Below are 82,959 nucleotides of genomic sequence, written 5' to 3'. Positions count from 1 at the left end.
GCGCACCGCCGCGTAGGACCCCGCGAAACCGATGCCCGCGATGACGACCGCCCCGAAGACGACCACCCCGATGAGCATCCGGTGCGTCTTGGTGAGCTGCATTGGCGCGGACACCCGTGCTCCCCTCCTGATGCGGTGTTTGTGCGGGCAACAGAGTGGCACATGCGTGCGGCGGACTGCGGCCCGGGACGGAAGGAGCCCGGCCCCGAGGGGGCCGGGCTCACAGGACGGCGTCGTCCGTTCACTCCTTGTCGGCGCCGGCGGCCTTCGCGTCGCTCGAGAGTTCGGAGCCCTTGCCGGAGCTCGCGCTCTTGCTCGCGCTCGGGCTCGCGCTCTTGCCCGCCCCGTCGTCCTCGGCGGAGCCGCTCCCGTTCGCGGAGACCACCGAGGCGACGGCCTCCTTGGCCGCCTTCGCCGCCGCCTTCGCCAGGTCGTCGGCGTCCGGGGTCTTGTCGCCCGCGAGGCCGGCGCCGTTGTAGTCCAGCGTCACCACGACGTTCTCGACGCGGGCCACGACCGTCTGCTGTTTGAAGGAACCCTCCTTCTTCTTCAGGTCGTAGCGCACCGCCGTCGCCTCGTCGCCCGTCCCGGTCACCGGCTCGGACTCGGTGTTCTTCGCGCCGTCGACCGCCTGCGCGGCCTTCACCTGCTTCGTGTAGTACTCGCCGGCCAGCTCGTCGCCCGAGCCGCGCGCGGCGTCCGACTCGAAGCGCAGCAGGGACACGTTGAGCCAGCGGAACTGGGAGCCCTTCACACCGTTGTTGTCGAGGCTGTCCCAGGAGCAGCTGACGCGCGCCGACGTGTCGCTCGACTGCCCCTCCTTGCCGGCCTTGGCGCCCTCGGGCACCAGGTCCTTCAGCGTCTTGGAGGACAGCACGTCGCACGGCTCGGGCAGCTTCGCGTACGTGGCCTCCTTCACCGCCGCGGCCGTCTCCGTGGCGGACGCCGAGGCCGAGGCGGACGCCTTCGCACCGGCGTCCCCGCCCTCCCCGTCGCCGGAGCCGGAGTCGGAGGAGCAGCCGGAGACGGCGAACAGCGCCGGAACGGCGGCTGCGGAGACGAGGATGCGGGTGAGTCGCTGTGCGGGTCGGTGCATGGTTCCTTCACTCGTGACGCTCGTGTCCGTACGGTCCCGTCGGACCCGACGCGTACGGTTTCGCCGGGTCCGAGGGGCCACGGTACGCCGTGCGGGGGACGGGCGGCTCGGCTTCCGCCGACTCCCGGGAGGGCGCGGGGCGCCTCTAGCCGTCGAGCGAGTCGGCCAGTTCGGCCGCCAGTTTCCTGGCTCTGTCCTGCATTTCCTCGCTGGCCGGAGCGTTCGCCGCGGTCGTCGACTGCTCCTCGTACTCGATGGTCACGATGACGTTGGACGTGCGGAACACCACAGTCACGGTGCGCTGCAGGGCCCCCGGCCCGGACGTGCCCGGCTCGTCGTCGAGGAACGCCTCGTCACCCAGGCCGTCGAGCGTGCGGGGCTGCAGGGCGGTGGACGAGGCGCCGGGGGAGGCCGAGCCGGAGGCGTCGTCCGAGGCGTCGGACGCGTCGTCGGACGGCTCGTCCGAGGCGTCGGAGCCGCCCGCCCCGCGGGTGTCCGCCGAGTCGTCCGTGTCCGTGTCCTTGTCCGCCTCCGCCGAACTCTCCGCGCCCGCCTCGCCGGACGGTTCCGGTGCCCCGGACGCGGTGTCGTCCGCCGTCGGCTCCGGCAGGTCCGCGTCCTCCTCCAGCGACGCGTAGAGCTCCGCGGCGCGGCTGTCGTCGCTGACCGAGGTGTCGTACGAGACCACGCGCTCGAAGTCGACCAGCAGGTGGTCCGTGGCCGTCGCCGACTCCACCTTCCACCGGCAGCCGACCTTGCGGTCCGTGTCGTACGTCAGCGTGGCGTCCCCGGCGTACACCCGCTCCCGCTGGCCCTCGTCCGTGATCTCCTCGAGGCCGGGCAGCAGGTCGTCGAGCGTGCCGTGGCTCACGGCGCCGCAGGGCTCGGGCAGCGTGCGGTATCTGCCGGGCTGGGCGGACGCGCTGGTCGTGCCGGTGTCACCGGCCTTCGCGTCGCCGCTTTCGCCGTCGTCGTCCGAACCGCCGGTGCAGCCGGCGAGGAGCGCCACGAGAAGCGCGGCGACGCCGGGTCCGTACGCCTTCCGCTGCACGGTGGCTCCTTCCGACGGGGCGGGGCGGGCGGACCCGCAGGTTATTCGCTTGCCGGGCCGGGGCGGCCGGTGACCACAATGTCTACCGCACGCATTGCCGTGGACGCCGGTCCGTCTTCCCATTCGTCGACCTTGGCTCCGGTATTTGCTGTTCGAGGCTTTTGTTGTCATTCAGGGTCTTCCGGGGCCCGCCCGGGGGATGAGGGAGTCATGTCGTACGTAGAGGTGCCGGGGGCGAAGGTCCCGATCCGGATGTGGACGGACCCCGCGTCCGTCGAGGACGTCGCGCTCCAGCAGCTGCGCAACGTCGCGACGCTGCCGTGGATCGAGGGCCTGGCCGTGATGCCGGACGTCCACTACGGCAAGGGCGCGACGGTGGGCTCCGTGATCGCGATGCGGGACGCGGTGTGCCCGGCGGCGGTCGGGGTGGACATCGGCTGCGGCATGTCCGCGGTCAGGACGTCCCTGACCGCGAACGACCTGCCCGGCGACCTGTCCCGGCTGCGCTCGAAGATCGAGCAGGCCATTCCGGTGGGACGGGGGATGCACGACAGCCCGGTCGACCCGGGGCGTTTCCACGGCTTCGGCACGACGGGCTGGGACGGCCTGTGGGACCGGTTCGACGGCATCGCGGAGGCGGTCAAGTTCCGTCAGGAACGGGCCACGAAGCAGATGGGGACGCTCGGATCCGGCAACCACTTCATCGAGGTCTGCACGAGCGAGACGGGTGACGTCTGGCTCATGCTGCACTCCGGTTCGCGCAACATCGGCAAGGAGCTGGCCGAGCACCACATCGGCGTCGCCCAGAAGCTCCCGCACAACCAGGGCCTGGTCGACCGCGACCTCGCCGTCTTCGTCGCGGACACCCCGCAGATGGCGGCGTACCGCAACGACCTGTTCTGGGCGCAGGAGTACGCCAGGTACAACCGCGCGGTGATGATGAGCCTTCTGAAGGACGTCGTCCGCAAGGAGTTCAAGAAGGCGAAGGTCACCTTCGAGCCGGAGATCAGCTGCCACCACAACTACGTGAACATCGAGCGCTACGACGGCATGGACCTGCTGGTCACCCGCAAGGGCGCCATCAGCGCCAGGACCGGCGAGCACGGGATCATCCCCGGCTCGATGGGCACGGGCTCGTACATCGTGAAGGGCCTCGGCAACGAGAAGTCCTTCAACTCCGCCTCCCACGGCGCCGGCCGCCGCATGAGCCGCAACGCCGCCAAGCGCCGCTTCTCCGCGAAGGACCTGGAGGAGCAGACGCGGGGAGTGGAGTGCCGCAAGGACTCCGGCGTCGTGGACGAGATCCCGGGCGCGTACAAGCCGATCGAGCGGGTCATCGAGCAGCAGACGGACCTGGTCGAGGTGGTGGAGAAGCTGAAGCAGGTGGTGTGCGTCAAGGGCTGACGCACGAGGAAGGACCGGGACCGGCCGGGACCGGGACCGCGCGGATCTCCTCCGCGCGGCCCCGCGCCGCCTCCGCGGCGTCCTCGCCGGTCCACCCGGGAGGTCCGCGCGGAACAGGTGTCCCGCGCGGGTTCGGAAGCCGTCCCGGAGGGGATGTCCCCTGACACGGAAGTCGTGCGGTGAGCCGCACGGTGTGTGTCCGCCCACGGTCCGGCCCTGCGGCCGCGGCGGCGGGCCGCACGGAGTCACGGGGGTGCTCATGAAGCAGCGCATACGTACGTCGGCCCTGGTCGCGGGGGTCCTGCTCGCCATGGGGAGCGCGCTGGCCGGCTGTTCCCAGGAGCACGACGACGAGCGGGGCAAGGGGGACGCCCCGGTGGCGGGGAGGAAGGGGGACGACACCCCCGCCGAGGTGTTCAACATGCCCGACGGGTTCGGGAACCTCGCCACCAAGTGCGTGGGACACGGGTTCCGGGCGTACGTGACGACCAACGCGACCGGGCCGTCCAACGTGCAGATCGTCGAGGACGAGGCATGCGCCGGCTGACGGCCGCCGGCACCGCCCTCGCGCTCGTCCTCCTGCTCGCCGGATGCTCCCAGGAGCACTACGACGAGCGGGGCAAGGCCGACGCACCGGTGGCGGGCAGGAAGGGGGACGACACCCCCGCCGAGGTCTACAACTTCCCCGACGGGTTCGGGAACCTCGCCACCAAGTGCGTCGGGGACGGCAGGCGGGGATACGCCACGACGCGGCACGTCCGGACGGAGGGGGACGGGAACACCACCGAGATCGTGATCACCCCGGCGAACGCCGTCGTCGTCGACGACCCGGACTGCGATCAGCCCTGACCCGCTGCTTCGCACGGGTCACAACTCCCGGTGCACCTTCGTGTTGGAGGCCTGGGCGCGCGGGCGGACGATCATCAGGTCGATGTTGACGTGGGAGGGCCGGGTCACCGCCCAGGTGATCGTGTCCGCCACGTCGTCCGCGGTCAGCGGCTCGGCGACGCCCTCGTAGACCTTCTCCGCCTTCTCCTTGTCGCCGCGGTGGCGCGTCAGCGAGAACTCGTCGGTCTTCACCATGCCGGGCGCGATCTCGACGACGCGCACCGGCGTGCCGACGATCTCCAGGCGCAGCGTCTCCGCGAGGACGTGCTCCGCGTGCTTGGCGGCGACGTAGCCCGCCCCGCCCTCGTAGGTGGCGTGACCGGCCGTCGAGGACACGACGACCACCGTGCCGTCGCCGCTCGCGGTCAGCGCGGGCAGCAGCGCCTGGGTGAGGTTCAGCGTGCCGAGGACGTTCGTCTCGTACATCTGCCGCCAGTCCGCCGGGTCGCCGGTCGCGACGGGGTCGGTGCCGAGCGCGCCGCCCGCGTTGTTCACCAGGACGCCGATCGTCCTGAACGCCGTGGCGAACTCGTCCACCGCCGCGCGGTCGGTGACGTCCAGCGCGTACGCCGTGGCCTGGTGGCCCGCGGCGTTGATCTCCTCGGCCAGCGCCTCGATGCGGTCCTTGCGGCGGGCGGTCAGCACGACGCGGTAGCCCGCCGCCGCGAGCCGCCGTGCCGTGGCGGCGCCGATGCCGCTGCTGGCGCCCGTGACGACGGCGATGCGGGACGGGGCGGCGGGCGCGGAGGGTGCGGAGGTCATGGCTGCTCCTCGAAGGGACTGGACGGTCGGGGACGGAGGGCCAGGATAGGCAGGCGCGATCAGCCGCCGTCGCGGGGCGCCCACATGATCACGGCCATGCCCGCCAGGCAGATCAGCGCGCCGGCCACGTCCCACCGGTCGGGCCGGTAGCCGTCGGCCACCGCGCCCCACGCGATCGAGCCCGCCACGAAGATCCCGCCGTAGGCCGCGAGGACGCGCCCGAACTCGGCCTCGGGCTGGAGGGTGGCGACGAAGCCGTAGACGCCGAGCGCCATGACCCCGGCGCCGATCCAGAGCCGGCCGCGGTGCTCCCGCACGCCCTGCCAGACCAGCCAGGCGCCGCCGATCTCGAAGAGGGCGGCGAGGACGAACAGGGCGGCGGAACGGGCGACGAGCATGGGGGCAGCCTCGCACGGCGGCGGGCCGCGGCGGACGACGGGGCCACCGGGCGGCACCGTCACCTGATGGAGGGCGCCTGTCGCGCGCGGCACGTGGGATACATCCGGTGAGTTCGAGGTCGGCGGGCCGAGCCGGAGGTGTGGGCCACATGCGGGATGCGGACGTGGAGGGACGTACGGGTGCGGGCGCGCGTGCGGGTGCAAGGGCGGGTGAGGGGGCGGCGGGCGCCGTGCGCGGACGAAGGGACCGAGGAGCGGGAGGGGAGCGGGGAGTGCGCGCGGTGAGGGGGACGGTGCGGTGCGGGCGACTCCGGGAGGCGCGCGTACGGGTGACGGCGGTCCTGGCGGCCGCCCTGGTGCTGGGCGCGGGCTCGCCCGCCGCCGCCCTCGCGCCCGCGGCCCCCGGCCGGTCCGGCACCGCCCGGGCGGAGGCCGACGTCGCGTACCACGGTTCCGTGGTGGTGCGGGACGGGCGGGTGCGGGTCCGGGTGATGCCGCGCAACCACGGACCGGACCCCCTGGCCGGCGCGACCCTGCGGCTGCGCTGGTCGGAGGCGCTCGCGGACCGGCAGCGGCTGCCCGACGACTGCGTGCGCACGGGCGGGCGGACCGTCCTGTGCGGTACGGGCGCGCTCGCCGCGAACGGCGTTCCGGGGCGGCGCGTCGACGTGACGGTGCGCCTGCGGGGCGAGCCCTCCGAGGTGACGGTGGAGTGCGACACGGTGTGGCGCGCGGGCGCCGCCCTGGACCGGAACCCGCGCAACGACCGGCAGCGCGTCCTCGCCCTGGACACGGGCGACACGTACGTCTTCTAGCGCGGACCGTCCGGTGCCGGCGGGGTCGGCCCGGTCCCGGCGCGGCGGGCCCGGTCCCGGAGCGGCCGGTCCGGCGGGTCCGCCGGGCCGGGCCGGTCCGCGCGGTCCGGCCGGTTCCCCCGCCGGCTCCGCGCCTGCGCGTACGCGGTGGGCGGCACTCCCACCGTCGCCGTGAAGTCGCGCACGAGGTGGGCCTGGTCGGCGTAGCCGAGGTCGGCGGCGAGGGCCGCCCAGTCGACCGTGCGCGAGGTCTCCGCGTGCTCCAGGGCCTCGTGGATGCGGTAACGCAGGATGATCCACTTCGGGCCCACGCCGACGTACGCGGCGAAGAGCCGCTGCAGCACCCGTACGGACAGGCCCTCCGCGCGGGCGAAGTCGCCCACCCGGCGGATCGCGCGGTCGGTGCGGATGCGGTCGACGAGCGCCATGGCCAGGTCGGCCTGCGGGTCGGGCCGCGGGCCGAGCGCGAGCAGGTACGCGTCGAGGGCGGCCACGCGCGCGTCCTCGTCGTCCTCGTCCTCGGGGCCGAGCACGGCCGCGACGGCGTCCCCGGCCCGGGCCCCTGTGCCGGTCCCGACTCCGGCCCCGGTCCCGGCACCCGCGTCGGTGTCCGCGCCCGTACGGTCCGCGGGCGGGCCGAAGACCTCCTCCAGCGTCAGCCGCCGCCCGGTCCAGTCCGCCACCGGGCGTCCCGGTGCGAAGGGCCGGAAGCCGCCGGGCCGGAACTGCACCCCGCACACCCGGCCCCGCCCCTCCAGCTTCTGCGTGAACAGGCCGAGCCCGATCCCCGCGACCTCGCCGAAGGGCGGCCGGCCGTCGCCGTGGCGCTGGAAGACGACGTTGACGGACGGGTGCGGGACGACGTGCGAGGCGTACGGCTCGGGCAGGTCCCAGTCGATGAGCCAGTAGTGCTCCAGGTACGGGCGGAGCGCCGGGGCCGGCTCGCGGCGCCGGAAGCGGACGCGCGCGAAGAGCTCCCCGGCGTCGACGATGCCTCGGGTGTCACGGCGTGGGGCGGCCATGCCCGGATCGTAGGCCGGGGCACTGACAGCGGGACCGGGGCGACCGGCAGCGGGGCGGGACAACCGACGGCGGGACCGGGACACCGACAGCGGGCCGGACTCCGGGCCGGACCCGGGACCGGTCCGGACCAGCAACCGGCTCGGGTCAGAGCCGGACCGGCTCGGGCCGGACTCCGGGCCGGTCCCGGGACCGGCGGGGGGCCCGGTCCCGCCGCCGGTGCCCGGGGGAATAGCTCTTCCCTTCCGCACGTTTGCGGGTATAGTTGAATCGTCAACAAACGGCAGCGGGAGATGAGCAGCCATGCAGTTCGGGATCTTCACCGTCGGCGATGTCACGCCGGACCCGACGACCGGGCGGACGCCGACCGAGCGCGAGCGCATCAAGGCGATGGTGGCGATCGCACTGAAGGCGGAGGAGGTCGGCCTGGACGTGTTCGCCACCGGTGAGCACCACAACCCGCCGTTCGTGCCGTCCTCGCCGACCACCATGCTCGGCTACATCGCCGCCCGCACCGAGCGGCTGATCCTGTCGACCTCCACCACGCTGATCACCACGAACGACCCGGTGAAGATCGCCGAGGACTTCGCGATGCTGCAGCACCTCGCGGACGGCCGGACGGACCTGATGATGGGCCGCGGCAACACCGGCCCGGTCTACCCCTGGTTCGGCCAGGACATCCGCCAGGGCATCAACCTCGCGGTGGAGAACTACGCGCTGCTGCACCGCCTGTGGCGCGAGGACGTGGTGACCTGGGAGGGCAAGTTCCGCACGCCGCTGCAGTCCTTCACCTCCACCCCGCGCCCGCTGGACGGCGTGCCGCCGTTCGTCTGGCACGGCTCCATCCGCTCCCCGGAGATCGCCGAGCAGGCCGCGTACTACGGCGACGGCTTCTTCCACAACAACATCTTCTGGCCCGCCAGTCACACCAAGCAGATGATCCAGCTGTACCGCGAGCGGTACGCCCACTACGGGCACGGCACCCCGGAGCAGGCGATCGTGGGCCTGGGCGGCCAGGTGTTCATGCGGAAGAACTCCCAGGACGCCGTCCGCGAGTTCCGCCCCTACTTCGACGTCGCGCCCGTGTACGGGCACGGCCCGTCGCTGGAGGACTTCATGGCCCAGACCCCGCTGACGGTGGGCTCCCCGCAGCAGGTGATCGAGCGCACGCTGTCCTTCCGCGACTACGCCGGCGACTACCAGCGCCAGCTGTTCCTGATGGACCACGCAGGGCTGCCGCTGAAGACGGTCCTGGAGCAGCTCGACATCCTCGGCGAGGAGGTCGTGCCGGTGCTGCGCGAGGAGTTCGCCAAGAGGCGCCCGGCGAACGTGCCGGACGCCCCCACCCACGCCGCCCGCGTCGAGGCGGCCTCGAAGGCGGCACAGACCCCGGAGGTGACCACCGCATGAAGCTCGTCGTCGTCTCGGCGGGGCTGAGCGTCCCGTCGTCCACCCGGCTGCTGGCCGACCGGCTGGCCCAGGCGGCCGTCCGGCAGGCCGGCGCCGGGGCCGACGTCCAGGTCGTCGAGCTGCGCGACCTGGCCGTGGACATCGCCCACAACTTCACCACCGGGTTCCCGGGAGCGAAGCTGGCCCAGGCGCTGGACGCCGTGGCGTCGGCGGACGGCCTGATCACCGTCACGCCGGTCTTCTCGGCCTCCTACAGCGGTCTGTTCAAGTCGTTCTTCGACGTGCTCGACAAGGACGCGCTGACGGACAAGCCCGTCCTGATCGCGGCCACCGGCGGCTCGGCCCGCCACTCCCTGGTCCTGGACCACGCGCTGCGCCCGCTGTTCGCCTACCTCCGGGCGGTCGTCGTGCCGACCGGCGTGTACGCGGCCTCGGAGGACTGGGGCGCGGACGGCCTGGAGACCCGCATCGAGCGGGCGGCCGGGGAACTGCTCCGCCTGCTGCGCCCGGCCACCGCCCCGGCGGCCGGCACGGCGGCCCCGGCCCCGGCCTCCGCACCGGAGGCCGAGGCGCCCGCACCGGCCGCCACCGCCGCCCCGGCCAAGACGCCGGAGTACGGCGCGGACTCCACCGGCCCGGCCCCGAACGCGGGCGAGGCGGTGCGCCACGGCGACTTCGACGTGGTCCCCTTCGACCAGCTCCTCGCCTCGCTGCGCCCGCAGTGACGCGGCAGGCGGTTCCGCCCGCCACCTCACGGACAGCCGGCCCCGCGGCCCCCGCCGCGGGGCTGCCGCGTACCCTCCGTCCACGTCCGCTGTCCGGCGGCCCCCGGGCGACCTGGACCGGACACACCGTCGTCGCGCGGGACGGCGTCCGGCTCTCCTGCCGGGACCGGGGCGGGCCGGGTCCCGCCGTCCTCCTGCCGCACGGGCCGGCCGGGCACGCGGGGGAGTGGGACGCCGTCGCCCGGGAGCCGGGTCCCGGCCACCGGGTCGTCGCCTTCGACCAGCGCGGCCGCGGCGCCGGCGAGCGCCACCCGGACGACGTGTCCCGCGCCGCCCACGTCGCCGGCGTCCTCACCGCGGCCGACCGGCTGGGCCTGGACCGGGGTGCCGCCCATGGGAGCACCGGTCACTTTGACCGCCCTGCCCGGTCTGACCGCCCTGCCAGTTCCGACAGGCCCGACCGTTCCGACTGGCCCGACCGTTCCGGCCGGCTTGGCCGATCCGGTCGTCCTGATCTGCGGCCCGGTCGCCCCGGGGCGTGGCTCGCCACCCGGACCGTACGGCCGTCCGCGCGGCGGTGGCCCGGTGTCCCCGCGCCCTTCGCGTCGTGCCGCCCGTACGCCGCCCGTGGGCCGTCCGCGGACGCTCAGGCACCGGTTCCCGTGGCCGCCGTCCAGCCGCGGGCCGGTCACCCGCACGAGTGACGGGTCGGGAGGGCGGGCGGTGAGTCCTTTCCCCGGTTCTCGGGGGAGCGCGCCGGTGGACCGGCCCCTCGCGCGGCGGGTACCGGTGCGTCCGCCGGGCCCGGCCGGCGGACGCCCGTCGGGCCGTTCGACCGACCGCCCGATTCCGTTCGCGACTTGACCGTTTTGCGTATGCCGCCCGCTATCGCCGCCGTACGCTGCCGGAATCGCACCGCTTCAGACGCCGACCGGGGGGACCCGCGTGACCATTCCGAGTGCTCCGAACAGTTCGGGCAAGAAGCCCTTCCTGTATGTCGTGGTCTGCGCCTGCGACGTCGCCGGCCGGGTCGGGAAGCTGATCACGGCCGCGCAGGAGCGGGACTGGGACGTCGGCGTCATCGCCACTCCGCAGGGTCTGGACTTCTTCGACCCGGAGACGGTCGAGGCCCTGACCGGCTACCCGGTCCGCTCCTCCTGGCGCACGACCGGAAGGAGCCCCCTGCCGCCCCCGGACGCCATCGCGGTCGCCCCGGCCAGCTTCAACACGGTCAACAAGTGGGCGGCGGGGATTTCGGACACCCTCGCGCTGGGCGTGCTGTGCGAGGCGTACGGCACGTACACGCCCACCGCCGTCCTGCCCTACGTGAGCGAGGCCCAGGCCGCCCACCCCGCCTACCGGCGCAACCTCAAGCAGCTGAGCGGCATGGGGGTCCTGATCGGCACCTACCGCGCCCACCGCCCCGATTCGGGCGGCGAGGCGGACAGCTTCCGCTGGGAGAAGGCCCTGGACCTCCTGGAGCCCAAGGTCGCGCGCATGCGGTGAGGCGAGGAGAGTGGCGGGGCGCGGTGGGCGGCCGACGCGGGCGGGGGCACACGCCGTCGCGGACAGGCCGGCGGGCGGGCCCGGGACCCGCCCGACCCGGAGGAAGTCCCGCTCAGGGCCACACCAGGCAGTAGGCCTGGTGGCCCGCCTCGTGGAGGCGGTGGCTGAAGTCCTGCCACTCGTGGAGCAGCTGGTAGACGTTGAAGGCGTCGCGGGGGCCGCCGCGGTCGGGGACGGTGGACCAGATGAACGCCGCCGCGCCCACCGCCTCCTCGCCGATGCCGCGCAGCGGGTCGACGACCGTCATGGGGAGCTTCACGACCGCGTAGTCGGGATGCAGCACGACCAGTTCCAGCGGCGGGACGCGGTGCAGCGGGACACCCTCGATGCCGGTGAGGACCATCGCCGCCATCGTCTCCGGCTTGATCTTGGTGAACATGCCGCCCATGCCGAGCTCGTCACCGCCGAGCTCCTCGGGGCGCATGGAGATCGGGACGCGGGCGGCGGTCGCACCGTCCGGAGCCCCGAAGTACTTGTAGGTCACCCCCACCCGGCCACCACTCCTGCTCCCGGCCCGCAGGCGCTCGGTCGTCCGCTCGGGCTCATTCTGTACCTGCCGAGATTCGGCCGCCTCCGCCTCGCGCCGGTGCCTTCCCCGCCGGGCACGGCGAGGACCCAGGTCATCGGTCCCCTCGCCCAGTCCGCCACCGCGATGCATATCTCCACCCGACTGCTTTTCTAGGGCGCGCTGCCCCGGCCGCGCGACCCGATCATCGTGTCAGTGACCTCCCCCGCGGCCGCGCGCCGAAACGTACGCGCAAACACCTGTCCGCAGGATCTTCGCAGCCTCTGACACCATGGCCTGTGTGAGCTATCCGTACGAAGCCCCAGTTTCGCAGACTCTTTTCGACCGTGCTGCTGCCGTCACGCCGGGCGGCGTGAACTCTCCGGTGCGCGCGTTCGGCGCCGTGGGCGGTACGCCCCGCTTCATGGTGTCCGGTGCCGGTCCGTACCTCACGGATGCCGACGGACGCGAGTACGTGGACCTCGTTTGCTCGTGGGGGCCGATGATCCTCGGCCATTGTCACCCCGAGGTGAACGCAGCGGTCCGGGCAGCCGTATCCCGCGGAACGTCCTTCGGGACCCCGGGAGAGGGCGAGGTCGCGCTCGCCGAGGAGATCGTCGCCCGCGTCGAGCCCGTGGAGCAGGTCCGCCTCGTCTCCAGCGGCACCGAGGCGACCATGTCGGCCATCCGCCTCGCGCGCGGTTTCACCGGGCGCACCAAGGTGATCAAGTTCGCCGGGTGCTACCACGGCCACGTCGACGCGCTGCTCGCGTCGGCGGGCTCCGGCCTCGCCACCTTCGCGCTGCCCGACACGCCCGGCGTCACCGGCGCCCAGGCCGGCGACACGATCGTGCTCCCCTACAACGACCTCGACGCCGTGCGGGCCGCCTTCCGGGCGCACCCGGGCGAGATCGCCTGCGTGATCACCGAGGCCTCGCCGGGCAACATGGGCGTCGTCCCGCCGCTGCCCGGCTTCAACCAGGGCCTGAAGGACGTCTGCGCGGAGAACGGCTCGCTGTACATCTCCGACGAGGTGATGACCGGCTTCCGCACCTCGAAGGCCGGCTGGTACGGAGTGGACGGCGTCCGCCCCGACCTCATGACCTTCGGCAAGGTCATGGGCGGCGGCTTCCCGGCCGCCGCCTTCGGCGGGCGCGCCGACGTGATGGCGCACCTCGCGCCCGCGGGCCCCGTCTACCAGGCGGGCACCCTGTCCGGGAACCCGGTCGCGACGGCCGCGGGCCTCGCCCAGCTGCGCCTCCTCGACGACGCCGCGTACGCCGCCGTGGACGCGGTGTCCGAGCAGATCCGCGCGCTGGTGTCGGAGGCGCTCACCAAGGAGGGCGTGGCGCACCGCGTGCAGAACGCCTCCAACATGTTCTCCGTCTTCTTCACCGAGCGGGACGTGCGGAACTACGAGGACGCGAAGGCGCAGGAGTCCTTCCGCTTCACCGCCTTCTTCCACTCGATGCTGTCGCAGGGCGTGTACCTGCCGCCGTCGTCGTTCGAGTCCTGGTTCGTGTCGACGGCCCACGACGAGCAGGCGGTGCAGCGGATCGCCGACGCCCTCCCGGCGGCGGCGCGGGCAGCAGCGGAGGCCACGGCAGCATGAGTGACATCACCGTCGTCCACGTGATGCGGCACGGCGAGGTCGAGAACCCGGACGGGATCCTCTACGGCCGCCTCGCCGGGTACCACCTGTCCGAGCTGGGCCGGCGGATGGCCGACCGGGTCGCCGAGCACCTCTCCTCCCGCGACATCACGCACGTCGTGGCGTCGCCGCTGGAGCGGGCGCAGGAGACGGCCACGCCGATCGCCAAGGCGCACGGTCTCGACCTGGCCACCGACGCCCGGCTGATCGAGGCGGAGAACGTCTTCCAGGGCAAGACCTTCGGGGTCGGCGACGGCGCGCTGCGCCGGGCCGAGAACTGGAAGCACCTGGTCAACCCCTTCAAGCCGTCCTGGGGCGAGCCGTACCTGGAGCAGGTCGTCCGGATGATGGGGGCGGTCGACGCGGCGAAGGACGCCGCGCGCGGCCACGAGGCGGTGTGCGTCTCGCACCAGCTGCCCATCTGGATCCTGCGCAGCTTCGTCGAGCGGCGGCGGCTGTGGCACGACCCGCGCAAGCGGCAGTGCACGCTCGCCTCGCTGACGACCTTCACCTACCAGGGCGACAAGATAGTCTCCGTCGGCTACAGCGAGCCCGCCCTCGACCTCGTCCCGCCCCACCTGCGCGCGGGCGCGAAGCAGACGAAGGGCGCGAAGGGCCAGGGCAAGGCGTACGGGGCGTAACGGTTCCCCTGGGGCTCCGGGAGGAACCGGGCGGCGGCCTCCGGGCCGCTTCCGGTGGCGCGTCCGGGTCCGGTGCCCGGGACGCACGGGCCCGGACCCGCCGGCGGTACGCCGCCGGCGCACCGGAGCGCGGGGCGCTGCCGGCGTACGCCCCGGCGCCCGTCCCCCGGCGCCGTTCGCGGCGGCCCCGGCGTCCCGGGAGCCCGGTGCGTCCCGCCCGCCCCGCCGCTCCCTCGCCGGGCCCGGGACGCAATCACCGGGCGACCGGTTCCCCGTCGTTCGTCACGGATTCGTCTTCGTATTCTCCGCAAAATATGTTCGAGTTTCATGGAACTCGCCTCTTCGTCGCGTGCTCTAACTCGGTGTCCATCGCGCATGGGCATCAGAGCGACGAATGGGGTTGGCAGTGCGTGACATCAGCCGAAGGGGAATGCTGGGGCTCGGAGCGGGCGCGGCGGCGGCTCTCGGACTCGCGGGGTGCGGGACCGCGTCGGGGGGAGACCCCGCAGGCCACGAGCGGGGTCCCGGTGACGCCGGCAAGGGCGGCGGCGGCAGTACCGGGCCCACGGCCCGGCCTCTCGGCGACGGTTCCACCTCGTTCACCGGAAAGCAGCCAAATCAGCCCGAAAAGCCCGAACCGCTGGAGCCGGGGCAGACGCCCCCGCAATTCGTGGTGTTCTCCTGGGACGGCGCGGGAGACGTCGGGAACGGGCTTTTCCCGCGTTTCCTGAAGGCCGCCGAGGAGTGCGGAGCGCACATGACGTTCTTCCTCTCGGGGCTCTATCTGCTGCCCGAGTCCAAGAAGCGGCTCTACCGCCCGCCGAACAACGACGTCGGCGCCTCCGACATCGGCTACCTCACCGACGAGCACATCAAGGGCACGCTCGGCAACATACGCAAGGCCTGGCTCGACGGGCACGAGATAGGCACCCACTTCAACGGCCACTTCTGCGGGGGCACCGGCACCGTGGCGAACTGGACCCCCGCCCAGTGGCGCAGCGAGATCGAGCAGGCGAAGTCCTTCGTGAAGGAGTGGCGCACGAACACGGGCTGGACCGACCTGCCCGCCCTGCCCTTCGACTACGACAAGGAGCTGGTCGGCGGCCGCACCCCCTGCCTGCTCGGCCAGGACAACCTCCTGCCGGCCGCCCGCGGGCTGGGCTGGCGCTACGACGCCTCCTCGCCCGGCGGCCAGCAGCGCTGGCCGGACAAGAAGCAGGGGCTGTGGGACCTGCCGCTGCAGGCGATGCCGTTCCCGGGCCGCTCCTTCGAGGTGCTGTCCATGGACTACAACATCCTCGCCAACCAGTCGATCAACTCCACGCAGGCGCCCGCCCACAACTACCCGGCCTGGCGCGAGCAGGCCACCAAGGCCTACATCGCCGGCTTCGAGCGGGCCTACGGCACCAACCGCGCCCCCTTCTTCATCGGCAACCACTTCGAGACCTGGAACGGCGGCATCTACATGGACGCCGTCGAGGCGGCCCTGCGTCACATCGCCCGGGAGAAGGAGAAGGGCGCCGACGTCCGCCTCGTCTCCTTCCGCCAGCTCGTGGACTGGCTGGACGTCCAGACGCCCGCCGTCCTGGAGAGGCTGCGCTCGCTCCAGGTGGGGGAGGAGCCCGCGGGCGGCTGGCGGCGGTACCTCGGCGGCACCGGCGCGAGCAGCGCCTCGAACACCTCCGCGAGTGCCGCGTAGGACCCGGACGGGCCGCCTGAAATGCGGGTGTGTACGCGCGAGGGGGGTGCGCAAGATCCCCAGAACGGGCATGCGAAACTTTTCACATGAGTGCCGCCAGCCGCGCCCCCCGGCGTCCGAACCGCACCCGTAGCCGCGCCGTCCTGCTCAGCAGCGGGGCCGCCGTCGCGGCGCTGTCCCTGTCCGCCTGCAGCTCCGGCGGCACCTCGGGCGGCTCCGGCGACACCAACTTCGTCACCGGCACCGACGGCATCGCCACCGCGGCCAGGGTCGAGCGGGCCGACGCGCCGAAGCTCGACGGCGAGACCCTCGACGGCAGGACCCTGGACGTCTCCGACTACAAGGGCAAGATCGTCGTACTGAACGTCTGGGGCTCCTGGTGCCCGCCCTGCCGGGCCGAGGCCCCGAACTTCGTCAAGGTCTCCGAGGACCTGAAGGACGAGGGCGTGCAGTTCGTCGGCATCAACACGCGTGACACCAGCAAGGGCCCGGCGAGGGAGTTCGAGAAGGACTACGACGTCGCCTACCCGAGCCTGTACGACCCCACCGGCAAGCTGATCCTGCGCTTCCCCAAGGGCTCGCTGAACCCGCAGACCATCCCCTCCACGGTCGTCCTCGACCGGGACGGGAGGATCGCCGCGCGGTCGCTGTCGCCCCTGAGCGAGAAGAACCTGCGCAAGATGCTGAAGCCGATCCTCGCGGAGAAGTGACCGCCGTGTCCCTCCTCGCCGCGTTCCCCGAACCGAACTCCACGATCGCCGACGGGGCCCTCCTGCTGGCCCTGCCGGTCGCCCTCCTCGGCGGCCTCGTCTCGTTCTTCTCGCCCTGCGTCCTGCCGCTCGTCCCCGGCTACCTGTCGTACGTCACGGGCGTCAGCGGCACGGACCTGGCGGACGCCAGACGGGGCCGGATGGTCGCCGGCGCGGGACTCTTCGTCCTCGGCTTCACCGCCGTGTTCGTCTCCGGCGGCGCGCTCTTCGGCTACTTCGGCCAGACCCTGCAGTCGTACCAGGACACGCTGACGAAGGTCCTCGGCGTGCTGATGGTGCTGCTGGGCGTGTTCTTCATGGGGCTGATGCCCTGGCTCACCCAGCGCGAGTTCCGCTTCCACAAGCGGCCGGTGGCCGGGCTCGTCGGGGCACCCCTCCTCGGCGCGCTCTTCGGCATCGGCTGGACGCCCTGCATCGGCCCGACCCTCGCCTCGGTCAACGTGCTCGCCATGGACCAGGCCAGCGCGGGCCGCGGCGCCGTCCTGTCGGTCGCGTACTGTCTGGGCCTGGGCGTGCCCTTCGTCCTCGCCGCCGTCGCCTTCCGCAAGGCGCTCGGCGCCTTCGGCTGGGTCAAGCGCCACTACGTGTGGGTGATGCGCATCGGCGGCGTCATGATGATCGCGACCGGTCTGCTGCTGCTGACCGGCGCGTGGGACCGCATCGTGCAGGAGATGCAGGTCTGGTCCGACGGCTTCACGGTGGGGATGTAACTCCATGAGCAAGACCAATACCGACACCGCCGGGACCGGGACGACCGCTCCCGGCACCGCCGCGTCCGGGGCGGCGGGCCGGGAGGACGGCGACCTCACCGCCGCCGGCTCCCGGCTCTCCACCGCGCCCCAGGAGGACGCGCCCACCCTGCCGTCCCTCGGCGTCGTCGGCTGGGCCCGCTGGTTCTGGCGGCAGCTGACCTCCATGCGGGTCGCGCTGATCCTGCTCTTCCTGCTCTCGCTCGGCGCGATCCCGGGCTCGCTGATCCCGCAGACGGGCCAGGACGAGACCAAGGTCGCCGACTTCATGGAGCGGCACGACACGCTCGGGCCGCTCTACGAGAAGCTGGGCCTGTTCCACGTCTACAGCTCGGTGTGGTTCTCCGCGATCTACATCCTGCTGTTCGTCTCGCTCATCGGCTGCATCGTGCCGCGCACCTGGCAGTTCGTCGGGCAGCTGCGCGGCCGGCCGCCGGGCGCGCCCCGGCGGCTGACCCGGCTGCCCGCGTACACGACGTGGCGCACCGAGGCCGCGCCCGAGGAGGTCCGCGCGGCCGCGCTGAAGATCCTCAAGGGCCGCCGCTTCCGCGCGCACGCGGCGGGCGACGCCGTCGCCGCAGAGAAGGGCTACCTGCGCGAGTTCGGCAACCTCGCCTTCCACGTCGCGCTGATCGTGATGCTGGTCGCCTTCGCCTGGGGCCAGCTGTTCAAGTCCGAGGGCAACAAGCTGGTCGTCGAGGGCGACGGCTTCGCCAACACGCTCACCCAGTACGACGACTTCAAGTCCGGCAGCCTCTTCAGCACGGACGACCTCACGCCGTTCAGCTTCGACCTGAAGGGCTTCACCGGCACCTACGAGCGCACGGGCCCGAACAAGGGCACCCCCCGCACCTACCGGGCCGACCTCACCTACAGCGAGGGCGCCGACGGCGCGGAGAGGACGACGAAGGTCGAGGTCAACAAGCCGCTGGAGATCGGCGACTCCAAGGTCTACCTGGTCAGCCACGGCTACGCCCCCGTCGTCACCGTCCGCGACGGCAAGGGGAAGGTCGTCTACCGGCAGCCGGTGCCGCTGCTGCCCCTCGACTCCAACGTCACGTCCTCCGGCGCGATCAAGGTCCTCGACGGCTACCGCAACGCCCAGGGCGCCAAGGAGCAGCTCGGCTTCAACGCGTTCTTCGTGCCGACCTTCAAGGGCGCGGGCCAGGGCGAGATGCTGTCGCAGTTCCCGGCGCTCGACAACCCGGTGCTCGCCGTCTCCGCCTACCACGGCAACCTCGGCGTGAACTCGGGCATCCCGCAGAGCGTCTACCAGCTCGACAAGAGCGACATGAAGGAGTTCAAGGACTCCGGGGGCAGCCTGCTGAAGAAGCGGCTCGAACCCGGCCAGACCCTGACGCTCCCCGGCGGCGCCGGCTCGATCACCTTCGAGAAGGAGATCAAGGAATGGGCCGGCTTCCAGATCGTCCAGCAGCCCGGCAGCGGCTGGGCGCTGGCCGGCGCCCTCGCCGCGATCTTCGGCCTCGCCGCCTCCCTGTTCGTCCAGCGCCGCCGCGTGTGGGTGCGCGCCGTCCCCGGTCCGGACGGCGTCACCGTCGTGGAGATGGCCGGCCTCGGCCGCAGCGAGTCCGCGAAGGTCCCGGAGGAGCTGGGCGCCCTGGCGGGCCTGCTGTACGACAAGGCCCCGGGCGCCCCCGGCCCGGATCCGGACCCCGACCCCGGTTCGGCGTCCGAACCCGGGGCGAACGCCACCACCGACGACCCCCCAGCCGTACCTGCCGAAGGGGCTGAGAAGAAGTGACTCTCGCCGCCGCGACCAACGAAAACCTAGCGAGCCTCAGCAACACGCTGATCTACTCCGCGATGGCCGTCTACACCCTGGCCTTCTTCGCGTACATCGCCGAATGGCTCTTCGGCAGCCGCAGCAAGGTCGGCCGCACCGCCGCCGCGCTCACCGGGAAGGGCACGGCCGAGGCCGCCGCTCCGGAGATCCGGGTCAAGACGCAGGGCGGCACGGCCGTCCTGGAGCGTCCGAAGGTGGTCACGCGGGCCGCCTCCGGCGCCCGCGACGTGCCGGACGGCCCCGGCGCGCACGGCGGCGACGAGCAGGGCGACCTCTACGGCCGGATCGCCGTCTCCCTCACGGTGCTCGCCTTCCTCATCGAGGCGGCGGGCGTCGTCACCCGCGCGCTCTCGGTGGAGCGGGCGCCGTGGGGCAACATGTACGAGTTCAACATCACCTTCTCCACCGTCGCCGTCGGCGTCTACCTGGGCCTGCTCGCGCTCCGCAAGAACGTCCGCTGGATCGGCCTGCCGCTGATCACCACGGTCCTGCTGGACCTCGGCCTCGCCGTCACGGTGCTGTACACCGCCAGCGACCAGCTGGTGCCCGCCCTGCACTCGTACTGGCTGTGGATCCACGTCTCCACCGCGATCTTCTGCGGCGCCGTCTTCTACGTGGGCGCGGTCTCGACCCTGCTCTACCTGTTCCGCGACTCCTACGAGAACAAGCTCGCGAGCGGCGGGCAGCCCGGCCGGTTCGCCTCGTCCGTCCTGGAGCGGCTGCCCGCGGCCGCCTCGCTGGACAAGTTCTCCTACCGGGTGAACGCCGCGGTCTTCCCGCTGTGGACCTTCACGATCATCGCGGGCGCGATCTGGGCGGGCGACGCCTGGGGCCGTTACTGGGGCTGGGACCCGAAGGAGACCTGGTCCTTCATCACCTGGGTCGCGTACGCCGCCTACCTGCACGCCCGCGCGACGGCCGGCTGGAAGGGCCGCAAGGCCGCCTACCTGGCGCTGATCGCCTTCGCCTGCTGGCTGTTCAACTACTACGGCGTCAACATCTTCGTCTCCGGCAAGCACTCGTACGCCGGGGTCTGACCAAAGCGGTGTCCACGGCCTGTGGGCACCGGCGGCGGGACGGCGCGCACGCCGAAGGGGCCGGGCTGCGAGCCCGGCCCCTTCCGTGTGTCCGTGTCCGGCCCCGCGCCGGACACGCCGCGGCCGCGGCGGCTCCCCCTCCGCGCCGCCGCGGCCGGCCCCCGTCGGGACGGTGGTCCTCAGCCGTTGCCGGGCGCCGGCGCGTGGCTGTCGCCCAGGGTCCTCACACCGTCGGCCGGCGGGGCCGGGGCGTGGCTGTCGCCCTGGACGGTGGCGGTGCCCTCGTCGCCCGCGGGCGGGGCGGGCGCGTGGCTGTCGCCCAGGGTCCTCACGCCGTCGGCCGGCGGGGCCGGGGCGTGGCTGTCGCCCTGGACGGTGAGGTTCTCGTTCTTCTCGGCGTCGCTCATGGTGCTCCCCCATGGATGCGTGCGTGGACCGTGCGCTGCGGAGACGTCCGCCCGGCAGTTCCCCCGTGGACCGCCGGACGGACGCCCCCGGTCCGCTCACCTCTGTGCGGACCCGGTCGATCCGTCTGCCCCCCGACGCGACGGCTCGACGTACTGAAGAGTGGCAGCCGCCCATAAACGTTCGATGAACGTGGCCGGCGGCCGTCCCGGACCGTCGCGGCCGGGGCGGGCACGGCCCGTCTCAGGCCACCGCGACCGGTGTGAGCAGACCCCGCAGCTCCTCGGCCTCGGGCGCTCCGGCCGCCTCGTGGACGGCGAGCGCCTCGGTCCAGCACGCGCGCGCCCGGTCGGCCTGGCCCAGCCCGACGAGCGAGCGGCCGAGGGCGGTCAGCACGTTGGCGCGCATCCACTCGCCGCCGATGCAGCCGATGCCGAGCGCCTGCTCCGCGTGGCGGGCCGCGAGGGCGGGGCGGCGGGCGGCGAGGTGCACCTGGGCGATGCGGTAGTGCGTGGTGCCCTCCCACAGCCGCTGCCGGTTCCCGGCGAAGGTGTGGAGCGCCATGGTCAGCTGCTCCAGGGCCTCGCCGCCGCGCCCCATGTGGCCGAGGGCGATGCCCAGGGCGTAGCGGGCGTTGGCGAGCCGGACGGTCAGCCCCAGCTCGTCGTAGATGGCGACGCCCTCCTGGACGAGTTCGACGGCCGTGGCGGTGCGGTCCACGGCCACCAGCACGCGCGAGAGGTTGCACAGCGCGCTGGCCTCGCCGGGGCGGTTGCCGTCCGCGCGGAAGGCCTCGATCGCCCGCAGCAGGTGCGCCTCGCCGGCGGCGTGCTCGTTCTTGCACAGGGCGACGATGCCCCGCTCGTTGGGCGCGTTGCCGCAGGTCCAGGGGTCGTCGGCAGTCCGGCCCAGCTCCTCGGACCGCTCCGCCTCCGCGGCCGCCTCGTCGAACCGGCCCGCGGTGCACAGCACCTGCGCGAGCGTGACGCGGGCCCGGCCCTCGGCGCGGGCGTCGCCCAGGTCGCGGGCCGCGTCCCGGGCCGCCCGGGCGGCCGCCTCGTACGGCAGGGAGCCGGCGCCCGACTCCGCCAGGTCCTTGGAGGCCAGCAGCAGGTCGACGCCCCGGCGCAGCGTCCCGGGCCCCAGGGACTGCCGGACGCAGGCCAGGATGCAGGCGGCCTCGGAGTGCAGCCAGTCCAGGGCCGCGCCGTCGTCGGCGAACTCCAGGCCCGGACGGCGCGTCGGCTCCAGGTGGTCCACCGTGCGGTCGCCGGGCCGCTCCGCGGCGTACACGCGGGCCGCCGTGGCCAGGTAGAAGTCCAGCAGCCGGGAGAGCGCCGCCTCCCGTTCGGCGGACGGGTGCTCGTCGCGCTCCGCGCATGCACGCGCGTAGAGCCGGACCAGGTCGTGGTAGCGGTAGCGGCCGGGCGCGGCGGACTCCAGCAGGGAGGTGTCCACCAGGGACTCCAGCAGGTCCTCCGTCCGGTCGAGGGGCAGGTCGAGGAGGGCCGCCGCGGCGGCCAGCGAGACGTCCGGGCCGTCGGCCAGGCCCAGCAGCCGGAACGCGCGGGCCTGGGCCGGCTCCAGCTGCCCGTAGCCCAGCTCGAACGTCGCCTTCACCGCCAGGTCGCCCGCCCGCAGCTCGTCCAGGCGGCGCCGCTCGTCCGCGAGCCGCGCCGCGAGCGCCGCCACCGTCCAGGTGCGCCGCGCCGCCAGGCGGGAGGCCGCGACGCGGATCGCCAGCGGCAGGAAGCCGCAGGCCGCCACGGTGTCGAGCGCCGCGTTCCGCTCCGCCGCCACGCGCTCCGCGCCCACGATCCGGGTGAACAGCTCCAGCGCCTCGTCCGGCGCCATCACGTCCAGGTCCACCAGGTGCGCCCCGGCCAGGTCCACCATCCGCGTCCGGCTGGTGACCAGCGCCGCGCACCCCTCCGTGCCGGGCAGCAGCGGCCGGACCTGCGCCGCGTCGCGCGCGTTGTCGAGCAGGACCAGCACCCGGCGCCCGGCCAGCACGGAGCGGAACAGCGCCGCCCGCTCCTCCAGCGTGTCGGGCACCGCCGGGTCCGGCGTGCCGAGCGCCCGCAGGAACGCCCCGAGGACCGCCGCGGGCTCCGCCGCCCGGGCCCCGGCGCCCTGCAGGTCCACGTACAGCTGTCCGTCGGGGAAGGACGTCCGCGCGTGGTGCGCCACGTGCACCGCCAGCGTCGTCTTGCCCACGCCGCCGATGCCGGCCAGGGCCGAGACCGCCATCACGCGGGCCGTGCCGGACGCCGCCGTCGCCAGCGCCTCGCCCAGCTCCCGCACGAACGCGGTCCGGCCGGTGAAGTCCGGCACGGTGGCGGGCAGCTGGGCGGGCCGCAGCGGCGGGGCCGCGGCCGTGCCCCCGGCCGCCGGGGGCTCGGCGAGGGCGGGGTCGGCCCGGAGGATGCGCTGCTGGAGGTCCCGCAGGCTCGGGCGCGGGTCGACGCCCAGCTCCCCGGCGAGCAGCCGCCGCGTGTCCGCGTAGACGGCGAGCGCCTCCGCCTGCCGGCCGCTGCGGTACAGCGCCAGCATCAGCAGCTCCCGCAGGCGCTCGCGCAGCGGGTGGGCCGCCGTCAGGGAGGTCAGCTCCGAGACCGCCTCCGCGTGGCAGCCCTGCTCCAGGTCCATGTCCAGGCGGGTCTCGGTCAGCTGCAGCCGCCACTCCGCGAGGCGGGTGCGCTGCGCCTCGGCGTACGGCCCCGGCACGCCTGCCAGCGGCTCGCCGTCCCACAGGTCCAGCGCCTCGTTCAGCAGCGCGCGGGAGCGGCACAGGTCCCCGGCGTTCCTGGCCCGCTCGGCCTCGGCCGCCAGCTCGTGCGCGCGGACGACGTCCAGGCTCCCCTCGCCGGGCACCCGGATCGCGTAGCCGCCGGACTCGCTGACCAGGACGCCGGGGTCGAGCACCTTGCGCAGCCGGGAGGCGTACGTGCGGACCGCCGCCAGGGCCTGCGAGGGCGGGTCCTCGCCCCACAGCGCGTCGATCAGCTCGGCGGCCGTGGCCGTGCGGCCCTCGCGCAGCAGCAGCGCGGCGAGCAGGGCGCGCTGCTGCGGGGAGCCGGTGGGCAGGGGTTCCGTCCCGCGCCAGGCGCGCACCGGGCCGAGCACGCCGAAGCGCGGTGCCGCCGTGTCGGCGGGACCCCGCTGCTCCGGCACCCGCGGTACACCGCTCATCGCTGTCCCCCTGCGAACCGTCCTGACAACCAGGCCAGTTTGCCTTGTGCGCGCCGGATACGTCAGCCGTGGGAGGCACCGATCACAGATTGCAATGAGGCGCGCCGGAAGACCTCACAAAGCAGTCACACCGTCCCCGCACGAGGGAGGGTCCCCGTCCGGTGGACCGCCCGTCCGCCGGAGGGGGGACGCGCCGTCGGCCCGGATGCGGACCCGGGTCCGCAGGCCCGCCGGGGACGGCGCGTCGCCGGGGGCGCCGTCCGCCGCTCAGGGTGCTCCGGGACGCGCCGCCGTCCGGCGCGGGCGGCCGGGGAGCGGCGCGGACGGCGCGCGGGGAGGCGGCCTGCGCAGTGACGTCCACGGCGCGCGGGGCGGGCGTAGGGGGCGTACGGCGGCCGGGCGGGCGCCGGTTGCTCCGCTGACGCCCCGCCCACGCGGGCCGGCGGGGCGTCAGCGGCCGAGGAACACCGGGTTCGTGAACGCCGCCGGCCGGCCGGGCAGCTCCGGCGCCGTCGGCGCGTGGCGCACCTCCGCGCGGACGTAGGCCGCGTACGCCGGGGTGGTCCGCCACCGGAGCGTGCCCTCGCCCGACTCCGGCAGCGTGCCGGAGGTGAGCAGCACGCCCTGGTCCGTGACGAGGCGGAGGGTGCAGCCGGGCGCGCCCGCGACCGTCAGCCGGACCGCGACCGGTGCCTCCGGTCCGACGCGCAGCCGCTCGCCGATGCCCGCGTGCTCGCCCCGGGGGCCCGCCGCCGAGAAGGACAGCGACACCTCCCGCGACTCCGCGACGTAGGAGCGGCCGGCCCTGATGCCCTCCAGGACCGCCTCCCGGGTCAGGTCGTCGGCGAGGACGACCGTCTGCGGGGTGCCCACGGCGTCGGGGTCGCGGTGGGCGTCGCTGCCTCCCATGGCGGGGAGCCAGGAGCCGTCGGCCGAGCGCACCGAGGCGACCAGCATGGCGTCCCAGTCGGCGAGGGCGACCTCGTCGTCCGGGGTGTACGGCCCGTTCCACACCTCGACCGCGTCCGCGTCGCCGAAGCCGAACTTCCAGGAGCAGCCGATGCAGGTGGCGTGCGGATGGGCCGGGACGACCAGGCCGCCGGAGCGGCGGATCTCGCGGGCGTAGCGGCCGAAGCGGTGGTCGCGGGCCCGGTAGCGCCAGTCGACGAACGTGCCCGGGTCGGTGCCGATCGCGAGGACGTGGCCGTTGCGGGTGGTCACCTCCTCGCCCAGCAGGACCAGCAGGTCGTCGCCCGCGGCGCCGGCCCAGTGCGGGTGCGCGGCATGGGTGTTGTGGTCGGAGGAGTTGATGAAGTCCAGGCCCGCGGCGCGCGCGAGCGCCGCGATCTCCTCGGGCGTGCGCCGCCCGTCGGAGTACCAGGAGTGCAGGTGGCAGTCCCCGCGGTACCAGGCCCGCCCCCGTCCCTTCGCGCGCTCCGGCGGATGGACGGGCTTCGGCGTGGTGCCGGGCTCGCCGAACGTCAGCGTCACGGTGACCTCGTAGGGCAGTCCCCCCGGGGCCACCGTGTAGGGGCCGAGCACGATGTGCCAGATGCCCGGCCGGACCGGACCGGGGAGGTAGCCGGGGGTGGCGTCGTCCGCGCGCAGGAAGAACTCCGAGCGCGCCCCGCCCGACCAGCCGCGGAAGCCCCTGCCGCCGAGGTCCGTGCCGCGCGGGTCGAAGATCCCGATGTCGAGCGCGTTGCCCTGCGTGCCGGCGGGCACGGCCGGCCTCTCGTAGGTGTACGCGACCCGTATCTCCCGCACGCCCGGCGGGACTTCGACGGGCAGGTACACGTAGTCCGGCGATCCCACGGGCAGGGTGCCCCGTACCGTCCGGGTCCGCGTCGTCCCCGCCGCGGCCGCCGCCCCCGACCTGCCGGGCTTCTCGGCTCCCTCGGCTCCTTCGGCGAAGCTCACACCCCCCAACGTAAGCGCGGCCGCCGCCCCCGTCACGAACAGGGTGCGCCTGCCGACGCCGTGCTCGTCCTCGCACATGCTGCTGCTCCCCATGAGTCGGATGGTGCAGGAATGGCGTGCACAACGTTCGTATCGATCCATGAACCGCGGTCCACGGGAAGGGGATCGGCAGCTTTCGGTACGGGGCGGCGGGCCGCGGCGGGGGCCGCGCGGAACGCCCGCGGGCGGCGGCGCGCGGACCCGCCCGCGACGCCCTCCGGGCCCCGTACGTGCAGGTCGTCACGTCTGACCGCCGTACACCTTTTGGGAGGACGCTCGTATGCTCGGGCCATGACTGATGCGCAGCCCGACCAGTCCGACCAGCAGCCCGCGCACCGCCCCGAGCAGCGGAAATCCACCGCCCGCACCGAGCCTCCCGGCTCCGGGGCCGCTCCGCGCCCCACCGCCAACGCGATGCGCCGGGCGCTGAAACGGGCCCGCGACGGCGTCGCCCTGGACGTCGCCGAGGCGGCCGTGCTGCTGCAGGCGCGCGGCGAGGACCTCCAGGACCTGGCCGCGTCGGCCGCCCGGGTGCGCGACGCAGGACTCGAGGCGGCGGGCCGCCCCGGCGTCATCACGTACTCCAAGAGCGTGTTCGTCCCGCTCACCCGGCTGTGCCGCGACAAGTGCCACTACTGCACGTTCGTCACCGTCCCCGGCAAGCTGCGCCGCGAGGGCCACGGGATGTTCATGTCCCCGGACGAGGTCCTCGACATCGCCCGCAAGGGCGCCGCCCTCGGCTGCAAGGAAGCCCTGATCACCCTCGGCGACAAGCCCGAGGACCGCTGGCCCGAGGCGCGCGAGTGGCTCGACGCGCACGGCTACGACGACACCCTCGCCTACGTGCGGGCGATCTCGATCCGCATCCTGGAGGAGACCGGCCTGCTGCCGCACCTGAACCCGGGTGTGATGTCGTGGACGGACTTCCAGCGGCTCAAGCCCGTCGCCCCGTCCATGGGGATGATGCTGGAGACGACCGCCACCCGGCTGTGGTCGGAGCCGGGCGGCCCGCACTACGGGTCCCCGGACAAGGAGCCGGCCGTGCGGCTGCGCGTGCTGGAGGACGCGGGCCGCTCGTCCGTGCCGTTCACCAGCGGACTGCTCATCGGCATCGGGGAGACCTACGAGGAGCGGGCCGAGTCGCTGTTCGCGCTGCGCCGGGTCTCCCGCGCCTACCACGGCGTCCAGGAGCTGATCATCCAGAACTTCCGCGCCAAGCCGGACACGGCGATGCGCGGGATGCCGGACGCGGAGCTGGACGAGCTGGTCGCGGCCGTCGCCGTCGCCCGCCACATCATGGGCCCGAGCGCCTGCCTCCAGGCGCCGCCGAACCTCGTCGACTCCGAGTACGAGCGCCTCATCGCCGCCGGCATCGACGACTGGGGCGGGGTCTCCCCGCTCACCATCGACCACGTCAACCCCGAACGCCCCTGGCCGCAGATCGAGGAACTGGCCGAACGCTCCCGGGCGGCCGGCTTCGAGCTGCGCGAACGCCTCTGCGTCTACCCGGAGTTCGTACGGCGCGGCGAGCCCTGGCTGGACCCGCGGCTGCTGCCGCACGTGCGCGCGCTCGCCGATCCGGAGACGGGCCTGGCGCGCGAGGACGCGGTGGTCGAGGGCCGCCCGTGGCAGGAGCCCGAGGAGGTCTTCACGCCCTCGGGCCGTACCGACCTGCACGCCACCATCGACACCGAGGGCCGCACCGGCGACCGGCGCGACGACTTCGACGAGGTGTACGGCGACTGGGAGGCGCTGCGCGAGGCCGCCGCGCCCGGCATGGCGCCCGAGCGCATCGACACCGACGTACGGGCCGCGCTGGCGACGGCCGCCGACGACCCGACGAGGCTCACGGACGACGAGGCGCTCGCCTTGCTGCACGCGGACGGCCCGGCGCTGGACGCGCTGTGCCGGATCGCGGACGACGTGCGCAAGTCGGCGGTGGGCGACGACGTCACGTACATCGTCACCCGGAACATCAACTTCACCAACGTCTGCTACACCGGCTGCCGGTTCTGCGCCTTCGCCCAGCGCCGCACCGACGCCGACGCCTACACCCTGTCGCTGTCGCAGGTCGCCGACCGCGCCCAGCAGGCCTGGGACGTGGGCGCGGTCGAGGTCTGCATGCAGGGCGGCATCCACCCGGACCTGCCCGGCACGGCGTACTTCGACATCGCGCGGGCGGTGAAGGAACGCGTGCCCGGCATGCACGTGCACGCCTTCTCCCCGATGGAGGTCGTCAACGGCGCGACCCGCACCGGCCTGTCCGTCCGCGAGTGGTTGACGGCCGCCAAGGAGGCCGGGCTCGACACCGTCCCCGGCACGGCTGCGGAGATCCTCGACGACGAGGTCCGCTGGATCCTCACCAAGGGCAAGCTGCCCGCGGCCACCTGGATCGAGGTGATCACCACCGCCCACGAGCTGGGCATCCGCTCCTCCTCGACGATGATGTACGGGCACGTGGACCAGCCCCGGCACTGGCTCGGCCACCTGCGCACGCTCGCCGGGATCCAGGAACGCACCGGCGGCTTCACGGAGTTCGTGACGCTGCCCTTCGTCCACACCAACGCGCCGGTGTACCTCGCGGGCATCTCGCGGCCCGGCCCGACGATGCGCGACAACCGCGCGGTCACGGCGATGGCCCGGCTCCTGCTCCACCCGCACATCCCCAACATCCAGACGAGCTGGGTGAAGCTGGGCACGGAGGGCGCGGCCGAGATGCTGCGCTCCGGCGCCAACGACCTCGGCGGCACGCTGATGGAGGAGACCATCTCCCGCATGGCGGGCTCGTCCTACGGCTCGTACAAGTCGGTCAAGGACCTGATCGCCGTGGCGGAGGCGGCCGGCCGCCCGGCCAGGCCGCGCACCACGCTGTACGGCGAGGTGCCCGAGGAACGACGGCGGGCGGCGTCCCTGTCGGACGGCCACCTGCCGGAGCTGCTGCCGGTCCTGGAGGACTGACGCGGCCGCGGGACCGGCACGGAAGGGGCCCGCTCACCGGCGACGGCGAGCGGGCCCCTCTCCTGCCGCTCCGACTCACCCCGGCCGCTCCGCCGGGCTCCGGCGCCTCAGCGCGCCGGGCCGTCGCCGCCGGTCCCGGACGGGAGCGGCAGGTGGACCACCAGCATCACGATCCCGCTGAGGACGAACACCCGCAGGGCGGCGTCGAGTCCGTTCCAGTCCTGCGACTGCCACATCGAGAACCACTCGCCGCCGATGGCGATGAAACCGGCGCCGAACAGCAGCATCACCATCAGCAGCCCCAGCGTGGCCAGCCGCCGGGCGTGGTGGTACGAGCCGCGCCCCAGGCCCTGGAACCACAGCCACGTCGCCGCGACCAGCACGAGCGCGGCCAGCGTCTCCCAGACGATGATCGCTACGTACGCCGCGTCCTGGAGCGTGCGCGAGGTGACGGCCCGCCACATCAGGTCGTCGTCCTTGAACGTCGTGTCCATCGCCAGCACGTGGCGCACGAACTGCTGGTTGGTCCCGAAGTCGGTGATGTTCCCGAACGCCACCAGCGCCATGTACAGGGCCACGGTGCCGGTGAGCAGGGCCGCCGCGGCGGGAAGAGCCCGCGATTCCTTCATGATCGTCCATTCTCCGCTTTGTGCGGTACTCAACCATGACGCTCCCGGTCATGGAGCGCTCCCATTGAGCCAGAATGGGGCCAGGACCGGCCACCGGGACCGCCTCGCGCGGAAGGGACACCCGGGACGGCCCGGTGACCGCGGGCGCACGGGGGCGGAGGACGGCGATGGGACGGACGAGACCGGCGGCACCGTCGATGCAGGACCTGATCGAGGAGCGCAGACGCGCGCGGTTCGTGGGCCGGGACGCCGAACGCGACGCCTTCCGCGACAACTTCGGCCTGCCGCTGGACGACGGCCGCCGCCGGTACCTCTTCCACGTGCACGGCGACGCGGGCGTCGGCAAGACCTTCCTGCTGGGCGAGTTCAGGCGGCTCGCCGAGGAGCGGGGCGCGCTCACCGCGTACGCCGACGACGCGGCCGGCGGGCCGGCGGACACGATGGCCGCGCTCGCCGGGGAGTTCGCACGGCAGGGGCACCGGTTCAGGGAGCTGGACCGGCTGCTCGACCGGTACCGGGAGGCGCGCCACGCGGCGCGGTCGGCGGCCGAGGAGGGCGATCCGCGGGAGCCGTCGGCGGTGAGCCTGGCGGCGGCCCGCGCGAGCCTGGTCGCCCTCGGCCTCGTGCCCGCCGTCGGCGCGTTCGCCGGCGCCGTCGACCCGGCCCAGCTCGCGCAGGGCGTCGACCGGCTGCGGGCGGGCGCCGGCCCGCGGCCGCGCGGCGGCGAGGACGGGGAACTGGTGGCGGCGCCGGAGCGGGTGCTCACCCCGGTGCTGCTCGACGGGCTCGCCGAGGCCGCCGCGGAGGTGCCGTGGATCGTCCTGTTCCTCGACGCCTACGAGCGCACGGGCCCCTTCCTCGACGCCTGGCTGCACGACGTGATGACCACGCGCCGGTACGGCACCCTGCCCGGCAACGTCGTCGTGGTGACGGCCGGGCAGCGGCCCTTCGACACGGCGTGCTGGGGCGGCCTGCCCGACTTCGTGGCCGAACTGCCGCTCGCGCCCTTCACGGAGGCCGAGACGCGCGGTCTGCTCGCCGCCCGCGGCGTCGTGGCCGAACCGGTGGTCGGCGAGGTGCTGCGGCTCACCGGCGGGCTGCCGGTACTGGTCTCCGCCCTCGCCGAGACCCGGCCCGCGGGACCGGAGGCCGTGGCCGACCCGAGCGGTACGGCCGTGGAGCGGTTCCTGCGGTGGGAGCGGGACCCGGTGCGCCGGGCCGCCGCCCTGGCGGGCGCGCTGCCCCGCACGCTGGACGCGGACGTGTTCCGGGTGGCCGCGGACTGCGCCGAGGAGGAGGCGGCCGGGCTGTTCGGCTGGCTGCGGGGGCTGTCGTTCGTCGGCGGGCGGGGCGACCGGCTGCGCTACCACGACGTGGTCCGCGCGCCGATGCTGCGGCTGCAGCGCACCGACGCGCCGCGCGCCTGGACCGCCCGGCACGAGCGGCTGGCCGGGGCGTACGGCGGCTGGCGTGCCGAGGCCGCGGCCGGCCTGGACGCCGACGAGCTCTGGGCGGACGAGGCGTGGCGCGAGCTGCGGCTCGCCGAGCTCTACCACCTGCTGTGCGCGGCGCCGCGCACCGCGCTGCCCGTGGCGCTGCGGGACGCCGCCGACGCCTGCGGGGCGGGCGGCGAGGTGGCCCGCGACGCCGCGCGGACGCTCGCGCAGGCCGGGGAGGACACCGGCGCCGAGGCGCCGCGCGCCTGGGGCGCCGAGCTGCTGGGGGCGCTCGAACGGGGCGGCGTCCCGGAGGCGCTGCGGCTGCTGCTGGCCCGGGGCGGCTTCGACGCGCGCGGACAGGCGGCCGCGCACGTGCTGCGCGGGCGCGCGCTCGGGCACGGAGGCGACCACGCCCGGGCCCTCGTCGAGTACGACCGGGCCGTCGCGCTGGACCCCGGCCTGGCGGCGGCGCACCACGGCCGGGGGGTGACCCGGGCGCGGGCGGGCGACCACGCCGGAGCCGTCGCCGACCTGGACCGGGCCGAGGAACTCGCCCCCGGCCGCCCGGAGACCCTGCTGGCGCGCGGCGACTGCCACCGGCTGCTGGGCCGGCCCGGGGCCGCCCTCGCGGACCTGGACCGGGCACTCGCGCTGGACCCGGCGCGGCCCGCCGCCTGGGCCGCCCGCGGCGTCGCCCGCCACGCCCTGGGCCGGCTCGACGAGGCGCTCGCCGACCTGGACCGCGCGCTGGAGGCGGACCCGGGGTACCTGTGGGCGCTGGTGCGCCGGGCGCGCGTACGGCGGTCGCGCCACGAGCACGCCGCGCAACTCGCCGACCTGGACCGGGCCGTGGAGCTGCACCCCGACTCGCCGTGGGCGCGGTGCGAGCGCGGCGACGCCCTGCGCGCCGCGGGCCGCCACGAGGAGGCGCTCGCCGACTACGACCGGGCGCTCGCCCTCGATCCCGCCTACGCCTCGGCGTACGCGAGCCGGGGCGCCTCCCGCCGCGCCCTGGGCCGGCCCGACGAGGCGCTCGCGGACCTGGACCGCGCGCTGGAGGCCGTTCCCGCCCACGCCTGGGCGCTGCGCCAGCGGGCCCTGCTCCACCTCGAACGGGACGCGCCGGAACAGGCGCTGGCCGACGCCGACCGCGCCGCCGGGCTGCGGCCCGACGACGCCCTGGTCCTGTGCTGCCGGGGCACGGCCCTGGCCCGGCTGCGCCGGTTCGACGAGGCGCTCGCCGAACTGGACCGCGCCGTGGCGCTCGACCCGCACGACACGGGCGCGGTACGGGCCCGGGGAACCGTCCTGCACGCACTGGACCGCCGGGCCGAGGCGCTGCGGGACTTCGAGACCTGCCTGGGGCTCGCCCTGGCCCTCGGGACCGGGCCCCGCGCCGCCGAACTCGGCCGGCTCGCGGACGTGCTCGACGGGCTGTCCGCACCGGACGCCGGCGACCCCGCCCTCGCCCCGCTGCGCGCCAGGGTCGCCGCGGCCCGGGAGGCGTAGCCGCGGTTCCGCCCGCGGGACCGGGCCCGGAAGCGGTCCCGGTGCGGTCCGGAACCGCGTACGGCCCGGGCCCGCGCCCGAAACCGCGTGCGCGCCGTCCTTCGGCGGCGTGCTCACGGTGGGACCGGCGGCGAGGGCGACGTGCCGACGGTTGTCATGAAAGTGATCGCAGATGACCTGCAACTGACCGTTCTCATTCGATTACAGTGCTGGGTCGTTGGCCGTATGCGACCGTCCGTGACCGGGACGGCACGGCACGGCGCAGGGAGGAGGCCCCGCTGTGGGTGCGACAGCCGGTGCCGTGTGGGGCCGCACCGAGCAGCAGGACTTCCGCAGCCGCGTGCGCGGCACCCTGCTCGGGGCCGCCGTCGGCGACGCGCTGGGCTCGCCCGTCGGCCGCCTCTCCCTGGAGGAGATCCGCGAGGCGTACGGGGCGGGGGGCCTGCAGGACCTCGTCCCCGGGCACGGCCCCCGCGGCACCGTCTCCCACCTGACCCAGCTCACCCTCTTCTCCGTCGACGGCCTGATCAGAGCCCAGGTGCGAAGGGACACCGGCGCCTGGCACCCGCCGACCGACGTGCACCGGGCGTACCGCAGATGGATCGCCACCCAGAAGGACTGGGGGCCGGACGAACGCCGCGCCGAGGACGGCTGGCTGGCGCGCGAGGAGTGGCTCTACGCCCGCCGCGACCCGGCCCGCGCCTGCCTGCTCGGGCTCGGCGACACCACGATGGGCACGCTGGACGCCCCCAAGAACCCCGCGGAGAGGGGCGTCGAGGCCGCCGCCCGCTCGGCGCCCTTCGGCCTGCTCGTCGGCTGGGAGCCCCAGCTCGTGGTGCAGCTCGCCGTCGAGTGCGCGACGCAGACGCACGGGCACCCCACGGCGTACCTGGCCGCCGGCGCGTACGCGGTGATCGTGCACGGACTCGCGCGGGGCGAGAGCCTGGACGCCGCCGTGCAGCGGGCGCTGGCGCTGCTCGCCGCGCGCCCCGGCCACGAACCGGTCGCCGAGGCGCTGCGGCGCGCGCTGGGCGCGGTGCGGCAGGGCGTGCCGACGCCGGGCCGGGTCGAGGACCTCGCCGGCGACGGTACGGCCGAGACGCTGGTGTCGGTCGCGGTGTACTGCGCGCTGGTCGGCGAGGACACCCGGCACGGACTGCGCCTCGCGGTGAACCACGGCGGCGCCTCCGCCGCGACGGGCGCCCTCACCGGCGGACTGCTGGGCGCCCTGCACGGAGAGACGGCCCTCCCGCCGGCCTGGCTGACCGAACTGGAGGGCCGTCCCACGATGCTGGTCCTGGCGGACGACTTCGCCATGGAGATGACCCAGGGCCCGGCCCTGCACACCCCGGCCCACTCGGCACCGGGCTGGCTGGCCCGCTACCCACGGGCCTGAGCCCTTCACCACCACGCGTCCGGGGCCTTCCGTCTTGCGGACCCGAGCCACCGCCACCACGGCCCCCGCCTTCACCCACGGGTCCGAGCCCCCGCGCGGAGTCCGGCCGACGAGGGCCGGTCCTCCGGCAGAGGTCGGCCCTCCGGCAGGGGCCGGCCCCCGGCTGCGGGGTCAGTCCTTGGCGCGCGAGCCGATCACCCCGTCCGCCGCGCCCGCCGGAGCCGGCACGGCGGCGGCACCCGCGCCGTCCCCGTCCCCGTCCGTGTTGATCTTCTCGATGATCGCGTCCCGCTCCGGGCTGTCCTCCGGCTTCACGTAACCGATCACGATGTACAGCACCAGCGACACGGCCAGCGGGATGGAGACCTGGTACTGCAACGGGACGCCGCCGTCGACGTTCCAGCTGATCGGGTAGTTGACCAGCCAGAACGCGAGCAGACCGGCCGCCCAGCTGGTCAGCGCGGCCGTCGGTCCGGACCGGCGGAAGTACCGCAGCAGACCCAGCATCATCGGGATCGCGATGGGGCCCATCAGACCGGCGACCCACTTGATCACGACGGTGATGATGTCCTTGAACGTGGGGGAGTCGACCTGCGTGGCCACCGCCATCGACAGCCCCAGGAACACCACGGTCGTCAGCCGCGCCGCGATCAGCCCCGACCGCTCGCCCCACCGCCGCGCCCGGGCCGACAGCACCGGCGCCACGTCCCGGGTGAAGACGGCGGCGATCGCGTTGGCGTCCGAGGAGCACATGGCCATGGTGTGCGAGAAGAAGCCGACGATGACCAGGCCCAGCAGGCCGTGCGGCAGCAGCTGCTCCGTCATCAGCGCGTACGAGTCCGAGCCGTCCGGCTTCTGCGACTCCACCAGCAGGGGCGACATCCACATCGGGAAGAAGAGGACCAGCGGCCACACCAGCCACAGCACCGCCGACAGCCGGGCCGACCGCGTGGCCTCCCGCGGGGTGGCCGTCGCCATGTAGCGCTGGGCCTGGTTCAGCATGCCGCCGTTGTACTCGAAGAGCTTGATGAACAGGAACGCCAGCAGGAAGACCGCCCCGTACGGCCCGACCAGAGGCTTCGCGTGGCCCTGGAGCTCGGGCTCGTCCCACACGCCGAAGAACCCGCCGTGGTCGCCGAGTTCGAGGACGACCGCCACGAACATCGCGACGCCGGCCAGCAGCTGGATCACGAACTGCCCCAGCTCGGTGAGCGCGTCGGCCCACAGCCCGCCGATGGTGCAGTACACGGCCGTGATCGCGCCGGTGATGAGGATGCCCTGGTTGAGGGAGACGCCGGTGAACACCGACAGCAGGGTGGCGATCGCCGCCCACTTCGCGCCCACGTCGACGATCTTCAGCAGCATCCCGGACCAGGCGAGCGCCTGCTGCGTGGCCAGGTTGTAACGGTTCTTCAGGTACTCGAGGGGGGAGGCGACGTGCAGTCTCCCGCGCAGCCGGTTGATCCGCGGCGCGAACAGCTTCGCCCCGATGGCGATGCCGAGGGCGATCGGGAAGGACCAGGTCACGAACGAGGTCACGCCGTACGTGTAGGCGATGCCGGCGTACCCCGTGAACATCACCGCGCTGTAGCCGGACATGTGGTGCGAGATGCCGGACAGCCACCACGGCATCTTCCCGCCCGCCGTGAAGAAGTCGGACACGTTGTCCACGCGTCTGTGGGACCAGACGCCGATCGCGACCATGACGCCGAAGTAGCCGATGAGCACGGCCCAGTCGAGACTGTTCATGTGCCCCCTCCAGGGGTCCGCCTTGTGAACTCGTAAGAACTGGTCGGCACTTCGCCAGTACGTGCTCGGGGCGGCGCCCCCGGTGCGGGAGCGGGGACTTCGTGGATTGAACCGCCGGTCGGGCCGGGTGGTCAAGACCTTCAGCGGTCATGGATGTGAACGCAGATCAGCGAACCGAACGATTTTGCCTCCTCTTGACCTACCGGCCGGTTGTCGTGCCCGTGACGCCCGCCACACCATGAGCGGGCACTTCGCCAGAGGCTTCAGACGACCACCGCGTACGGCTCGGCGGCCGTACGGGATGCGGGTCCCGTACGGCCGGGAAGAGGAGGCGCCCCGGGCACACCGCACGACGCGCACGGCGCGCCCCGCGCGACGTGGACCGCACCACCGGAGTACACGAGCGGCGCCCCGTCCGGCGGTCGCCCGGTCGTCCGCGCCCGGAGGCCGCCGGGGCAAGACCAAGCCCTCTCGGCCGGGACGGCGGACCAGACGAGAGGGCTGTGCGGTGGCGCGGGTCGATCCTGTGAAGTTGTGTCACCAGGGCGTACGAGGGGATCAGAGGCTTCCCCGGCTCACCTCTGCCACGAAGGTGTTCCACGAGTCCGCCGGGAACGCCAGCGTCGGACCCTCGGGAACCTTGGAGTCCCGGACGGCCAGCGCCGACAGGACGGGGGACTTCACCTCGACGCACGCGCCGTTGCCCGTCGAGTACGAGGACTTGGTCCACATGTCCGTGGCGCCTTGCTGAATTGCCATGTTCGCTCCGCTTGCCAGTCGTTGAGTTGTGACCCGTCCCACGTGCTCTTTTCCGTACCCGCGGGGCGGTTTGCGCCAACCTTGTTCCGTGATGGCGTGATCGACGCTACTCGCCCGCTTCGGTTCACGAAGCGACTATTCACTCGACTGGATGGCATATTCCAAGGGGTCTTCCGCCGCCATGCGGCTCGGTGTACCGTGCGGCGCTTTCTCGCCACCACGCGCCACCCACCCGCATCCGGGCACCGGGGCGGACGTGCGCGTTCCCCCTGGACGGCTCCGCGGGACCCTGCATTCCGGCCGCGTGGCGGCGCTCGACGGCGGTGGTACGGCCCGATCGACCGTGATCGGCGATCCGGGCCGCGGAGGCGCCGCGCGAGGCCGTGAGGGCCGTGGGAGCCGCGGGGGCGCGACGCGCGGAGCGGGGTGTCCCCGCGGCGCAGGAGCGGCGGGACGTCTCACCGTGGGGGAACGGTGGAGCGTTCTACCGTGCGGGAGCGGGCGGGACGCCGTGCGGAACGGGCGGGACGCCCCGCCGCGCGGCGCGGCCGGAGCCCCGCCCGCGGCGTCAGCGCGCGTACTCCTTGGCGATGTCCGCGATGAACTGCCGCGACTGCTCCACGTTCAGCGCCTGGGCGCGCAGGTGCTCGTACATCACGCTGTACTTCTGCACGTCGTTGGCCTTCTCCAGGTACAGGTCGCTGGTCACGCCCTCGATGTACACGACGCTGGAGTCCGCCGCGTCGGGGAACTCCAGGATGGCGTACTGGCCGTTGAGCCCCGGGTGGGCCCCCATCTCGAAGGGGATCACCTGCACGGTCACGTGCGGCAGCTGGGACTGCTCGACCAGGTGCTCCAGCTGCTCGCGCATCAGCTCGCGGCCGCCGACGACCCGGCGCAGCGCGGCCTCGTCGAGCACGGTCCACAGCCGCAGCGGGTTCTCGTCGGCGGAGATACGTTCCTGTCGCCTCAGCCGTACCTGGACCCGCTTGTCGATGTCGGCGGGCGCGGTCTCCGGCAGCGCCCCCGCGATCAGCGCCTCGGCGTACGGCCGGGTCTGCAGCAGCCCGGGCACGACCTGCGGGTCGTACACGCGCAGGCTGGCCGCGTCGGTCTCCAGGCCGATGTAGACGCTGTACGGGATGTCGCCGAACGAGTGCCACCAGCCCTGCTGGCGCGAGTCCTTGGCCATCTGCATCAGCGACTCGACGATGCGGACGTCCTCGACCTCGTAGACGCCGCACAGGTCGCGGACGTCGCGCTGGCTGATGCTGCGCCGCCCGTTCTCCAGCCGGCTGATCTTGGACTGCGAGACGAGCAGGCGCTCGGCGACCTCCTCGGCCGTCATGCCCTTGAGTTCGCGGAGCCGGCGCAGTTCCTGACCCAGCCGACGCCGCCTGACGGTCGGATTGACATTGGACGCCACTGGACGTGCACCTCCGCTGCGGGCCTCCGAGGACCCTTGAGGCCCTCAGGGGACTTCTACTTTGCGTATCTGCTGCTGAGCAGATTGCCACCAAGGGGCTTCCTACCGCTGGGAAACCGTGGATATGCGCTGGGTATGCGCCAGTTGGGACGGAGTCGCGGCGGCCGGCCGTTCGCCACCGCGACGACTTCGGCGGGCGGGGGCGGACGCCCGCGGGACCGCACCGGCGCGCTCCGGCGGGCCCGGGGACGTCCGCGCGGCGCACCGAGGCGCGGGCGGCGGCGGAGTACGGACGGAAGGGAGCGCGTGCGCGCGGACGGCGCGGCGGGCCCGGCGGCGGTCACCGGGGCGCCCGACGCGCGGGCGGCGCCCGGGACGCCGCGGCCTCCCGGACGGCCCCGGGGCCGTCGCGCGCGGCTCGGCCCGGGCCCGGCCGGAGGGCGGCACGGCGGCCCGTGGGGCGGCCGTGCAGGCGGTGCGCCCGTGTGCCGCGGCGGAACGGCGGGCCCGCGGGCCCGCGGGTGGCGGAAAAAAGCGGCCGCGCGGGGCGGCGGGCCGTGTCGTCGTCCGGACGTACGGCCCGCCGCCCCGCGCGGACCGGCGGCTCCCGAACCGGGTCACTGGGGGACTGCGGCGCGGCGCTCGGTGGTGCGGTGCGTGGTGGTGCGTACTGCTGCGGTGATGGTGCGTACTGCTGAGGTGCTGCGGCGATGGTGCGTACCGCTCGAGGTGTTGCGGTGCTGCGGTGGTGGTGCCCGGTCACCGGGACGCGGTGGCGTCCTCGGTCACCGAAACGCTGTGCTGCGGTGCGTGCCGCGGCCGCCGGCGGTGCCGGGGCCACCCGGCTCAGTGGACCACGGCGCGCGCCATGGAGCCCCGGCGCGGCTGCATCGGAACGCCCCTGGAGGCCTCCGGTGCGGGCCTGGCCCCGGACGCGGCCGGGCGGCCTGCCGGTGCCGGGCTGCGGCGGGGCTGTGCCGCCACGCCGTTCTGGACGTCCATCACGGCGTGCGCGACGAGTCCGCCCATCGGGTCGTGACGGATCAGGTCCCGGAGCCGGGAGCGCGACGAGCGCCCCTCGTTCCCCGGATAGAGGTGCTTGCCGAGGCCGACCGCGTGGGCCAGCGCGGCGAGCGCCGCGGTCCGTGGGTCCGGCGGTACGCCGGTACGGATCGCCGAATCCAGCCGGGCCCTGATCTCCCGGCTGATGGCCGTGTCCGTCGCCTGGTAGCGAGTCGTCGGCAGCACCCCGCACATCTGGCCCGCGACGGCATGCACCATGCCGCAGCGCTCCAGATGCGAGAGATACGTCTGGCGCAGCCCCAGCCGGGGCCCGCCGATCCAGTGGACCGCCCGAACGGGAGCGCCACGCCTTCGCAGCAACTCCAACGCGCAGTCCAAAGTCGGATCTCCGGTCGGCCGTGGTACCACCACGGCGATACGATCCCCGTCTGGGGCTATCCGTCCGGCCAGCGCCAGCTCCACTAGCTGTGCTCCGGCCAGACCGAGGTCGAGCGACTGCGGCTGCGCTGTGGTACCCGTGGCCGGGTCCAGAGCGAGCAGCAGAAGCTCCTCCGGAAGTGTTCTGCGGCTCCTGCCCATCCATGCCTCCCCGCGTGGATGAATGACAGGGTGACCCCTCTCACATTGGTCTGTCGAGGGTGCGTGACCGGTTCGTAGTGGAACCGGTAGGTATGTCGTTCTCGTCTAGCGCAGGGACCGAGGTCTCGCACGGGACACTGGACATGGTTCGGGCAGCGGTGTCCGGGCGGCGGTCACGGGTTCACGGTTCGGTTCGGGCGCACGGTGAGTGGCGCAGGAGGAGGCATCGGTGGCGGGCGAGTCCCCCGACAGGTCGAAGCAGCACGAGTCGTCGGCGGAACCGGCGTCGGGGAGCAAGGCTCCGGTCACGGCGTCCGTCCCGGGTCCGGCCTCGGCGGCCGGCCGGGCAGCGTCTTCGACGTCTTCCACGGGTTCGGAGCGGCCCTCGGGGACGGGTGGCGACCCGCGGCTCGCGGTGGCGCGGGAGGCCGCGGCGGCCTCGGGACGGGTCGACACGGCGACGGCGGTGTTCTCGACCCGGGCGCTCTCCGGGCGGGCCGGGTCGGCGGAGGACGGCGACGCGACCGGCGGGTCCGGCAGGCCCGAAGCGGTCGGCGAAACGGGCACGCAGGATTCGAACGCGGGTACGTCGGGTAAGGACGGGAGCACGGCGGCGGGCTCGGCGCGGGGTGCGCGGGAGCCGCGGCCGCAAGCGCGGCCGAAGCCGGAGGGAGAGCCGTCCACGGGCGCGAAGGACGCACAGGACGCGCCGGACGCCTCGGCGGGGGATTCCGCCGGGGAGTCCGCGGAGGAGCGTGCCGGGACCGGTTCCGGCAGTACGTCCGGGGACACGGCGGCCGGTGCGGGCGCCGGTGGCGCGGGCGGTTCCGCGAAGGGCGACGGCGGCAAGGGTTCGTCCGAGGAGCCCGGCGGGTCCGGGGAGCCGGAGGGCTCCGCGAAGCCGGAGGGCTTCGAGGAGACCGGGAGTTCCGCGGCGGCCGAAGGCCCTGCGGGGTCCGGGGGCGCGGCCGACGGCGGGAAGAACGAGAAGAACGAGAAGAAGACGGACGGCGCCGCCGCGAAGGGCGACGGTGCGAAGACCTCTCCGGCCGCCGCGAAGGGGGACGGCGAGAAGGCCGCGGCCGTCGACGCCGCGGTTGTCGGCGCCGGGTCGAAGGCCGCGGACGCGAGGTCCGACGGGACCGCGAAGTCCGACGGCGCCGGGAAGGCCGAGGGGACCGGCGGGAAGGGCGAGAAGGCCGAGAGGGCTGACGGGGAGGCCGGGGACGAGGGCGCCGGGAGCGGGGACGCGGCGACGCGTCCGCTCGACCAGCCCACGGCCGTCTTCAACGTCGGTGAGGCCCGCAAGGCCCGTGAGGCGCGCAAGGCCCGCGAGTCCGCCGTGGACCAGCCCACCACGATGCTCAAGCTGGGCGACGCCCGGCCGGGCGGCGGGTCGGCGGGCAAGGCCGCCGGCAAGGCGGCCGGGGAGGACGACGGCGAGCGGGCTTCCGGGGCCGGAGCATCCGCCGCCTCCGCGAAGGGTTCCGGGGCCGGTTCCGCGGACGGTCCCCGGTCGGACTCCGCCGGTGGTTCCAAGTCGGGAGCCGCGGCCGGTGCCGCAGGCGCGGCCGGTGCCGCGGGGGGCGCCGGGTCCGGTGACGCCGGCTCGGGGAAGCGCGAGGACCGCACTCCGGACTCCGGCGAGGCGGAGCCCGAGAAGGACACCGAGCGCACCAGCAAGTTCGTCGCGCTGAAGCAGCTGGACGACCCGGCGACGCGCAAGCCGGAGCGGCCGGGTCAGCCGGGGCAGCCGGGACGACCGGATGGTCCGGCCGCGCCCGCGGCCGCCGTGCCCCCGTCCTCCGAGACCACCGCCCTGCCGCGGGTCGGCCCGGAGCGCACCACCCAGCAGCCGCTGCCGCCGAAGCCGCCGCTGGACCTGCTGGCGGAGCTGACGAACACCCCGCCGCCCCCGGAGACCCCGGTCCGCACCCTGGTGCGCCGGGTGAAGATCTGGACGCCGCTGGTCATCCTGCTCCTGGTCGTCTTTGCGGTCGTCCAGGCCGTGCGCCCCCTGCCCGCGCCGGCCCTCGCCCTGTCGGCGGACGGGACGTACGCCTTCAAGGGCAGCGACGTCTCCCTGCCCTGGCCCGACGAGGGGCAGGGCTGGATGGACGTCAACGGCATCGGCACCGTGGACGACTTCGGCAAGCAGGAGCCCGTCGCCATCGGCTCGGTCGCCAAGGCCATGACCGCGTACGTGATCCTCAAGGAGCACCCGCTGAAGTCCGGCGAGGACGGCGAGTCCGTCCCCGTCGACGCGAAGGCGGAGAAGGAGGGCGGCTACGACAAGGACGGCGAGTCGACGCTCAACACCGTCAAGGAGGGCGACACGCTCACCGAGCGGGACGCGCTGTCGGCCATCATGATCCCGTCGGCCAACAACATCGCGCGTCTGCTGGCCCGTTGGGACGCCGGTTCCGAGGAGGCGTTCGTCAAGAAGATGAACGCGGCCGCGAAGGACCTCGGCATGACCAACACCACGTACACCGACCCCTCCGGTCTGCAGGAGACCACCGTCTCCACCGCCGAGGACCAGGTGAAGCTGGGCAACGAGCTGGTGACGATCCCGGCCCTCGTGGAGATCACCAAGCTGCCCACCTGGAAGGACCCGTCGGGTCAGACCTGGCAGAACTACAACCGCCTGGTCCCCTACAACAACGCCATCGGCATCAAGACCGGCTCCACCACCAAGGCCGGCGGCAACCTGCTGTTCGCCGCCACCCAGGAGGTCGGCGGCGAGACGGTCACCGTCGTCGGCGCGGTCCTCGGCCAGCACAAGCCGCCGATCATCGACACCGTCAACGCCGTCAGCAAGACCGCGCTGCTCGCCGCGCAGGACGCGCTGACCTCGGAGACGATCCTGAAGAAGGGCGACGTCGTCGGGTACGTCGACGACCAGCTGGGCGGCCGTACGCCGGTCGTCGTCACCAAGGACGTCTCGGCGGTCGGCTGGGCCGGGCAGACGGTCAAGCTGGAGCTGTCCGACGACGGCGAGGCGATCCCGCACGAGGCGAAGGCCGGGACCGAGGTCGGCGTCCTGAACGTCGGCGACGGCACGGGCGACGCGGTCCAGGTCCCGGTCGCCCTCCAGACCGACCTCACCGAGCCGGGCTACGGGTCCAGGCTGACCCGCGTGGCCTGACGGACGCGCCTGCCGCACGGCGGCCGCGGCCGTACGGGCCACGGCCGCACGGGCCCGCGACGGACCCGACGCACCCTGTCGGGGAGCCCCGCCCCGGGGCTTCCGGGCAGGGTGCGTGCTAGCGTCGCGAAATCGGGGCAGACCGGGGATCAGGGACCCGGCCGAGAGCGGAAAAACGGGACACGGGGAGTGCCTTCGAGTGGCCACTGCGGAGCCGACACGCGCCGACGACGCCGAGCCGGACCCGGGAGCCGGTGCGCGAATACGGCTGCCGACGGGCCGGCGGGAGTTCCCGCTCACCGGTGACCGCGCCGACGGCACCGTCCGGACCGACCACGCGGACCGGGCCGACCACGTCGATCGGACCGACCACGTCGATCGCGCGGACCGAACCGACCACGTCGATCGCGCGGACCGGACGTCTCCGGCCGACCAGGACGGCGAGGCACCCGGGCCGGAGGGCAAGGCACCCGGCCCGGTGGGCAAGGCGCCGGGCCCGGACGGCGGCGGGGCGTCCAGGCCGAACGGCAAGAGATCCGGCGGCGCGGCCGCCCCCGGGCGCGGTCCGCGCCCCGCCGTCCTCCGCTTCCTCGCGCACCCCGTCACCGTCGCCACCGCGCTCTCCGGTGCCCTGCACCTCGTCTGGTTCTTCACCTTCGCGAACAGCGGCGGCGATCTCGCGGCACAGGACGCGTGGGCCGAGTTCGTCGGCCGGCACCCCGACTCGGCGTACAACCTCGCCTGGTACGGCGGCATGCACCCGGTGTCGTACAGCGTCGTCTCGCCGTACCTGATGTCGGTCCTCGGCGTGCGCACGACGATGATGATCGCGGGCACGCTGTCCGCCGGGCTGCTGACGATGGTCCTCATCCGCAGCCGGGTGGTGCGCAGGCCACTGTGGCCCGCCCTCGCCGGGGTCTTCGGCCTGTTCTGCAACGCCGCGTCCGGCCGTGTCACCTTCGGCCTCGGCGTCCTCTTCGCGCTCGCCGCGACCGCCGTCGTCTTCTGCTGGCCCTACCGCTGGCGCTACAAGCGGTGGGCCAAGGCCCTGTGCGCCGCGCCCCTCGCCGCCCTCGCGACGGCGTCCTCGCCCGTGGCGGGGCTCTTCGTCGGCCTGATCGCCGTGGCGCTGTTCCTGCAGAGGCGCCGCCCCGGCGCGTACGCCCTCGGCCTCGCGCCCAGCCTCGTCGTGGGCCTCTCCGCCTGGCTGTTCCCCTTCTCCGGCACCCAGCCGATGAGCTTCGGCTCGGCCTCGCTGCCCCTGCTGTACGCGGTCCTGGTCTTCCTGCTCGTCCCCAAGCGGTGGAAGACGGTGCGCATCACCTCCGCCGTGTACGGCCTCTCCGTCCTCCTCGTCTGGGCGGTCAGCTCGCAGATCGGCTCCAACATCACCCGCCTGTCCATGCTCTTCGCGGGCGTCGTGCTGCTGGCGGCGCTGCCGTTCGCGGCGCCGCGCTCGCGCAAGTGGTACGCGATCGTGGTGGCGTTCGCCGGCTTCGTGACCTGGATCGGCTACAAGTCGGTGGACGACGTCGTGCACACCACGCCCGCCGCCTCCTGGGCGCGCGAGCTGGCCCCGCTCGTCAACCAGCTCCAGGTCGCCGGCGCCGAGAAGGGCCGCGTGGAGGTCGTACCGGCCCGCTCGCACCGCGAGGCGTCCGCCCTCGCCCCGTACGTGAACCTGGCCCGCGGCTGGAACCGCCAGGCCGACATGGAGCGCAACCCCCTCTTCTACGACGACACCCTCAACTCCGCGAACTACCACGAGTGGCTGCAGCGCTGGGCCGTCCACTACGTCGTGCTCCCGAAGGGCGAGCCGGACGGCGACGGCGGCGAGCGCGAGCGCGAACTCGTCCAGCGCGGGATGCCGTACCTGAAGCAGATCTGGGGCGACGCCAACTGGCGGCTGTTCGCCGTCACCGACCCGACGCCGCTCGCCGACCCGCCCGCGACCGTCGAGCGCGCCGAGCAGGGCGAGTGGACGATCGAGGTGAAGGGCCCGGGCCGCGTCCTCATCCGCATCCCGTACTCCCCGTGGCTCGGCCTCGTCGACGCCGAGGGCAAGAGCGTGAAGTCGCCCCGGGAGACGGAGGAGTCCAAGAACCGCGCGGAGGGCATGCCGAAGACGTACGCCAACGTCAACGGCTGCCTGATGGAGGCGCAGGAGGACGCGTCCGGCGACAAGTGGACGGAACTGCTGGCCCCGAAGGCGGGCACCTACCGCCTGGCGGCGCCCTACCAGCTGCCGCGGGGAACGCCGTGCCCGGAGGAACTGCGCTGAGACCGGCGGCCGGGGGCGGGACACCGCTCCCGGCCCTCGGCGACGGCGGGCCCGGCCCCCGAGGCGTCGGGGCCCCGGGAGCCGCGGCTCCCGGAACGGCCTCAGCCGATCTGCGCCTCGATCGCGGCGACGACCTCGGCGGACTCCGGCTCGGTCTGCGGCGAGAAGCGGGCGACGACCCGGCCGTCCCGCCCGACCAGGAACTTCTCGAAGTTCCAGCGGATGTCCCCGCTGTGCCCCTCGCCGTCCGTGAAGCCGACGAGACGCTCGTACAGCGCGTGCCGGCCGGCCCCGTTCACCTCGACCTTCTCGGTCATCGGGAAGGTGACCCCGTACGTGGCCGAGCAGAACTCGGCGATCTCCTCGGACGTGCCGGGCTCCTGCCCCAGGAACTGGTTGCAGGGCACGCCGAGCACGGTGAAGCCCCGCTCCGCGTACCGCTCCTGCAGCCGTTCGAGGCCCGCGTACTGCGGCGTGAGCCCGCACTTGGAGGCCACGTTCACGACGAGCACGACCTGCCCTTCGTACTGCTTGAGCCCGGCGGACCCCCCTTGCAGGGCACCGATCTCGACGTCGTACACGGAGGCGGAGGATGCGTCTGTAGTCATGCCCGGATGCTAGCGGTGGGGACGGAACCCGGACCGCGCCGACCCGGTCCGGCCCGGACGAGCCGGCCGAGCCGGCCCGGTCCCTCCGGGAGCCCGATCCGCTCCGGGAGCCCGCACCGGTCCGGGAGGGCACCCGCCCCCGCCTCGACTACCGCGTCACGAACTGTGTCAGGATCGCCTGCACCTCGTAGATGTCCACGCCCTTGGTGAAGGTCTTCTGGATCGGCGCGGAGTTCCCGGACAGCCAGATCTTGAGCTCGGCGTCGAGGTCGAAGGTCCCGGCGGTCTCCACCGCGAAGTGAGTGATGCTGCGGTACGGGATGGAGTGGTACTCCACCTTCTTGCCGGTGATCCCCTGCTTGTCGACCAGGATGAGCCGCCGGTCGGTGAAGAGGATGGTGTCCCGTATCAGCAGGTAGGCGGCGTGAACCTGCTCGCCCTGCCCCAGCAGCCGCCCGTACTCCTGCTGGGCGGAGACGGGATCGACGGAGTGCGCGTTTCCGAACAGCGCCATGGATGGCCCCCCTTATGCGTACGAACTCGCAAGATCTGCACACTGTAGGCGGGAAGACGCGTTTCCGTCAGGGGCGGTTCGGGCGGGACGCGGGACGATCCCCGGCGGCGCCCACCCGGCGCCGAAGTGCCCGTATGGCGCAACGCTTCGTGAGCCCGTGTTCGGATGAGTACGGGCTCACTCCGGGCGATCGGGAGACCGGAGCCCTTGTCGATACGGGCCCTCGACGAGAGGTGCTACCGCGTAGTACGAGGGGTACGGCGCACTGTGTTGACCGGTATGAGCGTTGAGCCCGAAATCATCCAACGGGGCCTGCGCAACCGGTCCCGCGAGATCATGGACGCCGTACAGGGCGGCCAGTCGTTCACCGTCACCCGTGACGGGCGCCCGATCGGACGACTCGTCCCGCTGCGGCGCCGCCGGTTCGTCTCCCGCCAGGAGTTCGCCGCCATGTCCAGGGCCGCTCCCGAGATCGGCCTCGGCACGTTCCGTGCCGACCAGGACACCACGGCCGACGCCTACCTGGACGATCCCTGTGCCCGCTGACCGCTCGACGTACGAGCAGGGGCTCCTCGGCACCGACATCATGATTCTGCGCCGGTGGGCGAATCCCGAGGGACTGCCGGACGAAACGGCGATCACCGCGATCTTCCTGGCCGAGTTGTCCGCCGGTCCGCACGAGGTCCGTCGCGACGACGAACGGAGCGGCTACGACGAACACGTCGAACGCGCACGCAGACCCGACGTCCTCCGACGCGCCGAGAACGAGTTCGACCCTGTCCCCTTCGACGCCGACGCGGCCCGCATCCACGGCCGTATCTGCGCCGCGGTGATCGGTGCCGGCCGCGAGCCGCGTCGCCGGGTGGCCGACCTGATGATCGCTGCCATCGTCGCGGTCGAGGACCTCCTGCTCTTCACCACCGGCCCCGATGTCTTCAAGGGGTTGGACGACCTCCTCACGGCCGTACCGGTCACCCGCCCGAAGGTGCCCCACAAAGGCTGATGCCAGGACGGAGAAACGGAGGGCACGTGGGACCGCGGGAGAACCAAGGAACTCCGGGACGCGAGCGCGGTGCGGACGCGACGACGTGGTGGGGCTGGTTCGCAGGACCGGCCTCCTCGAACCCGCCTTCGCCGCGGTACCCCGTCAGGATTCGAACCTGCGCGCCCTCCGCTTTAGGTATTCGATCTTCCTTCGGCCCGGTCGAGGATCGCTTCGTGAACCGGTGCCGTATAGGGCTGCTGTGCGTCGCCGCCGTCCGGGGTCGTTGATGTCAGCGGAACAGCTCGGGTGTCGGGCAGGCCTCCAACGGCTCCTCCGGCCGGTCGGCCCAGCGCCACCGGACATGCCGATCGGTACACCTCAACAGTGTCCGGCAGATCCGCCGGCCGTCGTCCTCCCGCGTGGCGAGGGCGAAGCCGCCGGACTCCATGGCCTGGCTGCACTCGGGACAGGCCGGGACGCCGTCGGTCATGCGGCGCACCCCGACGGAGCGACCGCTTCGTCTCAGAGCAACTCGGGCTGCTCGCTGGTCGTACGCCGCCGTACCCGCCACCTGTGCTGGCGGCCTGCTGACGCCCACGGTTGTCCGCGACTGTGCGTCGTCGTTGTCACGCAGGCAGATACTCAGTGTGCCGCGCACGCTGGGCCGCGGCGCACATCCCTACAGGCCGCGCAGCGCCTCGTACAGGTCGTCATAGGCTGCCCAACAATCGATGCTGCCGTCGTCGTACAGGCTGCCCATGTACCAGTCGTCGTCATCGACAGGCTTGACGAGACACAAGCTGTGGAACCCGAGAACGATCTCTGGGCGCAGCATCTCGTGGGCCCCGGCGAAGGAGACCCACTTCGCTGACCGATCGGGATCCAAGGCGGCAGCCTCCCGGTCCCCCGATACGTCGCGGATCTGCTGAAGAGTCCATCCCTGGGGTAGCCGCGCGTCTGCCATCCACGGATGGTCTCACTCACCAGGTGCCGGTCACCGCTTGGAGAGGCTGGAGGGTCACGCTACTGACCTGGCGCTTCGTACCTGTGAGGAAGCCGGCCACCTGGCCGCAGAGCACCCTCGTTGGCCGTGGCTGAAGCACCAGCGCCGGTGCGTCTTCTGAACGGGGCCGTACGAGATGGAAGCCGATACGGAGAGAAATCTAGGTGGGATGTCGGGCGCGGATCGCTCTGGCTTGCTCCCGTGCCGCTTCGGCCTCAGCACGTGCCTGCTGCTGATCTGTTTCGTGCAGCAGGTTGGCGGCGAGGCTGTCCAGAACGACAGCCATCTGGTCTCGCCAGTCAGCGTACGTTGCCCAATCGCCTTCGGTCGGCTTCAGCGACCGTACCCGGCGCAACTCGTTGAGAGCTGCCTTGAGCGCAGGAGGGATCAAGCTCGCCAAGATGCCTTCTTGCATGAGGTGGAACGGCAGGCTACCGACTGGGCCCTCAGCTTGGGAAGCTGCGATCATTTGGGGCCGGTTCGGGCGCTGACCTGGGCGAACGGTTGGACTTCGGTCCCGCCGGGCTCGGTAGCTTTCACCGTGGTTCCCCGCTGTTCCCCGCTCGATCTGGTGCGCTTGTGGTGCGGAGGCTGGCGTGCCGCATGCCGGGTATCCGTCCATGCATGCTGGCCATCGCGTACCGGTCCTACGACACAGCGACAACGGTTTGGGCGTTCGTGCTCTCGCTCCTGGTTGTGCTGACCGTGGTCTGGTATGTACGGCGTTGCAGATGATCGTGATCACCGTTCTAGAAAGGGCAGCGGTGCGGGATGGCTATGATGCGCAGGTCACCGACGCATCTCGCCTGAGGCGAACCGTCGTTGACCGCACTATGTGGCACGCACCGCCATATGCATCCTTCTCTTGAACAGCATGTGAACTACGGCGCGCTTCGCTGGTTAGCTTGTAGATCGCGGAACCACGCGAACCCGTAGGCCGGTTCCGTCGTTCCCGACTGAGACCGCATGATGTGCAATACGATTCCCAGCCGCTTCGTCCGAGACGGCTTGCCATGAGTCGCGTAGTCGATCAGCTCGTCTCAGGTAGGAACTGATCTTTCCCTCCCGAAGACTTTCATACAGCCCCTTCTCGACACCTCTAAATATTTCAAGAGATGCGCCATTGGGGAGCGGCATCGAATACTCAACACCGATGAACTTATGCGAGCGAATCCTGAACTCGGAACTTACCGTGAAGTCTTGCCAGTCCGGAGTCAAATCATCTATCGGGAGGCGTTCGTAATCGCTGGCTCTCGGGGTAGTGAATTGCGAAGCCGAGCTATTGTCGCCAGCGAATCTCAGGATGGAATGGGCGGCATTTCTCGCAAGAGTGCGGAACAACCACTTTTTGCCGTCCTCGGGTATTCGAAAAACGACTGGTAGGTCATCTACGTTTGTTTCATAACTGGTACGAGCGGATCGCAGCTCCTCCTCGTCAGGCTCACCCTCTATACCGGATAGCTCTCTTTTCCGCGCCATAAATTGCTCAAAAGTCGGCCTGCCTGATGTCCACTGCTGCGGACCTGGATCCTCTGATATTAGTTCGTCGAATTGCTCATACTCGCCAGTCCACAGGTCGTCATCGCCGGGTGGATCAAACACATTTATCGATATTCCCGCCATGGAGAGGCGGGAAGCCACTATAAGACTCGGCAAAGTTCGCGATCCCAATTCAATAGAGCCTACTTGCAAAGAGGCAGTGGCCAGTTGCTGTCTGGCGTGATACGCACTTCCATGAGTCCCTTTACATTCCAGTGCATATACTTTGCAGCCTGAGGTTCCACCTCCAGCACGCTGCCCGACTAGAAAGTAGTCCGGGCGCATTGTTGCCTTATTCTTCTGCCGGACCGGTCCTACTCCATCGATGAAACCCGCATGCAAGGCCACATCTACATCTACACTAGAGAATAACCAACCGGGATATTTTCGCTCAAGTATCCGCTTGGCGACCACCAAGGCCAAGCCGATGCCCAATTGCTCGGATTGAGCTACTTTGTGATGATGGACGACATCGGAGCCGCTCTTAGTTAAGGCCAAGATTCTTTTTTGATTACTGGTCAGGGTGGCGCAGTAACGCACATGGGCCCAGTGGCGGGCTATATCTGCAAACGGTGAAGCCGTAACAAAAGTGGTCGCCAACCCTAATTCGCGCAGCACTTCTGCCGGACTGGATGCGATTCCGTTGAACAGGGAAGACTCTATCGGGTATACCGGCTTTCGATATAAATAGGAGGCTCCGCGTCTGGGGCCGATTCTCTCGCGGGCTTCCCTCTCGACTTCTTCCGCGAGCTCCGGCTCAGAGTTCACAACGAGGTTGGCAGGAGTTCCCAACTCTTGTACTAATGAACTGAAGTCCACGTGCACTCCCCCAATAAAGTTGCACCCTCCAGGGATCCCGACGGTAAGTTCCTGGGCTCAAGGGCGCAAGACCACTTCCCCGGCGCACAGTTGCAGTGGCGCTGCTCGATCAGCGCCTCCTGCCGCCTACTTAGGCAGCAGGGAGGTAGTGCAGTTGATCCGCGCCGGCCCCGCCAGCTCCAGCTTGAGCCGTACGGATGGTGGGGCTTCAGGCTGGAGCTGGCGGGGCGCGCTTCCTTCCTCACAGCCTCACTCCGCAGCCGTCAGTAGCTCGTGCAGCATGGCGGCGTTATAGGCGCTCTATGCAGTCACAACTGATCACCGGCGGCCGTGACCTGCGGCCACCTAATCGATCAACGGCCTGACCTGCTGCTGAGCTGTCGGTAGTTGTCAGCGTTGGTCATCGCTGAGCGCCCTTCCATAGCCCCAGGACGGCCCGGGAGGGCGCTTGCGTGTGTGGCATGGCATCCACGTCATGGGTTGCAGTCCTGGCAGGCGTCGCGGATGTCTACATCTTCCAGAGCCTCGGGCCTGTAGCTAGGCATTTCGAGCCGGTCTCCATCGAGGGGCAGCCCTCCGGTATTCGATTGCATATCGCACGAGTAGCCCAAGAAGTAACAATTGATTCCGAAGTGACTGTTTACGGACTCGATAGCCGTCTTGGTTGAATTAAGCCAGACCTGGTGAGGCCCGGACCAAAGGCTTCCGCCGTGAATTCCGTGAACATCTCGTAGATGCGCAGTCATCTCGCGGACGGAGAGATTAATGCTCATCTCCATAGACATGTGCGGCAAGTCTGGCCGTGTGCCGTTTAGGAAATCTAGAACGCCACCCGGGATGCGCACCCTGTCTTCGGCCAGACGGCAGCATGCGTGCTTAACGAAGTACTTCTGCAGGTCTGACGTTCTCTCGCTCCAATTGGCGCCGAAGATCGCGCTCATGCGAACCTCTCCAGCGGATACGATTAGTTCCTCCTCGGTATGCAAGTACTCGGCGAAGACGTCATAAGATCTATCGAATGCCTGGCTGCGTTCATTGTTGCAGCGCGCGCAAAGGACTTTAGCAAACTTTAGCTTTCCTGAATTTGCCCCCTGGATGTATTCCTCTCGACTGGAGGCGTCTTTCACGCGCACTACACCTGTCTTCCAGGCGTCCTTCTGGAAGTTCCGTACAACATCAGACTTCTTGTAGCGGTGTTCTCTGGAATCTGCAGTATTTCCACACCACCAACACTTCCCCTGATAGTCGTGTAGCAGTTCGTTCGGAACCGAAATTTCCATGTCGAGACTCCTCGGGTTTGACCCCATGATGGCACGGGTTACGTTTTGCTTCAGCAGTTTTTATCTGCTCCATCGTTCAAGATCTGAGAGATCATGGAGTACGGGAGTCTGTGACGGTAGAGTTCCGGCGTGACCAAGAGAGCTAAGCGGCAGGTATCTGACGGTGCTGCTCAAGCGGCCATAGCCAGTGTTGCGACAGGTGCTGGTGCAGCCCTGGGTGGGCCCGCGGGCGCACTCGTGGGGGCTGCGGCGGCACCCGCCCTGTCGACCGGGCTGAAGCTGCTTTCGGAGAAGGTTGCGCGAAACCGTCAGGATCGAAGCTCTGAAGTCCTTTTTTTGGCGGCTGGTGCACTCGGACTGAAAGAGGAGGAATTGGCTGGCGCCCTACTGGGGGATGAACGCCTTCTGGAGCTAGCTGGGAGGGTAATCCTTTCAGCTCAAGATATATCACAGGAGGCGAAGCGAAGGGCTTTGGCGCTTACCCTTGCTGCGGCGGTAGATGATCCTTCGCCAGCGAGGCTGGATGTCATGGAGCTGGTCCATTCCGCTCTGTCGTCCATAGATGCTCCCCATATTCGCTTTATGTACGTCATTTCGGATGCTGAACCTCTTCCGGAACTTCCTGAGCAGCCGATTCACGGGCAGAGCTATGGAATGTCTGTCGATCAAGTTTCCAAGAGGGATCCAGGGCTATCGGAAGGTGCCTCTGCGATCCTTCAGAAGCTGCTATCTCTGGGGCTGGTAGAAAGTGCATCGAACGGCATAACGTTCGGTGATCGATACAAGCCGTATGCGCTCTCACGCCTTGGGTTTCGTCTTCTCTCGTTCCTTCGGGATCCGCAAGGTGAGTGAGAAGGTCGGTGGAGCGGCTTTGGGCTGGAGCTGCTTTGGGGCGAGTGATCATGGCCCCGTAAGCTTCCGGCGCGTCGGGCAGTCTGTGGACCTGCCCGGTAAAGCACGACGTTGGGGCCATGATCTTAGAGGCTCGCCCCAAAGTGGCTGCCTATAGCCGTGTAGCCGACCGCCCCAGCCACGACGTACCCCCTTCTCCTAACTTCAGGCGGCTACTTGCTGTGAGCGCGGCACGGGCGCCGGCCGGGCTGGAGCGGGGCGGAGACAGGAGCGCAGGCCCGGCCGGCGCCCGTGCCGCGCGCGGTGAGCGGAGCGAGGCGCCTTGAAAAACCAGTGGAGAAAGTTGTAACTCAAGCGCTGGCCTCCTGTCGCCGTACTGGCAGTTGCCGCATGTGCATGGCCTTGCTGCTGTCTACACCGGTCGACAAGTGCTGTGTAGGGACGGGCACTGGTCCGCTCATGTATTGCCTGTGGTCCTCGGTTCGGTCAGAGCCAGACGAGCCCATACGGTCTTTCCCCAGGGGCTGCGTGGACGGTGGCCTGTCTCTTTTGCCAAGGCGGCGACGAGTTGCAAGCCGCGGCCGTGTTCGTCGTTCGTGTCGGCCATGAAGGGGCGAGGCGGTCGGGACACGGGGTCGGAGACCTCGACGAGGCAGTCACCCTTGGTGGCGGTGATGCGCACCTCGAAGAGGTGGCCGGCTCTGTGGCCGTGCTGCACGGCGTTGGTGGCCAGCTCACTGCAGACCAGTAGCGCCCGGTCGATGTCGTCCCGGCTGTACCCCCAGTCTGCGAGTGCCCGGCCTGTCTGGTGGCGCACCAGAGCGATGTGTCGGGGGCTGGAGACGAACTGCATCTTCCAGAGTCGGGTGGTCCATCGGTCCGGCGTACTCGGTGGGAGCATCGTGTCCCCTTGTCGCGGTGATTGCGGGACGCCAGCCCACCGCAGATGCCGGTTGCGGAATCAGGTCATGGTGATTACTCAACGTGGGTAACATCGCGGGCAGTCGGATCCCCAATCTCACCGCCCATTCCCCCGTCGCGGGACGAGGAAGAGGTATCCACGTGGTCGGACCCCTTCCTCACCGCGCGCTTCCTCCGGAGCTGCTGTCCAGTCCCGAGTGGCGGGACGCCTGTCGGCAGCGGGACTTCGCCCGTGTTTTTCAGCTGGTCAAGTGCAGGGCGGGCATCTACCCCTCACGAGTTGCGGCACTGTGCGGCATGACGCCCAGCAGGGTCGGCGAGATCATGGCAGGGCATCGCCGTCTGGCGCACATCGATGTGATCGAGCGGGTCGCGGACGGGCTCCGTATTCCGGGAGCCATGCTGGGTCTCGCGCACCGCCCGTGGGAGATCCCCGAGCCGGCCCCGGTACGGAAGCAAGCCGCCGTTGCCGAGTCCCCGGCGGAGCCCGGGGCCGAATGTCCGTCCGGCGAGCATCTGGATGATCTTCTGGCCCTCGCCGATGGGCACGTCACCCGGTCCACGCTTGCCGCGCTGCGGTCCTCGGTGGAGGACTATTGGCGGCGTGACGAGCAGCACGGCGGCGCGTCACTGCGTCCGGCGGTCCTGGGGCATCTGCGGTACGTCATGCAGATCATGCGCACCGCCGAAGCCGCGCTTCGGCGGGATCTGCAGTCACTGGCCGCCGAGCTGGCACGCCTCGTGGGCTGGGCGTACTTCGATGCCCGCCAGTACAGCACCGCACGCACCTACTTCACTCAGGCGCTTCAGCTCTCACGCGGGCAGGGAGACGGCCTGTTCATGGCCAATGTGCTCTCGTGCATGAGCCTGCAGGCCACGTACGACGGCAACCCCGTCGACGCGCTCGCTCTCGCCTGCAAGGCCCAGGACACGGCCCGCTCATCCGGCGATCAGCCGCTCGTCATGGCGATGCTGCACATGCGGGAGGCCTTCGCCCACGCCACCCTGCGTGACACCTCCTCCTGCCACCAGGCAGTCGACCGCTCCCGCGACGCGTACGAACGGGCACGTGGCCGAGAGGAGGAAGCGCCCTCCTGGGTTCGGTACTTCGACGAGACCAAGATCATCGTTGACACGGGTATCGCCCTGGCGAGACTGGGCGAGGCGGGACGGGCCGAACCCCTGATCGCCGAGGGGCTGCGCCGGGAGCGGGTGGCTCAACAGCGTGGCCGTGCCTTCCACGCCTTCTGGCTCGCGAGTACGCAACTCCAGCAGGGGAGGCTCGACGACGCCTGCCGCAGTGCCGGACTCGCACTCGATCTGTCGGCGGTCATCGACTCGCCTCGCGTGGCCGGCCACGTGCACGAGTTCCAGCGGCGCCTCGCGCCCTATGCGCGGGAAGCATCTGCGATCGCGTTCGAGCAGCGGATGCGGGAGGTCCTCGGCTAAGCCCTGGTGGCCTCGTCGAGGAGCAGGTACAGCAGGCCGACCAGACTGCCGCTGCTAACGATCTCCCGGCGGTCGATCATGCCTCGGATCTCCGGGAGGGGGATCCACTCGATGCGGTCTGTCTCGTTCTTCTCGGTCGGTGGACCGACGTAAATGGCTCCGTCGGCGCGGAAGATATGGTGCTCGGAGTCGGTGATGCCATTGGCGGGCTGTGCGTAGACGAGCGGCTTGACGGCGTCCACCCGCCAGCCGGTCTCCTCCTCCACTTCCCGGGCGGCAGCCTGCTCCGGTGTCTCGTCCGCCTCGATGAGACCCATGGGTAGTTCCCAGCCCCAGACGTCGGTGATGAAGCGGTGGCGCCACATCATCAGGACGCGTTTCTGATCGTCGACCACCGCGGCGACCGCCAGGTGCCGCATCCGTACCACGTGGTGCTCCCAGCGATGGCCGTCGGGCTGCTGGACGTCCACGAGCCACAGGTTGACCCACGGATTGCGGTAGATCTGCCGTTCACCGTGCACCGTCCACCGCATGAGCCCAACTCCCTGTCGCCGACGCGGCTTCCAGCATGTCACTTCGACGAAAAAGAGTCCGCCAACCCGCGCTTCGGAAGGGGCGACGGTGATCCCCGTGCCCCTCGGCTCAGGACGCGCGCCGGGTGGAGTGGCACGCGTGTGGCACGGGGCTTGGACCGGCCGCTCAGGAGGCGTCCAGATCGGCAGCGATCACCGCTGCCGATGTCGACTGTGGATGTCAAAGGGCACCTACTGAATTCAGTAGGTGCCCTTTCCGCTGGTGCCCCCGGCAGGATTCGAACCTGCGACACCCGCTTTAGGAGAGCGGTGCTCTATCCCCTGAGCTACGAAGGCGGAACGTCGACGGCCGTGAAGGCCGACTTCGGACAGGGTAGCGGATCTGTCGCGCGGTCGGTGGGCGGGTACGGTCCGGCACGGCGGGCCGTCGGCCCGGGCGGCGCCGGGCGGCGCCCGGCGGCGGCCGGGCAGCGGCTGCGCGGCGGCCGAGCAAGGGCTGCGCGGCGGCCGGGTGGCGACTGAGCGGCGGCCGGGTGGCGGACGCGCGGTGGGCGGGGCCGCCGCCCCTACGTGACGCCCACCCGCGTGAACCCTCCCGCCACGTGCAGGTCCGCCTCGATCGCCGCCGCCGTCGCGCGGAGTTCCGGAAGGAGTTCCGCGACGCACTGCTCGGGGGTGCGGCGGCTGCTGTGCATGGCCACGTTGATCGAGGCGACGGCGGTGCCGGCGTGGTCGCGCACCGGTACGGCGATGGAGCGCAGGCCCTCCTCCAGCTCCTCGTCGGCCAGTGCGTAGCCGTCCGCGCGCGTGCGCTCCAGAAGGGCGGCGTACACGGCCGGGTCCGTGACCGTGCGGGGCGTCAGCGGACGCAGGCCGGGCCGCGGGCGCAGGTCCGGCGGGAGGTCGGCGAGCAGGACGCGGCCCAGCGCGGTCGGGTACGCGGGCAGCCGGGTGCCCACGGTGATGTTGACGCTCATGATCCGGGAGGTCGCCACCCGCGCCGTGTACTGGATCTCGTCGCCCGTGAGCACCGCGAGGGACGCCGAGTCGTGCACCCGCTGGGCGAGCCCGGCGAGGTGGGGCGCCGCGATCTGGGGCAGCGTCGTACGGGAGAGCGGGGGGAAGCCGAGGCCCAGGACGCGGGGGGTGAGGGCGAAGGTCCGGTCGTGCGCGGTGACGAGGTCCAGGTGCTCCAGGGTGATCAGCGCGCGGCGGGCCGTGGCCCTCGCCAGGCCCGTGGCCCGCGCGACCTCGGAGAGCGTCAGCTCGGCGCGGCCCTCCCCGAACGACGTGAGGACGGTCAGCCCGCGGGCCAGGGACTCGACGAACTCCCGGCCCAGCTCCTGCTTGGAGGCGCCGGTCCAGGCGGCGAGCCCGGGGGAGGAGGACGACGGGGCCGGTACGGCCGCGGGGGCCGCCTCGCGCAGGTCGGCCTCCATCGCCTCCACGGTGGCCCGGAGCCGGGGGAGCAGCGTGTCGCGCAGGGAGGCCGCGGTGTGCCGGCTGGTGTGGCTGACCACGCTCGCCACGCACGCGATGCGGCCGGTCCGCCCGTCGCGCACGGGGACGGCCACGGCGACCAGGCCCGGTTCGATGAACTGGTCGTCGAGCGCCCAGCCCCGTTCGCGCGCCCGGTCGGTCCGCTCCTCGAAGTCGCCCTCCGGGAGCGGTCGCTCGCGTGGCGGCAGCGCCGGGAAACCGCGGTCCTCGGGGTCCGCCGCCCTCCGCGCGCGCCAGCGCGCCCAGTCCCGTCCGTCCCACTCGGTGGCGAACAGCGGGCCCGGCGCGGTGCGTTCGGCGGGCAGCAGGTCCCCGATGCGGAAGCTCAGCGACATCGCGCGCCGCCGCGTCGCCTGGTGGATGAAGCGGATGCCGTCCCGGTCGGCGACCGCGAGCGACACCGACTCGTCCAGCTCGTCGGCGAGCGCGTCCGCCCGCGCGCCCAGCAGCCGGGGGAGGCGCAGTGCGCCCAGGTAGGCGTTGCCGAGTTCCATCAGCCGGGGGGCGAGGACGGCGTCGCGGCCGTCGAGGCGTACGTAGTCCATGCGGGCCAGCGTCGCCGTGATGCGGTCCACCGTGGAGCGGGCCAGGCCCGTGGACCGCTCCAGCGCGCTCAGGCTCGCTGTGCCGCCGGCCTCGGTGAGCCGGCGCAGCACGGTGATGCCGCGCATCAGCGGGGTGACGGCTTCGGCGGGCACGGGCATGCCGGCGCCCGTTCCCGTGCCGGTGCCGGCAACGGCGTCGGCTTCGGCACCGGTACGCGGCGTGAGGTCGGTCGATGGCATGCGTGGCTCTCCAGGACGGCTGTCCGGTACACCGTAATGGCGCGCGCGGGCGTCCGTGGCGGTCCGGGCGGGGCACCCCGGGAGGGGACCGGCCGTCCGTGGGCGCTTCCCTCAGCCCCGTCTCACCACCACCCGTACGTTCCCCGCCCGGTCCGTCGGCCCCACCGTGACCCGGATGCGCGAGCGCTTGTCGCGGAAGGTCTGGCCCGCCGTGAACGTGGCGTCGGAGAGTTCCGCGTGGACGTTCGGGCTGCGGGTGCAGCCGCCGCTGCCGCGGGTGGAGTCGATCACCCGGACCGGGCCCTGGCCGGTGTCGACGTCCGCCGCGACCTTGTAGACGAGGACGCCGGGGCGGCAGACCTCCTCGTCGTTGCCGCCCTCGGTGCGCAGTTCGAGCGCGTAGCCGGTTTCCTCGTCGACCGGCAGGAGGACCAGCTTGGCGCCGCCGGGGCGGGGGAGCGGGGTGAGCACGTGCCGGGAGACGCCGCGTCCGAAGACGCAGGCGACCTGGTCGTCGTCGAGCCAGCCGAGCTTCCACTTGTGCCAGCCCAGCAGGTCGTTCCCGGCGCCCCAGTCCTCGCTCATGATGTCCCAGTGGCCGACCCCGGCGGCGCCGTCCTGGGTGTAGAGGTCGGGCAGGCCGAAGACGTGGCCGTTCTCGTGGGGGAGGACCCGGTAGCCCGTCCGCTCGTACGAGCCGGAGCCGTCGTCCTGGCGGCTGTAGACGAACGAGGCGTTGGCGACGGGCACGCCGTCCGCGACCGGCGCCTCGCCGTTGCCCGCGAAGGTCACCGACAGGACGGTGTCCAGGGCGGACGGGCCGGCGTTCGGAGTGACCAGCACGTTCAGGAAGTCGTACCTCGTGAAGTCCACCTCCGGGTCGGCCGCGGCCACGATGTCCTCGACCAGGTGCCGGTAGCCGGGGTCGAAGGGGGCGCCGCGCTCCGTCCCGTACGCGGCGAACGGCTCGGGCATCCGCAGCCAGTGGCGTACGGGCGTCTCGGGGCGGTAGTCGAGACGGCCGTAGGAGCTGGTGCGGAACCAGTCGGCGGTCTGCGGGAAGAACTCGCCGAGGCGGTCCAGGGCGCTGCCCTGCCCGTGCGCGTCGGGAAAGTCGACCATGAGGGTCAGGGCCCGGACGGTGCCGGTGGAGCGGGAGTAGCCGTCCGGGGTCGGGACGCCCTCCGACATCTGCACGTCCGACGGGCCGCTGATCATGCAGGGGCCGAGGGACGCGGCGCGGGCCGCCGAGATCGGGCCCGCGGCCGTCGGGAACCCCGCCGTCAGGTGGCCGGACCCGGCGGAGGTGCTGGCGGCCATGGTCAGCAGGGTCACCGAGGCGAGGGCGGCCACGCGGCGCGGGTGTATCCGACTGCGGGCGCGGGTCGGCTGCATCCATGGGCCTTTCGCTCACGGCAGCCTCCCGGTATCCGGCTGCACCCCGTGCGATCACCCTCGGACGCCTCCCGTGCGGGCGCGCGCTGGAGGAGACCGATCGTGGGTTTCTCGCCCCGGGGAGGTGTGACGCGCCTCACAGGAAGCAGGGGAAATAACCGGGGACCCCTTCCCCGTTTAGCCCTGTGTCCGAGCGAAACGGGGAGGCCCTCCCCGGATCGCTCCCCGCGACCACAGCCGGTGGCCGGGCCGGCGCGAGAGCCGGGGCGACACCGGCACCGAGTACGAGACCAGGACCGAGACCGAGAAGGAGTACGCCGTGGACACCGCGACCCCCGTGCGGCGCAAGGCCCCCCGACCCCGGGCCGACGCGCTGCGCAACCGGGAGCGGATCGTCGCCGCCGCACGCGAGATGTTCGTGGAGTTCGGCGCCGACGTGCCGCTCGACGAGATCGCCCGCAGGGCCGGCGTCGGCAACGCCACGCTGTACCGCAACTTCCCGGACCGGGACGCCCTCCAGCGCGAGGTCGTCTGCTCGGTCATGGACCGCACGTCCGAACGGGCCGAGACGGCGCTCGCCGAGGACGGCGACGCCTTCGAGGCGCTGGGCCGGTTCGTGCACGCCGCCGCCGACGAGCGGGTGGGCGCCCTGTGCCCGATGCTCTCGGGGTCCTTCGACCGCGACCACCCCGATCTGCTCGCCGCGCGCGAGCGGCTCGAGGCCCTGGTCGCCCGGCTCATGGACCGGGCGCGTACCGTCGGCCGGCTCCGTCCCGACGTGGCCGTCGGCGATCTGATGATCGCCCTCAGCCAGCTCACGCGACCGCTGCCCGGCACCGCGTGCCTGAACTTCGACCACTTCGTCCACCGCCACCTGCAGCTGTTCCTGGACGGTCTGCGGGCACCCGCCCGCTCCGAACTGCCCGGTGCCGCCGCGACCATGGAGGACCTGCGACGCGCTTGATCGCCCACCGACAGGCCTGACCGCCCCACCTACCCGTCCACCCGACGATCCGGCCGCCGCGAGCGACGACTTCCGCGCTCCGCACCGGCCGGTACCGAGACACCGGCGCAGACCGGCCCACGCCGGCCCGCGCCGACTCGCACCGGGTCCCCGCCCCACCGCGGACCGGCACGCAGTACCGCGCACCCGCGGCCGTCACCGTCGACGAGCCGCGCTCCGGCCCTCCCTTTTACCTACGTTTTTCGGCTTTTCTTTTCGTTCTTTCGTCCTTCCCGAGGCTTCGCCGTCCCGATCACCGCGAAGCCCCGCAGTCCCGAAGTGGGTACACCCATGTCTGAAACAGCCCGGGCCACGGCCGCCAGGACGGCGCCGGCCCCCGACGCCAACCGCTGGAAGGCGCTCGTCTTCATCGCGCTGGCCCAGCTGATGGTCGTCCTCGACGCGACCATCGTGAACATCGCCCTGCCCTCCGCCCAGCAGGACCTGGGCATCTCGGACGGGAACCGGCAGTGGGTCGTCACGGCCTACGCCCTCGCCTTCGGCGGCCTGCTGCTGTTCGGCGGCCGCATCGCCGACCTGTGGGGCCGCAAGCGCGCCTTCGTCGTCGGCCTCGCAGGCTTCGCCGTGGCCTCCGCGCTCGGGGGCGCGGCCACCGGCCAGGCGATGATGTTCGGCGCCCGCGCGCTGCAGGGCGTGTTCGGCGCGCTGCTCGCGCCGGCCGCGCTGTCCCTGCTCGCCGTGATGTTCACCGACGCCAAGGAGCGCGCCAAGGCGTTCGGCATCTACGGCGCGATCGCGGGCGGCGGCGGCGCCGTCGGCCTGCTGCTCGGCGGCTTCCTCACCGAGTACCTCGACTGGCGCTGGACCTTCTTCGTCAACGTGCCCTTCGCCGTGGTCGCCGCCGCGGGCGCCTACTTCGTGATCCGCGAGCCGCGGGGCGACCGCAACCGCTCCCCGCTCGACATCCCCGGCGTGATCCTGTCCACCCTCGGCCTGGTCGCGCTCGTCTACGGCTTCACCCGCGCCGAGTCCGACGGCTGGAGCGACGCCCTGACGATCACCATGTTCGTCGCCTCGGCCGTCCTGCTCGCCGCCTTCGTGCTCGTCGAGTCCCGGGTGAAGGCCCCGCTGCTGCCCCTGCGCGTGCTGACCGACCGCAACCGCGGCGGCGTCTACCTCTCCCTCGGGCTCGCCGTCATCGGGATGTTCGGACTGTTCCTCTTCCTGACCTACTACCTGCAGGTCGTGAAGGGCTACTCGCCCGTCAGGAGCGGGTTCGCGTTCCTGCCGATGGTCGCGGGCATGATCACGGGCTCCACGCAGATCGGCGCCCGGCTGATGACCCGGGTTCCGCCCCGGCTGCTGATGGGCCCCGGCTTCCTGGTCGCCGCGCTCGGCATGGGCCTGCTGACCCGCATGGAGATCGACTCCTCCTACGCGTCCGTGCTGCTGCCGGGGATGCTGCTGCTCGGCCTCGGCATGGGCACGGCGTTCATGCCCGCCATGTCGCTGGCCACGCACGGCGTCGAGGCGCGCGACGCCGGTGTCGCCTCCGCGATGGTCAACACCTCGCAGCAGGTCGGCGGCGCGATCGGCACAGCCCTGCTGAACACCGTCGCCGCCTCCGCCACCACCGCGTACCTCACCGACCACATCGCCGGCGCCACCACGCGCTCGCAGCAGCAGCTCGTCCAGCTCCAGGCCATGGTCGAGGGCTACACCAGCGCGATCTGGTTCGCGGTCGGCATCCTGCTCGCCGCCGGGGTGATCGCCCTGGTCCTCGTCAACACCGGCCGCCCGGGCACCGGCTCCGGCAACGCGGCGGGCGAGGGCGCCGAGGACGAGGTCCTGGTGCCCGTCATCGCCCACTGATCCGGAGGGCCGCACGCCTCTCGTACGGACGGGGGGTGGGGACGCCCCGTCCGTACGACTCCCAGGGCCCGCCCTGGTTCCGCGGGTCCGGCGCGCCGGACCTCAGCGGAGCCAGGGCAGGTCCGCGCCCGCCTCCTCGGGCTGCAGTCCCTCGGCGACGATCTGCATGATCTCGCCGAGGGACTTCTGCTGTTCGGGGCTGAGCCGGTCGAACACGGCCTGGCGCACCGCCGCCACGTGGCCGGGGGCGGTCCGCCGCAGCACCTCCATGCCCTCGTCGGTCAGGACGGCGAACTGGCCGCGCTTGTCGGAGGGACAGTCCTCGCGCCGCACCCAGCCGTTCTTCTCCAGGCGCGCGATCGCGTGCGACAGCCGGGACCGGGTGATCTTCGCGTTCCTCGCCAGCTCGGTCATCCGCAGCCTGCGGCGCGGGGACTCGCCCAGCTGCACGAGCAGGCCGTAGTAGATGTGGGGCATGCCCGCGTCACGCTGGAGCTGACGGTCGAGGTGGTCCTCGAGAAGGACGGAGGCGTGCAGGTAGGCGCGCCAGGTGCGCTGTTCCTCGTCGTCGAGCCAGCGCGGGTCTTCAGCGGGTGCCGTGTTCATGTATCCCACTGTACGAGCCCGTCCTTGAATCTTAAATAAAACAGACGTAAGCTCTCCGCTTGAAGCTTGATAGTTCAAGTAATGGGTCCGTCGACCGGTCGTCCGCCGGTCCCGGAGGGAGCCGCCGCCATGTCCGCCGCCACCGAGGAGCGTCCCGCCGGGACGCGCATGCCCGCCCTCTACCTCAGCCACGGCGCCCCGCCGCTGGCCGACGACCCGGTCTGGCCGGGCGAGCTGGCCGCCTGGTCGGCCGGCCTGCCCCGCCCCAGGGCGATCCTCGTGGTCTCCGCGCACTGGGAGGAGGCCCCGCTCGCCCTCGGCGCCACGGAGGCGACTCCGCTGGTCTACGACTTCTGGGGCTTCCCCGAGCACTACTACCGGGTGCGGTACGACGCCCCGGGCGCGCCCGCGCTCGCCGAGTCCGTCCGCAAGCTGCTGCGCGCCCCCGGCACGCCCGTGCAGGACATCCCGGACCGCGGCCTGGACCACGGCGCGTACGTGCCGCTGGTCGAGATGTACCCGGACGCCGACATCCCGGTGCTGCAGATGTCGATGCCGACGCTCGACCCGGTCCGGCTGATGGACATCGGCCGCAGGCTCGCCCCGCTGCGCGACGAGGGCGTCCTGATCGTCGGCTCCGGCTTCTTCACCCACAACCTCGCCGCGCTGCGGCAGGGCGGCGTCCCCGCCTGGTCGGCGGAGTTCGACGACTGGGGGCACCGCGCGCTGGACTCCGGCGACGTGGACGCGCTCCTCGACTTCGCCGCCAAGTCCCCGGCCGGGCGGCTGGCCCACCCGCGCACCGAGCACTTCGCCCCGCTCTTCGTCACGCTGGGCGCGGCCGACGCCTCGGGCGACCTGGACACCCAGCGCTCGGTGATCGACGGCTTCTGGCTGGGACTGGCCAAGCGGTCGGTGCAGTTCGGCTAGGCCGCGCGGTGCGGCCGTTCCGTACGGTGCGGCCGTTCCGTGCGGTACGGCCGGGGTCCGTACGAAGCCGTAGGCCGTGACGCCTCCGGTCGTGGTGCCGCCGGCCACGGGGCACCCGTTACGGGAGCGCCGGCCACGGGGGCACCCGTCACGGGGCCACTGACCGCGGGTCTGCCCGGTTCCGCCGATGACCGGGCAGACCCGTTCCCGTTCCCGTGATCGCGTCCCGCCGGCCGCCGGCCCGGCGTCCCCGCGTCCCGCTCACAGTTCCTTCTCGTACCAGGCCACGTCCCAGTAGCGGCCGAACTTCCGGCCGACCTCCCGGTAGGTGCCGACGTGGCGGAAGCCGAACCGCTCGTGCAGCCGCACCGACGCCTCGTTCGGCTGGGCGATGCCCGCGTACGCGCGGTGCACGTCCTCGTCCGCCAGCGCCTCGAACAGCGCCCCGTACAGCAGGGAGCCGACGCCGCGGCCGACCGCCCGCGGCGCGACGTAGACCGTGACCTCCACCGACGTCGCGTACGCGGGCTTGGCGCGGAACGCGCTGGACGTGGCGTACCCCAGGATCTCCTGTGAGCCGCCGTCCACGGCAACCTTCAGGCGGTACGGGCCGTCTTCAGGGTGGGAGAGCAGCCAGGGGCGGCGCTCCTCCGGTGTGAAGGCGGCCGTGTCGAAGGTGATCGGCGTCTCACGCACGTAGTGGTTGTAGAGGTTCGCGAGAGCCCCGAGGTCCTCCTCGACTCCCGGTCTGACCTGCACCTCTGCTGGTCCCGTCGGCATCGCGTCTCCTTCGGTGGCGGGACAGGGTACTGCATGATCAGAAAAATCGGGGGGAGGCATGGGAATTCTGTCCGGATTCCAGTCGTTGTTTCCTTTGGAAGCTGGGCACCCGACAGGGAGTCCGAATCCGCCCACTAGGACCCCGCAAGCCCACCATCGCAAGGGAGCACGCATGGCAACCCGTGCCGTCGCCCGTCGTAAGTCCGCCGCCGGCGAGACCGACGCGGCAAGCAGTGTTCGCGCCGTAGGCGGCGAGATCGCCGACCGCGACCTGGTCGGCATGTACCTCGACGAGATCGCTCGTACGCCGCTGCTCGACGCCGCCAAGGAGGTCGAGCTGTCCCAGGTCATCGAGGCGGGTGTGTTCGCGCGGCAGATCCTCGACGGCGAGGAGGAGGCCAAGGCGGAGGCCACCCGTGAGGAACTGGAAGCGCTCGTCGCGGAGGGCGAGCGGGCGAAGGACGTCTTCATCCGCTCGAACCTGCGCCTGGTCGTGGCCGTGGCCCGCCGCTACCCGCGCAGCGGCCTGCCCCTGCTGGACCTGATCCAGGAGGGCAACGCCGGTCTGGTGCGCGCGGTCGAGAAGTTCGACTACCGCAAGGGCTTCAAGTTCTCCACGTACGCGACGTGGTGGATCCGCCAGGCCATCACGCGGTCGATCGCCGACCAGTCGCGCACGATCCGGCTGCCCGTCCACCTGGTCGAGGAGCTGGGCCGCATCCGCCGGGTGCAGCGCGAGTTCAACCGCGAGCACGGCCGCGAGCCGGAGCACGCGGAGATAGCCGCCGAGCTGGGCTCCACCCCGGAGCGCGTCGGCGACGTGCTCGACTGGGCCCGCGACCCGGTCTCGCTCAACATGTCGGTGGACGACGAGGGCGAGACGCAGTTCGGCGACCTGCTCGAGGACACCTCGGCCGTCTCGCCGGAGCAGTCCGTGCTGACACTGCTGCGCAGCGAGGAGCTGGACGACCTGATCGGCCGGCTCGACCAGCGCACGGCCTCGATCATCAAGATGCGGTACGGCATCGAGGACGGCCGCGAGCGCACGCTGACCGAGGTCGGCAAGGAGCACGGCCTCACCCGCGAGCGCATCCGGCAGATCGAGAAGCACGCGCTGCTGGAGCTGAAGAAGCTGGCGCACGACACCGGCTTCGACGCGGCGGCGTGATCCGCTCCGCGTGACGCGCCGGGGCCTGCGCGCCCCGGGCGCGGCGCACGCCGGGCCGGTCCGTCCCGGCCTCGCGGACCAGTCCGTTCCCGCCGCGCGGGCCGGTCCGCCCACCGCAGGGATCCGGCCGTCCGCCGTCCGGGCCCGATCGGTCGCCGTATGGATGTGACCGCCCGCTGTCCACTCATGGCCGTCCGCCGTGCGGGTCGGACCGCCCGTGGGAGGAGTGGGACCGCACTCGGCGGCCCTCGGCGGCAAGTGCCAGGTCAGCCGCCGTACGCCGGTCCGTGATCCGGCACGCGTGACGGCCGCCGCGATCCCGTCCGAACAATTTGCCGTTATCCGCCGCTTCAACCCGCCGGGCCCGGGGCACAAGAACTCCGAGCCCCCTTGAACCGAGTCCCGTCGCACTCCCCCCGGCGTACGGGACTCTCCCGGGCCGAGCTCCGCCGCCACTCCCCCCTGGTGCCGGAGTTCGGCCCAAATCCTTTACGGCCCGCGGCCGCGCGCGGCTCCCGGCCGGACGGCGTGGGGGCACCCCGGACCTGAACCCCGGGGTGTCCCCACGTGGCATATTTTGCCATGAAGGCACGGCGCGCAGGGATGGCGTTCCTCCCGTCGCGCGGCCCGGCCGTCGTGGATCCCGAAGGCCCGGTGCCGGTCCGGTACCGGGCCTTCCCGTGTGCCGCTCCGTATGCCGCCCGTGCGCGGAAGCCCGGCCGGGAGGCGCGCGCGGAGGCCCGGGCGTTTGCGCGCGGAAGCCCGTCCATGCCCGCACGGAAGCCCGGCCGCGCCTCTGTGGAAGTCCGTTCATGCCCGAATGGCGCCCGCACCTGTTTACTTTCCCGCAATGCATGCGTAGCCTGCCGGGGAAACCACACGTTCGGGCATGAAGCGGAGGTGAACGGGCGTGTACGCACCGGAGCGGCAGCAGGAGATCCTGCGGCTGGCCCGTGACGGCGGGCGCGTGGACGTGGTGTCCCTGGCCGAGGAGTTCCAGGTCACCGCCGAGACGATCCGGCGGGACCTCAAGGCCCTGGACCGCGCGGGCCTGGTCCGCCGGGTGCACGGCGGCGCGATCCCCGCCGGGCGGCTGGACTTCGAGCCCGACCTCGCCGAGCGCGAGTCCACCGCGGCCGACGAGAAGGACCGCATCGCCCGGGCCGCCCTCGCCGAACTGCCCGCCGACGGCACGGTGATCCTCGACGCGGGCACGACGGTCGCCCGCCTCGCCGCCGCCCTGCCGCTGGAGGCGACGCTCACCGCGGTCACGCACAGCCTGCCCATCGCGACCCGCCTCGCCGACCACCCCGGCATCCAGCTCCACCTCGTCGGCGGCCGGGTCCGGCACCGCACGCGCGCGGCCGTGGACGCCTGGGCCCTGCGCGCGTACGGCGAGATCCGCGCCGACGTCCTCTTCCTGGCCGCCAACGGTTTCTCGGCCGAACACGGCCTGACCACCCCCGATCTCGCCGAGGCCGCCGTGAAGCGGGCCTCGGTCGCCGCCGCGCGCCGCGTCGTGCTGCTCGCCGACTCGGTGAAGCACGGCCAGGAGCACTTCGCGCGCTTCGGCGGCCTCGGCGACGTGGACCTGCTGATCACCGACAGCGGGCTGAGCCCGGAAGACGCCGCCGCCCTCCGCGCCGGCGGCACGGAAGTAGTGCGCGCATGATCCTCACCGTCACCCCCAACCCCTCGCTCGACCGCACCTACGAGGTGCCGTCGCTCGACCGCGGCGAGGTCGTCCGCGCCGCCGGTGAGCGGGTCGACCCGGGCGGCAAGGGCGTCAACGTCTCGCGGGCCGTCGCCGCGGCCGGACGGCGCACGGTCGCCGTGCTGCCGCTCGGCGGGGCGCCGGGACGGCTCGTCGCCGAGCTGCTGCACGCGCAGGGCATCGAGGTCGCGCCGGTCCCCGTCGAGGGCGCCACCCGCTCCAACATCGCCCTCGCCGAGCCGGACGGAACGCTGACGAAGATCAACGCGCCGGGTCCCGAACTCTCCGCCGCCGAACGCGAGTCCCTGCTGGAGACCGTGCGCGAGCACGCCCGCGGCGCCTCCTGGATCGCCTGCTGCGGCAGCCTGCCGCGGGGCCTCGCCCCCTCCTGGTACGCCGATCTGGTCGCCCGCGCGCACGCCGCCGGGGTCCGCATCGCCCTGGACACCTCGGGGCCCGCGCTGCTCGCCGCCCTGCGCGAGCGCCCCGACGTGGTCAAGCCGAACGCGGAGGAGCTCGCCGAGGCCGTGGGCCGCCCGCTGGCCACGGTCGGGGACGCGTTCAAGGCCGCCGAGGAGCTGCGGGCGCTGGGCGCCGGCACGGTCCTGGCCAGCCTCGGCGCGGACGGGCAGCTGCTCGTCGAGGCCTCGGGCGCGTGGTTCGCCGACGCCCGCGTCGACTCCGTACGCAGCAACGTGGGCGCCGGCGACTCCTCGCTCGCCGGCCTCCTCGTCGCCGGCGGCACCGGGCCGCGGGCCCTGGCCTCCGCCGTCGCGCACGGCGCGGCCGCCGTCCAGCTGCCCGGCAGCGTGATGCCGACGCCCGCCGACCTCGACCCCGCGGCGGTCACGGTCACCGCGGACGTCCCGCACGACCGCGTCCTCACGGAACCCGTGTCATGACCGCCCCGCACACCCCGTACGCACCGAGCACCCCGTACGCATCGCGCGAGCCGCATGCCTCGTACGTGCCGCACGCCTCGTACGTCTCGTACGGCTTCCGCACCCCGCATGCCCCGTGCGCCCCGTACGCCCTCCCGGCCGGGGCGGCGGCCGGAGCGGGTGTCCTGCCCGCCTCCGGGCCGTCCGCCCCCGTCGGCCTTGTCACCACCCCCCTCGTCCCCACCCTCAGCCCCGCCCGCCACAGTCCCCGGGCGATACGCGCGCGAAGGAGCCCGCGATGAGCGAGATGATCACCGCGGACCTGGTCGACCTCGACCTGTCCGCCGAGACCAAGGAGGCGGCGGCGCGTGCCCTCGCCGAACGGATGGTGGCCCTGGGCCGGGTGACCGACCTGGACGGCTTCCTCGCCGACGTGGCCGCCCGCGAGGCGCAGATGCCGACCGGCCTGGACGGCGGCATCGGCATCCCGCACTGCCGCAGCGCCCACGTCACCGAGCCGACGCTCGCCTTCGGGCGCAGCGCGGACGGCATCGACTTCGGCGCGCCCGACGGACCCGCCGACCTGGTCTTCCTGATCGCCGCCCCGGCGGGCGCGGACGACGCGCACCTGACGATCCTGTCGTCGCTGGCCCGCAAGCTCATGGACGAGGAGTTCACCACCGCGCTGCGGTCGGCGGACGACGCGGCGGGCGCCGCCGCGCTCATCCGCGGCGACGAGCCCACGACGGACGAGGGCGCGGCGGACGCGGGCGAGGGCTCGGGCGCTGACGCGGGTCCGGGCGCGGTGACGGCCGACGCCGCCGACGCGTCCGGCACGTCCCCGAAGGCGACCTCCACCCGGGCCGCCACGGACACCGCGGCCGGAACGGCCGGTGCGGCGGGCACGGCCGGTGCGGCGGGCACGGCCGACGCGGCGGGCACGGCCGACGCGGCGGGCGCCTCCGGCGGATCGGCGGGGGAGAGCGCCCCTGTCGCCGCGGCCGGTGCCGCCACCGCGTCCTTGGGCGACCGCCCGTTCCGTATCGTCGCCGTCACCTCCTGCCCCACCGGCATCGCGCACACCTACATGGCGGCCGAGTCGCTGGAGAACGCGGGCCGCGCGGCGGGCGTCGAACTCGTCGTCGAGACCCAGGGGTCCGCGGGCTTCACCCGGCTCGACCCGGCGGTCATCGCCGCCGCGGACGGCGTGATCTTCGCGCACGACGTGCCCGTACGGGACAAGGACCGCTTCGCGGGCAAGCCCACCGTGGACGTCGGCGTGAAGGCGGGCATCAACCGGCCCGCCGAACTGATCGACGAGGTGCGCGGCAAGGCCGAGCGCGGGGAGGTCACCGCGGGCGCCGCCGCCGGGGCCGGCACGCCGGTGGAGAGCGCCGGCGAGCCCGGCGAGGGGTACGGCACCAAGCTGCGCAAGTGGCTGATGAGCGGCGTGAGCTACATGGTGCCGTTCGTCGCCGCGGGCGGTCTGCTGATCGCCCTCGGCTTCGCGATCGGCGGCTACCAGGTCAACAAGGCGCCGTCCGTCATGGACCACTTCCTGTGGACGGAGGCCGACAGCTGGGGCGCACTGCTGTTCCAGATCGGCGGCGTCGCCTTCGACTTCCTCGTCCCGGTCCTCGCCGGCTACATCGCGTACGGCATGGCGGACCGGCCGGGGCTCGTGCCCGGCTTCGTCGGCGGCTCGATCTCGCTGACCATCAGCGCCGGGTTCCTGGGCGGCCTGGCCGCCGGTCTGATCGCCGGCGGCGTGGTCATGGCGATCCAGCGGGCCAGGATCCCGCAGGCGCTGCGCGGCATCATGCCGGTGGTGGTGATCCCGCTGATCTCCTCGGCGGTGGTCGGCTTCCTGATGTTCGTGGTGATCGGCAAGCCCATCGCCTCCGCGCAGAAGGCCATGACCGACTGGCTCGGCGGCCTCAGCGGCACCAACGCGATCCTGCTCGGCCTGCTCCTCGGCCTGATGATGTGCTTCGACCTCGGCGGCCCCGTCAACAAGGTCGCCTACGCCTTCGCCGCCTCCGGCATCGCCGTCGCCGACCCCAGCGACTCGGCGATGAAGGTCATGGCCGCCGCGATGGCCGCCGGAATGGTGCCGCCGCTGGCGATGGCGCTGGCCACGACCGTGCGCGGCAGGCTCTTCACCAGGACCGAGCGCGAGAACGGCAAGGCGGCCTGGGTGCTGGGCATCTCCTTCATCTCGGAGGGCGCGATCCCGTTCGCCGCGGCCGACCCGCTGCGCGTCATCCCCGCCTCGATGGCGGGCGGCGCGGTCACCGGAGCGCTGTCGATGGCCTTCGGCGCCACGCTGCGCGCCCCGCACGGCGGCGTCTTCGTGGTCCCGCTGATCGGCAACCCGCTGCTCTACCTGGTCGCCATCGCCGCCGGCGTCTGCGTCACCGCGGCCCTGGTGGTCCTGCTGAAGGGGATGCGTGGGCGGCCCGCCGACGCCGCCGCCACGGCGGGGGAGGGTGCCACGGCCGGGACCGGGGCGAAGGAGCCGGTCGCCGCCTGAACCACCGCGTTCCCATGTGTCCGCTGTGAGTGATTCGCGGCACCTGCGAGATAGGTCACGGTCCGGGGCGAAAACCCCGGACCGTGGTGTGTACTGGGGCGTATGCCCGATCATGTATCGATTCTGCGGGTGGTGGCCTGCGTCGTGCTCGCCCTGACGGCGGTGCTCTGGATCGTCGGCCTCACGCGCCTCGTGCGCCGCCCGGGCCCCGTGCTCCCGCCGCGGCGCCACGGGACCGCCCCGGAGGGGGCGCCCGCGAACCTCCTGCCCCGTCAGCGCACCGGCCCGCGGGAGGAGTCGGTGGACCTCAGCCCGGCCGAACGGGACGCCTTCTACCACCTGGTGCGCCGACTGGCCCGGCAGGACCGGCTCCGCCGCTTCAGCAGGTGACGTCTCCGCCGCTTTGCCCGGTGACGTCACCGCCGCTTCGGGCGGAGACGGTTCCGCCGCCTCAGTCGAGTGCGGCCGCCCGCCGTTCCATCGCCTCGCGGGCGTCGTCCTCGGTGCGGTACACCTCGCACATGTGCCGGCCGTCCGGTGTGGCCGTGTGCTCGACCTCCCACAGGGAGATCTCCTGCCCGTCGCGCAGCAGGAACGCGTGTTCGTAGAGCGAGAAGCCGAGACCGGCCTCGCCGGCCCGGCAGGGGCGCCCGAAGGCCTGGGTGATCTGGTGGGCGAAGGCCGTGCGCAGCAGCGCCGCGGTGCCCCTGCCCGGCCGGTCCCGGTTCTCCGCGCGCCGCAGTAATCGCCGCGCGTGGTCGGCCGAGTCGTCCGGGACGTACGCGTGCCGGGGCGGGGCGACCGGCGTCGACGGCAGCGGCGGCGGAAGCGTGAAGTCCGGTGCGTCCGGCGGCAGCGGCAGCCGCGCGGTCGCGGCCCGCAGCTCCTCCTCGTCCGCGTACACCTCGTGCTGGGTGCGGTGGTCGGGGGCCGTGTTGTGCACCAGCTCCCACAGGGTGACGGCCGTTGCGTCGGCGACCAGCCACGTGTGCCGGTACGTCTCGCGGTGCAGGCTCCCGCTGTGGTGCGCGGAGTGCAGCGCGCTGTCGTGGGCCAGGGCCCGGTCGAGCCGCCGGACCGTTTCGTCCGGCAGCTCGAAGGAGTTCAGGGCACGGCCGAGGAGCCGCGCGAGATGCTCCTCCGGAGACTCGGGCGACTCGAATGGCTCGTACGCTGCGGTCTCGTACGGAACGCTCAAGGTTTCTCCCGGCGTTGCTGCATGTCACCTCGTGGGTGCATACCGTAGCCCCTCGGTCGGACATCATGTCCGGGAACCGAGAAAACGTACGCACAGAAAAACGACAGCGTCGCGCGGGATGTTCCCGCGGGACTCGACCTTCCCTCAAAAACCTTTGGTCAAACGGCACTTCCGGCGACCCACTCGCGCCACGGCATGTTCCATCCGTTGAACCCGTTGTCCGGCGCCACCACCTTGTCGGGTGAGTTCTTCACCGTCACGACGTCGCCCACCATCGAGCTGTCGAAGAACCACGCGGCCTCCGTGTCGGCCTGGGCCCCCTGCACGTCCGCGATCCCCACGCAGCCGTGGCTCGACCCCACGCGCCCGAAGGGCGGATAGCCGCGGCTGTACCAGTAGTTGCCGTGGATGAACGTCCCCGACGACGTCAGCCGCATCGCGTGCGGCACGTCCGGGATGTCGTACGCGCCGCCGAACCCGACCGTCGAGCCGTTCATCCGCACCTGCTCGAACTTCTCGGAGATCACCATCTGCCCGTTGTACGTGGTGTGCTGGGGGCTGCCCGAGGAGACGGGGATCGTCCGCACCGGCTTCCCGTCCCGCACGACCTCCATCATCTGCGTGTTCACGTCCACCGTGGAGACCTGCGAGCGGCCGACGGTGAAGCCGACGGTCCGGTCCTGCACGCCGTAGAGGCCCTTGGCGCCCCGCACGCCGTCCAGGTCGATCCTCACCGTCACCCGCGAGCCGGCCTTCCAGTACTCCTTCGGCCGGAAGTCCAGCCGCTGCGCCCCGAACCAGTGGCCGACGACCCGCTGCCCGCTGCTGGAGGTGACCGTGATGCCCGACTGCACCGCCTTCTTGTCGCTGATCTCCTTGTCGAACGTGAACGACACCGGCATCCCGACCCCGACCGTGCTGCCGGCGTTGGGCGTGTACGTGGCGACGAAGCTGTGCTCCGGGGAGATCGTGCTGAACGACGAGTCGGCCGCCGTCGTCCTCCCGTCGGCGTCCTTCGCCGTCGCGGTGATGCGGTACTTCGTGCCCTGCTCCAGCTGCTTCCTCGGCTTCCAGCTGCTGCCGTCCGCGGAGATCGTGCCCGGGACCGGCTCGCCGTTCTCCCGGTCGGTCATGGTGACCCGGGTCAGCCTGCCGTCGCTGACCCGCACGCCGGTCGCGTTGACCGACGCCAGCGTGGAACCGTGCTCGGCGGAGATCCTTATCCTCGCCGCCGATTTGTCCTTGTCCTTGTCCTCGTCGTTGTCGGCGTCGGCGGCGAAGCCGCAGGCGACGAGAGTGAGAGCGCCGGCCATCGCGGCGGTGCACCCCGCCAGCACGCGCCGCCCTGCTCCGTACGGCGTTGTCACGAGCCCCTCCCCGGTCCGTGTGAAGTCGTGCTTCTCCCCGTACGTGGAGGAAGAGGGGCGCACCGCCCGCGGAGGTTGCCTCCGTCGCGCCGCGAGCGCCCCCCGCGGCGCAGAACGGCGCAGAACGTCCACTCCGGCCGGCGGGGGAGGGGCCGGCAGGGACGGCCCGGCGTCCGTCACGGACGCCCGTACAGCTCCTCGTACGAGGGCCATGTGCCGCCCGGTCCCCGCACCGGCTCCGCCGCGCGCACCGCCCGCACGATCGCCCGCGTGACCAGGTCGGCACCCGCCGCGAGGATCTCGTTCAGCGCGAGCGGGTCCCCGGACAGCGGGCGGGCGCCCGTCGCGAGGGCGAACACCGTGTCCCCGTCGTTCAGGAGGTGCACCGGCCGCACCGCCCGCGCGATCCCGTCGTGCGCCGTTCCGGCCAGTTTCTGCGCCTGCGCCTTGGAGAGGACCGCGTCCGTGGCGACCACCGCGAGCGTGGTGTTCAGCGGGGGCGGACCGTTTCTCGCCCCCGCTCCGTCGAGCAGCGCCCGTGCCGCCTCGTGCGCCTCCGCGGACGGACGGGCCACCCGCCCCTCCCACATCTCCCCGTACAGCGCCCCGGTCGACGGGTCCACCACCGACCCCGCCGCGTTGGCCACGGCCAGCGCGCCCACCGTGATCCCCGAGGGGAGCACGGCGCTCGCCGTGCCGACGCCGCCCTTCAGCAGACCGGCCACCGCTCCCGTCCCGGCGCCCACGCTCCCCTGCGCGACGGGCGCGCCCGGTCCGCTCGCGGCGGCGGCCTCCACCGCCGCGCGGCCGGCCGCCGCGTCCGGCCTGGCCCGGAAGTCGCCTCCGCGTCCCAGGTCGAAGACGCAGGCCGCGGGGACGACCGGCACCACGTGGGAGGGGCCGGGGCCGACACGCACCCCGCGTCCCCGCTCCTCCAGCCAGGCCATCACGCCGGACGCCGCGTCGAGTCCGTACGCGCTGCCGCCGGTCAGCACCACCGCCTCGACCGTGCGCACCACGTTCCGCGGGTCGAGCGCGTCGGTCTCCTTGGTGCCCGGGCCGCCGCCGCGCACGTCCACGGCGGCGACGGCGCCGCCCTCCGGAGCGAGCACGACCGTGGTGCCGGTCAGCCGGCCGCCGCCGGTCAGGGTGGCGTGCCCCACGCACAGTCCGGCCACGTCTGTCAGAGCGTCGAGTGTCATGCGCACAGTGTGGGCTCACGCACCGCGGCCGGGTCCGGGACACCGGCCGCGGTTCCGCTTCCGGCCGCAGGGCACCGGCCGCGGTTCCGCTCCCCGCTCCGGCCCGCGGACGGGTGCGTCCGGCGGCGCCAGGGGCCCTCAACCCCGCGCGGCGTACCCTGAAGGCATGAGTACACCCTCCGCCCCCGCACCGCGTGACCCGAAGGACGCGCTCGTCTTCGACGACCCGCTGAGCCGGCCGTCGGCGGACGACACGGACCGAGGGTGGGGCGAGCGGCCCCGCGGGGACAGCGCCTCCGACCTCGCCCGCTTCCTCGACGAGAAGCCGCCGCACCACATCTGAGGGAAGTCCCGCCGGCGCCCACGGGCGCTGCCACCGGTGGTGGCAGGCGGAAGGAGGGCGGGGACCGGTCCCGCCTCCGTGTCCGCCCGCGGGCGGACGTCAGTTCTTGCCGAGGTCCGGGCCCGTGCCCGTACCGGTTCCCGTCCCGGGCCCCCCGTCGCGCTGCTGCGCCAGCAGGAGGTCGCGGATCTCCTTCAGCACCTGCAGCTCGGTCACGTCGATGACCTCTTGCGTGCCCTCCTTGGCCTTGCGGTGCCTCTCCATCCGGGCCAGGTACTTGGACATGGGCAGGACCATCAGGAAGTAGACGATCGACGCGGTGATCAGGAAGGTCAGCGTCGCGCTGAGCACGCTGCCCCACATGATGGGGATGCCCTCCGTCGCCGTCCCTGTCTTCTGGTCGAAGTTGCAGTGGGACGTCAGACAGGAGCTGTACTTGTCGAGGTCCTTGGTGCCGAACGCGCCGACCACCGGATTGATGATTCCCTTGACCAGGGAGTTGACGATGTTGGTGAAGGCGGCCCCGATGACGACGGCGACCGCCAGGTCGACGACGTTCCCCCGCATCAGGAAGGCTTTGAAGCCCGCCCAGACGCCCGGCTCCTTCTTCTCGCTCACCAGAAGGCCCTTCCTCGGTCGTACAGGTTGTGGAACAAGTAGGTCCGCAACCTATGCGACGGCCTACGTGGCCTGTCCAATCAGGTAACCGGGACGGGCGACTTGACACCGTGGTGATCAGCACACCGTCACCGCCAACCGCGCGGTGGCGCCCGCTCCGGCCAGCCGCGCCGCCGTCCCGCGCGGCACGGACAGCACGACGAGCGCGCCGCTTTCGGCCGGGTCGCCCAGGGCCTCCGGCACTCTCGTGACCCGGGCCCCGCGCGCGACCACCCGCGCCCGGCCGCCGCCCGCGAGCGATCCGTCGGCCGCCACGACGTCCACCCGGTCCCCGGGCCGCAGCAGCCGGACCGTGGCGCCGTCGGCGATCCGCACCGCCGCCGTCACCATGTGCGCCGCGCGCCGCTCCCGGACGGCGCCCTCCCCGGAACCGGCACCGGCGTCCGTCCCCGCGCCGGCGCTCGTCCGGGCCGGGGCGTCCGGGTGGGCCCGGATCCGCGGGGCGTCCCGCGGGCCCGCTGCGACCAGCGCGGCCGCCGTCACCGCGAGCCCGGCCGCCAGGGCCCGCCGCCGGTGCCGTACGAGTCCGCGCAGCCGGTACCGCCCGCCGCGCACCCGTACGGGGGCGAAGTGCGGGACCTCGCACGGAGCGGGCGCGTCCGGACCCGGCGGCGGAAGCGCGAAGGCCGACGCGGAGGGAGCGGGCGAGGACGGTGCGGAGGGAACGGGAGGGGAGGACGCGAGGGAGAAGGGCGGAAGGGGCGGAGGGGGCGGGAACGAGGGGGAAGGGACGTGCGACATGGGTACCACCGCCTGCGACGAGGGATCGGCCTGCGGTCCCAGCCTGCGGCGTCACGGCGGATCCCGCCGGGCCCCGTGCACTACCGACGGGTTGTGGACAACTGCCTCACCCGAAGGGGACGTTCCGCGGTTCTCCGCACCCCTCAGGGAAGCGCGAACCCCGGGTCAGTCCCGCCCAGCGCCTTCGCGCACAGGCAGTCCCGGGCACCGTCCTCCGGCAGGGCGGCCACCGCGTCGAACAGCACCGAGCGCAGCCGGTCCACGTTCGCCGCGAACACCCGCAGCACCTCCTCGTGCGAGACGCCCTCACCGCTCTCGGCGCCCGCGTCGAGGTCCGTGACCAGGGTGAGCGAGGTGTAGCAGAGCTCCAGTTCACGGGCGAGGGCCGCCTCCGGGTGGCCCGTCATGCCCACCACCGACCCCCCCTGCGCCCGGTGCCACAGCGACTCGGCGCGGGTGGAGAACCGCGGGCCCTCGACCACCACGAGCGTCCCGCCGTCCACCGCCTCCCAGCCCCGTCCGCGCGCCGCCGCCACGGCGGCCGCGCGTCCGACCGGGCAGTACGGGTCGGCGAGCGGGACGTGCACCACGTTCGGCACGTCGCCGCCGGGCAGCGGCAGCCCGTCGAAGTAGGTGCTCGCACGGTTCTTCGTGCGGTCGACCAGCTGGTCGGGCACGAGCAGCGTCCCCGGGCCGTACTCGGGGCGCAGGCCGCCCACCGCGCACGGGCCGAGCACCTGGCGCACGCCCACGGAGCGCAGTGCCCACAGGTTCGCGCGGTAGTTGATGCGGTGCGGCGGCAGGTGGTGGCCGCGTCCGTGCCGGGGCAGGAAGGCGACCCGGCGGCCGCCGATCCCACCCAGGAAGAGGGAGTCGCTGGGTGCGCCGTACGGGGTGTCCACCCGTACCTCGGTCACGTCGTCGAGGAAGGAGTAGAAGCCCGAGCCGCCGATGACGCCGATGCCGGCGTTCCCGGTGTTCGCCATGGCGAGCACCCTAACGGCGACCCCGCGGACGGCACCCGCCGGTGAGGGCCGGATCTCCCCCGGAAGGCAGGATCTTCCCTCGGAGGACCGGAATCGCCTTTCCAAGGCCCCGGCCCCGGCCTCGTGCGAGGGCCCTACGGAGACCGCGCCGCCCCGTCCCCGCCCAGGACTCTGCCTCCACCGGACACCCGCCCGGGCCCCTGCCTCCGGGCGCGACGAAGACCCCGCCGTCGGGAACGGCGGGGTCTCGTGAAGAAGGGTGCCGCGCGCGGCGCTCACCGCGCCGCGCGGCCGCGGAAGGCGACTAGGCGGCCGAGCTGCTGCTGGAGGAGCCGGACGACGAGGTCGAAGTGGACGACGACGAGGAGGACGACGCGTCCGACGACGAGGAACCGGAGGACTTCGACGACGAGGCCGGCGAGCTGCTCGACGAGGAGCCGCGGCTGTCGTTGCGGTAGAAGCCCGACCCCTTGAAGACGATGCCGACGGCGGAGAACACCTTCTTCAGGCGGCCACCGCAGTTGGGGCACTCGGTCAGAGCGTCGTCGGTGAACTTCTGCACCGCCTCGAGGCCCTCGCCGCACTCGGTGCACTGGTACTGATAGGTCGGCACTGTCTTCCTCCTGGCACTCTCACTCGATGAGTGCTAACGACGGTCCATAGTGACGTATTCCCTTCGATCAGTCCACTGCGAGCGGTGCGCGGTGACCGACACCACGCGCGACGGTGCGCCCGCCGCGGGGCGGCGCCAGCCGGGAGCGCAGGGCCACCAGCGTCACCAGGGCCAGCACGGTCCCGGCCATCGGCACGAGGAACCCGGCGCCGTCCCACAGGCGGTCCTCCAGTTGTCCGGCCGCGGTCACGGCCGCCGCCTGCCCGAAGGCGACCGCGCCGGTCAGCCAGGTGAAGGCCTCCGTGCGGGCCGTCGCCGGCACCAGGCCCTCGACGAGGGTGTAGCCGGTGATCAGGGCGGGGGCGATGCACATGCCGACCAGCAGGCCGACGCCCGCGAGGACGGCCACGGAGTGCGCGGCCCACAGGCCGGACGCGGTCAGGGCCAGCGCGGTGCAGCCCACGACCAGGCGCCGCCGGGGAGCCGTCTTCCAGGCGATCGCGCCGCAGACGACGCCGGAGAGCATGTTGCCCGCGGCGAAGATCCCGTACAGGACGCCGTTCAGGCCGGGCGAGCCGATCGACTCCGTGAACGCGGCGAGCGAGACCTGCATGCCGCCGAAGACGGAGCCGATGCCCAGGAAGACCGCCACCAGGACGCGTACCCCGGGGACCCGCAGCGCGGAATCGTGCGCCACGCGCGCGTGCCCGTCGCGCCCGACGGACGGCTGGGTGCCGCGCTGCGCCGCGAACAGCAGACCGCCGACGAGCGTCAGGCCGGCCTCGGTGAGCAGTCCGGCGGCCGGGTCCACGGCCGTGCACAGCGCGGTGGCCAGCAGCGGCCCGAGGACGAAGGTCAGCTCGTCGGTGACGGACTCGAAGGCCGCCGCGGTCGTCATCAGCGGCGAGTCCTTCAGCTTCACCCCCCAGCGGGCGCGCACCATCGGGCCGATCTGCGGCACGGAGGCGCCGGTCGGCACGGCCGCCGCGAACAGCGCCCACAGCGGTGCGCCGGAGAGCGCCAGGGCGGTCAGCCCGAGGCCCGCGAGGGCGTGCACGAGGACGCCGGGCAGCAGCACGGCCCGCTGCCCGTGCCGGTCGGCCAGACGGCCGGCGAAGGGCGCGAAGAGGGCCATGGAGACGCCGGTCACGGCGGCGACGGCGCCGGCCGCCCCGTAGGAGCCGGTGGTGTGCTGCACGAGCAGCACGATGGACAGCGTCAGCATCGCGAACGGCTGCCGCGCCGCGAAGCCGGGAAGCAGGAACGTCCATGCGCCCCGGGTGCGCAGCAGCTGCCCGTATCCGGGACGGGCGGAGGCCGGCGCGGACCCGCCGGACGACGACTTCGAGGTGACCGTGGACACCACGGCCCGTGCCTTTCTGCCGCCTGGTAGCGCGCCCGTGCGGGGGGCGCCGAGAGCTGTCCTCTTGCGCGTGCGGTAGATACCGGCGCCCACTGCGGAGGCGTCCCGGCCGCCATACGGTCGCGCCAGCTCTGCGTCAGGCAGAGTCGGTTCGATCGGTACGCCTTCATCGTACAGGCCTTGATCGGCTCCCCCCTGTGAAAAAGCGCACCCCAGAGGCCCCGCGCCCGCACATGCCGGGAACGCGCGGCTCTCGGGGGACCGCCCTGGAAGTGCCGCCCCAGGGGGTACGGCCCCGGGGTACTGCCTCCGGGGAGCGCCGTCCCGGACGGGCCCGGGGGGCTACCGGCGCTGCTCCTCCTCGGTTCCCAGCCAGCCGGCGAGCTTGCCGCCGTGGGCGACCGCGCGCAGGCGCCGCTCGGCGGCGTCCCGGACCGGGTCGGTGGCCACCACGAGCAGTTCGTCGCCGTGCCGCAGCACCGTCGCGGGCAGCGGCACGAACGACTCGCCGTCGCGGACGACCAGCGTCACCGCGGCGCCCGCGGGCAGCCGCAGCTCGTTGATCTCGACGCCGTGCATCCTCGACCCGTCGGGGACCGACACGGACAGCAGGTGCCCGCGCAGCCGCTCCAGGGGCGCGGACTCGATGCCCAGGTCGGCGGCCTCGGAGGAGATGTCGAGGTGCAGCTTGCGCGCCAGCCAGGGCAGCGTGGGGCCCTGGATGAGGGTGTAGAAGCAGACCAGGACGAAGACGATGTTGAAGATCCGGCGGCTGTCCTCGACGCCGTTCACCATGGGGATGGTGGCCAGGATGATGGGCACCGCGCCGCGCAGTCCGGCCCACGACATCAGGGCCTGCTGCCGCCACGGCGTCCGGAACGGCAGCAGGGAGGCGACCACGCTCAGCGGCCGCGCCACCATGGTCAGCACCAGGCCGATGAGGAGCGCGGGCCAGACGTCGTCCCCGAGGTCGTGCGGGGTGACCAGCAGGCCGAGCAGCACGAACATGCCGATCTGCGCGATCCAGCCGAGCCCCTCGGCGAAGCCGCGGGTGGCCGGCCAGTGCGGCAGCCGGGAGTTCCCGAGGATCACCGAGGCCAGGTAGACGGCGAGGAAGCCGCTGCCGTGGGCCATCGCCCCGGCCGCGTAGGCGGCGACCGCGATGGCCATCACGGCGATCGGGTAGAGGCCGGAGGCGGGCAGCGCCACGTGCCGCAGGCCGAAGGCGCCGAGCCAGCCGACGGCGAGGCCGATGGCGGCGCCCACCGCCAGCTCCAGCGCGATCTCGCCGAGCAGCACGTACCAGTGCTCGACCGGCCCGGCCGTGGAGAAGGCGACGACCAGGATGACCACCGGGGCGTCGTTGAAGCCGGACTCGGCCTCCAGGGCGCCCGTCACGCGCGAGGGGAGGGGCACCTTGCGCAGCACCGAGAAGACCGCCGCCGCGTCCGTGGAGGACACCACCGCGCCGATGATGAGCGCCTGCCGCCACTCCAGGCCGATCAGGTAGTGCGCGCCCGCGGCCGTGACGCCGACACTCGCCGCGACGCCCACCGTGGCCAGCGCGGCGGACGCCGGCAGGACGGGCCCGATCTCCTTCCACTTCGTGCCCAGGCCGCCCTCGGCCAGGATCACCACCAGGGCCGCGTACCCGATCACCTGGGTCAGCTCGGCGTCGTTGAAGCCGATCTTGCCGATGCCGTCCTGGCCCATGGCCACGCCGATGCCCAGGTACACGAGCAGGCTGGGCAGTCCGCTGCGCGAGGAGACGCGGACCGCCGCCACGGCGACGATCAGGACGAGCGAGCAGACGAGCAGGAGCTGGTTGAGGTGGTGGACAGTCAGCGGCCGGACCCTTCCCGCGTGTGCACTGGCACTTCGTTACCTTATCTAGTTACCTTACCTAACTCTTGACGTTTTCTTGACGCGCAAGTGATCACTTCGAGAGCTTCGCCGGTGCGGGTATCCGACTCCGCGTCAAGGCTCGGGTGACGCTGCGCCTATGGTTGCTCCAGCGCTCAGTCAAATGCACAGCCCCGCCTGCCGCTCGCGTAAGGACAGCAAGGACAGCGATGCCCTCCACCACCACCGCCTCTTCCGGCCAAAAGCCCGGCAAGTCCGGCAGGAAGAAGGGGCGCAGAGCCCGTCTGCTCGTGATCCTCCTGGTTCTGGCCCTCGTCGGAGGCGTGGCCTACGGGGCGTTCTGGAGCGTCAGTACCGTTCGCGCCTCCTTCCCCCAGACCAAGGGGTCGGTCACGCTCGACGGGCTCTCGGGCCCCGTCGACGTGAAGCGGGACGGGAACGGGATCCCCCAGATCTACGCCTCCTCCGAGGAGGACCTGTTCATGGCCCAGGGCTACGTCCAGGCCCAGGACCGGTTCTACGAGATGGACGTGCGCCGCCACATGACCTCCGGGCGGCTGTCCGAGATGTTCGGCAAGGGGCAGGTCGACAACGACGCCTTCCTGCGCACGCTCGGCTGGGACCGCGTCGCCGAGGAGGAGTACAAGTCCAAGCTCTCGGCGGAGACCAAGAAGTACCTCCAGGCCTACGCCAAGGGGGTCAACGCGTACCTGAAGGGCAAGGACGGCGCGGACATCTCCCTGGAGTACGCGGCCCTCGGGTTCACCAACGACTACACGCCCCAGGATTGGACCCCGGTCGACTCCGTCGCCTGGCTCAAGGCGATGGCCTGGGACCTGCGCGGCAACATGCAGGACGAGATCGACCGCTCCCTGCTGACCAGCCGCCTCGGCCCGAAGCAGATCGCCGACCTGTACCCGGACTACCCCTACGACCGGAACAGGACGATCGTCCAGGAGGGGCAGTACAGCGAGTTCGCCGGCGCCTACGAGCAGGGTGACGGGACGGGCACCGGAACCGGGACCGGCACCGGGACGGGAACCGGCACCGGCACGCAGGGCGCGGCCGGCACCGGGCTCGCGGGCGACACCGCGGTGCCCTCGGGATCGTCGCTGGAGAGCCAGCTCTCGGGCCTGTACGAGGTCCTGGACGACGTGCCCACGGCCGTCGGCGTGAACGGCAACGGCATCGGTTCCAACTCCTGGGTCGTCGACGGCGAGCACACCATCACCGGCAAGCCGCTGCTGGCCAACGACCCGCACCTGTCGGCGTCGCTGCCCTCGGTCTGGTACCAGATGGGCCTGCACTGCCGCAGCGTCTCCGCGAAGTGCCGGTACGACGTCTCCGGGTACACCTTCGCGGGCATGCCGGGCGTGGTCATCGGCCACAACCAGAGCATCGCCTGGGGCATGACGAACTCCGGCGTCGACGTCAGCGACCTGTACCTGGAGAAGCTCACCGGGCAGGGCTACGAGTACGACGGCAAGGTGGTGCCCTTCGAGACCCGCAAGGAGGTCATCAAGGTCGCCGGCGGCGGCAGCCGCACCATCGTCGTGCGCGAGACCAACAACGGCCCCCTGCTGTCCGACCGCGACGACGAGCTCGTGAAGGTCGGCAAGAAGGCCACCGTCGACAGCGCCGCCCCCGACCGCGGCGACGGCTACGGCATCGCGCTGCGCTGGACCGCGCTCCAGCCGGGCACCACCATGAACGCCGTCTTCGAGCTGAACCGGGCCACGGACTGGACGGAGTTCCGCAAGGCGGCCGCCTCCTTCGAGGTCCCCTCGCAGAACCTCGTCTACGCGGACACCGAGGGCCACATCGGCTACCAGCTGCCCGGCAAGATCCCCACGCGGGAGACGGGCGACGGCTCGCTGCCGTCGCCGGGCTGGGACCCGAAGTACCGCTGGAACGGCTACCTGAAGCAGGAGCAGCTGCCCTACGAGTACGACCCGGAGCGCGGCTACATCGTCACCGCCAACCAGGCCGTCGTGGACGAGGACAAGTATCCGTACACGCTCACCACGGACTGGGGCTACGGCGCCCGCAGCCAGCGGATCACCGACCTGATCGAGTCGAAGATCAAGGGCGGCGGCAAGATCTCCACCGACGACATGCGCCAGATGCAGCTCGACAACAGCAGTGAGATCGCCAAGCTGCTGGTGCCCAAGCTGCTGAAGATCGACGTCGCGGACAAGGACGTGCGCGAGGCGCAGAAGCTCCTGGAGGGCTGGAACTACACCCAGGACGCCGACTCGGCCGCCGCCGCCTACTTCAACGCCACCTGGCGCAACATCCTGAAGCTGGCCTTCGGCAACAAGCTGCCCAAGGAACTGCGGGTCAAGGGCCAGTGCCTGTCCGTCGAGCCGGCGAACTCCACCGGCCCGGCCGACGAGGACCGCAAGGTGCGCGAGTGCGGCCAGCGCGACGCGGGCAGCGCGCAGCCGGACGGCGGCGACCGCTGGTTCGAGGTGGTCCGCTCGATCCTCGACGACGAGGACAACGACTGGTGGACGGCGCCGGCGACGCGC

The 82,959-nt window shown here is 72.4% G+C and carries 71 protein-coding genes and 1 tRNA gene (1 of these 72 cut by a window edge); 34 read left to right on the top strand and 38 right to left on the bottom strand.

The genetic code is table 11. From position 1 onward, the window contains the following. Nucleotides 1-241 precede the first annotated feature (241 nt). Entirely contained in the window at nt 242-1,096 is an 855-nt protein-coding gene (locus IE271_RS20715; RefSeq protein WP_190191857.1) for a DUF3558 family protein, read from the bottom strand. A 145-nt stretch (nt 1,097-1,241) separates the two neighbouring features. Continuing rightward, a complete protein-coding gene (locus IE271_RS20710; RefSeq protein ID WP_190191856.1) occupies nt 1,242-2,147 on the bottom strand; it encodes a DUF3558 domain-containing protein in 906 nt (301 codons plus the stop codon). A gap of 210 nt (nt 2,148-2,357) precedes the next feature. Between IE271_RS20710 and IE271_RS20705 the strand changes: the two genes are divergently transcribed. The 3 genes from IE271_RS20705 to IE271_RS20695 all read left to right on the top strand — a co-directional run bounded on the left by IE271_RS20705 (nt 2,358) and on the right by IE271_RS20695 (nt 4,400). Beyond that, on the top strand, nt 2,358-3,551 hold the full coding sequence (locus IE271_RS20705) for an RtcB family protein (protein WP_190191855.1): 1,194 nt from the start codon (nt 2,358-2,360) through the stop codon (nt 3,549-3,551). 259 nt (nt 3,552-3,810) lie between these two features. Beyond that, entirely contained in the window at nt 3,811-4,098 is a 288-nt protein-coding gene (locus tag IE271_RS20700; RefSeq protein WP_190191854.1) for a hypothetical protein, read from the top strand. Then, nucleotides 4,086-4,400, top strand: a complete 315-nt coding sequence (locus IE271_RS20695; protein WP_190191853.1) for a hypothetical protein — start codon at nt 4,086-4,088, stop codon at nt 4,398-4,400. Before IE271_RS20700 ends, IE271_RS20695 begins: the two co-directional genes overlap by 13 nt. Nucleotides 4,401-4,418: 18 nt before the next feature. On the opposite strand, the gene IE271_RS20690 is transcribed toward IE271_RS20695, so the two are convergent. Both IE271_RS20690 and IE271_RS20685 read right to left on the bottom strand, forming a co-directional pair. Further along, entirely contained in the window at nt 4,419-5,201 is a 783-nt protein-coding gene (locus IE271_RS20690) for an SDR family NAD(P)-dependent oxidoreductase (RefSeq protein WP_190191852.1), read from the bottom strand. Between the two features lie 59 nt (nt 5,202-5,260). Beyond that, nucleotides 5,261-5,599 carry a YnfA family protein gene (locus IE271_RS20685; RefSeq protein WP_190191851.1) on the bottom strand — a complete coding sequence of 113 codons (339 nt, stop codon included), beginning with the start codon at nt 5,597-5,599 and terminating at the stop codon, nt 5,261-5,263. A gap of 329 nt (nt 5,600-5,928) precedes the next feature. Here IE271_RS20685 and IE271_RS20680 point away from each other — a divergent pair, with 329 nt between their 5' ends. Further along, nucleotides 5,929-6,414 (top strand): hypothetical protein, encoded by a 486-nt coding sequence (locus IE271_RS20680; protein ID WP_190191850.1) that lies wholly within the window; start codon nt 5,929-5,931, stop codon nt 6,412-6,414. Here IE271_RS20680 and IE271_RS20675 read toward each other — a convergent pair. Beyond that, nucleotides 6,411-7,436, bottom strand: a complete 1,026-nt coding sequence (locus tag IE271_RS20675; RefSeq protein ID WP_190191849.1) for a helix-turn-helix domain-containing protein — start codon at nt 7,434-7,436, stop codon at nt 6,411-6,413. The genes IE271_RS20680 and IE271_RS20675 overlap by 4 nt on opposite strands. A gap of 301 nt (nt 7,437-7,737) precedes the next feature. On the opposite strand from IE271_RS20675, the gene IE271_RS20670 reads away from it, so the two are divergent. Both IE271_RS20670 and IE271_RS20665 read left to right on the top strand, forming a co-directional pair. Beyond that, complete coding sequence (locus IE271_RS20670; RefSeq protein ID WP_190191848.1) at nt 7,738-8,844, top strand: LLM class flavin-dependent oxidoreductase; 1,107 nt, start codon at nt 7,738-7,740, stop codon at nt 8,842-8,844. Beyond that, nucleotides 8,841-9,569: an FMN reductase gene (locus IE271_RS20665; RefSeq protein ID WP_190191847.1), complete on the top strand. Its 729-nt coding sequence runs from the start codon at nt 8,841-8,843 to the stop codon at nt 9,567-9,569. Before IE271_RS20670 ends, IE271_RS20665 begins: the two co-directional genes overlap by 4 nt. 26 nt (nt 9,570-9,595) lie before the next feature. Here IE271_RS20665 and IE271_RS43600 read toward each other — a convergent pair whose 3' ends face one another. Next, on the bottom strand, nt 9,596-9,964 hold the full coding sequence (locus tag IE271_RS43600; protein ID WP_190191846.1) for a hypothetical protein: 369 nt from the start codon (nt 9,962-9,964) through the stop codon (nt 9,596-9,598). Nucleotides 9,965-10,514: 550 nt separating this feature from the next. Here IE271_RS43600 and IE271_RS20655 point away from each other — a divergent pair. Further along, nucleotides 10,515-11,075, top strand: coding sequence for a flavoprotein (locus IE271_RS20655; RefSeq protein WP_190191845.1), 561 nt, complete (start codon nt 10,515-10,517; stop codon nt 11,073-11,075). Nucleotides 11,076-11,187: 112 nt separating this feature from the next. On the opposite strand, the gene IE271_RS20650 is transcribed toward IE271_RS20655, so the two are convergent. After that, nucleotides 11,188-11,793, bottom strand: coding sequence for a hypothetical protein (locus IE271_RS20650; protein ID WP_190191844.1), 606 nt, complete (start codon nt 11,791-11,793; stop codon nt 11,188-11,190). A 139-nt stretch (nt 11,794-11,932) separates the two neighbouring features. Between IE271_RS20650 and hemL the strand changes: the two genes are divergently transcribed. From hemL to ccsB, 7 genes are all read left to right on the top strand, one after another. Next, complete coding sequence (hemL, locus tag IE271_RS20645; protein WP_190191843.1) at nt 11,933-13,252, top strand: glutamate-1-semialdehyde 2,1-aminomutase; 1,320 nt, start codon at nt 11,933-11,935, stop codon at nt 13,250-13,252. Continuing rightward, a complete protein-coding gene (locus tag IE271_RS20640; protein ID WP_190191842.1) occupies nt 13,249-13,932 on the top strand; it encodes a histidine phosphatase family protein in 684 nt (227 codons plus the stop codon). Before hemL ends, IE271_RS20640 begins: the two co-directional genes overlap by 4 nt. Nucleotides 13,933-14,362: 430 nt before the next feature. Then, nucleotides 14,363-15,631 carry a polysaccharide deacetylase family protein gene (locus IE271_RS20635; protein WP_373308801.1) on the top strand — a complete coding sequence of 423 codons (1,269 nt, stop codon included), beginning with the start codon at nt 14,363-14,365 and terminating at the stop codon, nt 15,629-15,631. 86 nt (nt 15,632-15,717) lie between these two features. Continuing rightward, the gene (locus IE271_RS20630) at nt 15,718-16,341 is read left to right on the top strand and encodes a TlpA family protein disulfide reductase (RefSeq protein WP_190191840.1); all 624 of its coding nucleotides are present in this window, start codon (nt 15,718-15,720) and stop codon (nt 16,339-16,341) included. Next, nucleotides 16,338-17,111 (top strand): cytochrome c biogenesis CcdA family protein, encoded by a 774-nt coding sequence (locus IE271_RS20625; protein ID WP_190191839.1) that lies wholly within the window; start codon nt 16,338-16,340, stop codon nt 17,109-17,111. The genes IE271_RS20630 and IE271_RS20625 overlap by 4 nt, the downstream gene beginning before the upstream one ends. A gap of 4 nt (nt 17,112-17,115) precedes the next feature. After that, nucleotides 17,116-18,912, top strand: coding sequence for a cytochrome c biogenesis protein ResB (gene resB / locus IE271_RS20620; RefSeq protein ID WP_190191838.1), 1,797 nt, complete (start codon nt 17,116-17,118; stop codon nt 18,910-18,912). Beyond that, nucleotides 18,909-19,991 carry a c-type cytochrome biogenesis protein CcsB gene (gene ccsB, locus IE271_RS20615; protein WP_190191837.1) on the top strand — a complete coding sequence of 361 codons (1,083 nt, stop codon included), beginning with the start codon at nt 18,909-18,911 and terminating at the stop codon, nt 19,989-19,991. Before resB ends, ccsB begins: the two co-directional genes overlap by 4 nt. Before the next feature lie 179 nt (nt 19,992-20,170). On the opposite strand, the gene IE271_RS20610 is transcribed toward ccsB, so the two are convergent. From IE271_RS20610 to IE271_RS20600, 3 genes are all read right to left on the bottom strand, one after another. Further along, nucleotides 20,171-20,398, bottom strand: coding sequence for a sigma-like protein (locus IE271_RS20610; protein ID WP_229919453.1), 228 nt, complete (start codon nt 20,396-20,398; stop codon nt 20,171-20,173). A gap of 241 nt (nt 20,399-20,639) precedes the next feature. Then, complete coding sequence (afsR, locus tag IE271_RS20605) at nt 20,640-23,588, bottom strand: SARP-family global regulator AfsR (protein ID WP_190191836.1); 2,949 nt, start codon at nt 23,586-23,588, stop codon at nt 20,640-20,642. Between the two features lie 450 nt (nt 23,589-24,038). Beyond that, complete coding sequence (locus IE271_RS20600) at nt 24,039-25,586, bottom strand: CehA/McbA family metallohydrolase (protein WP_190191865.1); 1,548 nt, start codon at nt 25,584-25,586, stop codon at nt 24,039-24,041. Between the two features lie 252 nt (nt 25,587-25,838). Here IE271_RS20600 and IE271_RS20595 point away from each other — a divergent pair, with 252 nt between their 5' ends. After that, the gene (locus IE271_RS20595; RefSeq protein WP_190191835.1) at nt 25,839-28,505 is read left to right on the top strand and encodes a bifunctional FO biosynthesis protein CofGH; all 2,667 of its coding nucleotides are present in this window, start codon (nt 25,839-25,841) and stop codon (nt 28,503-28,505) included. 107 nt (nt 28,506-28,612) lie between these two features. Here the strand turns inward: IE271_RS20595 and IE271_RS20590 are convergent, their stop codons facing one another. Further along, complete coding sequence (locus IE271_RS20590; protein ID WP_190191834.1) at nt 28,613-29,134, bottom strand: DUF2165 domain-containing protein; 522 nt, start codon at nt 29,132-29,134, stop codon at nt 28,613-28,615. 167 nt (nt 29,135-29,301) lie between these two features. On the opposite strand from IE271_RS20590, the gene IE271_RS20585 reads away from it, so the two are divergent. After that, nucleotides 29,302-32,082, top strand: a complete 2,781-nt coding sequence (locus IE271_RS20585) for an ATP-binding protein (RefSeq protein ID WP_190191833.1) — start codon at nt 29,302-29,304, stop codon at nt 32,080-32,082. 280 nt (nt 32,083-32,362) lie between these two features. After that, complete coding sequence (locus tag IE271_RS20580) at nt 32,363-33,478, top strand: ADP-ribosylglycohydrolase family protein (protein WP_190191832.1); 1,116 nt, start codon at nt 32,363-32,365, stop codon at nt 33,476-33,478. A gap of 171 nt (nt 33,479-33,649) precedes the next feature. Here the strand turns inward: IE271_RS20580 and IE271_RS20575 are convergent, their stop codons facing one another. The 4 genes from IE271_RS20575 to IE271_RS20560 form a co-directional block, all read right to left on the bottom strand. Then, nucleotides 33,650-35,227, bottom strand: coding sequence for a sodium:solute symporter family protein (locus IE271_RS20575; protein ID WP_190191831.1), 1,578 nt, complete (start codon nt 35,225-35,227; stop codon nt 33,650-33,652). A gap of 558 nt (nt 35,228-35,785) precedes the next feature. Next, entirely contained in the window at nt 35,786-35,986 is a 201-nt protein-coding gene (locus IE271_RS20570) for a DUF397 domain-containing protein (RefSeq protein ID WP_190191830.1), read from the bottom strand. A 568-nt stretch (nt 35,987-36,554) separates the two neighbouring features. Further along, a complete protein-coding gene (locus IE271_RS20565; RefSeq protein ID WP_190191829.1) occupies nt 36,555-37,412 on the bottom strand; it encodes a helix-turn-helix domain-containing protein in 858 nt (285 codons plus the stop codon). Between the two features lie 846 nt (nt 37,413-38,258). Then, nucleotides 38,259-39,014, bottom strand: coding sequence for a GOLPH3/VPS74 family protein (locus IE271_RS20560; protein WP_190191828.1), 756 nt, complete (start codon nt 39,012-39,014; stop codon nt 38,259-38,261). A 466-nt stretch (nt 39,015-39,480) separates the two neighbouring features. Here IE271_RS20560 and IE271_RS20555 point away from each other — a divergent pair, with 466 nt between their 5' ends. Both IE271_RS20555 and IE271_RS20550 read left to right on the top strand, forming a co-directional pair. Then, entirely contained in the window at nt 39,481-42,162 is a 2,682-nt protein-coding gene (locus IE271_RS20555; RefSeq protein ID WP_308435194.1) for a D-alanyl-D-alanine carboxypeptidase, read from the top strand. Between the two features lie 199 nt (nt 42,163-42,361). Continuing rightward, nucleotides 42,362-44,443 (top strand): DMT family transporter, encoded by a 2,082-nt coding sequence (locus IE271_RS20550; protein WP_190191826.1) that lies wholly within the window; start codon nt 42,362-42,364, stop codon nt 44,441-44,443. 101 nt (nt 44,444-44,544) lie between these two features. Here IE271_RS20550 and IE271_RS20545 read toward each other — a convergent pair whose 3' ends face one another. Continuing rightward, nucleotides 44,545-45,051, bottom strand: coding sequence for a glutathione peroxidase (locus IE271_RS20545; RefSeq protein ID WP_190191825.1), 507 nt, complete (start codon nt 45,049-45,051; stop codon nt 44,545-44,547). 148 nt (nt 45,052-45,199) lie between these two features. Then, nucleotides 45,200-45,565 carry a PH domain-containing protein gene (locus tag IE271_RS20540; RefSeq protein WP_190191824.1) on the bottom strand — a complete coding sequence of 122 codons (366 nt, stop codon included), beginning with the start codon at nt 45,563-45,565 and terminating at the stop codon, nt 45,200-45,202. Nucleotides 45,566-45,844: 279 nt separating this feature from the next. Here IE271_RS20540 and IE271_RS20535 point away from each other — a divergent pair, with 279 nt between their 5' ends. Both IE271_RS20535 and IE271_RS20530 read left to right on the top strand, forming a co-directional pair. Beyond that, entirely contained in the window at nt 45,845-46,111 is a 267-nt protein-coding gene (locus IE271_RS20535) for a type II toxin-antitoxin system Phd/YefM family antitoxin (RefSeq protein ID WP_190191823.1), read from the top strand. After that, nucleotides 46,101-46,568, top strand: a complete 468-nt coding sequence (locus tag IE271_RS20530) for a PIN domain-containing protein (protein WP_190191822.1) — start codon at nt 46,101-46,103, stop codon at nt 46,566-46,568. The genes IE271_RS20535 and IE271_RS20530 overlap by 11 nt, the downstream gene beginning before the upstream one ends. Nucleotides 46,569-46,839: 271 nt before the next feature. Here IE271_RS20530 and IE271_RS20525 read toward each other — a convergent pair whose 3' ends face one another. The 5 genes from IE271_RS20525 to IE271_RS20505 all read right to left on the bottom strand — a co-directional run bounded on the left by IE271_RS20525 (nt 46,840) and on the right by IE271_RS20505 (nt 51,191). Next, nucleotides 46,840-47,040: a dehydrogenase gene (locus tag IE271_RS20525; protein WP_190191821.1), complete on the bottom strand. Its 201-nt coding sequence runs from the start codon at nt 47,038-47,040 to the stop codon at nt 46,840-46,842. 189 nt (nt 47,041-47,229) lie between these two features. Continuing rightward, nucleotides 47,230-47,514, bottom strand: a complete 285-nt coding sequence (locus IE271_RS20520) for a hypothetical protein (protein ID WP_190191820.1) — start codon at nt 47,512-47,514, stop codon at nt 47,230-47,232. Nucleotides 47,515-47,713: 199 nt separating this feature from the next. Further along, nucleotides 47,714-47,968, bottom strand: a complete 255-nt coding sequence (locus tag IE271_RS20515) for a hypothetical protein (protein ID WP_190191819.1) — start codon at nt 47,966-47,968, stop codon at nt 47,714-47,716. Nucleotides 47,969-48,453: 485 nt separating this feature from the next. Then, on the bottom strand, nt 48,454-49,911 hold the full coding sequence (locus tag IE271_RS20510) for a hypothetical protein (RefSeq protein WP_190191818.1): 1,458 nt from the start codon (nt 49,909-49,911) through the stop codon (nt 48,454-48,456). Nucleotides 49,912-50,384: 473 nt separating this feature from the next. After that, the gene (locus IE271_RS20505; protein ID WP_190191817.1) at nt 50,385-51,191 is read right to left on the bottom strand and encodes a hypothetical protein; all 807 of its coding nucleotides are present in this window, start codon (nt 51,189-51,191) and stop codon (nt 50,385-50,387) included. 129 nt (nt 51,192-51,320) lie between these two features. Between IE271_RS20505 and IE271_RS20500 the strand changes: the two genes are divergently transcribed. Continuing rightward, nucleotides 51,321-52,043: a hypothetical protein gene (locus tag IE271_RS20500; RefSeq protein ID WP_190191816.1), complete on the top strand. Its 723-nt coding sequence runs from the start codon at nt 51,321-51,323 to the stop codon at nt 52,041-52,043. A 457-nt stretch (nt 52,044-52,500) separates the two neighbouring features. Here IE271_RS20500 and IE271_RS20495 read toward each other — a convergent pair whose 3' ends face one another. Beyond that, complete coding sequence (locus tag IE271_RS20495) at nt 52,501-52,896, bottom strand: ATP-binding protein (RefSeq protein WP_229919452.1); 396 nt, start codon at nt 52,894-52,896, stop codon at nt 52,501-52,503. Between the two features lie 209 nt (nt 52,897-53,105). Here IE271_RS20495 and IE271_RS20490 point away from each other — a divergent pair, with 209 nt between their 5' ends. Beyond that, nucleotides 53,106-54,413 carry an NsdA family TPR-like regulatory protein gene (locus tag IE271_RS20490; protein WP_190191814.1) on the top strand — a complete coding sequence of 436 codons (1,308 nt, stop codon included), beginning with the start codon at nt 53,106-53,108 and terminating at the stop codon, nt 54,411-54,413. Here the strand turns inward: IE271_RS20490 and IE271_RS20485 are convergent. The 4 genes from IE271_RS20485 to IE271_RS20470 form a co-directional block, all read right to left on the bottom strand. Next, nucleotides 54,410-54,946: an NUDIX hydrolase gene (locus IE271_RS20485; protein ID WP_190191813.1), complete on the bottom strand. Its 537-nt coding sequence runs from the start codon at nt 54,944-54,946 to the stop codon at nt 54,410-54,412. The two genes, IE271_RS20490 and IE271_RS20485, sit on opposite strands and share 4 nt — an antisense overlap. 260 nt (nt 54,947-55,206) lie before the next feature. Further along, a tRNA-Arg gene (locus tag IE271_RS20480) sits at nt 55,207-55,282 on the bottom strand. A gap of 230 nt (nt 55,283-55,512) precedes the next feature. Next, a complete protein-coding gene (locus tag IE271_RS20475; RefSeq protein WP_229919456.1) occupies nt 55,513-57,150 on the bottom strand; it encodes an IclR family transcriptional regulator domain-containing protein in 1,638 nt (545 codons plus the stop codon). 192 nt (nt 57,151-57,342) lie between these two features. Then, nucleotides 57,343-58,626, bottom strand: coding sequence for a M6 family metalloprotease domain-containing protein (locus tag IE271_RS20470; RefSeq protein ID WP_190191811.1), 1,284 nt, complete (start codon nt 58,624-58,626; stop codon nt 57,343-57,345). 319 nt (nt 58,627-58,945) lie between these two features. Between IE271_RS20470 and IE271_RS20465 the strand changes: the two genes are divergently transcribed. Both IE271_RS20465 and IE271_RS20460 read left to right on the top strand, forming a co-directional pair. Further along, complete coding sequence (locus IE271_RS20465) at nt 58,946-59,590, top strand: TetR/AcrR family transcriptional regulator (protein WP_190191810.1); 645 nt, start codon at nt 58,946-58,948, stop codon at nt 59,588-59,590. Nucleotides 59,591-59,920: 330 nt separating this feature from the next. Next, a complete protein-coding gene (locus IE271_RS20460) occupies nt 59,921-61,462 on the top strand; it encodes an MFS transporter (RefSeq protein ID WP_190191809.1) in 1,542 nt (513 codons plus the stop codon). A 102-nt stretch (nt 61,463-61,564) separates the two neighbouring features. Here the strand turns inward: IE271_RS20460 and IE271_RS20455 are convergent, their stop codons facing one another. Further along, nucleotides 61,565-62,068: a MarR family winged helix-turn-helix transcriptional regulator gene (locus IE271_RS20455; protein WP_190191808.1), complete on the bottom strand. Its 504-nt coding sequence runs from the start codon at nt 62,066-62,068 to the stop codon at nt 61,565-61,567. Between the two features lie 168 nt (nt 62,069-62,236). Here IE271_RS20455 and IE271_RS20450 point away from each other — a divergent pair, with 168 nt between their 5' ends. After that, a complete protein-coding gene (locus tag IE271_RS20450) occupies nt 62,237-62,998 on the top strand; it encodes a dioxygenase family protein (protein WP_190191864.1) in 762 nt (253 codons plus the stop codon). Nucleotides 62,999-63,259: 261 nt separating this feature from the next. On the opposite strand, the gene IE271_RS20445 is transcribed toward IE271_RS20450, so the two are convergent. After that, nucleotides 63,260-63,778: a GNAT family N-acetyltransferase gene (locus tag IE271_RS20445; protein WP_190191807.1), complete on the bottom strand. Its 519-nt coding sequence runs from the start codon at nt 63,776-63,778 to the stop codon at nt 63,260-63,262. Between the two features lie 172 nt (nt 63,779-63,950). Between IE271_RS20445 and IE271_RS20440 the strand changes: the two genes are divergently transcribed. The 6 genes from IE271_RS20440 to IE271_RS20415 all read left to right on the top strand — a co-directional run bounded on the left by IE271_RS20440 (nt 63,951) and on the right by IE271_RS20415 (nt 70,464). Further along, on the top strand, nt 63,951-64,946 hold the full coding sequence (locus IE271_RS20440; protein ID WP_190191806.1) for a sigma-70 family RNA polymerase sigma factor: 996 nt from the start codon (nt 63,951-63,953) through the stop codon (nt 64,944-64,946). 910 nt (nt 64,947-65,856) lie between these two features. Further along, nucleotides 65,857-66,618, top strand: a complete 762-nt coding sequence (locus IE271_RS20435; protein ID WP_190191805.1) for a DeoR/GlpR family DNA-binding transcription regulator — start codon at nt 65,857-65,859, stop codon at nt 66,616-66,618. Continuing rightward, a complete protein-coding gene (gene pfkB, locus IE271_RS20430; RefSeq protein ID WP_190191804.1) occupies nt 66,615-67,562 on the top strand; it encodes a 1-phosphofructokinase in 948 nt (315 codons plus the stop codon). Before IE271_RS20435 ends, pfkB begins: the two co-directional genes overlap by 4 nt. Then, the gene (locus tag IE271_RS20425; protein ID WP_190191803.1) at nt 67,559-67,843 is read left to right on the top strand and encodes a hypothetical protein; all 285 of its coding nucleotides are present in this window, start codon (nt 67,559-67,561) and stop codon (nt 67,841-67,843) included. The genes pfkB and IE271_RS20425 overlap by 4 nt, the downstream gene beginning before the upstream one ends. Then, nucleotides 67,840-70,074, top strand: a complete 2,235-nt coding sequence (locus tag IE271_RS20420; protein WP_190191802.1) for a PTS fructose transporter subunit IIABC — start codon at nt 67,840-67,842, stop codon at nt 70,072-70,074. The genes IE271_RS20425 and IE271_RS20420 overlap by 4 nt, the downstream gene beginning before the upstream one ends. Before the next feature lie 102 nt (nt 70,075-70,176). Next, entirely contained in the window at nt 70,177-70,464 is a 288-nt protein-coding gene (locus IE271_RS20415; RefSeq protein WP_190191801.1) for a hypothetical protein, read from the top strand. Nucleotides 70,465-70,525: 61 nt separating this feature from the next. Here IE271_RS20415 and IE271_RS20410 read toward each other — a convergent pair whose 3' ends face one another. The 3 genes from IE271_RS20410 to IE271_RS20400 all read right to left on the bottom strand — a co-directional run bounded on the left by IE271_RS20410 (nt 70,526) and on the right by IE271_RS20400 (nt 73,841). Beyond that, nucleotides 70,526-71,272 carry a DUF6227 family protein gene (locus IE271_RS20410; protein WP_190191800.1) on the bottom strand — a complete coding sequence of 249 codons (747 nt, stop codon included), beginning with the start codon at nt 71,270-71,272 and terminating at the stop codon, nt 70,526-70,528. A 158-nt stretch (nt 71,273-71,430) separates the two neighbouring features. Then, the gene (locus IE271_RS20405) at nt 71,431-72,639 is read right to left on the bottom strand and encodes a L,D-transpeptidase (protein WP_190191799.1); all 1,209 of its coding nucleotides are present in this window, start codon (nt 72,637-72,639) and stop codon (nt 71,431-71,433) included. Nucleotides 72,640-72,815: 176 nt separating this feature from the next. Further along, nucleotides 72,816-73,841: a P1 family peptidase gene (locus IE271_RS20400; RefSeq protein WP_190191798.1), complete on the bottom strand. Its 1,026-nt coding sequence runs from the start codon at nt 73,839-73,841 to the stop codon at nt 72,816-72,818. Between the two features lie 166 nt (nt 73,842-74,007). On the opposite strand from IE271_RS20400, the gene IE271_RS20395 reads away from it, so the two are divergent. Next, on the top strand, nt 74,008-74,184 hold the full coding sequence (locus tag IE271_RS20395; RefSeq protein ID WP_190191797.1) for a hypothetical protein: 177 nt from the start codon (nt 74,008-74,010) through the stop codon (nt 74,182-74,184). Nucleotides 74,185-74,283: 99 nt separating this feature from the next. Here the strand turns inward: IE271_RS20395 and mscL are convergent, their stop codons facing one another. The 6 genes from mscL to IE271_RS20365 form a co-directional block, all read right to left on the bottom strand. Then, nucleotides 74,284-74,805: a large conductance mechanosensitive channel protein MscL gene (gene mscL / locus IE271_RS20390; RefSeq protein ID WP_373308800.1), complete on the bottom strand. Its 522-nt coding sequence runs from the start codon at nt 74,803-74,805 to the stop codon at nt 74,284-74,286. 114 nt (nt 74,806-74,919) lie between these two features. Continuing rightward, nucleotides 74,920-75,603: a CpaB family protein gene (locus IE271_RS20385; RefSeq protein WP_190191795.1), complete on the bottom strand. Its 684-nt coding sequence runs from the start codon at nt 75,601-75,603 to the stop codon at nt 74,920-74,922. Nucleotides 75,604-75,746: 143 nt separating this feature from the next. Further along, nucleotides 75,747-76,589 carry an S-methyl-5'-thioadenosine phosphorylase gene (locus IE271_RS20380; protein ID WP_190191794.1) on the bottom strand — a complete coding sequence of 281 codons (843 nt, stop codon included), beginning with the start codon at nt 76,587-76,589 and terminating at the stop codon, nt 75,747-75,749. 304 nt (nt 76,590-76,893) lie between these two features. Then, nucleotides 76,894-77,202, bottom strand: a complete 309-nt coding sequence (locus IE271_RS20375; protein WP_190191793.1) for an FmdB family zinc ribbon protein — start codon at nt 77,200-77,202, stop codon at nt 76,894-76,896. 67 nt (nt 77,203-77,269) lie between these two features. Further along, nucleotides 77,270-78,568 (bottom strand): MFS transporter, encoded by a 1,299-nt coding sequence (locus IE271_RS20370; protein ID WP_190191792.1) that lies wholly within the window; start codon nt 78,566-78,568, stop codon nt 77,270-77,272. Nucleotides 78,569-78,907: 339 nt separating this feature from the next. Next, nucleotides 78,908-80,410, bottom strand: coding sequence for a potassium/proton antiporter (locus IE271_RS20365; protein WP_190191863.1), 1,503 nt, complete (start codon nt 80,408-80,410; stop codon nt 78,908-78,910). Between the two features lie 227 nt (nt 80,411-80,637). On the opposite strand from IE271_RS20365, the gene IE271_RS20360 reads away from it, so the two are divergent. After that, nucleotides 80,638-82,959, top strand: the 5' portion of a protein-coding gene (locus IE271_RS20360) for a penicillin acylase family protein (protein WP_190191791.1). It continues 474 nt past the right edge of the window; 2,322 of the gene's 2,796 nt are visible here — the first part of the coding sequence; it begins with the start codon at nt 80,638-80,640; the stop codon falls past the right edge of the window.

Origin of the sequence: Streptomyces minutiscleroticus (genome assembly GCF_014650875.1) — a bacterium.
GTDB classification, from domain to species: Bacteria; Actinomycetota; Actinomycetes; order Streptomycetales; family Streptomycetaceae; genus Streptomyces; species Streptomyces minutiscleroticus.
The sequence above is the reverse complement of the archived record's forward strand: the minus strand, read 5'-3'. Positions and strand labels throughout refer to the sequence as shown.

Coding starts and splice junctions, on each gene's coding strand:
- hemL (WP_190191843.1), top strand. CDS start 11,933: ATGGCCTGTGTGAGCTATCCGTACGAAGCCCCAGTTTCGCAGACTCTT.
- IE271_RS20540 (WP_190191824.1), bottom strand. CDS start 45,565: ATGGCGCTGTTCGGAAACGCGCACTCCGTCGATCCCGTCTCCGCCCAG.
- IE271_RS20475 (WP_229919456.1), bottom strand. CDS start 57,150: ATGCCCGTGCCCGCCGAAGCCGTCACCCCGCTGATGCGCGGCATCACC.
- IE271_RS20450 (WP_190191864.1), top strand. CDS start 62,237: ATGCCCGCCCTCTACCTCAGCCACGGCGCCCCGCCGCTGGCCGACGAC.
- IE271_RS20425 (WP_190191803.1), top strand. CDS start 67,559: ATGACCGCCCCGCACACCCCGTACGCACCGAGCACCCCGTACGCATCG.
- IE271_RS20700 (WP_190191854.1), top strand. CDS start 3,811: ATGAAGCAGCGCATACGTACGTCGGCCCTGGTCGCGGGGGTCCTGCTC.
- IE271_RS20675 (WP_190191849.1), bottom strand. CDS start 7,436: ATGGCCGCCCCACGCCGTGACACCCGAGGCATCGTCGACGCCGGGGAG.
- IE271_RS20635 (WP_373308801.1), top strand. CDS start 14,363: ATGCTGGGGCTCGGAGCGGGCGCGGCGGCGGCTCTCGGACTCGCGGGG.
- IE271_RS20415 (WP_190191801.1), top strand. CDS start 70,177: ATGCCCGATCATGTATCGATTCTGCGGGTGGTGGCCTGCGTCGTGCTC.
- IE271_RS20640 (WP_190191842.1), top strand. CDS start 13,249: ATGAGTGACATCACCGTCGTCCACGTGATGCGGCACGGCGAGGTCGAG.
- IE271_RS20650 (WP_190191844.1), bottom strand. CDS start 11,793: ATGCATCGCGGTGGCGGACTGGGCGAGGGGACCGATGACCTGGGTCCT.
- IE271_RS20400 (WP_190191798.1), bottom strand. CDS start 73,841: ATGACACTCGACGCTCTGACAGACGTGGCCGGACTGTGCGTGGGGCAC.
- IE271_RS20515 (WP_190191819.1), bottom strand. CDS start 47,968: ATGCAAGAAGGCATCTTGGCGAGCTTGATCCCTCCTGCGCTCAAGGCA.
- IE271_RS20695 (WP_190191853.1), top strand. CDS start 4,086: ATGCGCCGGCTGACGGCCGCCGGCACCGCCCTCGCGCTCGTCCTCCTG.
- IE271_RS20460 (WP_190191809.1), top strand. CDS start 59,921: ATGTCTGAAACAGCCCGGGCCACGGCCGCCAGGACGGCGCCGGCCCCC.
- IE271_RS20445 (WP_190191807.1), bottom strand. CDS start 63,778: ATGCCGACGGGACCAGCAGAGGTGCAGGTCAGACCGGGAGTCGAGGAG.
- IE271_RS20520 (WP_190191820.1), bottom strand. CDS start 47,514: ATGGCAGACGCGCGGCTACCCCAGGGATGGACTCTTCAGCAGATCCGC.
- IE271_RS20670 (WP_190191848.1), top strand. CDS start 7,738: ATGCAGTTCGGGATCTTCACCGTCGGCGATGTCACGCCGGACCCGACG.
- IE271_RS20545 (WP_190191825.1), bottom strand. CDS start 45,051: ATGACTACAGACGCATCCTCCGCCTCCGTGTACGACGTCGAGATCGGT.
- IE271_RS20420 (WP_190191802.1), top strand. CDS start 67,840: ATGAGCGAGATGATCACCGCGGACCTGGTCGACCTCGACCTGTCCGCC.
- IE271_RS20575 (WP_190191831.1), bottom strand. CDS start 35,227: ATGAACAGTCTCGACTGGGCCGTGCTCATCGGCTACTTCGGCGTCATG.
- IE271_RS20715 (WP_190191857.1), bottom strand. CDS start 1,096: ATGCACCGACCCGCACAGCGACTCACCCGCATCCTCGTCTCCGCAGCC.
- IE271_RS20690 (WP_190191852.1), bottom strand. CDS start 5,201: ATGACCTCCGCACCCTCCGCGCCCGCCGCCCCGTCCCGCATCGCCGTC.
- IE271_RS20380 (WP_190191794.1), bottom strand. CDS start 76,589: ATGGCGAACACCGGGAACGCCGGCATCGGCGTCATCGGCGGCTCGGGC.
- IE271_RS20600 (WP_190191865.1), bottom strand. CDS start 25,586: ATGTGCGAGGACGAGCACGGCGTCGGCAGGCGCACCCTGTTCGTGACG.
- IE271_RS20495 (WP_229919452.1), bottom strand. CDS start 52,896: ATGCAGTTCGTCTCCAGCCCCCGACACATCGCTCTGGTGCGCCACCAG.
- resB (WP_190191838.1), top strand. CDS start 17,116: ATGAGCAAGACCAATACCGACACCGCCGGGACCGGGACGACCGCTCCC.
- IE271_RS20610 (WP_229919453.1), bottom strand. CDS start 20,398: ATGAGCGACGCCGAGAAGAACGAGAACCTCACCGTCCAGGGCGACAGC.
- afsR (WP_190191836.1), bottom strand. CDS start 23,588: ATGAGCGGTGTACCGCGGGTGCCGGAGCAGCGGGGTCCCGCCGACACG.
- IE271_RS20585 (WP_190191833.1), top strand. CDS start 29,302: ATGGGACGGACGAGACCGGCGGCACCGTCGATGCAGGACCTGATCGAG.
- IE271_RS20525 (WP_190191821.1), bottom strand. CDS start 47,040: ATGACCGACGGCGTCCCGGCCTGTCCCGAGTGCAGCCAGGCCATGGAG.
- IE271_RS20505 (WP_190191817.1), bottom strand. CDS start 51,191: ATGGAAATTTCGGTTCCGAACGAACTGCTACACGACTATCAGGGGAAG.
- IE271_RS20385 (WP_190191795.1), bottom strand. CDS start 75,603: ATGTCGCACGTCCCTTCCCCCTCGTTCCCGCCCCCTCCGCCCCTTCCG.
- IE271_RS20570 (WP_190191830.1), bottom strand. CDS start 35,986: ATGGCAATTCAGCAAGGCGCCACGGACATGTGGACCAAGTCCTCGTAC.
- IE271_RS20485 (WP_190191813.1), bottom strand. CDS start 54,946: ATGCGGTGGACGGTGCACGGTGAACGGCAGATCTACCGCAATCCGTGG.
- IE271_RS43600 (WP_190191846.1), bottom strand. CDS start 9,964: ATGGGCGGCACCCCGGTCCAGGCCCAGCCGGTCGGCCGCGGTGAGGAC.
- IE271_RS20595 (WP_190191835.1), top strand. CDS start 25,839: ATGACTGATGCGCAGCCCGACCAGTCCGACCAGCAGCCCGCGCACCGC.
- IE271_RS20395 (WP_190191797.1), top strand. CDS start 74,008: ATGAGTACACCCTCCGCCCCCGCACCGCGTGACCCGAAGGACGCGCTC.
- IE271_RS20470 (WP_190191811.1), bottom strand. CDS start 58,626: ATGCAGCCGACCCGCGCCCGCAGTCGGATACACCCGCGCCGCGTGGCC.
- IE271_RS20685 (WP_190191851.1), bottom strand. CDS start 5,599: ATGCTCGTCGCCCGTTCCGCCGCCCTGTTCGTCCTCGCCGCCCTCTTC.
- IE271_RS20590 (WP_190191834.1), bottom strand. CDS start 29,134: ATGAAGGAATCGCGGGCTCTTCCCGCCGCGGCGGCCCTGCTCACCGGC.
- IE271_RS20455 (WP_190191808.1), bottom strand. CDS start 62,068: ATGAACACGGCACCCGCTGAAGACCCGCGCTGGCTCGACGACGAGGAA.
- IE271_RS20535 (WP_190191823.1), top strand. CDS start 45,845: ATGAGCGTTGAGCCCGAAATCATCCAACGGGGCCTGCGCAACCGGTCC.
- IE271_RS20665 (WP_190191847.1), top strand. CDS start 8,841: ATGAAGCTCGTCGTCGTCTCGGCGGGGCTGAGCGTCCCGTCGTCCACC.
- IE271_RS20560 (WP_190191828.1), bottom strand. CDS start 39,014: ATGGGCAGGAGCCGCAGAACACTTCCGGAGGAGCTTCTGCTGCTCGCT.
- IE271_RS20440 (WP_190191806.1), top strand. CDS start 63,951: ATGGCAACCCGTGCCGTCGCCCGTCGTAAGTCCGCCGCCGGCGAGACC.
- IE271_RS20705 (WP_190191855.1), top strand. CDS start 2,358: ATGTCGTACGTAGAGGTGCCGGGGGCGAAGGTCCCGATCCGGATGTGG.
- pfkB (WP_190191804.1), top strand. CDS start 66,615: ATGATCCTCACCGTCACCCCCAACCCCTCGCTCGACCGCACCTACGAG.
- IE271_RS20630 (WP_190191840.1), top strand. CDS start 15,718: ATGAGTGCCGCCAGCCGCGCCCCCCGGCGTCCGAACCGCACCCGTAGC.